83 protein-coding genes, 2 other RNA genes and 1 pseudogene (2 of these 86 running past the window's edge) are annotated in these 115,343 nt (G+C 50.9%); 57 read left to right on the forward strand and 29 right to left on the reverse strand.

What is annotated here, in order from left to right; all coding sequences use genetic code 11:
* The 12 genes from HJG54_RS20765 to HJG54_RS20820 all read left to right on the forward strand — a co-directional run.
* On the forward strand, nt 1–511 hold the end of the coding sequence (locus tag HJG54_RS20765; RefSeq protein WP_316431129.1) for a 16S rRNA (cytosine(967)-C(5))-methyltransferase. The gene continues 863 nt to the left of window position 1, outside the view; the window shows 511 of its 1,374 coding nt (coding positions 864–1,374); its start codon lies off the left edge, out of view; it ends in the stop codon at nt 509–511.
* Nucleotides 512–674: 163 nt separating this feature from the next.
* Nucleotides 675–953 (forward strand): hypothetical protein, encoded by a 279-nt coding sequence (locus HJG54_RS20770; RefSeq protein WP_316431130.1) that lies wholly within the window; start codon nt 675–677, stop codon nt 951–953.
* A 45-nt stretch (nt 954–998) separates the two neighbouring features.
* Nucleotides 999–1,946, forward strand: coding sequence for an acetyl-CoA carboxylase, carboxyltransferase subunit beta (gene accD / locus HJG54_RS20775; protein WP_316431131.1), 948 nt, complete (start codon nt 999–1,001; stop codon nt 1,944–1,946).
* Between the two features lie 18 nt (nt 1,947–1,964).
* A complete protein-coding gene (locus tag HJG54_RS20780) occupies nt 1,965–2,417 on the forward strand; it encodes a nitrate reductase associated protein (RefSeq protein WP_316431132.1) in 453 nt (150 codons plus the stop codon).
* A gap of 134 nt (nt 2,418–2,551) precedes the next feature.
* Nucleotides 2,552–3,265, forward strand: coding sequence for a hypothetical protein (locus HJG54_RS20785; protein ID WP_316431133.1), 714 nt, complete (start codon nt 2,552–2,554; stop codon nt 3,263–3,265).
* A gap of 30 nt (nt 3,266–3,295) precedes the next feature.
* Nucleotides 3,296–3,774, forward strand: an RNA gene (rnpB, locus tag HJG54_RS20790) — RNase P RNA component class A.
* Nucleotides 3,775–4,018: 244 nt separating this feature from the next.
* Nucleotides 4,019–4,735, forward strand: coding sequence for a ribonuclease III (rnc, locus tag HJG54_RS20795; protein ID WP_316431134.1), 717 nt, complete (start codon nt 4,019–4,021; stop codon nt 4,733–4,735).
* 252 nt (nt 4,736–4,987) lie between these two features.
* Entirely contained in the window at nt 4,988–6,127 is a 1,140-nt protein-coding gene (locus HJG54_RS20800) for a Gfo/Idh/MocA family protein (protein ID WP_316431135.1), read from the forward strand.
* Between the two features lie 300 nt (nt 6,128–6,427).
* The gene (locus HJG54_RS20805) at nt 6,428–7,495 is read left to right on the forward strand and encodes a polysaccharide deacetylase family protein (protein WP_316431136.1); all 1,068 of its coding nucleotides are present in this window, start codon (nt 6,428–6,430) and stop codon (nt 7,493–7,495) included.
* A 190-nt stretch (nt 7,496–7,685) separates the two neighbouring features.
* Complete coding sequence (locus HJG54_RS20810) at nt 7,686–8,897, forward strand: 4-hydroxy-3-methylbut-2-enyl diphosphate reductase (protein WP_316431138.1); 1,212 nt, start codon at nt 7,686–7,688, stop codon at nt 8,895–8,897.
* 119 nt (nt 8,898–9,016) lie between these two features.
* The gene (gene pgm / locus HJG54_RS20815) at nt 9,017–10,678 is read left to right on the forward strand and encodes a phosphoglucomutase (alpha-D-glucose-1,6-bisphosphate-dependent) (protein ID WP_316431139.1); all 1,662 of its coding nucleotides are present in this window, start codon (nt 9,017–9,019) and stop codon (nt 10,676–10,678) included.
* Nucleotides 10,679–11,052: 374 nt separating this feature from the next.
* Nucleotides 11,053–11,499, forward strand: coding sequence for a hypothetical protein (locus HJG54_RS20820; protein WP_316431141.1), 447 nt, complete (start codon nt 11,053–11,055; stop codon nt 11,497–11,499).
* Nucleotides 11,500–11,610: 111 nt separating this feature from the next.
* Here HJG54_RS20820 and HJG54_RS20825 read toward each other — a convergent pair whose 3' ends face one another.
* Nucleotides 11,611–13,947 carry a S8 family serine peptidase gene (locus HJG54_RS20825; RefSeq protein ID WP_316431143.1) on the reverse strand — a complete coding sequence of 779 codons (2,337 nt, stop codon included), beginning with the start codon at nt 13,945–13,947 and terminating at the stop codon, nt 11,611–11,613.
* A 392-nt stretch (nt 13,948–14,339) separates the two neighbouring features.
* On the opposite strand from HJG54_RS20825, the gene HJG54_RS20830 reads away from it, so the two are divergent.
* Nucleotides 14,340–14,858 (forward strand): hypothetical protein, encoded by a 519-nt coding sequence (locus tag HJG54_RS20830; RefSeq protein WP_316431144.1) that lies wholly within the window; start codon nt 14,340–14,342, stop codon nt 14,856–14,858.
* Nucleotides 14,858–18,679 (forward strand): eIF2A-related protein, encoded by a 3,822-nt coding sequence (locus HJG54_RS20835; RefSeq protein ID WP_316431145.1) that lies wholly within the window; start codon nt 14,858–14,860, stop codon nt 18,677–18,679. The genes HJG54_RS20830 and HJG54_RS20835 overlap by 1 nt, the downstream gene beginning before the upstream one ends.
* Before the next feature lie 92 nt (nt 18,680–18,771).
* Here the strand turns inward: HJG54_RS20835 and HJG54_RS20840 are convergent, their stop codons facing one another.
* The 6 genes from HJG54_RS20840 to HJG54_RS20865 all read right to left on the reverse strand — a co-directional run bounded on the left by HJG54_RS20840 (nt 18,772) and on the right by HJG54_RS20865 (nt 25,515).
* A complete protein-coding gene (locus tag HJG54_RS20840; protein ID WP_316431147.1) occupies nt 18,772–19,854 on the reverse strand; it encodes a hypothetical protein in 1,083 nt (360 codons plus the stop codon).
* Between the two features lie 135 nt (nt 19,855–19,989).
* On the reverse strand, nt 19,990–20,667 hold the full coding sequence (locus HJG54_RS20845; protein ID WP_316431148.1) for a hypothetical protein: 678 nt from the start codon (nt 20,665–20,667) through the stop codon (nt 19,990–19,992).
* Between the two features lie 75 nt (nt 20,668–20,742).
* Entirely contained in the window at nt 20,743–21,819 is a 1,077-nt protein-coding gene (locus HJG54_RS20850; protein WP_316431150.1) for an SH3 domain-containing protein, read from the reverse strand.
* A gap of 203 nt (nt 21,820–22,022) precedes the next feature.
* Entirely contained in the window at nt 22,023–24,176 is a 2,154-nt protein-coding gene (locus HJG54_RS20855) for a hypothetical protein (protein WP_316431152.1), read from the reverse strand.
* A 211-nt stretch (nt 24,177–24,387) separates the two neighbouring features.
* On the reverse strand, nt 24,388–25,155 hold the full coding sequence (locus tag HJG54_RS20860) for a hypothetical protein (RefSeq protein WP_035997953.1): 768 nt from the start codon (nt 25,153–25,155) through the stop codon (nt 24,388–24,390).
* Between the two features lie 12 nt (nt 25,156–25,167).
* On the reverse strand, nt 25,168–25,515 hold the full coding sequence (locus HJG54_RS20865; RefSeq protein ID WP_316431153.1) for a carbon dioxide-concentrating mechanism protein CcmK: 348 nt from the start codon (nt 25,513–25,515) through the stop codon (nt 25,168–25,170).
* 380 nt (nt 25,516–25,895) lie between these two features.
* Here HJG54_RS20865 and HJG54_RS20870 point away from each other — a divergent pair, with 380 nt between their 5' ends.
* The 6 genes from HJG54_RS20870 to ssrA all read left to right on the forward strand — a co-directional run bounded on the left by HJG54_RS20870 (nt 25,896) and on the right by ssrA (nt 35,791).
* Entirely contained in the window at nt 25,896–26,930 is a 1,035-nt protein-coding gene (locus HJG54_RS20870) for a M28 family peptidase (protein ID WP_316431155.1), read from the forward strand.
* Nucleotides 26,931–27,166: 236 nt separating this feature from the next.
* Complete coding sequence (locus tag HJG54_RS20875) at nt 27,167–27,484, forward strand: hypothetical protein (RefSeq protein ID WP_316431156.1); 318 nt, start codon at nt 27,167–27,169, stop codon at nt 27,482–27,484.
* 151 nt (nt 27,485–27,635) lie between these two features.
* A complete protein-coding gene (locus tag HJG54_RS20880; protein ID WP_316431158.1) occupies nt 27,636–28,109 on the forward strand; it encodes a hypothetical protein in 474 nt (157 codons plus the stop codon).
* Nucleotides 28,110–28,854: 745 nt separating this feature from the next.
* Nucleotides 28,855–34,020 carry a PAS domain-containing protein gene (locus HJG54_RS20885; protein ID WP_316431159.1) on the forward strand — a complete coding sequence of 1,722 codons (5,166 nt, stop codon included), beginning with the start codon at nt 28,855–28,857 and terminating at the stop codon, nt 34,018–34,020.
* Complete coding sequence (locus HJG54_RS20890; protein WP_316431160.1) at nt 34,017–35,315, forward strand: hybrid sensor histidine kinase/response regulator; 1,299 nt, start codon at nt 34,017–34,019, stop codon at nt 35,313–35,315. Before HJG54_RS20885 ends, HJG54_RS20890 begins: the two co-directional genes overlap by 4 nt.
* Before the next feature lie 91 nt (nt 35,316–35,406).
* Nucleotides 35,407–35,791: a transfer-messenger RNA gene (ssrA, locus tag HJG54_RS20895) on the forward strand.
* A gap of 54 nt (nt 35,792–35,845) precedes the next feature.
* Here ssrA and HJG54_RS20900 read toward each other — a convergent pair.
* Nucleotides 35,846–36,463 carry a LysE family translocator gene (locus HJG54_RS20900; protein WP_316431162.1) on the reverse strand — a complete coding sequence of 206 codons (618 nt, stop codon included), beginning with the start codon at nt 36,461–36,463 and terminating at the stop codon, nt 35,846–35,848.
* A gap of 430 nt (nt 36,464–36,893) precedes the next feature.
* On the opposite strand from HJG54_RS20900, the gene HJG54_RS20905 reads away from it, so the two are divergent.
* From HJG54_RS20905 to HJG54_RS35510, 3 genes are all read left to right on the forward strand, one after another.
* Nucleotides 36,894–37,769, forward strand: a complete 876-nt coding sequence (locus tag HJG54_RS20905) for an AraC family transcriptional regulator (RefSeq protein WP_316431164.1) — start codon at nt 36,894–36,896, stop codon at nt 37,767–37,769.
* Between the two features lie 223 nt (nt 37,770–37,992).
* Complete coding sequence (locus tag HJG54_RS20910) at nt 37,993–38,892, forward strand: DMT family transporter (RefSeq protein ID WP_316431166.1); 900 nt, start codon at nt 37,993–37,995, stop codon at nt 38,890–38,892.
* 314 nt (nt 38,893–39,206) lie between these two features.
* Nucleotides 39,207–39,434 carry a transposase gene (locus tag HJG54_RS35510; RefSeq protein ID WP_420717397.1) on the forward strand — a complete coding sequence of 76 codons (228 nt, stop codon included), beginning with the start codon at nt 39,207–39,209 and terminating at the stop codon, nt 39,432–39,434.
* 65 nt (nt 39,435–39,499) lie between these two features.
* Here the strand turns inward: HJG54_RS35510 and HJG54_RS20915 are convergent, their stop codons facing one another.
* Complete coding sequence (locus HJG54_RS20915) at nt 39,500–40,138, reverse strand: hypothetical protein (RefSeq protein ID WP_316431168.1); 639 nt, start codon at nt 40,136–40,138, stop codon at nt 39,500–39,502.
* 442 nt (nt 40,139–40,580) lie between these two features.
* Nucleotides 40,581–41,828: a pentapeptide repeat-containing protein gene (locus tag HJG54_RS20920; RefSeq protein WP_316431170.1), complete on the reverse strand. Its 1,248-nt coding sequence runs from the start codon at nt 41,826–41,828 to the stop codon at nt 40,581–40,583.
* A gap of 1,278 nt (nt 41,829–43,106) precedes the next feature.
* Between HJG54_RS20920 and HJG54_RS20925 the strand changes: the two genes are divergently transcribed.
* On the forward strand, nt 43,107–43,307 hold the full coding sequence (locus HJG54_RS20925; RefSeq protein ID WP_316431171.1) for a hypothetical protein: 201 nt from the start codon (nt 43,107–43,109) through the stop codon (nt 43,305–43,307).
* 125 nt (nt 43,308–43,432) lie between these two features.
* On the opposite strand, the gene HJG54_RS20930 is transcribed toward HJG54_RS20925, so the two are convergent.
* The 3 genes from HJG54_RS20930 to HJG54_RS20940 all read right to left on the reverse strand — a co-directional run bounded on the left by HJG54_RS20930 (nt 43,433) and on the right by HJG54_RS20940 (nt 50,198).
* Complete coding sequence (locus HJG54_RS20930; protein ID WP_316431172.1) at nt 43,433–44,854, reverse strand: C45 family peptidase; 1,422 nt, start codon at nt 44,852–44,854, stop codon at nt 43,433–43,435.
* 107 nt (nt 44,855–44,961) lie between these two features.
* Entirely contained in the window at nt 44,962–48,912 is a 3,951-nt protein-coding gene (locus HJG54_RS20935) for a hypothetical protein (RefSeq protein WP_316431173.1), read from the reverse strand.
* A gap of 134 nt (nt 48,913–49,046) precedes the next feature.
* Entirely contained in the window at nt 49,047–50,198 is a 1,152-nt protein-coding gene (locus HJG54_RS20940; protein ID WP_316431174.1) for a sensor histidine kinase, read from the reverse strand.
* Nucleotides 50,199–50,494: 296 nt separating this feature from the next.
* On the opposite strand from HJG54_RS20940, the gene solA reads away from it, so the two are divergent.
* Nucleotides 50,495–51,643, forward strand: coding sequence for an N-methyl-L-tryptophan oxidase (gene solA / locus HJG54_RS20945; RefSeq protein ID WP_316431175.1), 1,149 nt, complete (start codon nt 50,495–50,497; stop codon nt 51,641–51,643).
* 4 nt (nt 51,644–51,647) lie between these two features.
* On the opposite strand, the gene HJG54_RS20950 is transcribed toward solA, so the two are convergent.
* Both HJG54_RS20950 and HJG54_RS20955 read right to left on the reverse strand, forming a co-directional pair.
* Nucleotides 51,648–51,905 carry a hypothetical protein gene (locus tag HJG54_RS20950; RefSeq protein WP_316431176.1) on the reverse strand — a complete coding sequence of 86 codons (258 nt, stop codon included), beginning with the start codon at nt 51,903–51,905 and terminating at the stop codon, nt 51,648–51,650.
* Nucleotides 51,902–52,285 carry a hypothetical protein gene (locus HJG54_RS20955; protein ID WP_316431177.1) on the reverse strand — a complete coding sequence of 128 codons (384 nt, stop codon included), beginning with the start codon at nt 52,283–52,285 and terminating at the stop codon, nt 51,902–51,904. Before HJG54_RS20955 ends, HJG54_RS20950 begins: the two co-directional genes overlap by 4 nt.
* Before the next feature lie 100 nt (nt 52,286–52,385).
* Between HJG54_RS20955 and HJG54_RS20960 the strand changes: the two genes are divergently transcribed.
* From HJG54_RS20960 to HJG54_RS21035, 16 genes are all read left to right on the forward strand, one after another.
* A complete protein-coding gene (locus HJG54_RS20960; RefSeq protein ID WP_316431178.1) occupies nt 52,386–52,733 on the forward strand; it encodes a PepSY domain-containing protein in 348 nt (115 codons plus the stop codon).
* 542 nt (nt 52,734–53,275) lie between these two features.
* On the forward strand, nt 53,276–53,773 hold the full coding sequence (locus HJG54_RS20965) for a DUF2231 domain-containing protein (RefSeq protein ID WP_211622225.1): 498 nt from the start codon (nt 53,276–53,278) through the stop codon (nt 53,771–53,773).
* Nucleotides 53,770–54,366 (forward strand): DUF2231 domain-containing protein, encoded by a 597-nt coding sequence (locus HJG54_RS20970; protein ID WP_316431180.1) that lies wholly within the window; start codon nt 53,770–53,772, stop codon nt 54,364–54,366. The genes HJG54_RS20965 and HJG54_RS20970 overlap by 4 nt, the downstream gene beginning before the upstream one ends.
* Nucleotides 54,367–54,427: 61 nt before the next feature.
* Complete coding sequence (locus HJG54_RS20975; RefSeq protein ID WP_316431182.1) at nt 54,428–55,417, forward strand: cytochrome c oxidase subunit II; 990 nt, start codon at nt 54,428–54,430, stop codon at nt 55,415–55,417.
* Between the two features lie 155 nt (nt 55,418–55,572).
* Complete coding sequence (ctaD, locus tag HJG54_RS20980) at nt 55,573–57,255, forward strand: cytochrome c oxidase subunit I (RefSeq protein WP_316431184.1); 1,683 nt, start codon at nt 55,573–55,575, stop codon at nt 57,253–57,255.
* Between the two features lie 29 nt (nt 57,256–57,284).
* Complete coding sequence (locus HJG54_RS20985; protein WP_316431186.1) at nt 57,285–57,893, forward strand: cytochrome c oxidase subunit 3; 609 nt, start codon at nt 57,285–57,287, stop codon at nt 57,891–57,893.
* Nucleotides 57,894–57,932: 39 nt separating this feature from the next.
* A complete protein-coding gene (locus tag HJG54_RS20990) occupies nt 57,933–59,441 on the forward strand; it encodes a GMC family oxidoreductase (protein WP_316431188.1) in 1,509 nt (502 codons plus the stop codon).
* 172 nt (nt 59,442–59,613) lie between these two features.
* Complete coding sequence (locus HJG54_RS20995) at nt 59,614–59,757, forward strand: hypothetical protein (RefSeq protein WP_316431190.1); 144 nt, start codon at nt 59,614–59,616, stop codon at nt 59,755–59,757.
* Between the two features lie 127 nt (nt 59,758–59,884).
* Nucleotides 59,885–60,157: a hypothetical protein gene (locus HJG54_RS21000; protein ID WP_316431191.1), complete on the forward strand. Its 273-nt coding sequence runs from the start codon at nt 59,885–59,887 to the stop codon at nt 60,155–60,157.
* A gap of 2 nt (nt 60,158–60,159) precedes the next feature.
* A complete protein-coding gene (locus HJG54_RS21005) occupies nt 60,160–60,918 on the forward strand; it encodes a MinD/ParA family ATP-binding protein (protein ID WP_316431193.1) in 759 nt (252 codons plus the stop codon).
* A 5-nt stretch (nt 60,919–60,923) separates the two neighbouring features.
* Complete coding sequence (gene glsA, locus HJG54_RS21010) at nt 60,924–61,955, forward strand: glutaminase A (protein ID WP_316431195.1); 1,032 nt, start codon at nt 60,924–60,926, stop codon at nt 61,953–61,955.
* Nucleotides 61,945–64,110, forward strand: coding sequence for a PAS domain S-box protein (locus tag HJG54_RS21015; RefSeq protein ID WP_316431197.1), 2,166 nt, complete (start codon nt 61,945–61,947; stop codon nt 64,108–64,110). The genes glsA and HJG54_RS21015 overlap by 11 nt, the downstream gene beginning before the upstream one ends.
* Nucleotides 64,111–64,361: 251 nt before the next feature.
* A complete protein-coding gene (locus tag HJG54_RS21020; RefSeq protein ID WP_316431198.1) occupies nt 64,362–65,054 on the forward strand; it encodes a MotA/TolQ/ExbB proton channel family protein in 693 nt (230 codons plus the stop codon).
* A 176-nt stretch (nt 65,055–65,230) separates the two neighbouring features.
* Nucleotides 65,231–67,129, forward strand: a complete 1,899-nt coding sequence (locus HJG54_RS21025; protein WP_316431200.1) for an ABC transporter ATP-binding protein — start codon at nt 65,231–65,233, stop codon at nt 67,127–67,129.
* Nucleotides 67,130–67,189: 60 nt separating this feature from the next.
* Complete coding sequence (locus HJG54_RS21030; protein ID WP_316431201.1) at nt 67,190–68,083, forward strand: phosphate/phosphite/phosphonate ABC transporter substrate-binding protein; 894 nt, start codon at nt 67,190–67,192, stop codon at nt 68,081–68,083.
* A 26-nt stretch (nt 68,084–68,109) separates the two neighbouring features.
* A complete protein-coding gene (locus HJG54_RS21035) occupies nt 68,110–69,564 on the forward strand; it encodes a serine/threonine protein kinase (RefSeq protein ID WP_316431203.1) in 1,455 nt (484 codons plus the stop codon).
* A 714-nt stretch (nt 69,565–70,278) separates the two neighbouring features.
* On the opposite strand, the pseudogene HJG54_RS21040 reads toward HJG54_RS21035, so the two are convergent.
* Together HJG54_RS21040 and HJG54_RS21045 are read right to left on the reverse strand one after the other, a co-directional pair.
* Nucleotides 70,279–70,394 (reverse strand): annotated as a pseudogene (locus HJG54_RS21040) (IS701 family transposase); the annotation flags it as partial.
* Nucleotides 70,390–71,058, reverse strand: coding sequence for a TetR/AcrR family transcriptional regulator (locus HJG54_RS21045; protein WP_316431204.1), 669 nt, complete (start codon nt 71,056–71,058; stop codon nt 70,390–70,392). The pseudogene HJG54_RS21040 and the gene HJG54_RS21045, both read right to left, overlap by 5 nt.
* Before the next feature lie 256 nt (nt 71,059–71,314).
* Between HJG54_RS21045 and HJG54_RS21050 the strand changes: the two genes are divergently transcribed.
* Together HJG54_RS21050 and HJG54_RS21055 are read left to right on the forward strand one after the other, a co-directional pair.
* Complete coding sequence (locus HJG54_RS21050; protein ID WP_316431206.1) at nt 71,315–72,298, forward strand: NAD(P)-dependent alcohol dehydrogenase; 984 nt, start codon at nt 71,315–71,317, stop codon at nt 72,296–72,298.
* 14 nt (nt 72,299–72,312) lie between these two features.
* Nucleotides 72,313–73,335 carry an AraC family transcriptional regulator gene (locus HJG54_RS21055; protein ID WP_316431208.1) on the forward strand — a complete coding sequence of 341 codons (1,023 nt, stop codon included), beginning with the start codon at nt 72,313–72,315 and terminating at the stop codon, nt 73,333–73,335.
* Between the two features lie 312 nt (nt 73,336–73,647).
* Here HJG54_RS21055 and HJG54_RS21060 read toward each other — a convergent pair whose 3' ends face one another.
* Nucleotides 73,648–74,595 carry an ROK family protein gene (locus HJG54_RS21060; RefSeq protein WP_316431209.1) on the reverse strand — a complete coding sequence of 316 codons (948 nt, stop codon included), beginning with the start codon at nt 74,593–74,595 and terminating at the stop codon, nt 73,648–73,650.
* A 146-nt stretch (nt 74,596–74,741) separates the two neighbouring features.
* Between HJG54_RS21060 and HJG54_RS21065 the strand changes: the two genes are divergently transcribed.
* From HJG54_RS21065 to HJG54_RS21075, 3 genes are all read left to right on the forward strand, one after another.
* Nucleotides 74,742–75,827: an acyl-CoA dehydrogenase family protein gene (locus tag HJG54_RS21065; RefSeq protein WP_316431210.1), complete on the forward strand. Its 1,086-nt coding sequence runs from the start codon at nt 74,742–74,744 to the stop codon at nt 75,825–75,827.
* A gap of 188 nt (nt 75,828–76,015) precedes the next feature.
* The gene (locus HJG54_RS21070) at nt 76,016–78,301 is read left to right on the forward strand and encodes an esterase-like activity of phytase family protein (RefSeq protein WP_316431211.1); all 2,286 of its coding nucleotides are present in this window, start codon (nt 76,016–76,018) and stop codon (nt 78,299–78,301) included.
* Between the two features lie 209 nt (nt 78,302–78,510).
* Entirely contained in the window at nt 78,511–79,527 is a 1,017-nt protein-coding gene (locus tag HJG54_RS21075; RefSeq protein WP_316431212.1) for an FHA domain-containing protein, read from the forward strand.
* A gap of 8 nt (nt 79,528–79,535) precedes the next feature.
* Here HJG54_RS21075 and HJG54_RS21080 read toward each other — a convergent pair whose 3' ends face one another.
* Nucleotides 79,536–79,793, reverse strand: coding sequence for a MoaD/ThiS family protein (locus tag HJG54_RS21080; RefSeq protein ID WP_316431213.1), 258 nt, complete (start codon nt 79,791–79,793; stop codon nt 79,536–79,538).
* Between the two features lie 232 nt (nt 79,794–80,025).
* Between HJG54_RS21080 and HJG54_RS21085 the strand changes: the two genes are divergently transcribed.
* A complete protein-coding gene (locus HJG54_RS21085; RefSeq protein ID WP_316431214.1) occupies nt 80,026–80,412 on the forward strand; it encodes a hypothetical protein in 387 nt (128 codons plus the stop codon).
* Nucleotides 80,413–80,549: 137 nt separating this feature from the next.
* Here the strand turns inward: HJG54_RS21085 and HJG54_RS21090 are convergent, their stop codons facing one another.
* From HJG54_RS21090 to hisD, 3 genes are read right to left on the reverse strand one after another with little or no spacing between them, the layout of a single operon-like run.
* On the reverse strand, nt 80,550–81,071 hold the full coding sequence (locus tag HJG54_RS21090; protein WP_316431215.1) for a GNAT family N-acetyltransferase: 522 nt from the start codon (nt 81,069–81,071) through the stop codon (nt 80,550–80,552).
* Between the two features lie 44 nt (nt 81,072–81,115).
* Nucleotides 81,116–81,538, reverse strand: a complete 423-nt coding sequence (locus HJG54_RS21095) for a universal stress protein (protein ID WP_035998031.1) — start codon at nt 81,536–81,538, stop codon at nt 81,116–81,118.
* Between the two features lie 50 nt (nt 81,539–81,588).
* Nucleotides 81,589–82,929 (reverse strand): histidinol dehydrogenase, encoded by a 1,341-nt coding sequence (gene hisD, locus HJG54_RS21100; RefSeq protein ID WP_316431216.1) that lies wholly within the window; start codon nt 82,927–82,929, stop codon nt 81,589–81,591.
* Nucleotides 82,930–83,161: 232 nt separating this feature from the next.
* Here hisD and rpsT point away from each other — a divergent pair, with 232 nt between their 5' ends.
* The 5 genes from rpsT to HJG54_RS21125 all read left to right on the forward strand — a co-directional run bounded on the left by rpsT (nt 83,162) and on the right by HJG54_RS21125 (nt 94,319).
* Nucleotides 83,162–83,458 (forward strand): 30S ribosomal protein S20, encoded by a 297-nt coding sequence (rpsT, locus tag HJG54_RS21105; protein ID WP_316431217.1) that lies wholly within the window; start codon nt 83,162–83,164, stop codon nt 83,456–83,458.
* 91 nt (nt 83,459–83,549) lie between these two features.
* On the forward strand, nt 83,550–84,377 hold the full coding sequence (locus tag HJG54_RS21110; protein WP_316431218.1) for a TatD family hydrolase: 828 nt from the start codon (nt 83,550–83,552) through the stop codon (nt 84,375–84,377).
* Nucleotides 84,378–84,903: 526 nt separating this feature from the next.
* A complete protein-coding gene (gene rpoB, locus HJG54_RS21115) occupies nt 84,904–88,203 on the forward strand; it encodes a DNA-directed RNA polymerase subunit beta (protein WP_316431219.1) in 3,300 nt (1,099 codons plus the stop codon).
* Between the two features lie 154 nt (nt 88,204–88,357).
* A complete protein-coding gene (locus HJG54_RS21120) occupies nt 88,358–90,232 on the forward strand; it encodes a DNA-directed RNA polymerase subunit gamma (RefSeq protein ID WP_316431220.1) in 1,875 nt (624 codons plus the stop codon).
* 61 nt (nt 90,233–90,293) lie between these two features.
* Nucleotides 90,294–94,319 carry a DNA-directed RNA polymerase subunit beta' gene (locus HJG54_RS21125; RefSeq protein ID WP_316431221.1) on the forward strand — a complete coding sequence of 1,342 codons (4,026 nt, stop codon included), beginning with the start codon at nt 90,294–90,296 and terminating at the stop codon, nt 94,317–94,319.
* 612 nt (nt 94,320–94,931) lie between these two features.
* Here HJG54_RS21125 and HJG54_RS21130 read toward each other — a convergent pair.
* Nucleotides 94,932–96,053: a hypothetical protein gene (locus HJG54_RS21130; RefSeq protein WP_316431222.1), complete on the reverse strand. Its 1,122-nt coding sequence runs from the start codon at nt 96,051–96,053 to the stop codon at nt 94,932–94,934.
* Between the two features lie 49 nt (nt 96,054–96,102).
* Nucleotides 96,103–96,891, reverse strand: a complete 789-nt coding sequence (locus HJG54_RS21135) for a class I SAM-dependent methyltransferase (RefSeq protein ID WP_316431223.1) — start codon at nt 96,889–96,891, stop codon at nt 96,103–96,105.
* Between the two features lie 1,087 nt (nt 96,892–97,978).
* On the opposite strand from HJG54_RS21135, the gene HJG54_RS21140 reads away from it, so the two are divergent.
* Nucleotides 97,979–103,552 (forward strand): trifunctional serine/threonine-protein kinase/ATP-binding protein/sensor histidine kinase, encoded by a 5,574-nt coding sequence (locus HJG54_RS21140; protein WP_316431224.1) that lies wholly within the window; start codon nt 97,979–97,981, stop codon nt 103,550–103,552.
* Nucleotides 103,553–103,841: 289 nt separating this feature from the next.
* Here the strand turns inward: HJG54_RS21140 and HJG54_RS21145 are convergent, their stop codons facing one another.
* Genes HJG54_RS21145 through fraC form a run of 3 tightly spaced genes read right to left on the reverse strand, consistent with a single transcriptional unit; the run spans nt 103,842 to nt 106,304 of the window.
* On the reverse strand, nt 103,842–104,621 hold the full coding sequence (locus tag HJG54_RS21145; protein WP_316431225.1) for an ABC transporter permease: 780 nt from the start codon (nt 104,619–104,621) through the stop codon (nt 103,842–103,844).
* 28 nt (nt 104,622–104,649) lie between these two features.
* Nucleotides 104,650–105,696: a DUF5357 family protein gene (locus HJG54_RS21150; protein WP_316431227.1), complete on the reverse strand. Its 1,047-nt coding sequence runs from the start codon at nt 105,694–105,696 to the stop codon at nt 104,650–104,652.
* 35 nt (nt 105,697–105,731) lie between these two features.
* Nucleotides 105,732–106,304 carry a filament integrity protein FraC gene (gene fraC / locus HJG54_RS21155; protein WP_316431228.1) on the reverse strand — a complete coding sequence of 191 codons (573 nt, stop codon included), beginning with the start codon at nt 106,302–106,304 and terminating at the stop codon, nt 105,732–105,734.
* 283 nt (nt 106,305–106,587) lie between these two features.
* On the opposite strand from fraC, the gene HJG54_RS21160 reads away from it, so the two are divergent.
* Both HJG54_RS21160 and HJG54_RS21165 read left to right on the forward strand, forming a co-directional pair.
* The gene (locus tag HJG54_RS21160; protein ID WP_316431230.1) at nt 106,588–107,721 is read left to right on the forward strand and encodes a cob(I)yrinic acid a,c-diamide adenosyltransferase; all 1,134 of its coding nucleotides are present in this window, start codon (nt 106,588–106,590) and stop codon (nt 107,719–107,721) included.
* A 91-nt stretch (nt 107,722–107,812) separates the two neighbouring features.
* Nucleotides 107,813–108,703 (forward strand): C39 family peptidase, encoded by an 891-nt coding sequence (locus tag HJG54_RS21165; protein WP_316431232.1) that lies wholly within the window; start codon nt 107,813–107,815, stop codon nt 108,701–108,703.
* Between the two features lie 45 nt (nt 108,704–108,748).
* On the opposite strand, the gene HJG54_RS21170 is transcribed toward HJG54_RS21165, so the two are convergent.
* Nucleotides 108,749–109,969, reverse strand: a complete 1,221-nt coding sequence (locus HJG54_RS21170; protein WP_316431235.1) for an RNA-guided endonuclease InsQ/TnpB family protein — start codon at nt 109,967–109,969, stop codon at nt 108,749–108,751.
* Between the two features lie 33 nt (nt 109,970–110,002).
* Between HJG54_RS21170 and tnpA the strand changes: the two genes are divergently transcribed.
* On the forward strand, nt 110,003–110,467 hold the full coding sequence (tnpA, locus tag HJG54_RS21175) for an IS200/IS605 family transposase (protein ID WP_316431237.1): 465 nt from the start codon (nt 110,003–110,005) through the stop codon (nt 110,465–110,467).
* A 105-nt stretch (nt 110,468–110,572) separates the two neighbouring features.
* On the opposite strand, the gene HJG54_RS21180 is transcribed toward tnpA, so the two are convergent.
* Nucleotides 110,573–113,950: a S8 family serine peptidase gene (locus HJG54_RS21180; protein WP_316431239.1), complete on the reverse strand. Its 3,378-nt coding sequence runs from the start codon at nt 113,948–113,950 to the stop codon at nt 110,573–110,575.
* A 621-nt stretch (nt 113,951–114,571) separates the two neighbouring features.
* On the opposite strand from HJG54_RS21180, the gene abc-f reads away from it, so the two are divergent.
* On the forward strand, nt 114,572–115,343 hold the beginning of the coding sequence (abc-f, locus tag HJG54_RS21185) for a ribosomal protection-like ABC-F family protein (protein ID WP_316431240.1). It continues 839 nt past the right edge of the window; the window shows 772 of its 1,611 coding nt (coding positions 1–772); the start codon lies at nt 114,572–114,574; the stop codon falls past the right edge of the window.

Consider the following 115,343-nt stretch of genomic DNA (forward strand, 5'->3'; position numbering starts at 1 on the left):
GGGTATAGTTTGGGCCTGCGATCGCCATGCTTCGCGGCTGAAAAAACTGAAGGAAACCATAGCACGGCTCCAGCTCGGCTCGATTCACCTCTGCGCTGAAGACAGTCGGCAAATTACCCAGTTCGCCGGACAAGCCGACCGGGTGCTGCTGGATGCTCCCTGCTCTGGCTTGGGCACATTGCACCGCCATGCCGATGCTCGCTGGCGACAAACTCCAGACACGGTTGCGGAACTGGCCCAACTGCAAACCGAATTGCTGAATCAGGCTGCCACCTGGGTGAAACCAGAGGGAATTCTGGTCTATGCCACCTGCACGCTCCACCCTGGCGAAAACGAGGCGATTGTTCAGCAATTTTTGCAGCAGCATCCCAATTGGAGGATTGAACCACCTGCTGCTGACAACCCGGCTGCCCGCTTCGCTCAATCCCAGGGCTGGGTGAAAGTGCTACCCCATCACTACGATATGGACGGCTTTTTTATGGCCCGCCTACGGCAAGTTGAACCTAAATAAGTTGAACCTGAATAAGTTGAACCTAGGCAAGCCAAACCTGGAGATACAGCAACCCTGTAAAACCAGTGATCAGGGGGTTCAGTTCATCGTCACTTCATCATCCTACTTTCCTAGAGGCGGTATGATCGCCTAGGATAGGGTCTGCCTCTGATAAGATCGACTTGTGACTTGGATCACTATCAGAACCACCGATACTCGCTGGGAAGCCGAATGGTTGCAGCAGATGCTAGCAGCCCACGACATTCCAGCCCGAGTAGTTAGCCGAGGCATTGCAGCCCACTTTGGTTGTGGCATCCCGGCTGCCCTGCAAGTTCGTCCTCAAGATCGGTGGACATCCTTGTTGCTGCTCAGCCCGATCGAAGAAAATTTAGAGGAACCCCTGGAGGAATCCTTAGAGGAACCCCTAGACAAACCCAGCGACTACCGTCGCGGCCCGGAGTGAGGCTGAACCCTCTATCCCAACTCTCGAACCCATCTTCCAAACGCTATGTCCCTATTTGACTGGTTTGCCAATCGGCGGAAATCGAGTTCCCTTGCTAAAGAACGGCAAGAGCGAGAAATTGCAGACGGACTGTGGACAAAATGCCCTGAATGCGGCGTCCTCACCTACACCAAGGACCTGCGCGCCAACCAAATGGTCTGTCTGGAGTGTGGGCACCACCTGCGAATTTTTGCCGATGAGCGAGTCGAGCAGTTGATTGATCCCGGTACCTGGAAACCGCTCGATCAGGAGATCTCCCCTACCGATCCGCTCGGATTCCGGGACCGGAAAGCCTACAGCGATCGGCTGCGGGAGACGCAAGACAAAACGGGTTTGATTGATGCGGTGCAGACTGGTCTCGGCCAGCTAGATGGCTTACCCCTTGGCTTGGGCGTGATGGATTTCCGCTTTATGGGCGGCAGTATGGGTTCGGTGGTTGGCGAAAAGCTGACCCGCATGATCGAGCGTTCGACTCGCGAACGGTTGCCGGTGGTTATCGTCTGCGCTTCGGGTGGAGCCAGAATGCAGGAGGGCATGCTGAGCTTGATGCAGATGGCAAAAATTTCGGCAGCCCTGGAGCGGCATCGAGAAGCGAGCCTGCTTTATATTCCCGTACTGACCCATCCCACTACCGGCGGCGTCACGGCCAGCTTTGCTATGCTAGGAGACATTATTTTGGCAGAACCAAAGGCCACAATAGGATTTGCCGGTCGGCGAGTGGTAGAACAAACCCTGCGAGAAAAGCTACCCGACGATTTCCAAACTTCAGAATATCTCCTAGCCCACGGTTTTGTAGACGCAATTGTGCCCCGGCCTCAATTGAAGAAAACCCTGGCTCAGCTGATTCGCATCCATCAGCCCTATGCCCTTACCCCGGCCCAAGCCAACGGCCATTTTGTGCATGTGCCCGATTCTCTAGATTCTATGTCCTTCAAAACGGTCAGCCCTGACTAGGCTTGCGCCATAAGCACCATGACCGACTTTTTTCAGTTCGAGGCAGACTTTGTCGATTCTCTCCGCTGCATTCCCATGCAGGTGCGCTTTAAGCTGGACACGTGCGGCGTGAAGCTGAAGCTACCCCACTGGCATCACCTGAGCCAGGATGAGCGGCAAGAACTCGTGGATATGCCCTGCGCTAGCGAAGCAGAAATTGCTGCTTACCGAATCCGGCTGCGCCAGTTGGTCCAGTCTCACCTGGGGGAACTGCCGGCAGATTTACCAGTCGAACCACACCCAGCCTGGATGGATCCCACCACCGTTCCAGACAGCGTGCAGACCCAGGCCGAATCAGTGGGGCAGACGCTCAGCCAACCGCAATGGGCCAACCTCACCCCGCTCCAGCGCTTTGCCCTGATTAAACTCAGCCGCTCTCAGCACGAAAACAAAAACTTCCTGCCCGCTCTGCAAGAGTTCCATCTGATTTGAACCCCTATCTGACCCCTACCTGAACCTACCTGAAGCAAATCACTGGAACAGATCACTGAACTAAATATTTCTGCTCCGCACCAAATTCCGGATCTAGAATCAAGCAGGACTGACTCGCTGGGTGGCTTCAGGCTATGAACCAGACCGACCTGATTATTTTGGCTGTCTACTTGGTTTTTATCGTGTACGTGCTGCGGCAGGCCTGGAACTCGATTGAGGAGCGGACGGTGATCAAGCATGTCGGTAATAGCTTTGATTACGAGGGACTGAAGGACTTTGTCGATGTCAACTTCAAGTTTGATGGATACTATTCCTTCGACAAGCAACCCAGCAAGCTAGCCACCACCATCGTCAACAAATCCCCAACCGCCACGATCATCGTTGATTGGGAAAAGGGTTCTTTGCGCACCTGGCAAGGTGGCGACCGTCGCTTGATTCGCCTGATTGACGGCATGCAGGAAGGAGACAAAGCCAAAGTACAAGCCTCCAGCACCATTTCTCCGAAACGCAGCTTGAGTGTAACGCTAACCTCCGAAGACCTGCTCACAGTCGATAAGGAAACCAGTGAGCTGAGACCCACTAAGCCCATGGTAGACATCAGAAAACTCCAGGCCGATAAAGATGCCAAACCCAAAGATAAAAAAGACGCCGAACGGATTCAGAAGCTCAGAGACATCTACGCCAACTTCACCTCTAGACGAGAACCCCTGAAATTTTCCATGCGCCTACCGCTGCAAATCACCAACATCATCGAGGGCACCAAAAAAGACATGTGGGGCTTTATAGACTGCAATTTCACCGTTTCCTATATTCCCCGGATTAGTCAAGTACCCTGGAATCCGAAGTGAGCGAAGTGAAAGTAAACTGGAAGCAAGGGAAGAGGAGGCGCAGGCAGTTGCAGACTCTTTGAGTCTGAGGAAAGTCCGGGCTCCCCAAAGACCAGACTTGCTGGGTAACGCCCAGTGCGGGCAACCGTGAGGATAGTGCCACAGAAACATACCGCCGCTTTCTAAAAGTGTTGAGTGTTGAGTTCTAAGGTTTGAATTAATACCTCAACACTCAAAATTCAAAACTCAACACTTGATCAAGCGGTAAGGGTGCAAAGGTGCGGTAAGAGCGCACCAGCAACGTCGAGAGGCGTTGGCTCGGTAAACCCCGGTCGGGAGCAAGGTGGCAGGAGCTAAGGTTGGTCTTTTCCCAGCTCCGGGTAGGGTGGAGGCAACTCCATACCTGCGAAATCCGCTAGAGGTGTCTGGTAACAGGCATCCCAGATAGATAACTGCCCTACTTGTGGCCTGTCGTTGTGAATGGCAGCGGCATGAGTAGAACAGAACCCGGCTTATGTCCGCCTCTTTCCTTTTTAAGCGCTTTGAACGGTGCCGAGCCACTAGTTGGCCCGATGGATTGGCCGATGGATTAGCCGATGGATTGGCCGAGCTTGGTCGAGTTTGGGTCAGTTTTGGCCTAGACCTCGGTTGGCGACATAACTTCCACTTCCGCCGCTGTCGATATATTCTCCTGGCTTTCAGTCTTAGTATGGCCTTAGTATAGGGTTTAGCATTAGCTTCAATATTTCCTGTTGATAGTTCACCTTCTTTCGCATGATTGCCGATCCTCGTCGCCACAAGCAGCTACAGCAATTAGTTCAAAAATTAGGTCTACCGAACCAACTCGCGCTGAAATGGCATCTCCTAGACCTAGCGCTGGTTCATCCAACCGCTTCGACTGAGGCTAACTACGAGCGGTTAGAATTTGTGGGCGACGCCGTGGTAAAGCTGGCCGCCGCAGAATTTTTATTTCAGACCTATCCCGACACTCCAGAAGGTGAACTTTCGGCAATTCGCGGCATTTTGGTGAGCGACCGAGTGCTTGCAGAAATTGCTGACAGCTATGGCATCGAGCGCTACCTGGTGGTCGCCAGCAGTATTACTCATGACAAGATCGGGCGGGAAAGTCGCTTAGCTGCTGCATTTGAAGCACTTTTGGCTGCCCTCTACCTCAGCAGTCACAATCTGAGCTTGATCCATCCCTGGTTGGATACTCACTGGCAGCACTATGCCACCCTGGTTCGCCAGGATCCGACTCTGCAAAACTATAAGGGCGCGCTGCAAGCCTTAACTCAAGCCGCATATCGCACCCTGCCCGAATATCGCGTCACCGAAGTCGGGCAAACCTACGGAGACAGCGAACGCTTTGTGGCAGAAGTTTGGGTGCAGGGCAAAGTGTGGGGCAAAGGCAAAGGCCAATCCAAAAAAGCTGCAGAGCAAGCCGCTGCCCAAGCCGCTTTCCTAACGCTACAAGCCCAGCAGGCAACTTGAATTTTGAACAAATCGAGCATCTGAGGCGAGGTCGGAACAAGGCCGACCCCCGCTAGTTGACCTCACGGATGCTTTCTCATTGTTTTCAAGCTTATTTCAGCATTCTTCCGGAAATATCATCACAAATTTCACGGGAACTCTCTATGGGATACCAATCCGCCAACTTGCTCGATTCGTGGTTCAGGGCTGCGCTGGGCAGTTGGTTAGGCATCGGGTATACCCCTCCTGCTCATCAGCCATTTCCGGGAACCTATGGAAAACACCACGCTCACGCTTCAGACCCAGCCCAGCCAGGCTCCAAAAGCTCCAACCAAAACTCCAACCAACGCTTCAACCAAACCCGCTAGTACCATTGCGCTGACGCTTCAATCGCCGTCTGCTGCTCCCGTCCGGGTTGCTTTGTTTGGGGTTGGACGTTGGGGCAGCCATTGGTTGCGCAAGTTTTTAGATCATCCGCAGGCAGAATTGGCGGCTGTGGTGGATCCCTGCGAGAGTCGGCTAATTACCCTGAATCGGCAATACGAATTAGAGCAGCAGTCGATTACCGTCACAACTGATTGGCAAACAGCTCTGCATCTGCCCAATCTAGACGCGGTTGCTATTGTCACTCCTGCCGCCACCCACTATCCTCTGATTCGGGCAGCCCTGGAACAAGGCCACCATGTGCTGGCTGAAAAACCCCTGACGCTCGATGTAGCCGAATCTCTGGCCCTCTGTCAGCTTGCAGCTCAGCAACAGCGGCAGTTAGTAATTGACCACACCTACTTATTTCACGCGGCAGTCCAGCGGGGTCGAACCGTAATTCAACAAGGAGCGCTGGGAGAATTACGGTATGGCTATGCGGCCCGTACCCACCTCGGCCCTGTCCGCCCAGATGTGGACGCCCTTTGGGATTTGGCCATTCACGATATTGCTATTTTTAATTCCTGGTTGAACGCCACGCCCATCGAGGTTCAAGCTCAAGCCTCTAGCTGGCTCCAGCCCGGTTTGGCCGATCTGGTTTGGGTAAAGTTAACCTATGCCAGCGGATTTCAAGCCTTTATTCATCTCTGCTGGTCCAATCCGGATAAGCAGCGTCGCCTGAGTGTGGTAGGCAGCCAGGGCACACTAGTATTCGACGAAATGGCAGCATCTCCCCTAATGCTGTTGCAAGGCTCGCTGGAGCAACAGGCTGATTGCTTCATTCCGACTGGGCACTATCATCAGGCAATCGAGATTGAGCCGATTGAACCTCTGCAGGCCGTTTGCACCCACTTTCTCACCTGTGTACAGGAAAATCGGGCTTCAGAAATTTCCTCGGGTTGGTTGGGGGCACAGCTAGTACAGATTCTGGCGGCTCTGACCCAATCCTTACAGCAGGGCGGAAAACCCATTGCCCTAAATCCAGTTTGAGAATGTCCATAGGATACAGCAGACCTAATATTTGGCTAGAAATGGCTAGAAATAGGGTAGGCAGGGCTAGAAGGAGCCAGGAATCAGGAGTCAGCGTATTTCGGGAGTCCTAACTGTTCAACCCGTTTCACAGCTCATTTGGGTCTGCTATGGCAGTTTGAAGAGGATTTGACGAATATCGACTGGTATTACGCTGTATGTAGAGAAAATCGTCAAGTTTTATCTACCAAGACGCTATCTCTGGAGGAAGCTGATCTAGAATTCCGCTACGTTAATCGTAAGTGGAGGAAAGCACAACCTGTGACACGCTCCTACCCCAGACCAAGACAAGCGCCGCCAAAACGCCCCTACCCTCTAAGAAAAGCTCTAAAACCGACCTCAGCCTTAAGACAGCAGTCTTCAGGCATCTCTTTGCTCCTCAGCCTTGCAGTACTGCTAGGCAGCGCTGGCATCAGCAGTATCATCACAGGTTTTTTTATCCGCAAAAGTATTTTAGCGAATCCGCCTTTCCCTGAATCAGTAGTTCTGCCTAGTCCCTCGGCTCAACCGCAACCAACGCCTATCGTCAGTCCCTCTGCGACGCCATCGGGGAATTCGCAGGTTGGATTATTGCCGCAACAGCCATATCAGCCGCCGTACCAACAGCCGTACCACCAACAGCCGCAACAGCCGCAACAGCTAGCCCAAGCAAATGCTGCTGCCGAGCAAAAACGCCTGACCTATTCGGTCCCCAAACAGCATCAGGGGACAATCGTGGAATCAGTTGAGCTAAAGATTGCCCGCGATGCAATTGCACTCACGTTTGATGACGGCCCCTGGGATGTCACGACCGATCAGATTTTAGACATCCTGGCGCAAGAAGGCGTCAAGGCTACTTTCTTCTGGGTTGGGCAAGCGGTACAGAACCGGCCTGAGATAGCGCGTCGCGTTGTTCATGCGGGTCATGCAATTGGCAATCACACCTGGCATCACCGCTATGAACCAATGAGTGAAGTTGAGGCTGCCAGCGAGATCGAAATTGCCGCCCAAATTTTTCGGGAAACCACCGGAATTCAGACCATGCTATTTCGGCCACCAGGCGGCTATCTCAACAACGGCTTGGCAGACTATGCTATCAGCCAGGGCCATACGGTAGTGATGTGGTCAGTATCTTCAGCCGATACGGATCCTGGTAACAGTGCCCAGGACTATATCGAAAATGTACTGGCAGATGTGCAGCCGGGAGGCATTGTCCTGCTCCATGACGGCGGCGGCGACCGTTCTAAAACCGTTGCAGCGCTACCCACAATTATTCGCAGCCTCAAAGCGCAGGGCTATCGCTTTGTTACAGTTCCAGAGTTGTTGCAGCTAGAATCGGACGGTTGGTAATCCCAATCAAAATTTACCCAGTGGGCAATCCGACTGCTATTGAGTTTCCTCTGGTGTAGGGATAGTAAAGCCGTGAGCTGCAAGGAGCAAGTTGCGTCAATCCCTTTCCCGTCTTCTGATACCCTGAAAACAGGTGAAACGCCAGATTACTCTCCCGATCAATTCCACGATCAATCTTCCGAGTCAACGCATGGATACTAAAGCTTTTAAGCGCTCGCTCAACAACTCGGACAACTATCATCGCAAAGGATTTGGCCATGAGGCCGAAGTGTCTGACCTGATGCAGTCCGAGTATCAAAGTTCTCTGATCCAGGAAATTCGCGACAATCAATACCGACTGCGGCGCGGCGATGTCACGATTCGGTTAGCGGAAGCCTTTGGATTTTGCTGGGGTGTGGAGCGAGCAGTGGCGATGGCCTACGAAACGCGGCAACATTTTCCCACCGAGCGGATCTGGATCACCAACGAAATTATTCACAATCCTTCGGTGAACCAGCGGCTGCGAGAAATGCAGGTGGAGTTTATTCCGGTGCAGGGCGACCAAAAGGATTTTTCTGGCGTAGAGCAGGGCGATGTCGTAATTTTGCCTGCCTTTGGAGCCAGCGTTCAGGAAATGCAGCTCCTGAATGACAAAAATTGCACAATTGTAGATACCACCTGCCCCTGGGTCTCGAAGGTGTGGAACACGGTGGAAAAGCACAAGAAAGTCAGCTTTACCTCCATCATCCACGGCAAATACAACCACGAGGAAACCATTGCCACTAGCTCGTTTGCCGGCACCTATCTGATTGTGCTGAATCTGGAGCAGGCCCAATATGTGTGCGACTACATTCTGAATGGCGGCGACCGCAACGAGTTTATGGCCAAGTTCAGCAACGCCTGCTCGGCTGGTTTCGACCCCGACCGCGACTTGGACCATATCGGCATCGCCAACCAAACCACGATGCTGAAGGGCGAAACCGAGCAGATCGGCAAGCTGTTCGAGCATACGCTGATGAAAAAATACGGCCCAGATAAGCTGAATCAGCATTTCCAGAGCTTCAACACCATCTGCGACGCTACCCAGGAGCGGCAAGATGCTATGTTCAAACTGGTAGAAGATCGGCTCGATCTGATGGTGGTGATCGGCGGCTACAACTCGTCTAACACCACCCATCTGCAGGAAATCGCCATTGAACGCGGCATTCCTTCGTACTACATCGACAGCGCCGACCGGATCGGTCCTGGGAATCGAGTCGAGCATAAGCCGCTGCATCGAGACTTAGAAGTGCAGGAAAACTGGCTGCCGCCCGGAGAAATTGTGGTGGGGATTACCTCAGGTGCCTCCACGCCCGACCGTGTAGTAGAAGCCGTGATCGAAAAGATTTTTCAGCTCAAGGCGACGGCGGTGGCGGTTAGTTAAGTTACTCCATCTACCCAACGCTAGATCTTCCTGCCGATGCGGGTTAGATTACACTGGCTGGCGCGGATTTCGAGTTATTCTATTTGAGGAGAACGCCCCAACCGAATAGGAGAGCACAGATGCAAACCGTGGACGAAAAGATTAGCCCCCTCGCCGGAAAGCTAGCTCCTGCCGACAGTTTGATTGATGTCTCCAAGCTGTTGGACCAGTATTACACGGTACAGCCCGATCCGGCCAATCCCACCCAGAAGGTCAGCTTTGGTACCTCTGGACATCGGGGATCTTCGGCTAACGGCACTTTTAACGAGGCGCATATTCTGGCTGTGTCGCAGGCGGTGGCTGAGTATCGCCGCAGTCAGGGCATCGATGGTCCACTCTACATGGGGATGGATTCACATGCGTTGTCGGCTCCGGCTCAAAAAACGGCGCTGGAAGTGTTGGCGGCGCATGGAGTCGAAGTGCATATTGCCGTCACTGAAGGCTATGCCCAGTACACGCCCACGCCGGTAGTCTCCCACGCCATTCTCACCTACAACCGGGGCCGCACCAGCAGCTTGGCAGACGGGATTATCATCACTCCCTCCCATAACCCACCCAGCGATGGTGGCTTCAAGTACAATCCACCCTCTGGCGGTCCGGCAGAACCGGAAACCACGAAATGGATCCAGGATCGGGCCAATGCGTTACTCGCCAACGGTAACCGCGAGGTGCAGCGGATCTCCTACGAAAGTGCACTGCGGGCTTCTACCACCCATATCCACGATTTCATTACGCCCTACGTCAACGATCTAGAGAGCATCATCGACATTGAGGCGATTCGTTCGGCAGGGCTGCGGATTGGGGCCGATCCGTTGGGTAGCTCCAACATTGCCTACTGGGAGCCGATCATCAACCGCTATGGCCTCAATATCACCATCGTCAACAACAAAGTTGATCCCACCTTTGGCTTCATGACCGTAGACTGGGATGGCAAAATCCGCATGGACTGTTCGTCGCAGTACGCGATGGCGAATTTGATCAAACTCAAAAACGATTACGACATCGCCTTTGGCAACGACACCGATTCCGACCGGCATGGCATTGTCACACCCAGCGTCGGCTTGATGAACCCAAACCATTTCCTCTCGGTAGCCATCTACTATCTGTTCAGCAACCGCAGCAACTGGCCCTCCAACAGCGCTATTGGCAAAACCTTAGTCAGCAGCAGCATGATCGACCGGGTCGGCAAACGGATCGGGCGGCAGGTGTGCGAAGTGCCGGTGGGCTTCAAGTGGTTTGTGGCGGGTCTGCTGGATGGTTCGCTGGGTTTCGGTGGCGAAGAGAGTGCCGGAGCCTCTTTCCTACGCAAGGATGGCACGGTTTGGACCACCGACAAAGACGGCATCATTATGGATCTGCTGGCGGCGGAGATCACGGCCTGCACGGGTAAGGATCCGGGTGTCCACTATCAGGAGCTGACAGCTCAACTGGGCACTGCCTACTACAGCCGCATCGACTCGCCCGCCACGCCGGAACAAAAAGCCCGCCTCGGCAAACTGGCCCCCGACGATGTCAAAGCCGCCTCCCTCGCCGGAGAACCGATCGTCGCCAAATTGACCAAAGCTCCAGGCAATGATGCCCCGATTGGCGGCCTCAAGGTTGTTACCGAAAACGGCTGGTTTGCTGCTCGCCCCTCTGGCACCGAGAATGTGTACAAGGTCTATGCCGAAAGCCTCAAGAGCGAAGCCCATCTGGAGCAGATTTTGACTGAAGCGAGTCAGATTGTGAACGAGGCGCTGTGAGGAGATGGGGGAGATGCGGCTCGTGAGCCTCGCCGAACGAGGAGAGGTGGGGAAGATGGGTTTAGAAGTGGAACATGGCACTCAGCTAGAGGCTGTGCTGACGCAGGTTGAATTTGGCTTGTGCTAATTCTGATCCATCTTCAAAGTCAAAGCTGTTAAAGTGATAGGCGAGTTGCAGAGACATCCCGGCTGAACTGCTGAGAATAGACACTGCCCACTAGCACTAACGCTGAACTGCTAGCGCTATCTGGCCCGCGCAATCTCTAAATATACACTATGTATACACTATGTCACTCAAACTTTCATTCGGTGAAAATAAATCCAGCACAGATTTATTCAGTTCAGCGGTTGCTTTGACAAAGCGCTCTAGTCTCATGCTTAAAGATGTTCCACGCTCGACTTCTTTTGGGCACAGCAGTAGTGTCGGCACGATGGAATTGATTCGTCCACGTGCCTCCAAAAGCAACGCGATCCGCATCCGCCGCTCAGGGTTCCAGGATTTCCGGCGAGTGGGCAGACGAGAAAATGATCCGCGCTATTATCGGTTTACTTTGAAGCGATCGGGGCGAATCGATATCTCGGTCCAAAATCGGGAATTTGGCGGATTCCTTGGCTTTCCTACTCCTACGTTGAAGGTGCGCTTAGAACGAAGCAATGGTAAAGTTCTGAATCGTCGAACGGTGAGAGGCGGAGAGTTTGGGTTTATCTCCCGCAGGCTTGACCGCAACACCACCTACTACATTCGAATCAGCAGTTCAGGTGAAAGTGTACCGTACCGATTGGGATTGAGAACCAGAGGCGGAGCTGAGTTGTTTCGTTAACCGCCGAGCGTTGTTTCGGTCAATGCGTATAATGTAGATTTCCCCATCTCCCCCACCTTCCCTCGTTCGGCGACGCTCACGAGCCGCATCTTCCCCACCTTCTCCACCTCCCTACACCTGCACCACAAAATCTGCCGCACTCAACCTTGGGCTATCGAGCAGAACCGCAAACTTAGCACCTGGACCTAATCCTTCAGCCTGACGATTGGCGTTATAGAATAGCGTGCTGGAACTGCGACTGTAGACGATTCGGGCTGTGCTGGTGGCAACGGCATTGTCGTTGGCAACGCTGCTAAACTCATTCGATTGACTAAATCCAATTCCGGCGCGACTGCTGAGGCCAAAGCTGGTTTTGTCGAGAACAATTTTGTCAGTACCGCGCAGAAAATCGGTCAGGGTATCTACACCAAGCTGCGGCGATTGGAAACTCTCAGTTGTACTGAACAGAAACCGATCGGCATCCTGTCCGCCGGTTAATCGATCATTGCCTGCACCTCCGCTTACCGTATCATTACCAGTTCCGCCGTTGAGCCAATCATTACCGCGACTGCCGTTGATTCGATCTGAATTGGCAGCGCCGTTCAGCGTATCATTTCCACGACCGCCATTTAAGTCATTCTTAAAATCATTACCTTGAATCACATCATTACCATCACCGGTAACGGCATTTTCGATGATGGTGCCATCTGCAATGGTCAGCAAGTTACCAAACAGCAAACTGCCCGTACCGGGAACTAGATTCAGGACAATATCGCTGCTGATAGCGGCTGCATTGAAGGTGTCGTTGCCAGCAGTGTCACTGAGAATGCGACGGACCGGATTGCCCAGCAGTTTGGCAAATTCGTTCGTGTAGATGTAGGTATCATCGTCGCTACTTTTGTCACCATAGAGGCGCAACGACCAATTTTTCAGCATACCACTGTTGCCTTTGCTGCGATCTCGCACTGTAAGTGTCCAAGGGCCAGCGCTGGTTTCGCCCCAAAATTGACTGCTGGAGAAGGTGAAGCGCGGCTTTAGTTCATACAGCGGTCCTAACAAGGGATGGAAGATGGAACCATCGGTGCTAGATTGACTGACCAGGACACTTTCTGTACCGTTGGGAGACTTGAGCCCAATTTCCAACTCACCGACGATCGGATGGCTCAGCTCCAGCTCCACTTCCACAAAATCGAGTTCTAGTGGATTATTGACCGTCACACTAGAGCGCAAGCTGCCGGTGCCGTCCGGAATCGGCTGGTTCAAACTGCGGCTGACGCTAATCCGCTCTTCGTTAGCAAAGCTGTGCTGAGTAGTCCAGGTTTCCGCCAAGCGCACGGCTGCGTGGGCATCGACTAGACCAAAGCCATAATCGGGACTTGTATGAAGGCCGCCACCGTTCCAGTTGCTGGCTTTGTTGATCGACCAACTTGCGTTTTTAACATCGGTGCGACGCGCCGAATAGGCGAGAATTTCCTGCACATCGCGGTAGCCTAAATTCGGATTGGCATTCAGAATCAACGCCGCCACGCCAGACACCATCGGAGCCGCTGCCGAGGTGCCGCCAAAATTATCGGTATAGTCTGACGGCGCATAGGGATCGGTTAACAGATTATAGCCCGGAGCACCCAATCGATCCGTGGTGACAATGCCATCCTCTAGATCACCACCCAAGGCAGATACCAGCAGGTTTGCACCTGGTGAGCTGTAGTAGGTATGTTTGCCCAGATGATTAAGCGCGGCAACGGCAATCACAAAGCGGGAGTTTTGGTGGTTATGGTAGTTGGCACTGTCCCCTTCAATGCGCTCATTGCCAGCCGAGAATACAACCACCGTACCCAAACTTGCCCGTCCGTTTTGCACTGCATTTTGCAGGGCAGTTTGATTACCCGCTAAGTCAGCTTCTAGAAAATTATCGGTAAATGAGCCGATATACCCCCAACTGTTATTGACGACATCAAACTTGACCATCTGCTGCAGCGCCACTGCATCCTGATCGAAACTACCTGTCGCACCGCTAAAGTCAATGCGTAGGCCAGCAATCGTGGCTCCGGGGGCAATCCCAACCCCACCAATCGAGTTGGCAGCGGCAGCAATAATTCCAGCTACAGCGGTACCATGATCGTCAAAGAGGCCAGGAGAAACATCATCGTCTAGTTGGGCAGCATCAAAGTCAATGCTGGTATTGAAGTTGGGCTGTAAGTCGGGGTGAGTATACTGAACACCATCATCGAGAATGCCAACTTTAATGCCTTTGCCAATATAGTCCTGCCACAAGTTGATTACATTGAGGTCAACACCGACCGTACCGCCCGTTTGACCAGTGTTTTGCAGATACCACTGTTGTCCAAACAGCGGATCGGTCCCGATCTGGGCTGTAGCAATGAGCGCCTTGAGTTTCTGAGTCGGGTGGTAAATTGGATGAGTAGGACGATTGCGGTCTGAAAAGGTAGGATGCACAGAAGTCAGCAAAAAATGGGAGACAAATCGCTTTAGCTTATTGTGCTTGATGGTACAACGCGGTGGCTATTCCCCACATGGGTACTTGACTGATTTTTAGACGAGCTGCTTGCAGAAGGTCTTGAAAGTATCAAATATACTGTTTTCTTAAGGCACTGGTTGCCACCTCCGCCAGACTAGAAAAACTCAGAGGTGCTTGCCTGACTGGAATGCTTGAATAGCAATCGAACTGGATACTAATGTATATTGTCAGTTCTGCGCTTTGGTCTTGCTGTCTCCACTTAATCTTTCTTTGAATTCAAGCTCTAAAACCACAAAGCTTGGCAAAATTGATCACATTAGGAAAATTCAGATTCATATGCTAGACAACTAAAGTAATCTAGGCAACTATATAGGTAACTAAAATGTTTAAGCTAACCATTGAACAAATCCTGGCCAGCATTGCGGCGTTGAGTCCTGAGGAGAAAAAAGAATTTGAACAACGCTTGCCAACTGTCTTAGAATCAACTGCTTCTCTCGCCAGCCCCCAATCTGGACAGGTCATGACAAATACCCTGGGTGATGTGCAGCTCAGTGGCAGCAATGCCGCCTTTAACTATCAGCCCAGTCAGGCGGGACGGGATGTCAATCTGTCTACCAACGTCACCCAGGGATCATCCGAGCAGCAAGAGCTTCTACAGGCATTATTGATTCTCAAAACAGCCATTCAAAGCGCTGAAGGTTTACCTGACCTATCAAAAATCGGTGCTGAAACCCAGGTTGACCAACTGGCAGCCGAAGCCGAAAAGGAAAACCCCGATAAAAATTTGATTGGTCGTACAGTCGCTGCCCTCAAGCAAGGTCTTCAAGGAGTACAGGAACTGGCTGGTCCCGTGATGACGGTTGCCTCGATTGTTGCTAAGGCGTGGGGCATTCCGGTGTAATGAACCCCCAAGAGCCTCAAAACCAAGCTGCTTTGCCGTCCCAGCGCATGGACAATACGTTGGGCAATGTCAGCATTCAAGGTGATAGTGCAACGTTTACGTTCGCACCGGTCCAAAACAATACGCAAATCCAAACCCAGATCATCCAAATCTCTGCTGAATGGATTACTCAGCGAGAACTCAACAAAACTTCTCCTTACAAAGGACTGAAGCAATATAACTTCTCAGATCGTGACTATTTCTTCGGCAGAGATGCGCTGATTGCCCGTTTATTTGAAGCAGTCAACCAAAATAAGTTTCTTTTAGTTGTCGGTGCGTCTGGCTGTGGTAAATCGTCTGCCGTTCGGGCAGGGCTAATTCCAGAATTAAAATCTAACCTGGGTGCAACTAAACTGCTAGATTTCGTGTTTACACCGGGCCGCAACCCCTTTGAGAGCTTCTATCGCTGTTTATTAGCCGATGGCAAAGACTATCGGTTTTCTGAGGATGAGGCCGAACCAGCGCGGGCGGCGAATGCGCAAACAATCGTCACTGTGATTCAGTCGCTGAAACAAGATCAGGACCGATGGTTAATTTTTATCGATCAATTTGAGGAAATTTTCACAAACTGTTCTGATGAACAAATTCGGCAAAGCTTTATAGATGCCTTAGTGCAGCTCAATCAAAATTCTGATGACTCAGTGCGTGCAGTTTTGGCCATGCGAGCAGACTTTCTGGAGTATTTCAGCTCCTATCCGCAGCTCGGCATGATTGCCAATAGCAACAATATTCATCTGGTCACGGATATGCATCGAGATGAGTTGCGGCAAGCGATTGAACAACCGGCAGCAAAGCATGGCGTTGTGTTCCAGGAAGGATTGGTGGAGCAAATCATTCAGGAAGTGCAAGGTCAAAGCGGCTATCTGCCGTTACTGCAATATACGTTGAATCTCTTGTGGGAAACAGAATGTATTGCTCTGGGCCAGGATGGTAAACCCCACATTGAAGACCGGACCCTCAACCGCTCAACTTATTCGGCCTTGGAAGGAGTGCGGGGAGCTTTGCAAGCGCGGATTAACAAGCTGTATCAGCAATTGAATCAGACAGAACAAGACGCAACCCGGCAAATTTTCCTCAGATTGGTTCAAATTGTAGACACCGATTCTGGCTCACGAGCGGTTAGTCGGAAAGCCTATCGCTCTGAGTTTCAAGGCGAGACGATCGAAACCACGCTACAGAAATTTGTGAATGAAAATATGGTTGTCAGCGGCTATGAGTATTCCAGCCAAGACAAAATTTTAGTGAGTAGTTTGTCGGATGTAAAGAAAAATGCCATCTTTGAAATTGCCCATGAAATCATTTTAAGCTCCTGGGATGAACTAAGAAAATGGTTAGAGGAAGCTAAGGATGCGATTATCTTTAAAAACCTACTGGCCGATGATGTGCACCGCTGGCAATCTGCCCTCGCTCAGGTAACATCTGAAGATTCCGAGAAATTAGATCGGGCAAAAGATGAACTGCTCAAAGGTTCTAGATTAGATCGAGCGATTGAACTGCGGCAAAACAATGCATTTGTGCTGTTAGGAGGATTGACCGATTTAGAAAATCAATTCATCGATGCCAGTGTTGAATGGCAAAGGTTTCAGCGTCGCCGCCAAGCTGAGCTAGAGACGGAAAAAGAGCGCAATCAACTCCTAACTGAAGCTAATCAAAAGGCCAACAAAATCATCCGGAGAGGCATGATTTCCCTGGCTGTGATTGTTCCGGTGGCAATTGGAGCGTCCTTACTCGCCTCCCATGCATTGAACAGGCTAGCCTTTGCCAGAACAGCCAGCGAATTAGAACAGAAGGGGGTGAGTTCGCTTGAGCAAATCGACTTTAGCGAGATTGATGCCTTACTGACAGCGATTCAAACTGGTCAGGCACTGCAAGATCTAGCTGGCGAAAATACCAGGATGGGAGCCTACCCCGCCTATAGTCCGATTGTGGCACTAGACATGATTCTAAACAGAATCCGCGAAAAGAATCGGTTTCCGGCAAATCAGGGGGAAATCAAAGCAACGGCCTTCAGCCGGGATGGCAAGCGCATCGCCACTGGGGGTAAAGATGGCACGATTCAGCTTTGGAGTTTGGCAGGGGAAAGACTGACGCAGTTTCAAGCCCACGAGGGTGGTCCGCTTGCCAGTATCAATTCGGTTAGCTTTAGCCCAGATGGCAAGTACATCGCCTCCGCGAGCGAAGATGGTACGGCCCGTCTATGGGCCGATTCTGGCGCTCCGGTTGTGACTCTGACTGGGCACCAGGGAGAAATTGAGAGCGTCAGCTTTGGCCCGGATAGCCAAACGATAGCCACCTCAGGCAGTTCGGGAGAAGTGTTCCTTTGGACTATTGCTGGGAACAAGCTGAGACAGTTGAAAGGACATCAGGGCACAGTTCTTAAAGTCACGTTTAGTCCGGATGGACAAAAACTAGCCACTGCCGCTACCGATGGCACAATCCGAGTCTGGAATGCGTCTGGAACGCAACTGGCTGAGTGGAAAGGACATGGGGGTGAACCAGTCTATTCCGTCAGTTTCAGCGCAGATGGGCAAAAATTGGTTTCGGCTGGAGGCGACAAAACGGCGAGAGTCTGGAATTTGTCGGGTCAACCGCAACTCGTATTGGAAGGCCATAAGCTGCTGGTGACTAGTGCTAGCTTTGGCTACAAGGATCAGCGATTGGCAACGGCATCAGATGACGGCACGGCACGACTATGGAATCTGGCTGGAGAAGAATTGGCTAGATTTCAAGGCCATCGCGGTGTGGTTTGGCATGCCAACTTCAGCCCTGATGGAAACTACCTGTTCACCACGGGTCGGGATGGGACGGCACGGCTATGGAATTTAACCAAATCAGCAGCACCCAGCTTCAAAGGGCTGCAAGCGGATGCGAATACGGTCAGCATCAGCCCAGATCAGCGTCTCATCGCCGCAGCCGGTAATGAAGGAATCCTCAGCCTTTGGGACGCATCGGGTAAGCTAGTCAAGGCATGGACTGCGAACCCCAGAGGGCATATTTTTAGCATCTCCTTTAGCGCGGACGGGCAACGGATTGCCACAGGTGGAGTAGACCCTAGTGTCAGCCTTTGGGACTTATCCGGGAATAGAGTTGCGCAGCTAAAGGGTCACGGAGGGTTTGTCAATAGTCTCAGCTTCAGCCCAGATGGACGGTTCTTAGCGACTGCAGGGCAGGATGGACAGGCGCGGCTGTGGACGACTAGCGGCGATGAAGTAGCTTTACTGCATGGGCATAAAGATGTAGTGAGTGCGGTCACGTTTAGCCCTGACTCATCGACTATCGCAACGGCGAGCTGGGACGGTTGGATTAAACTTTGGGATACATCCGGCAGCTTGCTACGAGAATGGCAAGGTCACTCGAATAAAATCAGCAGTTTGGACTTTAGTTCTGACGGCAAGCTGATGGCAACAGCTGATAAAGGCGGCATGGTGCGTCTTTGGACTAAAACAGGTCAGCAAAAGCTTGAGTTTTATAGCTATCAAAGCGGTGTCAATGCCCTCCGGTTCATTCCCAATTCTGCGCTGCTCAGTACCGGAGGAATGGACGGAACGGTGCGAGTGTGGGATTTTTCCGGACGACAATTCAACGAATTCACCCATGAAGGCGCGATTTGGGGCATCGCTCCAGCCGTAGATGGAAAGCAGATTTTGGTCGGGGGAGATGCGGGTGAAGTCCGCCTCTGGGCAATCAAATCGCTACCTGAAACAATTGAGCAAGGTTGCAGTTGGTTGCAAGATTTTCTAAAGAGTAATGATTTTGCAGGTAAAGGCATTTGTTCGTTTTAGAATGCTTGTCCTAGAAAATCCCAGAAAAGAACTTAACATCAGAACAAATCGATTTGGTCAAGCTGCGAGACTATATCTTTGCAATATAGAGGTTAATTCTTGGATGTACGATTCAATGGATGATTCAGATATTCCATCGACTCTACAACTTTGACCGCTTCCTTGAGAGAGAGCGTTCTTCTGCAATTACCATCCCATAACGAATAGAGTTGGCTTCCACCCCATTTGGTCGGGAGCTGAAAATTCTTAAAGCTAAGAAAGGATTTCTTAGTCTCCTGAACAAAGTCAATATACATCAGAGTCACACGACCCAAAATGGGTGAATCTGCTTCTGCATACTGCACATCTTCTGCTCCAGCACCTCCCCGACCTGTCGCCCCTGAAACCACAAAGCATGAGTCATCTGGAGACTGATAGGTAACTTGATATCTAGGTTCAAACATCAAGTTTCCACTCGATGGTCTAGCGGCTGCTTCAACTGATTTAAGGGTATAGTTCTCAGGAATGTAAGTTGGCACAATTACATCAAAGGTTAAGCCCATATCACTGTACCGATCCAAAGCCAGCAATGTTTGAGACTGCTCTGAACTGAGTTTGGCTTTTTGGGCCACAGATTCGGTAGATGCAGGTAAGTCTTCTAGGACGATAGGCGGCCCGATATCAGCAGTGGCAAGGCTGGCTATTTTTCGGCTAGAAAGTTGATCGTTTAATTTGTCTAGAGTTTGTTTCGCATTGGATTCACTCGTAAAATAGCCTAGAATTGCCGCAGATGTAGAATAGTTTCCAGAATCTTCTTCGCCAATTCGGATATAGCCCATGTGGGCATGTGGGCAAAATTTCGTTCGGACTTCTACCAGCGCTTGAACAGGCTCTCTCGACCACGACCATTCTTGGCTCTCAGACTCGATATACAGCGGATAGACCTTCAGGGGATAGTCACTGCGGTTAGTGGGTAATGCATCGCCACAGAAATTTGGAAATGATGCCTCTGAATTAAGTGAAGTCTCTTGAGCATCTGAGCTTGTTTCTTCGCCTCGTGCTGTGGGAGAGCTGATGCGAGGCTGATCCTGACCACAGCTAGCCAGCACAAATACAGTGCAAATAGACAGTACAGCCTTCAGCAGCCATCTGTCAGAACGATTTAGCTTGTGATCAAAAATATCTAGATGTTTCATGAAAAATAACCCTTTATGACATTACTGCTACTAAGAACAGTGCGTACAGAGATTCCAAGAAATGTTTTTAGAAGTTGCTCAATCAATGCGCTATTGAGTTTTTACTTCGAGTAAATCAGTCACATTCTGAAAGTATCAAGGATTCAGATAATCAAGCGACTCCACAATTTTGGCAGCTTCCTGAAATTCAATCGCATTACACTGACTGTTGACAATGCCAGGAGACCAAAAGGAGTATTGTTGCTCAGAAGGAATTACACCCTGTACGGTGAATTGATTAAATCCTATCCTTGGTTGATTTGTTACCTGATCAAACTGAGTATATCCTAGCTCCACATTGCCCAATGCTTTAGAATTCACCGTTATAATTTCAAAGTCCTCTGCGCCTGCTCCAAAGCCACCTGAAGCGCCTGAGATCTCAAAGCAGTTATTACTATCGTCAGAGTAGGTGATGCTATAGCCTGGTCCGAAGCGTTTGTCATCGCCAACCTCGACCTTTTCGACCTTAAAGCCATCGGGAATATAGGTCGGCAAAACGATTTTCACTGGAATATTTTTATAATTATTCTGATCAATTTCAAGTAACTTATTTTTATCTTGGGATGATAGCTTCGCCGCAGTGACCTTCTCGTCAGAAGTTGAATTTTGAGATAACTGGGATTCCTCTACTGGTTGAGTTCCTGGTGTGTTTTGAACTTCGCTGGTGCTAGCTATATTCGGATTGGTTGTTGTCTGATTCTTCGCTTCAAAAGTTTTTTCACTAGCGCACGCGGTCAGCAGACATAAAATAAACAGAAGTATTTTATTTTGCACTTCTTTCTCCTAAATTATGGGTTCACGAATTATTGAGATTTGACAATCTCAATAGTTTCTTATTCATTCCTTTCTTTAAAGAGGCTGCCACTGTTTAGTTGGCGGGTATCCTCCAGGTGCTGGATTTAGATAATCCAAAGACTCAACAATTTTGGCAGCTTCTCGAAGGCTTACACTATTACATTCCCTGTATTGACCTTGAGAAGGTGAGTCGAAAAGATAACTGACTTTGCCTACGCTAACCCAAAAATTGGTCAATGGTTTTTCGGAATACTGGCTGAACTCAGTTCTCCCTATCTTGATCTTTCCTAGAGCGAGGGATTCAACTTCAATAACTCGAACCTCCTCAGCTCCATCGCCAAGGCCACCAGTTGCAGTTGAAATACCGAAACAAGTTCCATCGTTGTTCTCGTAGGTAATGGAATACCCTCCAGGACCATCCCGACCATCAAACTTGGAGACACCGAATTTACTAATGTAAAACCCTTCTGGAACATAGGTTGGAACAATAATGCCGTAGGATTTTCCATTCCATCTCGGCTTGTCTTCTTTAAACTCATATTGACTGAAATGATCCAAATCCATCAACTGATTGACTTGCTCGGGTGTCAACTTTGCTACTTTTGCAACCTCAGCTCTAATTCCTTCTGAAGGCTTTTCCGAAACACCATTCGAGGTTTGAATGAAATCGCTCCGAATCCAGCCTTCGGCTCCAGACCCATCAAACTTCACATAGTACCAAGTCAAACCATCTGCACCCTCAGCTTTATCGAGTAATTTCACAGGATCACCTACTAAGCCATAACCCTTATCCGGCGAGGTCGATGACGGTTTTGATCTCAAATTAATTCTTGAATTTGATTGCTGAGCCGTTAGTCGAGCAGACTTTGGAAATTCTCGGATAGTGCTTTGGGTAGTACTTTGCGGAGATTTTGGCTGAATTAACGATGGGCTTGCTTCGCGGTCGTTCAACGTCCCTTTCACATCGTCGATTTGCTCTATCGGCTCGACTTCGGCCTTTGTGACATTTTTGGAGCTATAGGAGTTACTATCTGAACATGCAGCTAGTAGGCCCAGACCAATAAAAACCAGCAATAAATTGCTCTTCACAAGGTTGCTTTTCACATTGACCCCTCCGAACAATTGACTCATTCAGGACGGTTTTCAAACGTTCACTTCGCTTCAAAACTTGAACAGAAACTCCTACCATGCATTGTATTGTCCGATATTACCTATGCCTATAACCCGCAAGGGTACTTTATACATTAAGAATTACATAGAACAAAAGAACTGGTGGTTTTCAAGGTCGTAGACTATGTGCGGCTTGCTTAAGAACTTGCTTAAGAAGTGCATCTCTATACCTGAGAAACCAACTGTCCTTCGTGAGGAAAACCAGGGTTTAAGATTTTTATCTGTTTTGCATCACACAGATATTGCACCCGCTCATCGACAAACGCCTCATCCACCTGAGGAAACTGCCTCAGCGAATTTTGGACCAGCGTTTGCAGACCGATTACCGGATGGGTGCGCACGAGGCTGAGCAGATAATCTTCGACTTGGCGAGTCAGGCGATGACCGTTGCCCAAATCGGGGAGAGGAGGGAAGGGCGAATCCAGGCTGATGGCTGGTACAATCAACTCCTCAGACCAGTTTGGGTCAGGTTCCAATGCCGTGACTATGCCCAATGCCTGTAGGAGCGTACAGTCGTGCCAAATTTTGGCCTGTTGGGTCAAAGATTGCAATTGCTTCAGGCCAATCGTTTGACTGCCGACGACCAGATCGCCTTCACGGGCATCTTTCACCAGACTGTAGTAGGCAGCTAGGCATTGGACCGAAGCTATGTCGGGTTGAAGGTGGCGATGGGGGATGGCTGTGAAAATTTGCCGATAGAGTTGGTGCCCTTTGAGGCTGGGTTTGCCGATTCCTTCCGCCCGAATTAGATACAGAGCTTGGCAGAGATTTTGCTCTAACACCCGCTGACAGGCTTCCATGACGCGAAAGAAATTATCCATACCCTGATCTTCGGTCCAAACGATGCCAATTCGACCGGCAGGGTTGGGCGGCTGGGGCAGTTGGTAGCTAAAGGAATAGCCGGCGAATTTGGTGCGTTCCAGCAGCGGAGCCTGAATTTCGCTAGCCTCCAGAGTTGTCAGGGCTTCCTTTAGCATCTCGATCAGCTCTAGGGACGTAAAGTGGCGAATCCGGGTGACGCTGTCCTGCATTTTGGTCAGCTCATCGCGCCAGCGCAGTTTAAAGGCGGCTAGCAGTTCGGTTGCAGGAGGATGGAGCCGTTGAGCCGCAGGTTCTACCGATTGGAGCGCATGAGTTGCAGCAGCACCGTTGGTTCCAGCCGTTTGCATCAGCCATTCTTTGTAAGCTTGCAGCATATCGCGTCCGAGCCTGAGGGCATCGCGGGGGTTGGTTCTGCCGCCAGGAAAGTTTTCGGCCAACTGATGGAAATCGAGCGGGTAGATCAGGGACGTGGGCTGGGGTTGCGCCTGACGGTGCAGTCCATTCAACCGAGACGCCCAGAGGGATTCAGCTTGCTCCAGGTTGATCAAGCGGAGGGGAATCTCCCGATCGATGCGTGCTCGGTGGGATTGGTCGATGCGATTTTTATAGTGCTCCCAGGTATTGGTCAGAATGCTGATGACGATCAAGAAGTTTTTGTCTTCATCATGAATTTTCGTGTTGATATTGAAGAGGCTTTGCAGATCCAAAGCACCATCCGGCAGGCGGGCGATACTTTCGAGCTGATCAAAGCACAGCACAATCGGTTGGGTATTGATCGCCACGCGGCCAAAGTTGGCCAACACCTCACGGGCGGCCTGTTCAGTATCAATCGAGCTTTTTAGGCGCAGAGCTTCCAGCGACTCTTCGCTCAGATCGTCAGCACGCAGCCACTCACAGGCGAGGGGATAGAGTTTGGCATCGGTCAGATCATGCAAAATCCCAAAAAACTTATCGGCGTTATAGATACTATTTGTCCCAGCCTGCTTATAGATCTCCTTAAGCCGTTTGATAAATTGCTGTCGATCCGTCTGTAACAGATCGAGGATGTTTTCCTTGATGCGATCCTTCAAGCTGCGCTGTTTGAGAGCTAACAATACGCTTTTCAACCACAGCAAAAGCTGCGAATACTTCTGCCCAGATGGAACCTGCACCAAGCTATCGACTGTATAACGCAGGATGTGACGCCAGAGATAATCGCTTTGGGGAAAGGGTGGAATATAGACAAAAAAGGCTCGATGGTTGAGGGCACGCTTTAAGCGTCCTAACAAATAGGTTTTGCCAGAACCGCTGTCGCCATCTAGGATGATTGTGCGGGTGTAGTGATCGCGAGCCACCTGCTCTAGCGTTGCTTCAATGACTGACATAGCGTCCTGGTGGATGGATTCCACCATCGGCTCCGGATCTTTCTGACGATGCCAAAAGTTGACCGAGCGCAGATTATCAAACGGATTAGTGCCCCTCAAAATCAGGTCATCGATCGATGCCATGTCCGCCATATCTGTAACCCTTGTATCATTTCGTAGTTCGTAACACCCAATGCCTAATTATGAAGTTTGAAGTTGGGGAGCGTTTTGTAGATTTCATCTGCAAGATTTATCGGGTGAATTGGTATAAGTTGCCCTGAATTGCCCTAAACCCTAAGTTTAAGTTTAAGATTCAATTCAGGTTTTTGAACTTAAACCTCAAGTCTAAATCTGAAATCTATTGTTAGATCACTTTGATAAAAAATAGGGGACTATTTGAGCGGGTTTGAATGGCGGCACTGAGCTGTTCAGGCGTGTAGTCTTGAGTATGAACGATTGCCCGCAATTCAATCTGATCGTTTCGCTGCAATCGATACAAAATTTCATCCAGCTCGTCTCGCGATAGGGGAGGTTGAAATTTTTGTCGCAAGTAGAAAATTGGCAAATAGTTATTGCTTGCTAGTTCATGATCGAGATTTTGAATTGTGGCTAAAACTTCGGTGTCGGTAGGTTTTTGGTTCAGCGTAATTTCAGTTGCAGATTGGCGCAGCGTCTGAAATTGACGCAGCAGTTCAGCTAGGCAAGTTTGCCCTTGAGGCGTGAGCCAAACTTCAGCTTTTTGGCGTTTCAATCGGGTTTCAGCCAGAATTAAGCCGCGATTCAAAAAAGTTTGCAGAATCACGTCACGTTCGGTAGCAGTCAAGGCAGAGGTTCTGAGCTGGCTGGGAGCGATTTTTTTGGCGGTACCAATCTTTTGCAGGAGTTTTAACTCTACTGCTGAAATTGGCAATGCAGCGTCTGTGACTTTGAGTAGGGCTTGTCCGGCTGCTGAAAGCTTAACTACTACAATTTCTCGACTAAAATCGACCAACCCATCGCTAGCCAAATTTTGGCAAATTTTATCTTTAGCCCGAAATGACTTAAAGCAGGGATTCGTTAAATAAGCTCGGTAGTTGCGGCATTCCTGTAACTTCAGCAAAAATTTCAATTCATCTAGCTGGGATGGCTGCATACCCTGCCTCCTCTAAGCCGAAAGCGGTGGCGGAAACCGAATAATCGAGTCGATTCGCCCCAAAGATACGAGCGTTTGACTATCCCCAAGTGGCAGTACCGCCTCTAGATTGGCATGGGGCCGCGCAATGACATGAACCGAGAGTAGCTCACCGCCATTGACTCGTCGGATTGCCGCCAGTCCAGCCGCCACTGCCGTTTCCACCTCCGCCACCGGACCTCGAATCAAAACGGTAATCCGCCCCAGATCCGTGTTCTCAAAACCAACGCAGATCACTTGGGCAGCTTTACACATGGCATCAGCCACTTCCAGCGCTGTTGGAACTCCCAATACTTCGATCATGCCAATTGCGAATGTCACCGGTTTTGAGCTGTTCAGTAAAGGCGGGGTGATGAGAAATTTACAACTGAGTCATTATCCTTTCATATGATACTTTCATCTCAAACCCATTTTCTATCTACAGCCTTTTTCAGGCTAGTGAAGTACGAAAAACGCGGTGCAGGGGTCGTGCCTGCACCTGAAATGAGTGAAAAACGCTGTATCTATTGCAATTGCCGCAATTCAGGCAAGTCTTGGTTCTATGGACCTGCTGCATTCATCCGCTGAATGGCCAAACCCAGCGAAACTGGAGAAACGCTCTCCAGAAAACTCTCTAAAATAGGCGAAAGACAGACGCTTCAGCAAAAGGTTCAGCAAAAGGTTCAGCAACAAAGTTCAGCAAAAGGTTCAGCAACAAAGCAATGAAAAAACTGTGGCTTTGGGTAACAATTCTGGTGGCAACTGCAGGGTTGGTGATCTGGCAATGGCAGCCGTCCTTGCAGTTTCCCTTAGCGTTTTGGCAACCCGCTCCCTCCCTCAGTCAGAATCAACGCGCTCCAATGCTTGCTGCACCTGCCGTTGATCGCAAACGCCTCTTAGCTGACCTGCAAGCACTGACCTTTCGACGCTACGACGAATCCGCTCGTCAGCAAGCCCGCGACTACATTCTGCAAGAATTGCAAGCGGCTGGATGGACAGCTCAACTGCAGCCATTCACGGCCAAGGCCAATCGAACTAATCCGAGTGGTGCGAATGGTATTAATATCTACGCTGAACGAGCAGGAACCGATCCCACAGCGGCAGCGATTTTGTTGGGTGCCCACTACGATACGGTTGAGCTTTCTCCTGGAGCCGATGATAACGCGACGGCAGTTGCCACCTTACTGGAAGCAGCTCGACTCTTAGGAAAGCTCCCCACCGCTCGAACGCTACAACTTGTTTTTTTTGATCTAGAAGAACAAGGCTTATTTGGCAGCCAAGCATTTGTCAGCGCCATACAAGAGCAGGCTCTGCAAGGAGCAGTGATCTTGGATATGGTGGGTTATGCCTGTGAGGAAGCGGGTTGCCAAACCTATCCATCGATGTTACCAATTCGCCCCCCAACTGATCGCGGCAATTTTATCGCTGCTCTGGGCGATCAAGGACATCCTGAGTTATTACAGGCGTTCACTGACTTATCTGCTTCTGATGTATCTTCTAATCAATCGGTTAGTTTGCCGCTCGTTTTGACGCTCGCCATTCCTACCTTTGGCGGCCTAGCCCCCGATCTGGTTCGTAGTGATCATGCTCCGTTTTGGGATAAAGGAATTGGAGCTGTACTGATTACGGATACAGCTAACTTTCGTAACCCGCACTATCACCAGCCGACCGATACGATAGAAACCTTAAATCTACCTTTCTTCAATGGTTCTGTCCAATTGGTGATCAACGCAGTTGCCCGCCTGCTTCAGTCTTGATGAGGACCAGACTTGATGAGAACCAGATTTAATGAGAACCAAACAGACATGCCAAATCGTTGGATGCTGACGGCTGCAGTGGCTCAATTGTAGTCGATATTACAGTATCGATCCTGACAAGCGAATGACATCTGACTCATCTCTTTGGATAGAAACCAGCCTATTGAGCGGTTGTTAGCTTTAAGGGAACAGTTGAAGTTGAAATCAAAGACGCAGCAAAAGGTGAATCAAAAATCATGATTAACAAAGCAGAAAAGTATGATTCAGAGATGCCAGAAGAGATAGCTGAAAATCCTGGCATGAGGGCTGCTGCCATCAATTCCGACCCGACCATTTCGTTAGAAGAAGCTCGTAATGCTGCCGCTGGAGAAGCTCCCAATGCCTCTGGCAGTGTGGCCGACAGCACGGTTGAAGGTCATGTTCCAAGTACGTCCGATCCCTATCCGACCGATATTCCTTCTACCGATCATCCTCTGCCGGACGATGATGACGATGTTACAGCTGGAGCGTCTAACAGCTTTTCGGATGAGACGGATGACCGTTATGTTCATTAGTTTCACTTGTTAATTCCCAATTAATTCACTTAGCTCTCAATTAATCCAAATCAGCGCTAGTAGGACGTTTTCGCTGCTAGTCGATGCTGCGCGAAATGGTTCTTTTAACTAGTGGTTCAACTAGTCTTTTAAGCAAACGAGGTGACCGCACATGAATCTTGACAAACAATTAGCAACGCTAGTTGGCTTAACAGGAGTAACTAGCATCAGTATTTTATTGAGCCTACCGGCCCTAGCACTTCTGACGCAAACGGTTTCTGCAAGATTAGGACAAACAGCTCCAGACGCTTCAGAACAGCTTTTCGCTCAATCCGATAACGGCGATGGGGATGGCGGTGGTGACAATAGTAGCGCTTCAGACAATGGCTCAGACAATGGCTCGGATAATGACTCAGATAATGACTCAAGCTCCTCTGGCCGCGATAGCTCTGACGCAAGCTCCAATGACAGCGACAGTGGCACTAGTGCCAGCGATAACAGTGGGAGTGGCGATTCTGGAGAAGTATTTGGCACTCGTGGTCAGAACCGCAACGAAGGAGGCGCACCTTACATTGGAGTTGGAGCATCTCCCTTGGAAAGTGAGTCAGATGGCGAGCGAGCGAGCGAATTAGACGGCAACCGATAGCATCAACTGCCTTGTAAGATCAACTGCCTTCAAAGCACGGGCTAATCCAGCAAGTCCACTCATACGCTTGCGTTCCCGCAGGGTCATGGACTAAACCCCTTGTCGAGTCTGCTCACGCAGACCTCCTTGCCTAGCCCACCGTTGACACGCGGGTGGGCAGTGACGAAGCCGAGACAATCAGATTGACATAAACAGGACTTACGCGTTTGCCTCCTAAATCCCCCAATTCTGGGGGACTTTCAATCTAGTTCTCTCCAGATTTGGGGGGCTAGGGGGGCAGAAATTGCTGAGCTGTGTAAGTCCTGACAAAATTCTGTGCAGGCTCGGAAATGGAATGAGCGGGCAGTTGATTCAAGAGTTTGAGATTAGCTAGGACCCAGGAATTCGTTGCCTGGAAGCAAAGGAAACAAACTCGTTTGTATAATCTTCCGCTGCTATTACCAGTAAAATATAATTTTGTCATCCCCCTTTAGAAATAAATTAACAATACTAATAATAGTGATAAAAATGACAATTTAACAGCGAACGTAAATTGAATTTTGGCAGCCATCAACGACAACCAAAAATTCAGTTAAAGATATTAGGAGTGGATGTTTAAGTCCAAAAAGTAGGAATTCGAAAGTAGTAATGTAGGAAATTTGACAGGAAAGTATTTGCGAGCGAGAGAAGATAACTAGTACCCGAATATCCATTTTCTGTGGGGCCGCTGTATATTGTTCTAAAGCGAACCCTCAAGCTACAGGCTATGCAGTTTCTTGGTCCCCGACGGCTCCTTCTGCTTCCTCAGAAAATTCCGCTGCGTTTAGTAGTGGCAGTTCCCTTTGTCTTACAAACCCTGGGAACCGTGGCGCTCGTGGGCTACTTTGCCTACCAAAGTGGCCAAAAAGCGGTTGAAAATATGGCTTCGCAGTTGATGGGGGAAGTGGGTGCGCGTGTCAATCTTTACCTGACAGATTATGTTAAATCGGCTCATGTGGTGAATCAACTCAATGCCAACGCTATCCGTTTAGAGCAAGTGCGACTTACCGATCCCCTGAGTCTAGAGCGCCATTTTTTACAGCAAATCCAAATCTTTGACTCTCTCAATCGCATCCGTTTCAGTAACTCCCAGGGGGGCTTTGTTTCCGTCGGTAGAGACGAGCGAGGTATCACTGTTGCCCTAACTGAAGATTTTAGGCGAGGCATCCTGCGGGTTTATAGCATCAATGATCAGGGCCAGCGTCTCAAACAACTGGTTGAGCAGCCCAACTATGACCCAACCCAGCGCCCGTTTCATCAGCAGGCGGTGCAGGCTGGAAGACCTACTTGGACCCCAATTTATACCTATATGCCGGCCTCGTCTGGTTTGGGAGTTGCAGCCAGCTATCCGCTGTATGACCAAACTGGTAAGCTTCAGGCGGTGCTGTCAAGTGACCTAACGCTGGCCGGTATCCAGCAGTTTTTGCAGCAGGTTGAGGTTGGAAGTCATGGAGTGGTGTTTATCATCGATCGCTCAGGACGGTTGATTGCAGCCTCAACGACTAGGCCATTAAATAGGCCATCAAAGGAGTCAATCAAGTCAAGTGCTGCAATGTCTAGTAGCAGTGAGCCAGCAGACCTAAAAGCTGCGGATAGCCAAGAACCGCTAATTCGGCAAGCAGCCCAGTATCTATCCTCACAGATTGATTTAGCTTCGATTGATACAGCAACCCAACTGCAATTAAAACTAGCGGGCCAACGGCAATTTCTCAAGGTGATGCCCTTTCGGGATCCGTTTGGTCTGGACTGGCTGACGGTGACTGTTGTGCCCGAGTCCGATTTCATGGCAGAAATCTACCGCAATGCGGGAGTAACAACACTGCTGTGTGCCATTACCTTATTGCTCTCAATTGGAACCAGCATTTTGCTCTCGCGCTGGTTGACCAAACCCATCCTGCGGTTAAATGCGGCAGCCAAAACGATTGCGGCAGGAAATTTAGATACGGAAATTGCCATTGATCGCTCTGGGGAGTTGGGCGAACTAGCGCAATCGTTCAATCAAATGATTTTGCAGCTCAAAGCGGCCTTTGCCGGGATGCAGGCGCTGAATCAAACCGTGATTGAAAGCGAGACCCAGATGAAGCAAATTCTGGACAGTTTGCCGGTTGGAGTATCGATGAATCGGCTGGATGGCTCCATTCTCTATCTCAATCCCAGCGGTAAGCAGATGCTGGGGCTAGAGGATATTTCTGAAGCAACTACTGAAGTACTAGCGGCAACTCATCGCCTCTATCGCAGTAGCACTCACCTCCCCTACCCAGTTCACAAACTACCAATGGTGCGTTCCCTTCAGGGAGAAACGATCACGGTCGATGATATTGAGCTGCATCGGGACGGCCGTGTAATGGCGCTAGAAATGCATTCCATGCCAGTACGGGACCAGCAGGGCCAGATTGTTGCGTCGATCACGGTGTTTCAAGACATCACCCAGCGGCAGGCCGCTGCCAAAATTCTGGCCGACTACAACCAGCAGCTTGCTGTACAGGTGGCAGAACGAACCCAGGCGTTGCAGCAGAGTGAGGCCCTGAATCGCGCGATTCGAAATGCGCTGCCCGATTTGCTGATTCGCATGAAACGAGACGGGACCTATTTGGAGGTGAAATATCCCACCAACTTTTCTCTCCATAACGCTGGCGTAACCATACCCGGTAATACGGTGCAGGATGCCCTACCGCCCGAAGCTGCTGAACAACGCCTCGCCGCCGTGCAGCGCGCTCTGCAAACTGGGAAAGTGCAAATTTACGAATTTCCATTGCCATCTGAGCAGCAGCAACGCTGGTTTGAAGTCCGCGTGGTGCCACTCACTCACGATGAAGTGCTGGTTGTGATTCGCGACATTACAGAGCGTAAGCAAACTGAAGCAGCCCTGCGACAAAGTGAAGCCCGCAATCGTGCCATTCTTACCGCCATTCCCGACTTAATCAGTATCGTTAGCACAGAGGGCGTTTACTTGGATATCGTGCGCAGCCAAACCCTGATTGATCTGATTCCAAGCAAAGTCAATCCATTAGGACACCATATCAGCGAATTTTTGCCGCCAGCTGTAGCCGATAGAAAGTTAGAGGCTATTCAACAAGCCCTGACTTCCAAAGTTGTGCAGGTATACGAGCAGCAGTTAGAGTTCGATAACACGCTGCAATACGAAGAAGTCAGGGTTGTCCCCTACGATGAAAGCTCGGCTTTGCTAATCATGCGGGATATTACTGAACGCAAGCGCAATGAAATCAAACGGAAGCAGGCTGAGGAGGCATTACGACAAAGCGAAGCTGTACAGCGGCAGATTTTAAAGGCAATGCCAGACTTGCTGATCTGGATGGATGAACGCGGAACGCAACTACAAAAGATCTGCGGTAAACAAGCAAAAGATGTTGCCTCAGAGAGGGTAGAGGCTGGCCATAGTATTTACGAAATTCTGCCGTTTGATCTGGCCACAAAACGCACGGAGATGATTCAACAGGCTCTGCAAACCGGGGAGGTACAAATCTATGAACAGGAGCTGAGGATTGCAGGTAACCCCCATTACGAAGAGGTGCGAGTCGTTGCGGTTGAAGCCGATAGAGTGCTGGTCATTGTGAGGGATATTACCGATCGCAAGCAGGCAGAGCAGCAGCTAAAAGCTAGCCTCCAGCGCGAACAAGCGGTTGCGCGGGTGATCGACCGGCTGCATCGCAACTTGAATTTACCTGCGATTTTTGAAACTACCGTGCAAGAACTGCGTCAGGCCATGAATAGCGATCGGTTGGTGATTTACCGATTCAACCCCGACTGGAGCGGCAACGTTGTGGCAGAGTCAGTTGCTAGCGGTTGGGTTGCCGTTATGCATCCCCAAAATTCACGTCACCATTCCCAAAACCTGATCCAGCACGAACACTGCCTAGCCGAAACCTGGAGCGATGCCACAGAATTGACGCCAGCTCTTGAAAAAACAGATTCTCAAAAAATAGAGCTTGATATCCAGGATACTTACCTTCAACAAACTGCAGGCGGTGGCTATTGTCGCGGTCTTTCCTACAGCTGCGTTGAGGACGTCTACAAAGCTGATTTTTCGGTTTGCTATTTGCGGCTGTTAGAGCAATTTCAAGCTAGGGCCTATTTAATTGTTCCGATCCACCTTGGCAGCCAGCTTTGGGGACTGCTCGCAGCTTACCAAAACTCCGGTCCGCGTCAATGGCAGGAAAGCGAAATTCAAATCATGATCCAGGTCAGTCAGCAGCTTGGGGTCGCCGTACAACAAGCCGAACTGCTTGAACAAACCCAACGGCAAGCCGCCGAACTGTTGAGCGCTAAAGAAGCTGCTGAAAATGCTAACCGTGCCAAAAGCAGCTTCCTCGCCAACATGAGCCACGAGCTGCGCACACCCCTGAATGCTATTCTGGGCTTTACCCAACTGCTAGAACGCGATGCCGCTACCACACCCGCTCAGCAAGAGTATCTCAAAACCATCAACCGCAACGGTGAGCACCTGCTACAGCTGATCAACGATGTCCTCTCGATTTCCAAGATTGAAGCGGGTCGGGTCATGCTGCAAGAAACCAGCTTCGACCTCTATGCGCTGCTTGACACCCTGGAAGGCATGTTTCGCTTACGCGCAGAAACCAAAGGACTCCAGTTCACTTGCAATCGCAGTTCTGCCCTGCCCCACTACATTCAGGCCGACGAACGCAAACTGCGCCAAGTCATTACTAACCTGCTGGACAATGCCATCAAGTTTACCCCGGTTGGTCAGGTGAGTTTGCAGGCAGGAGTAGGGGAGGTGATGGGGGTGATGCGGCTCGTGAACCTCGCCGAACGAGGGGAGATGGGGGTGATGGGGGAGAATGGGACAAAGAATCTTTCTTCCTCACCTTCCCCACTTTCCCCACCACCTCCCTCTTGCCACCTGATCTTCGAGATCTGCGACACCGGAGTTGGGATTGCCGCGAAGGAGTTGGATCTAATTTTTGATGCCTTTGTGCAGTCTGAAGCCGGACAGCGATCGCAACAGGGAACTGGGTTGGGATTACCGATTAGTCGGCGATTCGCTCAGATGATGGGCGGAGATATTACTGTCCGTAGTCAACCGGGCAGCGGCTCAATCTTTTGCTTTAGCATGGTAGCAACGCCCGTGGATGCGGAGGCGGTTGGCATCGGTCATTCTTTTGGGCGGGTCATTGGTCTGGCTCCAGGTCAGCCAATCTACCGCATTCTAGTGGTAGACGACACGGATACCAATCGGCAGCTTATGGTCAAATGGCTGACAGCCACCGGGTTTGAGGTACGTCAGGCAAGCAACGGCCAAGAGGCGATTGAGCAGTGGCTGAGTTTTGCTCCCCATTTGATTTGGATGGATATGCGAATGCCAGTCATGGATGGGTTTGATGCAGTGCGGCAGATTCGGGCTAGGGAGCGGCAGCTCCAGCTTCAGGCCAATGGTAGTGCCGTTAGGCCAGCCGCAACCAAAATTATTGCGATTACGGCAGCGGTGTTTGACGAAGAACGACAGGCAATTCTGGCAGCAGGTTGCGATGATTTTGTGGGCAAACCCTGCCCAGAAGCCGTCTTTTTCGAGCGACTCGCTCAGCATTTGGGGGTCCAATATCTGCGGGAAACACCGCCAGTTGCTCAAGACTCCGGGCGGTCAATTCACCAGTTGGAAACTCCGGGAAATGGCAATAGCCCAGTGAATTCTAAAGTAGATTACAAAGCAGTGATCCAACAGGGCTTGAGTTCTATGCCTGTGGAGTGGATTGCCAGATTGAATCGAGCGGTGGTAATTGCCAACGATCAGGTGCTCTTCCAACTTCTAGAAGAGATTCCCCCATCCCAACTGGCCTTTAAGGAAGCCGTGATTCAGCTTGTCAATGACTTTCAGCTTGATCAGCTTATCCAACTTATCCAGCTTGCCAACGTATGAACTACCCTGACGTTGCCCCATCCGCCGGAACAATTCTGATCATCGATGATATTCCCAACAATTTGCGGCTGTTGTCAGACCTACTGACGAAAGCGGGTTACACGGTCCGCAAAGTCACGAATGGTGAAATTGGGATTGAATCAGCCCTGCTGGAACCGCCTGATCTGATTTTGCTCGACATCAAGATGCCTGGCATCGACGGCTATGAGGTCTGCGATCGCCTCAAGGACAGTGAGCGGACCCGTCAGATTCCAGTTATCTTCTTGAGTGCCTTAGACGATGAAGCCGAGAAGGTAATGGCCTTTCATGCCGGTGGCGTAGACTATATTCCCAAACCCTTTCAGGTGGTTGAAGTGCTAGCTCGGATTGAAACCCATCTGAAACTCAGCCGCCTGCAGCAGCAGCTGCAGCAACAAAACGCCCAGCTCCAGCTAGAAATCGAGCAGCGTAATTCTGCTGAAACCGCCTTGGCGATTCTGAATCAAGGGCTAGAAGCCCGCATCCAACAGCGGACGGCTGAACTGCAGGCAGAAAACAAACAACTTCTACGCTTGCAAACCGAACTCCAAACCGCTCTAGCCCAAGAGCAATTGCGCAGTGAGCTGAAATCACGCTGGATTACTGCCCTGACTGAAAAATTTCGCACGCCCCTGACGGTAATCCCGTCGGTGGTTGAACTGCTGAAGCAAGCACCAGACTGCTCCGACGATTGGAGTCGCCACCTCCACAGCTTGACCGACCACACTCAGGCCATGAAGCAGACACTGCAAGACATGCTGCTGCTGCTCGACGCCGACGCTGGGCAACTTGCGTTCACCCCCTTAGCTCTGGATCTAACCCAGTTTTGTCAGCAGTTAGCAGAACAGTGGCTGCTGCCCAGCCAGCCAGAATACAAACTTGTGTTTGTCCAGTTTGGCCAACCGCCAGAGACTATTCTGCTTGATCCGACACTGCTGCGACCGATGTGTAGCCATCTTTTGGCCAATGCGGTTCGCTATTCCCCAACCGGCGGCACGATTCTCTTCGAGCTGGTCTATGAAGCCAACCAAGTGCTGATTCGGATTCAGGATGAGGGGATTGGGATTCCGCCCGATGAGCAAGAGAAAGTTTTTCAGCGGTTCTATCGTGCCCGTAACAGCGGCATGGTTGCGGAAACTGCTGTAGGTCTAGGTTTGGCCGTGGTCAAACAGGCCGTGGAGCAGCACGGAGGTCGGATCAGCGTCCGGAGTGGGATAGACCGAGGCAGTACCTTTACCGTCGCGCTGCCGCTCTCCCCACCGACGCAGCCTGACTGAATCCAGAGCTTGAATCTGAACCAGAGCAATCATTGGCACGCTTTATGCCACTCCCCCATCGATTCGCTATAATGAATGAACGCGATAGCACGGGGCTGTAACGGTTTCGACGTTCTAGCGAACGCTATCTTGTGATACAGGTCGAGAGTGAGTCGCCTCTCGCAAATCAACGGCTCAAAATGAGTACATGCGAACAACATCGTACCTTTTGCTCGTAAGGCAGCTGCTGTTGCCTAACAACCTCTTATAGGTTCGAGCGTCTGTAGTTCGACTCCGTTAAGGGCTACGGACTTAACCCCAACGGATGCTCCAGTTGATTGCCTCTGGTCAATCACTGGCTAAGACTTTACCAGAGCATCCCACCGTTCGGGATAAGGAACGGTTCCCGCTTCGAGGATTAGAGAAGCTAAACCTGTGAACGAGCGAGATACTAATAACTAGGACGGACACGGGTTCGACTCCCGTCAGCTCCATTGATTTTTTAATTATTTCCCTAACTGAATTGATCAGCCCTCTGAAAAACTTTTGAATCAGGATAGAAACGCTTTGCTGATCAAAAATACACCAACCGCAATCATGATGCAGCCAGCAACGGTGTTCATTCGGTTTGTCATGTTGGAACTAATTAGCAATCTGGCTCGATCAGCCAGAAAGGCATAGACTAGCTTCACACCACCTACAGCCACAATCGTGATTGCCACAATTATGCCAGTGTCCCAGTAGGATATGTTAGAAATATCCAGAAACGCTGGGAAAAAGCCGAGATAGAACAAGGTGGCTTTTTGATCGCCTAAGGTAATCAGCAACCCGGTCAGAAAGCTAGACAGCAACGAAGTGGTTTTCACTTCTGTCTGCATCGGTTTTGAGGTTGACCGCCATAGCCGGACTCCTAGCCAGATCAAATAAGCTCCGCCTAAGTACTGGATCAGCACAAACAGGCCGCCCATCGTTTCAGCCAAAAACGTCAATCCCCAAATTGTAATCAGGATGAAAATAATGTCGCCCACGACGATGCCGAGCGTGGTAAACACACCATGAATCAAGCCAGCGGTTGCCGACCGAGTAGAGACCGCCAACACACTCACACTGGGAACGGCAGCCAGCACGATCATGGCACCGAAGAGGGCAACAATACTGTTTGTGGTCATAGCCCTTGCATAGCGGATTAGATGATTAGATGTTTGTACTAGATGCTTGCCACGGTTCTTTCAGAATTAAGCTAGACCAAAGCGTGAATCCTAGAATTGCTGCTCCGGTTATACCATCCATCCCAATCAAAAAATGCATTTTGGGCGAAAATTCGGACATTGCACCATACAGGTAATGACCTAAACTATCTAGTCCACAGAATGAGTAGACTACCAAACAAGTACTTACATACTTACCACGGCTGCAGGAGGATGTATAGCTGGCAGTTGAAATTAGCTGCTTGAAATTAGCTGCTTGAAATTAGCTGCTGCAGGCAAATTTTGTATATTCAAGATACTCTCTGGGATTGCCGCCAGTGGTAGGTTGAAGTTGAACGGTTTTCTCTAAACGTTTTCTCTGTCAGGCTCTCTTAGCGATTCAGGTGCTGTAATGACTGTCAATCCCCTGGACCTGTTTTCGGGTAAACCTGTAATCACTAATCGTTCCATCCATATCGACCGGGGATTAACGGTTCACTATCGCCATGACCTGCCTGGAGCACTAGATGCACCACAAGGACTGAGCCACCACATGCTGACGTTTTTTCTCTCTGTCAATCAGCGCCAGATAACGCATCTGGATGAGTGGGGCGAATATGACGGCAAGATGGAGCCTGGAGATTTTTATCTCTGTCCGGCAGGTCGCTATGGGTTTACTCGCTGGCAGTCGGTAGACAAAACGCTACATATTGTGATTGAGCCGAACTTCCTGGACAAGATTGCCGTTGATACCGAGTGCATTAGTCCCGGCAAGATCGAGCTTTTACCGGTTTTGAAAGCCTCTGATCACAAGCTTGAGAGCCTGGTTCAGTTATTTCTGGCCGAGCTAGATCAGAGCGACCTCGGAGAGAGACTGTATCTGGAATCCCTCAGCTCTATGTTAGGGGTGCATCTATTACGGCAATACTGCAACATCACACCCGACTTTCGTCAGTACTGCGATGGACTGGCCCCTCATAGGCTCAATGCAGTACTTGAGTACATCCAGGCCCAGCTCCACCAAGAGTTGAGCTTAGACGAGATTGCCACCCAAATTGGCATGAGTCGGTGTTACTTTGCCACCCAGTTTAAACAGGCGATGGGAATTACGCCTCACCAGTACGTGAGCCAGCAGCGGATAGAGAGGGCAAAGCAGTACTTGCGCTTGCATAAGCTATCGATTACGGACGTTGCTCTGGAGTGTGGCTTTGCTAACCAGAGTCATTTGACTAAGGTTTTCAAAAAACAAACGGGAACCACGCCCAAAGCCTATCGTGAGCAACTGTAGAGGGCTGTATATCGTTACTGGATCCAGCGGTAAACACTGGTAAATCACTGACTCAATCATTCAACTTGAGGCTTGAAGACAATTTCAAGACAATTTTGTCAAAAGAATCGACAAAAATTCGAACATTTGTGAAAGATTAAACCAATCTAAAGCCGGTAGCGTAGCTCTGTAAGCTGCACTGAAGCGAGGACGCTATGACGGTTTTGCATCTTGAGGTGTGCCTATGAAAGCACCTGCGACGCGGTTGTCTGATGTTCTACTAACGGCGCTGGCTCCAATTTCTTGGGGCACAACCTATGCCGTAACCACCGAATTTTTGCCGCCGAATCATCCCCTGCTAGTGGCCGCCCTCCGCTCGTTACCCATTGGCTTGTTGTTAATTGCAGGCTTGAGAAAATTGCCCCAAGGCATCTGGTGGTGGCGCATTTTACTGCTGGGTAGCCTCAATATCGGAATTTTTCAGGCGCTGTTGTTTGTCGCGGCCTATCGTCTGCCGGGGGGTGTGGCAGCCACGGCAGGAGCGATTCAGCCGCTGTTAGTAGTGGTGTTCTCCTGGCTGATATTGAGCGAAAGACCTGCCAGAATCGCTATCATCGCCGCCATGATGGGCTTTGTTGGCGTTGGTCTGCTGGTTTTAGGTCCCGGTGCTCGCCTGGATACGATTGGGCTGATGGCGGCTCTGGCTGGAGCAGTCACAATGGGCCTTGGCACCGTGCTGGCGAAACGCTGGAGGCCTCCCGTGCCGCTAATTGTATTTACAGCGTGGCAGCTCACGGTGGGTGGCCTTCTGTTGCTACCCATTGCCCTGATCGTCGAAGGGCCAATTACTGAACTTTCCCGAACGAATCTGTGGGGCTTTATCTATTTGGGCCTCATCGGTACTGGGCTAGCCTATGCCCTTTGGTTTCGAGGAATTTGTCGGCTCAGCCCCAGCGCTGTTTCGGCATTAGGGCTAATGAGTCCGGTGGTTGCCACCCTGATCGGGTATGTCTTCCTGCAACAAACGCTGACTCCTATACAGCTTCTGGGTGCGGTGATCGTGTTAGGTAGCGTTTTGCTAGGACAACAACCCCGCTTACCTGAACCACACCTACCGCTTCTCAACTCGCAATCCAAAGGCTGATGAACAATTCGCGAATTTTTAAACCTGTCTAACGAAAGATTTCCCAATGAACAAACAAACAGCTGCTTTGGTTCCACAGTTTCAGTAGATCGCAAATCCTGTTGAGATCCCCCCTACCCCCCTTACAAAAGGGGGGAACCAAGCCAACAATGGTTTGAAGTCCCCCTTAGTAAGGGGGATTTAGGGGGATCAAACCCAAACCTAGAGAGCTAAACAAATTCATTTTCGATCTACTGAGTTTGCTTGGCAACGAACGGCTAGTCAACCGTCGGTGGAGTTGGGCAATTATGCTCCTGTGTACGCTGGGGTAGCAAATTCTTGATGGCATCCTCTATCAACTCAAGAATGGGTGTAACTGGGAAGACTTGCCCAAAGACTTGCCTCCCTACTCGACCGTCTATTGGCACTATAAGCAGTGGCGAACCTCAGGCGCTACCGAAACCCTGATGCAGACGCTCCATGAGCAAGGTTTCCCTTCTTCACCCATTGCACCAAAGCGAGTGTTTCAGACGATGGTGAGCTGCTTGAAATGCTGGCTTTGAACATTGGCTATTTCAAGTCAAAGCCTGTGAACATCCCGAAGATCATAATCTTGACTAAATACTACTTAGCTATCACCCTTTTGAGAGTTTTTTGTTTCCAAGATATTACTAATTCTTTTTAGTTGGTCATATTCCCATTTAGTTAAATCTCTCCAAGTATAAAAAGCAAAAATTGCACCGAGTCCACAAAAAAATACGCTAAAAGTTGAGATTGCCACTTTTGTACTAACAGCTACCTGCGGCAGCCTAGTCCAAGCAAAAATAGAAGTACTGATAGCTAAAAACACAAAGTTTATTCCCCATGCACGGGCAATCCGCAATCTACTTCTGTCATATTCAAATCGTTTCATCGTATTTTCTGCTGCATGGGTATACACGTAAACTTTCACAGCTTCAACATACTCATTGTTGCTTTTGATGTTTTCGTAGCTTTTGTATTGATCAAAGTCTTGCTCACGAAATTTTTTATTTAAGTTACAGAAGAACTTATGGAAGATTCTTTTGTAAAGATGATGAGCTAGATGGTCTGTGATTATTCCTAATACATAGACCAAGGATAAAAAAGGTATAAGCGTGAGTAGGCCGGTAAGCTTTTGCCTAGGAATCCAGGTGTAGTCGAAAATGCTAAAGAATAGAAGGATCAACCAGGCTACTGTTCCAATCCCGCTGACAATTAGTTCAACGAACAAAGACGTTGTACTCATCTCAATATCATGCCACACCTGCGACAAACAATACCTGCGTCGCCTAATTGCTCGTAGAGTTTTATCTAGTCAAGACGTTGCTTACTTCGTGGTTCATCCCGCTATTAAAGCATGAAACCATCTCTATAGATCACGTACAGGACTGGAGGACAGAACTGACCATGGGACGGCAAGGAATAATAATCATTCCCAATTTAGCAGGACGGGTGGAAAGATTCACCTCGTATTGGGTAAACCCTCAATCTAGCCTGAAGAGGCGGAAATAAATAGCATCCATAAATTCGCCTCACGGAGGGAGAATATCAATTACTCTCTCTTGCTCTATGGTGTTTGCCAGAAGAGATATTGTTATGGGCACTTTGCACCCACAACAATATCTCTGTCCTAACTATCTCTGTCCTAACTGTCGTGGCGACGGCTATCGAACGTTTGAAACATCCTTCTAGAAGATGGTGTCTACAGTGATTGCACCTGTCAGATCAGCACCCGTCAGGTTGGCTCCTGTAAAGTTGGCTTTGCTCAAGTCAGCATTGACCAGCAGTGCATTGCTAAAGTTGGCGTTATTGGCAATGCCATCCACAAAGTTGATACCCGTCAAATTGGCACCGATCGTATCTGCATCAGCTCCATCTGCCAGGAGTGCGCCCGTGAGGTTCGCCTTGCTCAAGTTTGCCCCGTTGAGTAACGCATCATCCAGTTGTGCTCCGGTCAGGATCGCTTCCGTTAGATCGGCTCCGGTCAGATCGACTCCTGTGAGGTCAGCATTGGTGAGATTGGCACCCTTGAGGTTTGCACCGCTCAGGACAGCTCCGGTAAAGTTTGCACCAGTGAGATCGGCTCCTTCAAAGCTGACATTTGCAGCGGAGACGCCTCTGAAATCTGAGCCAGTCAGATCAGAGCCAACGAAACTAGCACCATCCAACTCAGTCACGTCATTGGTCAAGGACCGGAAATCGGCTCCTGCGAAGTTGACATCATCGGCAATCAAATTACTCAAATCTGCACCCCGAAAAGTGAGATTAAAATCAGTGGGCAGTGTCGTCAGAGGAACGCCCTCTGGAATAGAATTATTAACATCGCTGAGGGAGAGTCCTTCGAAGTTGGCATTATTGAAATTGACATTAAACAGGAAGATATCCGTGAAGTTGGTATTCCTGAAATCAGCCCCGACGGCAGTCACATTCTGAAGAATGACAGCTTCAAGGGTAGCACCTTGTAAATTGGCATTGGTTAGCGTTGCGCCTGTCAGATCAGCGGCTTTCAGATTCGCCAGAGACAGATTAGCCCTGGTCAAGTTAGCGCCTGTTAAGTTGGGGCGCTCAGACTGTTCGCCACTAAGATTGGCTTCCACCAGAATGGCATCGATGAGGATTGCATTGGAAAGGTTGATATCAGAAGTGTTGATTTTGGTGAGATTCGCCCGTCTTAGGTTTGCTCCACTCAGGTTGACATTGGTTAAGGTTGCCAGAGACAAATTGGCTACCGCAGGAAAGGTGGCATTCGGTGCAAAAATCGCACCCGAGGCATTGACATTTAGCCAAACCGATTCTCTGAAATCCGTGCCCCTCAGTTGGGTATTGACAAATTGCACATTGGTAAGACTGGTTTTGAAGAATGTGGAACCACTCCAGTTTTGACCAGAAAAGTTATTCCCAACCAGAGCTAGTTCATTAAAATTTTGTACTGGCATATTGGTAGATCCCCTAAATTGCTTAACATCATTACTGTTTCGTGACCTAAAACGATCGTTTTGAGTAACCCAAATAATTCATTGATGATCACCATTAATGATCATCAATGAATTTATGCAAATTACATTAATTCAATTCATAAACCAATTTACGAATCGAATCGAATCCGATCGCAATGACAAATCATTCCGTTCAAAAATTGAGTTGCAACTAGTGCGCAATCAACTGTCAAGCAGTCAATTGCACAGCCAAACTAGGCGTGAGAAATTCTCAAACCTATCGACCCTGCACTTGCAGTCCGCAATAGCTAAAAAACTTTTGCCAATTCGAGCTTACGAATAGCAAGCCCAAATGGATGCCTTAGTTGAACGTTCTTGGTCTCGACTCGATTACGTACACATAAACATTGTAGTGATCGAAGTCACAGTATTTTTTCTTACGTAGTTAACGCTACCACTGACAGATTACATCTGTCAAACCTTATAGGGGAAACTTAGATGAGAATTTTCTCATAAATGGCAAATCCCTTGCTGCACAATGGTTCTAATACCAATTAAATAGTAAGCGTGCATAAGATCAGGCTGCGAGGGGTGTTGGTGCATACTGACCGCGCCAGGCACTTTCAAGGTGCTTTCAATTCCTCGCGCATAAAGCGATGAACCGTTTCGGTTGGATCCCTAGCCTTGGGTTTGTTCGCGCAGCGTGTGCATAGCATAATCCCCCTTTTCTGAGATGCCCACAGGGCCATAATCCTCCTAAACCCCAGCGGGGATGCGCCTTCGGCGTAGAATAAGGGGGACTTCAAATCATTGTTGGTATGTGCTAGCCCCAGGCTTCGCCTATGGTTCCCCCCTTACAAAAGGGGGGCTAGGGGGGATCTCAACAGGATTTGCGATCTACTGAGGCTACATCTGTAAAGCGGTGGTTTGGGGTGAGCGAGTAGTTTCGCTACAAGCAACGTTCACCCACTGTTAACAATTACAATCCCACGCTTGTGTTTCTCAACGCTTTGGTTTATGCTTTGCCATACTAGTGCTTCTCGGACCCGAAGAGGGCTAGTGGGCCGCTCAAGGCAGATTATTCGGGCGCTGATCCAAGGTGTTACCAGCACGCAAGGATCAGCTCACCTGACTCTCTGGCGTCAGCAGAGAGCAAGGCTGTGTTGATTGTACTGTAGAAGTGCAACCTGCATGGCCTCGTTTGATGCGTCCTGTAGTCAGGCATTGGGCCTTGAGCGATTTCTTGACCGAAATCTAATCAAGCGAGGCTACATTACTATGACCACTGAATTTAACGAACTGCTAGACGCAGGCGACCATGCCGGCGTGCAAATCTGGATTATCGGCACCAGAGACCAGCTGATTCACCAGATCAACGAGTTCTACGTCAGGCGGATTGCCACCGACCGCAGCCGCTTCACGCCCCTGATTCCTGCTCCCTTTGGGCGAGACAAGTACATGACGATGCTGATTCGCTAAAGCAGTAGGAGTCAGAATACAGGAGTCAGGAGTCAGGAGTCAGGGGCCAGGAGGAAAAACGAGACCTGACTCTTGACTTCTGATCTCTGATTTTCCCATCTCTCTCATCTCTCCTGTCCTGTCTTCTAATCAATCACCGCAGATGGACATCGAACCGGATTCGAGCGGTTCAGCAGTTCGTCTAGCGAGAAACAAACGAAAGGATTTTCTGGCACAGGTGGTTCACCAGCAGCGATCCAAAATAGCCTGCGTTCTGGGTCGAAAGTAACCTGGCGTAGAGAGCCGTTGCCGCCTGGACTAGCATCGTCATCGTAGACCGATAATGGACTCTCCTCAAACGTGTCAGGATTAGTACGGTCACGCATGATCTCTATCATTACCTCTGGATCGATTTCACCATAGCGAGAACTAGCACCATCAGGTTCTAGAAGCTGCGCGAATCGCTTGTAGCGGATTAGACTGGATGGTTCCTGTGGTTGTCGATCGCGTCCTTGCAGCTCTGGTGAAACAAAATGGTTAGTCATATAGACAATGCCATTCTGATCGAGTTCTCGCAGGGCAAAGGTATTGCCTAACAGTTCAAATACACCGGCCCGTTTCGCGTTGCCGTCTGTCACCATAATCAAATTGGCTCTCATTCGGGGGTGGCTGGCAAAAATTTTGACTGCATCCTCAAACGAGTGGGCACTGCGGAGAATTTCTGCCATCAGCTGCACATTGCTGCCGCCCTGATCTAGGTTCAAATCGCGGACGTTCTCGGGATGAGCCGTATCAAGGGCGATGGAAATTCCTGCATCGTTCAGCCCCGAGTTGGGCCACAGCATTCCCGGTACACCAATAAACACATGGGGAATGCCGTCGTTGGGTTGCCGCACGAATACGGTCGAGTTTTTGATCCAGTAGTCAATCGGGCGTTGATCATTGTCGAGCGTGCCGCCGTGGTAGAGTCGTCCATCTGCTGTAGCTGTTCCTGCCGCCGCAAATTGGGCACAGCCGTCGTTAAACAGCAAACCGGGCAATGTGGTGGTAAAAAACTCCTGAAACACATCGCCAAAGGCCAAGGCCATACAACTATCTGCCGTCATGCCCAAATCTGCCGTTGCTGCTGCTAACCCCTGACATTCTTCGGCTACTGTGGGAGACGTGCGGCGTCGAGCTAATCGTGCTAATCCCAGCCCCCGACTGGCAATATCAAGGCCGTTGATAATTTCTCGCCCCATTGAGGCAATTTCGTCGTGGAGTAAACGGCCATGCTGATAGCCCATTTCATAGGGCGTACCCTGGAGCCAAACAACTTTGATGTTGCCTCGATCAGCGCGCTGCGAGGGAACCGGCTGCCAATTTGGATCTGATTCAGTAGATACCTGAGGCGATGCGTCTGATAATACAGCAGGTGATACGACAGGAGATGAAGCTGCTTGCAGTAAAGCCCCGCGCCATTGTACGGTAATCGTCCCGGCTGTAATTGCACCAGCAATGACGCTCACCAGGCCTGCACAGAGAAACAGGCGAATTAGCTTCGGTAGTTTTTCCAGCAGTCGCAGCATAGCCAGATCTCACAGGTTGTATGCAATTGAGCCATTCCAGGGAATGGTGCTCAAATGGAAACCGAACAGTTGTTCAATTTATCACAAAAGCTATACTAGCTTGCGGTCTATTCCCATTGGGAAAATTCGGTTAACCAGTACTGCATCAATGCATTCATCTGACTGCGTCGCGCCTCAAAAGTGGCTGCGATCCAAATAAACAGTAATCCCATCACAATCCCAATCGCCCAGAGCAGCAGCGAATAGGTATTGATAAACAGCCACAATAGCCGCAGCACTTGTAGGATAAACGTGGCTGTTCCCACATAGAGAAACGCCCGCACCCGCAGCACCAATCCCAGAAAAATCAGAGCCAAGGCTAAGCCAAGCGTCAATAGCCGAATCAGTAGGGCTGTGGGGTCGGGTTCCACTTCTGCCTGGTAAAACATCGTTATGCTCAACAGGCCCACTGCCAGAGACCGTAACCAATGGCGCTGGTCTCTGGCGGTAGCGTTGCGTAGAGCCGGATCAATTTGAGCAATGTAGAGCAGAGAAGCAGCTACCAAACTGCTGATCCAGGTAAGGTTGAGCCAACCTGAGGTGGCTAGGAAGCGCAACCCGGCCCAGTCCACCAAAACTAGACTCAGGTAGCTGAGGCGCGGACGCCGTTCGGTTTTGGCAATCCAGGCATAAAAGGCTGCCACAATCAGCAGGCTTTGTAGCGTCGTTTCTCCTGCCGTTAATAGAACGATGAGGCCAGGTAACAGCAGTGCCCAATTACACCAAGGACGCTGAGGCCATCCCCAGGAGTGCCAGGGCAGAAAATACAAACCCAGGGCCAAGATCGCCGCTAGCGTGCCCGCCCAAGCCAGCAGGACATCCGTGGCCGGAATCAGCCGATAGAGAGCATAGGCGATCACGGTCAATGCTTCCAGAATGCCCAAATAGGTCCACAGGTCGGGGGCAGCAGCGGACTGGGTCTGAAGAGAGCGCCTGCCGTGGGCCAGAGCATAGCCAGTGAGCAGCGTAGCCACGAGCAACCACAGCAGCAATCCTCGGTCGCCTAGTCCTAACCGCAAAGCCACCAGCGCCAATCCACTGCCCAACCCCCAGTGCAAATGGGCAATCCAGCTCAACTCGCCAGACTCTAACCGCAGGTAGGGCAGCAGCCAACGTTGACCAAGCTGCTCCATCAGAGCAACAAGTGCAGCTAATCCTGCCAGGAGGGTAACGCCATCGCCGACATACCCGCCTGTAGCCTGCATCAGTTGGTAGATCAGCAGCTCATAGAAAGCAACCGAAGCCAGCAGCAGCGACCAGAGGGTGAGGAACTTAAACGTGCGGCTCCGACGGCCCACCCCAATCCCGATCAGGGCAGCAGCTAAGGTATAGAGTCCGGTGGTAGCTGTAAAGCGGTGGTGGCCGATCAGCATTGCCAAACCGGCATAAAGTAAGGGAATCCAATGCCAGCTTGGGCGGTAGGTCTGTCTGGAGCGGCTGACCCAAAAATCCCCTGCCAGCTGGCTGACAAATCCCAGCGCCAGCGTGGCTACCGTGAGGGCATCAAACGAGCCACCTTGCCAACCAATCAGGATGATGACAAAGAGTTCTACAGCCCAAGCCAATCCTAGAAAGCCAAACTCGCTGCTGCCCTGCCAGCGGAGCTGATTAGCAATGGCTGCGGCAATCAAGCCACTGGCGATCACTAACTCTGGTGCAAATTCCCAGCTCTCGATCAGCAAGTAGGCCACCAAACTGTGCAAACTGAGGCTGATTAAACTAAACAAGGCCACGCCAACCGCCCAGAAGTTGACCGCCGTCCCATAGAGCAGCCCGATCTGGCCCCAGCGTTGCAGCCCCCGCTGCCCGATCCAGAGCAACCAGAGGTTGGCCGCCAGCAGCAGTAGCACCGTTTCAAACCGCAGCCAGTCTGGGACGAATCGGTAGAGAGCAACTGCCTCCCAGCCCAGGCCAAACCCGATGGTCAACAGAGCTGCCGCGAACTGGTTTAACGTCAGTGTGTTGACCAGCATCAGAGCAGTCGCTGCCCCCAAAGCTAGCAACCAGCTATCGACAGAATTGAGCAAAAACAGCTGTGCCACTAGCGCCCCCGAACTGAGCCAAGCCGCCAAGACAGAGCGCTGGGGTTGCAGACGAGCTAGCCCTGCCAAAAGCGCAGGCGTCACCAGCCAGATCAGATTGGTCAGATTTGGATAATCATCCCCAGCCGGATTGACCGGGTTCAACAACAGGGCATAGCTGAGACCGGCCAGCCCCAAACCGAAATGCCAGCAGCTTTGCTTCCAGTGGGTTTCGGTGCCCAGACTCAATCCCCATTCGATTGCCACCGCTAGCAGCACAATTTTGGCCCAAGCCAGCCCACCCAACCCTGGAATCACCACATCAATCCAGGCTGCCAGCATCGCCAGAATCAGTAAATGGTTGAAGTAGAACCAACCGAGGGCTAGCGGGCGTCGATGCAGCGTGAGGAGCAGCGTGAGCGTCGCCAGCGTCAGAGTCAGCGATCGCACTAGAGGATTGGCCAAGCTACACAGAACCAGAATTCCGCCCAGCCCTAGCGCCATTCCTTCAGTCGCGCGAACCAGCCTAGGCTGTTGCCGTCGCCAGCGTTTGGCCAGACCCAGCAGCAGCCAGAGGTAGGGAAATCCAGCCAAGCCCAACAGCACCCAGGGCATGCCCTCGACTCCGCACACCTGAGTTGCGGTTGTGATGATTTTGGCCCGTGCTTCGGTAGGCAGCAGTCGCCATAGCAAGGCATAGGTTTGTAGCCCCAGCAGCACCAGCGCCAGCAGCGAACGGAATCCGCCCCGTCGTTCCAGTTGGTCGCCCAATAGCCACAGTCCTAAACCGCTGACGGCAAACGCCTGCCAGGGTGGATCGGTGGTCACGGTCACGGCCCAGCCCAGCCCTAGCAGCGCGATGCCAGCATTGCTCCAGAGGTTGGTGAGTGGACTAGGAGCCGCACCCGGATCCGGCACAGTCATTCCCCGCTGACGGCGAGCCAACCAGCAAAACAGCCAGCCACAGATACCAAATGCTAATCCCAACTGATGCAGTGGCACCTGTGCCGCCCAAATTGCTCGTCCCAACAGCAGCAGGACCGGTAAGGCAATGATCAGGGAAGTGAGCAGATTGGGTGAACCCACTTGAGGTCTCCCGACCTCTTGATCTAGGCCACCATCCGGTTCGGTGTGCAATTGCTGCTCGGCTTGCTGCTCGGCTTGTCGATAGGTCAACAACGCTGTGCCAATCGTGCCGGCATAGGTGGCGATCAGCGGTAGTCCAGCTAGGATCCAGCCCCAGTGCAGCCAACTCAGTCCCAGGCTATTCATCACCATCAGACGCCGCTGCATCGGATTAGCCGCCAGTTGGGGCACAAGCGTGATTACAATCCCGGTCAGCACCAGGGCCGCCAGCAGGTTTAGCCCTACTCCCAGGCCAGTCTGCCACAGCCCCAAGCCGTCCATCATCCAGAAGTTGACCGGAATAATCAGCAGCGTGGCAATTTGCAGCATCTGGGTGGTTAGACGCAACGCTACTCTGCCGCCAGTCCACCGGCTCACGCCCCAAAAGGCCAGCGTGTAGGTCAGCAGAATCCCATACTGCCCAATTGGTGCCACATTGCGCCATTGGCTAGCGGCCAGCACTCCCGATGAAACCACCACCATGAACACACCCAGGCACAGCAGCCAAATTACGCCAATTTCGGCCATCAGGGCTTGCAGCGTCCGCCCCACCCAACCGACAGAGCGGTTCCTGTCTGGGGTCCCGGCATCGGTGTGTCTATTGGCAGCAGGCAGGGGAACAAAATCGTTGGCTGTGTCAGGGTTGGAGCGGCTGGCTACAGGCGGTGGCTCTTCAACTGTGGGTGGTGCAACCGTGCGTGGTGCAACAGCAGGCAGAGGGCAAGTTAAATGCAGCCGACAAAATTGCCGCACCTGGCTTTCAGATAGCAATCCGAGCTGAAGCCACACCTCCAAACCAGTGAGCAAATCTGGGTGCTGTAACTGGGCAGCGGACAGCCGGATTAAACCGAATTGGTCGGCCTGTGGAGTCATAGCGACGATCAACGGAGGTCAAACGGAAGTTCTCCTGTTGACGGGATAGTAGCAATAATGGCTTTTAGCGCGACGGGAGGGTAGACAGTTTTGGGAGTGGGGAGATGGGAGGTGGGAGGTGGGAGAAATGGTGATTAAAAGCGGGATTTGTAGTTGAGTTCAGAGAATTCAAGCTGGACGGTGGTGCCGCCGTTGCTGGTGAAGTTGACTTCTGCGTTGAGCTGTTTGGCCAGGATGCGCACGAGTTTGAGTCCTAGGGAGCTAGTTTGCTGCCAGTCAAGGTGGGGAGGTAGGCCAATGCCGTTATCTTGAATGATGATGTGAATTCGGGAGTGAATTTGCTGGAGTTGGACTTGTATTTCTCCCAACCGCTGATCGGGAAAGGCGTGCTGGAGGCTGTTGACCAACAGTTCATTGATCAGAAGGCCACAGGGAATTGCGGTTTCTAAATTTAACCAGACGGGTTCAACCTGAATCACAGGTTTAATCGAGCCGAAATAGCTGCTGTTGGCTAGAAATACATTTAAGGTCAAGCGTTTGAGGTACTCCCCAAACTCAACTCGGCTCAAATTGTCAGATTGGTAAAGTTGCTCGTAAATTAGCGTCATGACCTGGATCCGGTTTTGAGTGGGGGCAAACAGTTGTGAAAGGCGTTCGTCGTTGAGGGTGCCAGCTTGCAGATCGAGCAGATTGGAAATCAGATGCAAATTGTTGCGGACGCGATGGTGGATTTCTTTCAGTAAGACCTCTTTTTCTGCTTGAGCATCTTGAGCATCTTGAGCATCTTGAGTGTCTTGAGTATCCTGGCCATCTTGAGTATTCTGAGCATCCTGGACAGCAGCGTGCAGGCTAGCGACCATCCTGCGGTTAGAACAATGGGCTAACTGGCTAACATCGCTGACGATCACCATGAGATGAGGCTGACGGTCCATCTGAAGCGCTTCAATTGTCAATTCGGCATCCATCATCTGGCCGGATTGGTGGCGCAACTGCCATTTATAGGCTGTCAGAAGCGGTTGTCGATCCAGTTCTGGCAGCAGGCTATACCAATCCAAATTAGCCCATAGGTTCTGCTCAACTACGGTTTGGTTCACCAAGTCAGCAGCTTGGTAGCCCAGCAGAGTACAAAAGCGGGGACTTACTGCAACCAGACGCAGACCTGTCTCGCGGCCAGAGAGATTGGTTAGCCGAATCAAGGCAATGGCCAAGGCAGCAGACTGAATCAGCAAATGGGGCTGCTGTTGCCCATACCAGTGAGATTGGGAAAAGCAACGAAACCGTTTCATCGACCGTTAAAAACCGTTGAGGCACCATCAAATCAGTGGATCTGAGCCTAGCCTGCCCAGCGGTTGTGGCTCGGATAAATGGCCCAGCCCAGCTTCGAGGAAACTTATTGCAGTAATAAAGTTTTTATCAAAGCAAATTTCTTGAGGCGAGATGTAGCAGTCTCCTAGCAGTTCCATAATAGTTTTTAGAAATGGTTGGAAATGATTTTCAGGCTCAAAGACTGAACGGTCAACTGACTCCTGACTCTGACTCCTAGGATTATGATTCAGCCATCAGCACAGGGAGAGTAACCGCAATGGCGACCGGCTTCGATGTGATTGTGATTGGTTTGGGTGGTATGGGCAGTGCCACGGTTTACCAACTGGCTCAGCGGGGGCAGCGGGTGTTGGGATTAGAGCAATTTACACCGCCCCACAATCGCGGCTCCAGCCACGGTAAATCCCGGATAATCCGACAGGCCTATTTTGAGCATCCGTCCTATGTGCCGCTATTACTGAGGGCCTACCAGCTCTGGCAGCAGATCGAGCAAGAAACCAATCAGAAGCTTCTCTTTCTCACCGGCGGACTGATGATCGGCCCACCGAAAAGCACTACCGTCAGCGGCAGTCGGCGCAGCGCTCAAGAACATGGATTGGCCTACGAAATTCTGGACGCCCAGCAAATTCACGCCCGGTTTCCCCTGTTGCATCCCGACCCCAGTGCCATGGCTCTATTCGAAGCCAAAGCGGGCTTTGTGCGTCCAGAAGCAGCAATTCGCGCCCATTTGCAACGTGCAGCCCAGCTTGGAGCAGCTCTACATTTTGAAGAACCCGTACTCGATTGGCATACCACTGAACAAGGGGTGCAGGTGATCACTACAAAAACCACCTACGAGGCTGATCGACTCGTGATTGCACCAGGAGCTTGGGCTGCCCAACTGCTAAAACTAGAGATTCCGTTTGTGGTAGAACGGCAGGTGCTCTACTGGTTTGAACCCCTGCGCCACAGAGACCTATTTGACTACGCCCATCTACCCATTTACATTTGGGAAACCGAGGACAGCGTTCAGTTTTATGGCTTCCCAGCCTATGCCGACTCCACAGAAGGCGTGAAAATTGCCTTTTTCCGCGCTGGTAAAGTTTGTACTCCAGACACAATTGATCGTACGGTTTATCCCCACGAAGTAGAAATGATGCGGAAATATTTGAATCAGTATATTCCGGACTTGAATGGAAAACTTCTAGATACAGTCACCTGTATGTATACAAATGTGCCAGATGAACATTTCGTGATTGGTTTACATCCAGCCTATGCGAATGTTGTGGTTGCGTCTCCTTGTTCTGGGCATGGCTTTAAGTTTGCTAGCGTTGTAGGAGAGATTTTAGCCGACCTAGCAATCAACGGCCACACCCCCCACCCGCTGGAACTGTTTAGCCCTGATCGGTTCAATCCGAGTTTTCAATAAGAGTTTACAAATTGGTTGATTGGCTTCTGATCCACTGGCGAAACTGCTTGATTAAGCCATTCTCACCAATCGTCGAGCACAGTTCCAAAAAACTAACCAGATCCTTCGCTTGGATCAATGGCAATGCAATGCTGCGTTCATGCACTTCGTACTGTCCCTCCCGCAACGAATAGATAAACAGTGCTCGGCCATCATAACGCCATATCTCCGGCACTCCCAAATCGGCATAGATCGACAACCGATCCAGCGAACTCCGAGTCATGTCAATCTCAATTGCCAGATCTGGAGGAGAAATCGGGACAAATCAATTTGCTCTACTCCGCGAACTAAGGCTTCGTTCTGAATGTAGTAACACTGATCTGGCTCCAATCCTCTGGCAAGGTCTTCCCGGGCACAGGTGCGCGAGCCTAAGCTGCGGATTTCTAAATTCAGTTCCTCTGTTGCTGCCTCGACTAAGCGCCCTAGCAGCTTTTTGTAAGTTTCATAGGGGTCAAGAGGCATCCGAATTTCTAAGGTACTGCGGTCGTAGGTGAGGCGAATGGCGGGTTCCTGCTCGAAGTCTCGAATCAGGGACTGATAGGTTTGCCAGCTAATATGGCGCAAAATGACGCGATCTGGACTTTGGATTAGGGCAGCAGTCATCACAGTTTTTCCCAAACGGGTTCCCCCAGCTCATGGTAATACAAGCTTTGATAGATGTGTTATAGGTTGGTGATAGTCCCCTAGCAATGATTCTGAGCATATGAATATCCGGCTATTCCGCAAGCTGCATCAAACGGTGGCTCCCTTCGTTCTGCTGCCGCTTCTGATCACGGTGCTTACAGGCGTTTCCTATCGCTTGGGTAGAAGCTGGTTTGGCTTAACCAGAGACCAAGCCCACTGGTTAATGACGCTCCACGAAGGGGAATATCTAGGAGAAACGCTGGAACCCGTCTATGTGTTGCTGAACGGTCTTGGTGCTCTGTGGATGTTGATTACGGGCGCAACTATGGTTTGGCAAAATATCAGCAAATCGAAATGGATGCGTCGATTAAGCAAGAGTACAGTCAGCGAATCGGTAGCTGGCGGTTCTGAAGGAACGTCAGAGTGAATTAAGTTGTTCAACTAAAAATTCAAAATAGGAACGATTGATTAATACAAGTTGGTAATGCTAACGTATAAATATTGAGTGAGAAAACAGGTGATGTTATCAAATTAACATCCATCTCGTTCAGGCTAAATTCGGTTAAGATTACAGGCTCTATTCTATTTGAAAGCTAGTTTATTGAAGGCCAGTTTATTGAAGGCCAGTTTGAAAGCCAGAATTTTTGTACTTTGCTTAGCGGGTGCAATTTTTTCTATTGCTTTCTCTCTATAGCCTTCCTGTAGATAGATGACAAATATCAATCATCTAAGACACAACAAAGGCAAAACTAGACGCGATACAATCACCTAAGCGCTTGCTTAAAAATCTAAATTAATCTTAAAAATTTCCGAAAGATTTTGTCATTGAGTTCAATAATACATACCGTGAAATAGGAGCTTGCTAGGGTTATTTAAGCTGAGTTCTGCTACAACAGAGTTTGACAGAGACTGCACCTGACACCGTGCCTAGACACTGCACTATCGAAACTATGTGCCCTGGAGAACACCGTGCTTGAGTATCTTCCCCCCCTGAACGAACACAATCTCCCTTACCCCGACACAATTCACCCAATTGTCGTCCACTTTGTGATTGCGATGGTGCTGTTTGCCTTTTTGTGCGACATTATTGGCTTCTTCACCAAAAATTCTCGCCTTTACGAAGTGAGCTGGTGGAATCTCGCCTTTGCGACAGTTTCCATTTTTATCGCGGTTATTTTTGGGCAAATTGAAGCCGGACTGGCCGAACCTTACAGTGCTGCGGTTTCCACGCTCAACCTCCATACCTTGCTGGGCTGGTCACTATCGGGAATTTTGGCAGCTGTAACTGGATGGCGTTACGTGATTCGAGTCCAGAATAAGTCGGAGTTATCTATTCCCTATCTCATCACCAGTGTGGTCCTGGTTGCTCTAGTGACGGCCCAGTCCTATCTAGGAACGTTATTAGTCTGGGTCTATGGTTTACACACGGCACCCGTTGTAGAGGCCATCCGAGGAGGGCTGTCATGAATCCAGAACTGCTGAAACATTGGGGTGATTTTCTTGGCCTCAATGGTTTGCCCTACCCCGTTCCAATTCATCCGGCCCTTGTTCACCTTACGTTGGGGCTGTTTATCGCGGCCATCAGCTTTGATATTGTTGCCGCCCTGTTTCCGGTCGAGAAGCGAGTGTTCAAATGGCTGGCGATTCCGGTGACTCGCTCTGGATTGTTTGATGTGGGCTGGTATAACCTGCTGGCTGCCGCGGTGGTGACGTTCTTTACGGTAGCTGCCGGATTTTTTGAGATTTCCCTAGCCCTGCCGCTGGATGTAGAGAGCGCTTGGGGACTGCGAGCGCTGGAAACGATGATTCTGCACGGGATGGGCGGCGTTGCCCTCCTGACGCTGATCGTCGCTATGACAGTTTGGCGCGGCTTTCAACGGTTTCGCTGGCGCAAAGATATGGCTAGGCAGGTGCAGTGGAGCTATTTGGCCACGGGTCTGATTATTTTTGTGCTGATGTTTTTGCAAGGCACCCTCGGTGCCCACCTCGGCGGTGAATTTGGGATTCATGTTACCGCTGTACAACTGTTGCGTCTAGGCGGCAATCCCAATCAGCTCTAGTTAAACTGCGACTGTGCGATAGTTCGCCTGGTTTTTACTCCCCCCTCTCGCGATCGTCCCTATGAAACTCCGCGCAATTTTGACGCTCACCGTTTATGCTATCCTCGCAACATTTGCCAGTTTGTGGATGGCGAAGCAAGCCTATGCCTGGTTTCCCCCCGAAGCCTCGGCTGAGTCAAAGCTAATCGACGATTTGTTTAGCCTGTTTACCGGCCTAGGGACCTTCATCTACCTGGGTGTAATCGGCCCCTTCCTCTATTCGCTGGTGTTTCACCGCGCCGCCAAGTACGACGATAGTGATGGTCCGCATATTGAAGGCAACACCTGGCTGGAGGTGATCTGGACGGCAGTGCCCTTGGCTCTCGTGTTGGGGCTTTCGTTTGCCAGCTACCGCACCTACGATAAAATGGCTGTGCGTGGCCCGATGGAACTGGTGCATCTCCACATGCCGCAGATGATGCAATCTGCCTATGCTGAGCCGTTTGACAGCACACCGCAACAGGAGATTCAAAACGCCCTAGAGAGCGCCCCGCTTGAGCAAATTGACGTGATCGCCAAACAGTGGGCCTGGGTGTTTCACTATCCGCAGCAGGATGTTAGCAGTACTGAGCTGCATTTACCGGTGGATCGGCGGGTGCACTTCACGCTGAAATCAGAAGATGTGCTGCATGGCTTCTACATTCCGGCCTTTCGGCTCAAGCAAGACGTCGTCCCCAATCATGAGATCGATTTTGAACTCACGCCCACCCGGGTTGGCACCTACCGCCTGCGCGACTCGATGTATAGCGGCACCTACTTCGCCGCCAACCAGGCCGATGTGGTGGTGCAGTCGGTCAACGACTATCAGCAGTGGTTAGCCGATGCGGCGGCCCAAACTCCCTCTGCGGCCTTCAATCGGGCTGCCTATGAATACAGCCGCGCCAATAGCAATAGCGACAATGGCTCGACAAAAGACAAGGTCGCCGTTCGCGGTTGGGAAACGATTCCGCCAGCCCCGCCGCCGGTTGTGAACTATGCCCCTAAGCAGGAACCTCAGAGTCCACCGGCCTAACTTCCAGCCATTAATTTACCGTCTGATTTACGTTTCAAGCTTTTACGCTCTTCTCTCTAACCCTGTCTTAAAGACAGTTTGTAATCACCTATACTCTTCTATCCCTCTCTCTGCTCCGCTTCCATCCATTAGGTTCCATTGCAGCAAAGACACGCATGACCAATATCTCTCTTGAGCCAATCAACGTCACCCGGGGTCAACCCTATCCCGGTGCGCCAGACAACTGGAGGCGGTTTTTCACCTTCAGCACCGATCACAAAGTCATCGGCATTCAATACATCGTCACCTCCTTCTTTTTCTTCTTAGTCGGCGGCACCTTCTCCATGATTATGCGAGGAGAGCTGATTACGCCCGATGCCGATCTGGTAGACCGCACGGTCTACAATGCCCTTTTCACCATGCACGGCTCGGTGATGCTGTTTCTCTGGACCTTTCCGGTGCTGGTCGGTCTGGGTAACTATCTGGTGCCGCTGATGATTGGGGCACGCGACATGGCCTTTCCGCGCCTGAATGCGATTTCCTTCTGGATGATTCCGGTTGTGGGCGTGCTGATGCTAGCTAGCTTCCTGGTACCGGGAGGACCGTCGCAGTCAGGCTGGTGGGCCTATCCGCCCGTGAGTCTGCAAAACCCGACCGGAAATATTATTAACGGTCAGTTTCTCTGGATTTTGGCGGTGGCGATTTCGGGTGTTTCCTCGATCATGGGTGGCGTGAATTTCGTCACCACGATTGTGAAAATGCGGGCACCGGGTATGACCTGGTTCAGAACGCCAGCGTTTGTCTGGGCTGTACTGGCAGCTCAGTTAATTCAGCTCTATGGCCTGCCAGCCCTAACCGGAGGAGCGGTGATGCTGCTGCTGGATCTAACGCTTGGCACCAGTTTCTTTGCACCGGAGCGGGGAGGAAACCCAATCCTGTATCAGCACTTCTTCTGGTTCTATTCCCATCCGGCGGTGTATGTCATGGTACTGCCTGCGTTTGGGATTTTCTCAGAGGTGTTGCCAGTCCATGCACGCAAACCGCTGTTTGGCTATCGAGTCATTGCGGCCTCGTCGCTGTTGATCACGGTGATTAGCGGTGCGGTCTGGGTACATCACATGTTTGCCAGCGCCACACCAGGCTGGATGCGGATGTTCTTCATGGTAACGACGATGCTGGTAGCTGTCCCCAGCGGTATCAAAGTCTTCGGCTGGGTAGCTACCATCTGGGGCGGCAAAATCCGCCTGACCACTCCGATGCTGTTTGCTTTGGGCGGTATTAGTAATTGGCTGTTTGCAGGTATTACCGGTATCTTTCTTGGGTCAGTACCGATTGACATTCATGTCAATAACACCTATTTTGTTGTCGGCCATTTCCATTACGTCCTCTATGGGGCGATTGTGATGGCTATCTATGCCGCCATCTACCACTGGTTCCCCAAGATGACTGGACGCATGTACTACGAAGGTTTGGGCAAGCTGCATTTTGCCTTGACCTATCTAGGTACAGCCCTGACGTTTCTACCGATGCACCCAGCGGGACTGATGGGCATGCCGCGCCGCGTTGCCTCCTATGACCCGGAGTTTGCCTACTGGAACGTGCTGGCGAGCTTGGGCGGCTTTTTGCTGGGCATGTCCACTCTGCCGTTTATTCTCAACATGGTCAGCTCCTGGATTCGGGGCGCAAAGGCGGGAGACAATCCTTGGCGGGCCATCGGCTTGGAATGGCTGACCAGCTCACCGCCGCCCGTGGAAAACTTTGAGGAAATTCCCACCGTGATTTCGCCGCCCTACCGCTACGGCACCGATGAACCGTTGGTGGCAACCAATCCCCAACAGGAACTAACTCAAACGCCTTAACTAGCGGCTAACCGCACAGGAGCAAATCCATGACCACAGAAAGAGCCATCGCCCAACAGGTCGAAGCCGGGGTTCGCCAAGAGCAGGAGCACGACGAAGCGGGAAACAGTAAATTCGGCTTTATTGTGTTCTTGCTCTCAGAGAGCGTTATCTTTCTCAGTTTCTTTGCCGGATACATTATCTATAAAACCACCGTACCCGACTGGTATCCACCGGGAGTAACGGGACTAGAAACCCGCGATCCGACAATCAATACCATCGTGCTGGTGTCCAGTAGCTTTGTGATCTACGTAGCCGAGCGGTTTCTGCACGACAAAAAGCTGTGGGGATTTCGCTTGTTTCTGCTAGCCACCATGGCCATGGGCAGCTACTTCCTCTATGGTCAAGCCGTGGAATGGAGCAGTTTACCGTTTAGCGTCACTTCGGGTGTGTTTGGTGGTACGTTCTATCTGTTGACTGGCTTTCATGGTCTGCATGTTCTGACTGGGATTCTGCTGCAAGTCTTGATGCTGATTCGTTCGTTTGTTCCCGGTAATTACGAGCGAGGATACTTTGGTGTCGAAGCAACATCCCTATTCTGGCATTTTGTAGATGTGATCTGGATTATTCTATTTATTCTGATTTACGTCTGGCAGTAATTCCCCTATTATCTCCCTACTCTCCTTAGGAGAATTCCTATGATTATCGACGATCAATACTATGATGTAATTATTGTTGGTACGGGTGCTGGCGGCGGCACCTTGGCCCGCAAATTGGCCCCAACCGGCAAAAAGATCTTAGTGTTGGAGCGGGGAGAGTTTTTAGCCAAAGAAAGCTCTGAGTTGGTTGATTTAGAAGTATTTCGCAAAGAGCAGTACCACGCGCCAGAACAATGGCATGACAGCAGCGGCGAACCCTTCTATCCCCAAACCAGCTACTCGGTAGGTGGCAATACCAAAATCTACAGCGGTGCTTTGCTGCGATTCAGAGAGCGAGACTTTGAAGCTGTGCAGCATCAGGATGGCCTCTCACCCGAATGGCCGCTGAAGTATCAGGATTTTGAACCCTATTACACCGAAGCGGAGTCCCTCTATCAGGTCCACGGTAAGGCGGGCGATGATCCAACCGAGCCACCCCGCAGTGCCGACTATGCCTTTCCCCCAGTTGAGCACCAACCCCAGGTCGAGCAAGTTTGCCAGATCCTGAAGCAGCAGGGCATTCATCCGGCCTATTTACCAATTGGTCTCGGCGATCAGGGCCGCACCGATTCGGAGGATACTGGCATCTCGCCCGCCATGAAACACTCTAGCAACGTGACGCTGAAAACCGGAGCTAAGGTGGTTTGTCTGCATACCAACCCATCCGGTACAGAAGTGAAGGCCGTTGAGGCGACGATTGGCTCCGAGTCGTTTTTGTTTCTAGGGCACATGATTGTGCTGGCTTGCGGTGCGGTTAACTCCGCTGCGTTGTTGTTGCGCTCTGCCAACGAAAAGCACCCCAACGGCATCGCCAACAGCTCTGATCTCGTAGGACGCAATCTGATGAAGCAATTGCTGTCGGTGGTGGTGCAGGTCAGCGCTACTTCCAACTCTGGGTTGTTTCAACGGACCGTGTCAGTGAATGACTTTTACTGGGGCGACCAGAACTATGCCTATCCGATGGGCCACATCCAAAACTCAGGCGGTATCCTACAAGATGTAATTTTTTCAGAAGCACCGCCGGTATTGTCCCTCGTTACCAGAGTCCTGCCCGACTTTGGTCTGCGGCAGTTGGCAACTCGTTCAATCGGCTGGTGGTTACAAACAGAAGATTTACCCAACCCCAACAATCGCGTCCACTGGGTTGGCGAAAAGCTGCATCTCGATTACGAGCCAAACAATGTGGAAGCCCACGATCGGTTGGTTTATCGCTGGCTCGAAGTGTTGAGGGCCGTAGAAACGGCTGATAGTAGTTTATTTAGCCGCACTGGCATCCATCCCCGCAGCGATATGCCGATTCAGGTGGTCGCGCATCAATGTGGCACCTGCCGCTTTGGTGCCGATCCGTCTACGTCGGTGCTCGATCTCAACTGCCGCACCCATGAGGTAGATAATCTCTATGTCGTAGACAGCAGTTTCTTTCCGGCCAATGCCAGTGTGAGTCCGGCTCTGACGGTAATTGCCAATGCGTTGCGGGTCGGGGAGCATTTGGTTGAGCGGTTGGGATAGGAGTCAGGGGGGAAGTACCCTTCGGGAACGCTACGCAAACGTCGGTCACAGGTTTGCTGCTGGCTTCCCTTGCCTTAAGCTAAGAGTTGTCGTCACTCGGCTCCAGGAACTTTCGAGCATTTGGACGCTCCGAGGTCTGGTGCAGATTACAGATTTTTTGAATAGTGGAGACATGACTCCAGAGATGTATCCAGATATTGATTCACCTATTGGAGCTGTGATTGTTGGATATACCAAAGACAATCGCCATCAAATCTGGTTGAGTCACAAGCCAAGTGTGTTGCAGAAGGCATTGGTTCAAAAGTTCCAGCAATAAGCGAGCGATCATCGCCTGAGGTCGATGATCGAATCCTGATGTCTATTGTAAGTAATTCAACTTAATTAAAACCAAGATCAGGGTGTTGTCGCCGCCCTTCGGGCGGCCAACCCCCCCTTTGGGTTTCATGTTTAATTATGCTGTTCTACTTATCAAGTTTGGTGTATCAAGTTTGGCAGCTGTTCGAGCAGCCAGACTAGCTCCCTATCCTCATTTCTGGGACGCTCAAAGCGCTGTAGGCTGGAAAACTTTCACGGCAGAACCCTCATTAGGAAGCAAAGAGACTGCTGAAGCAGGTTTGCCCGATCATCCGTTGTGGATACTACACTTCCATTTAGATTTTCCCTTTAAAAAAAGAGATGCTAATCTTATGGAAGCCATTGACAGCCATTTTAAGTAAATATGCCTAGAGTTATTTCCGTTCACTCGTATCGAGGTGGTACGGGTAAGTCTAACTTTACTGCGAACCTGGCAACCACCGTGGCTGCCCTGGGGAACCGTGTAGGTGTTGTTGATACAGATGTTCCTTCTCCAGGAATCCATAACCTGTTTTGTCTGGAACCAGAGCAAATGGACAAAACCCTGAATAACTATTTGTGGGGTGAAAGCTCAATCGAAGATGCTGCCTATGATCTGAGTGCCAATGTGGGGATCGAGGGTGCAGGCAAGCTATTTCTGGTTCCGTCCAGTGTTAAGGCAGATGATATTGCCAGGATCCTGAAGGATGGCTATGATGTCAAACTGATGAATGATGGGTTTCGCAATCTGGTAAAAACACTTCAGCTGGATTATTTGTTTATTGATACCCATCCTGGCCTCTCGAAAGAAACGTTTTTATCAATTGCAATCTCTCATGTGCTAGTTTTGATTCTCCGCCCTGACAAGCAAGATTATCAGGGCACAGCGGTGACGATGGATGTGGCGCGGCAACTGAAAGTGCGGAAGATGCTATTGGCCATCAACAAAGCCCACAGCAAACTCAACCTGGAAGCCCTGAAGCAAAAAGTAGAGGAAACATACGGCGAAATGGTTGCCGGAATATTTCCATTGTCGGAAGATATCGTGCAGCTCGCCAGCGAAGGGGTGTTTTGCGTGAAATATCCGGAGCATCCGGTGAGTCAGGAATTTCGCAAAGTGGCACAGCAAATTATCGAGGGGTAAGTGGCATGTCGAATTTTGGAGAATTGCAATCTCTAGCCAGTTCTATTACTGCGGTTACGTCGCCCTTTCGCAATTATCTGAACGATTTATATGAGAAGTACCGATTGCTGAATGAAGGTGCCGTGGCCGATTACATTCCAGAACTGGCACTGGCAAAACCGGAGTGGTTTGGCGTTTGTGTAGTCACCACAGAGGGACAGGTATTTGAGGTTGGTGAGTGCGACCAGTTGTTCACGATTCAGTCCATTTCTAAAGCGTTTGTGTTTGGCTTAGCACTGGAAGACCACGGGCGCGACTATGTGAATAGCAAGGTCAGCGTAGAGCCAACGGGCGAAGCATTTAACTCGATTGTGCTAGATGAAGTGACTAACCGCCCCTATAATCCAATGGTGAATGCTGGGGCGATTGCCACGGCAGATTTAATTAAGGGCAAAAACGGTACGGAACGCTTGAAACGAATGCTGGAAATGTTCAAACGCTATACCGGACGGGACCATGATATCAATGTGCCGGTTTTTTTATCTGAGAAGGCAACCGGCTATCGCAACCGAGCCATGGCTTACCTGATGCTGAACTTTGGCATGGTTAGCGAGAAGATTGATGAAACGCTGGATCTCTACTTTCAGCAATGTTCAATTATGGTGAATGCTCGCGATCTGGCTATGCTTTCGGCAACGTTGGCAAACGGTGGCGTGAACCCAGTTACAAAACAACGAGCGATTGATGAACGCTATGTGCAAGATGTGATTAGCGTCATGCTGACCTGCGGCATGTATGATGCATCCGGCGAGTGGTGTTATCGTGTGGGATTGCCGGCTAAGAGTGGAGTCGGCGGCGGCATTACGGCAATCGCGCCCGGAAAATTAGGTATTGGTACTTTCTCACCCCCTCTAGATGTAAAAGGCAACAGTGTGCGGGGCATCAAGGTCTGTGAGGATCTCTCCCAGGATTTTGGTTTGCACTTGTTTAATGTGGCGAAGCCAGAGCGCAATTTACAGGAGTGGATCGCCGGAGGAGATGGTATCAATGACTGGTAAGGCCACTCCCCCCATTCCGGGTAAATTTCCCCTGCGCGTTACCCTAGTAGTACCCTTCGTTCTGCAAATTCTGGCAGCCGTCGGATTGGTGGGATACCTCTCGTTTCGCAATGGGCAACGGGCAGTTAATGACCTGGCAACGCAATTGCGGAGCGAAGTGACAGCTCGAATTGAAGCCGAACTGACAACCTATTTGGAAAGCCCTCATAATTTTAATCAGCTGAATGCCTCGGCCTTTACAGAAGGCAATTTTGATCTGGCAACGGCCAGCAATGCCAAACAGTTTCTCACCCAGATTCAGATTTCTCCCTTTGTCTATGCCTCCTATTGCGGCGATGCTCAAGGACAGGCTCTCGGCGTGATGCGTCGGCCTAGACAAGCCTCAGAGCCAATTGCTCTGTTCGCCAGTAATGCCCAAACCGATAATCGCTTTTACTTTTATGCGATGGATGACCGGGGCAATCGCCAGCGGATTTTAGAGAAGCTCAAAGCCTATGATCCTCGTCAACGGCCCTGGTATAAGGCGGCATTGCAGCAGGAGAAACCGATCTGGACTGAGGTTTATCTAGATTTTGCAATTGGATTGCCAACGATCACAGCCAGTATGCCCGTGTATGATGCATCGGGAAAGATCGCGGGAGTTTGTGCCACGGATGTTGTGCTGCTACAGGATTTGAGACGTTTTTTGGCCAGCTTGTCGATTGGCCGAACCGGCGAAGCCTTTGTGATCGATCGCGCGGGTTCCATGCTTTCTAGCTCTACGGATGAGCCTCTGACGGTCGGGCAAGGCGAGCAGGCAAAGCTGGTGACCGCCACAGCAAGCGAAAACCCACTAGTGCGGGAAACGGCTCGCTATTTGCAACAGCAATTTAATGGCTTTGAGCAGATTCAGCAATCGCAACAGCTCAACTATCAGATCAATGGCGAACGGCAGTTTGTGCACGTGTTGCCATTGAAAGATGGCCGCGGCATTGATTGGTTGATTGTGGTGGTGGTGCCAGAAGCCGATTTTATGCGCCAAATCTATGCCACTCTGCGTAATGCCATCGGGCTGACGCTACTTGCCTTGGCCACAGCGATCGCAGTGGGGATTTGGACCTCGCGGTGGGTGACAAAACCAATTCAGCGCGTATCCCAAGCCTCTGAAGAGATTGCCAAAGGTCACCTCGACCAACAAATTGCCCCCAGCCCCATTACCGAAATTGATGCGTTGGCAACGTCCTTCAACAGCATGGCAGGACAGATCCAGCAATCCTTTCAGGCGCTGCAACAAAGCGAGGCGACCAACCGTGCGATTGTCACCACCATTCCTGACTTGATGATTCGCGCTAAAGGCGATGGCACCTATTTAGAGATTGTGGGCAGCGATCGGCTGCGAGGGGTGCACGGCGTCAAACAATTTAGTCGGGGACGAACGGTTCGGGAATCGCTTCCGCCCGATTTGGCTGAACTGCGAATGCACCACGTTCGGCAAGCCCTAACCACAGGTGAACTGCAGGTCTACGAGCAACGCATCACCATTGATGCCCAACCCCAAGATGAAGAAGTCCGAATTTTGGTAATGGGAGACGATGAAGTATTGATCATGGTCCGCGATATCACCGATCGCAAACGGGCGGAAGAGGCACTGCGAATTGCCGAAGAAAACTACCGCAGCATCTTTGAAAACGCCTTAGAAGGAATTTTTCAATCCTCTCCAGGAGGACAGTTTATTAATGCTAATTCGGCCTTAGCAAAAATTTATGGCTATGACTCACCGGCTGAAATGATGGCAAGCATCACCAATATTGGCGAACAGCTTTATGTGGACCCGGAAAAACGAGCTGAATTTAGGAAGCTATTAGAACAACAGGATGCAGTCAAAGATTTTCAATACCGCTGCTACTGTAAAGATGGCAGTATCATTTGGATCCAAATCGATGCCCGCGCAGTGAAAGACAACGATGGCAGAGTTTTATATTACGAAGGTATTGTGCAGGATATTACAGAACGCAAACGCCGCGAAGATGAATTAAGACGCCAATTAGAAGAATTAAAAATTGAGATTGATCAGAAAAAACGCGAAAAAGAAGTGGCGACGCTGACAGAAAGTAGCTATTTTCAGGAGGTGCAACAAGAGATAGCAGAAGTTAATCTAGATGAATTTTGGAGCTGATTCTTAGATTAATCATCGATTTTGCCGCCATTCAATACTCCGATCACTCCTCCCCCAACTCTGTGGGCAAAAGATCCGTAGTGCCAGCGTCTGGCTGGCGTGGGCAGGCTGCCCGCACTGCATTTACTGTTTGATTTGGTTGACCTAACTTACATGACGCAAAAGTATTCTACACTGCTAGCCAAGCCAAGCATTCTGTAAGACACTGGTGATGGTGGCTACAGGACAGAGTAATTGGGTTCAGCGAGTTTATGTCGAATCTGTTTGAGTTAGTGAAAGCAGGTGGGCCGGTGATGATTCCGATCGTCGGCCTGTCGGTGGCAACGATTGCCTGCGCCTTGGAACGAGCTTGGTTTTGGTATCAGCTAGTCAGCCAGGAAGACCGAATTGTGCATGATGTCTTGGCCGCGGCTCGCTACAATCTAGAAGACGCCAGAGCAATTGCCGAGAGTGCCCAGCATTTGGCAATCGGGCGGTTTTTGCTCGCTCCTCTGAAACTGCGGCAGCCTTCTCCCGAAACCTTTCGCTTGGCAATGGAAGCCGCAGGCGACAAGGAATTTGTCCAGATGCGCCGGGGCGACAAGCTGCTGGAAACAGTGGTGGCCGTTTCTCCGCTGCTGGGTCTATTGGGAACGGTGACAGGTCTGATTGCCACCTTCAGCAGCCTCAACATTGGCGGTGGTGGCACCACTGAGCAGGCCACCAAAGCCGCAGGCGGGATTGGTGAGGCGCTGATCACAACAGCCGCAGGCATGATCGTGGCGATTTTGGCCCTATTGGTGTACCGGGTGATGGTGACGCTGCAAGCCCGTCAGATCGATTACTTCTCGGAAGTGGGAAGCGAACTAGAGCTGATTTACCGTCAAATCTGGTATGAACCCAATCTGGGCGACCATGCCCAGTATCTCAGTCCTGCGTCCTATTTGGCGGGTAAGGAGGAGTAGGGAGTGGGGAGTGGGGAGTGGGAGTGGGGAGTGGGGAGTGGGGAGTAGGGAGTGGGATTGAAACAGAGGATTATTCTGACTCCTGACTCCTGACTCCTGACTTCGCCTAGAGAGATGGGGGAGTGCGTTAGAGTGAGATAGACTCTGCCCATCTGCTCGTTTAGTTCTTCATCGGTATGACCAGTGTATCTCCGCCGCGTTCGGTATCTCAATCGTCTCGCTCAACCGATTTGCGGCTGTTCCGAATTCTTTTGCCCTATGCAAAACGCCATATTCGCTTGCTGTTGATAGCTCTGCTGCTGCTGATTCCGTTGGCGCTAGCCGGAGCAATGCAGCCGATTATTATTGGACAGGCGGTAGCGTTGGCGAAACAAGAGCCAGTAATGGGGTTCTTGCAGGGTCGCTCGCTGGTGGAGGGCGCACAGCTTTTAATTTGGTTACTGGTGTTAACGCTAGTAGTGCAGTTGGCGCTGAGTGGTGTTCAAGGTTATTTAATTCAGAAAGTAGGTCAGCGAATTACCGCCGATATTCGCAATGATTTGTTTTATCATGTCACATCTTTGGCAACGCGCTTCTTTGATCGCACACCAGTCGGTCGCTTGATCACTCGCCTGACCAGTGATGTTGATGCATTGGGCGATGTCTTTTCTACGGGCGCGATTGGGGTAATTGGCGATCTGCTGACGATGCTGGTGATTACTGTCGTGATGTTTAGCTTGCAATGGCAGTTGGCGCTATTGTTGCTGGTGCTGCTGCTGCCGGTGACGGGGTTGATCATCTATTTTCAGCAACAGTACCGAGCGGCTAACTATCGCTCGCGGGAAGAACTGTCTACGCTGAACTCGACCTTGCAAGAAAATATTGTCGGCATCAATGTGGTGCAGCTATTTCGGCGGGAGCGGTTCAACTCGGAACTGTTCCGGCAAATCAACTTGCGCTATATCAAAGAAGTCGATCGAACCATTTTCTTTGACTCGGCGGTTTCGGCCACACTGGAGTGGATCGCCTTGGCGGCGATTGCCGGAGTGCTGTGGCTCGGTAGCCTGCTAGTGCAGGGCGAAGCGCTGGAATTTGGTCTGCTGACTTCGTTTATTCTGTTTGCTCAGCGTTTGTTTGATCCACTGCGTCAGTTTGCCGAACGCTTTACGGCGATTCAGGCTGGATTAACGGCCCTAGAGCGGGTGAGTGATATTTTGAGTGAGCCGATTGAGATTCGCGATCCGGAGCGAGTGGGGGATGGGGAAGTTAGGGGAACCGGGGAAGTAGAGCGGCAGAATAGGCTGGCAGATGGATGGAAGGATGGCAAAGGCTATTCTCAAGCGGTGCCGCAGGCTTCTAGGACAACTCCGAGCGAGATTCAGTTTGAGCAGGTTTGGTTTGGCTATAAGCCGGATGAGTTTGTGCTGCGGGATTTGAATTTTACGATTCGTCCGGGGGAAAAGGTGGCGCTGGTGGGGCCAACCGGAGCGGGAAAAAGCTCGATTATTCGGTTGCTCTGTCGGCTGTATGAGGTGAGTCGGGGCCAGATTTTGCTGGATGGGCAGGATATTCGCGATATGCCTCAGGCGGAACTGCGGCGGCGGATGGCGGTAATTTTGCAGGATGGTTTTTTGTTCGCTGGGGATGTGAAAAGCAATATTACTCTGGGCGAACCCTATACCTTAGAACAGGTGCGCCAAGCCGCTGGACAAACGAACGTGGCCCAGTTCATTGAGCGCCTGCCACAGGGCTACGACACCGAACTGCGGCAGCGGGGCACCAACCTATCAGGTGGAGAAAAGCAGCTGCTGGCCTTTGCGCGAGCTGCAATTCGCAATCCCAACATTCTGGTGTTGGATGAGGCGACTGCTAATTTGGATGTGCGCACTGAGTCAGTGATTCAGGAGGCATTGGAAAAACTGCTGCAAGGCCGGACAGCCATCATCATCGCCCACCGGCTGTCAACCATTCGCAGTGTGGATCGAATTCTGGTGCTGAAGCAGGGGCAGCTGGTGGAATCGGGCAGACACGAAGAACTGCTGGAGCAAAATGGTCTTTATGCCAGCCTGTATCGCTTACAGATGTTGGAAAGTTAGCAAAATAATAAGATGCTGAATTAAGCCGGCGATTGACCAGGGTTGAGCTAGCATAGGTCTATGCTGTCTCGTCGTGATCTGTTTCTGACTGCGCTGCTGCTGCCCGTTCTGCTGAAAGGATGTACCGATCGGCAGCAAGAGCCGATTGGCAAACTGATTGTAGGAATCGTCAGCTACGATGCGCCAGCCAACTATTTAGAGAAGTTTGAGCGATTTCGAGACTATCTGGCAACGGCGCTGAAAACTCTGGTGGAGTTAGAGCCAGCCTATAACGAAATCAAAGCTGTCGAGCAGATTCAGCGGCGAGTATGGTCAATGGTGTTTGCACCACCGGGATTGGCAGCAATTGCCATCAGCTCCCAGCAGTATCTTCCGATTTTTGCGCTGCAGAGCAGCAACAACGAACGCTCGGTTTTGCTAGTGCGAGCCGATAGTCCGATTCAAACCCTGGGAGAGCTAGCGAATCAGGTGGTGGCATTGGGAGAGGCTGGATCGGCTACGGGATATTATTTGCCGTTGTATGACCTCTATGGCCTGACTCTGCAAGAAGTGCGGTTCGCTCCGACGCCACGGACTGTGTTGGACTGGTTGAGTCAAGGCGTGATTGTCGCAGGGGCAATGTCAGAACAGGAGTTTCAGCAATATCGCAATGAGTTTGGGGCATCCCAGTTTCGCGTTTTGCACACGAGTCGAGCCGTTCCGGCTAGCGCAGTTTTGCTAGCTCCTACCGTAGACCGCAACTTGCAATATCAGATTGAAACCGCCATGCGGAATGCCCCTTCTAGCATTATTGGCGATGCTGGTTACATCCCTGAAGCAGCTTTGCCCAATTACGAGCAGTTCATCAAACTGGTTGCCAAAGTGCGGCCTCTAGAAGCCAGGGTGCAGCAAAAACCTGCTGTTTTGACTATGGAGACGGTGCCAACAGTTGAATCTCCAATACCTCCACTTTGAGACTCTGGGATGCGGATGAAGCATGGATGCTAATTAACAATCGCTATCAAATTCAGAAACTTCTGGGTCGGGGCGGCTTTGGGCAGACCTATCTAGCCTACGATACGCACTGCTTCAACCATCCCTGTGTGCTCAAGGAATTTGCCCCAGCTAATCGCACCCAGTACGCCATGCAGAAAGCGCGGGAGTTGTTTGAACGCGAGGCGCGCGTCCTCTACGAAATCGACCATCCCCAAATTCCCAAGTTTCTAGCCTGGTTTGTCGCGCAAGAAAGGCTGTTTTTAGTTCAGGAGTATATTGCAGGTGAAACCTACGCTCAGCTTTTACGTGAGCGCCAGTCGCAGAGACAAGCCTTTTCCGAGGCAGAGGTGATTCAATGGTTTCAGGATTTGCTGCCTGTATTGGAGTATTTGCACCAGCGGCAAATTGTGCATCGCGACATTTCACCTGACAATGTCATGCGACCCAATGCTTCCAATAGTCGCCCGGTTTTGATCGATTTTGGCTTGGTTAAACAGACCATTAATCGAATCTATGCCTATGGCAAAGCATCAGATACAGCTTCGTTTGTCGGTAAGTTCGGCTATGCCCCCCCCGAACAACTGCGCATGGGCCAGTGTTTTCCATCCAGCGATCTGTATGCGCTGGGTGTAACGGCACTAGTATTGCTGACCGGCCAAGAACCGCAGCTTCTGATGGACCAGGAAACGTTAGAGTGGCGCTGGCAGGATTCTGTCAAGATCAGCACTACGCTAGCTAGAATTCTAGAGCGAATGCTGCATGACAAACCAAAAGCCCGCTACCAATCTGCTGCTGAAATCCTAGCCGATTTGCGTCCTGTCATCCCATCCGCCCAACTGCCCCGCAGCAGCCCGCTACCACCCAATAGCTCTGCAGCAGCCCGCTACTCCCCAACTGCTTCGCAGCAGCCCGTTACCACTCATCCAGCCAACTGCCCACCCACTCCCACCACGCTGACTTCAGCCTTCATTCACCATTGCCAACAGGAGTTATCGCGCCGGATTGGACCAATCGCCACCTTCGTGTTGGAGCAAGTATTGACTCAGTCTGCCAATCTCACTCCCGCTGAGCTGATTGAATCGCTAGCAACAGAAATTCCCGATCTAGCTCAGGCAGAAGAGTTTAGAGCTAGTTTGACCAGCGAGTTATGGTCTTCTCCACAGTTCTCACAGTCTTCTTCTAATGCTTCTACAAATTATTCTAAAAATTATTCTAAAAATTTCGCCTCTAGTGTATCTTTACCAGGCACAAAGCCACCTATTAACTTTAGTTCAGATTTTCTAGAACGCTGTCAGCAGGCTTTAGTCCAATGCATTGGTCCAGTCGGCACCCTGATTCTAGACGATCTACTGATGCAACAGACTCCAATTTCTCCCGAAGAATTAGTAGAAGCGATTGTGAATGAAATCACCGATCCGCAGCAAGCCCGGATGTTTTGGCAATTAATGCATCAACCATAATGCGTTAATCGTAGAAAAAGTTGATCAACCCTTCAGTTAAGTAGGTAGGCTAAATTAATCTTCGCTCCACAATGCCGGGTCTCGACTCCGCTCAACCCTCTGCTTCCCGAAACGTTGCGCATTGAGCGGAGTCGAAATGCGTCTTCTCAATCATTGCGCCCACCTACTTAGAGTCAAAGCAGCATCAAATAATAATCTCTAATAGAAGATCCAAGAAAATATGCAAAGACGTCGGGTAGCAGCATTCGATTGATTAGTGTTAGTAGAACCATGCAAATTCAACTGATTCGATCCATGATCAGCAAGGTGACGGCGGCTTTGAGTCATTGGAGCCAATCAATTCTCTCTTGGTTTGTCTCCCCTCAGTAATCCCTCTTTTGTTAATCTGGCAGTAGAAAAACCCTGTCTGAGTATCAAGCTGCAACAGTTTGAGAAAGTTTGGGAGAACCGCAAAAATAGTTCATGTGCATCATCAATCGGAAGAAACCACGCTTCAATCCTGGAATAGAAAACACCTCCAGCCAAGGGGCAAGCAAGCAGTAGAAGATATAAGGCTGAATGATTAGACGTAAGTTATTGAACGCACTCTTCCAGCTCACTCCTGCTTCCCACCAGGGGTGCTGCCCAAAACACTCTAAAATTACCCCAGATGCTCCCTGGCTTGAAGACTCTGGGGACTCCAAGCACGACTGGCAATAATCAGCTTGCAAAGTCACCATCAAATAGGCACTGAAGATAATTTCCCACCACCGTTCGATACTGCCATAATTGGTCAAGCGAAAGTCTGCCCAGCCCAACTCGTTTTTGACTTGCTTGAAGCCATACTCAGTTCCGATCGCGCAACCTGTCTAGCCCATCCAAAATAAAATCGAGACCAAGCTCAAAGTTGTGTAGACCGTCATAACTGCCATTAATGATGTGAAGCGACAGTTGGTGCATGTAGGGATATTGGTCTGGCGGGATATGCGAAATGAAGCGTTCGGCTGTCTCGGCATATTCTGAGGCTTCTACAGGGAAGTTTAATTCCTGGAGGGTGAAGCCGTAGATGTGGCTGTCGATCGCATTCCAGGCATGATCCGCCATCTCCCATGAAAATCCGGCTTCCCGCAGGCAGCCGATCGTTCTATCGACATAGCGCAGCATGGCTGGCCCTACGTTGATGCGGGACATGATCGCCATCGCTGCCCAGGGGTGTTTTAGCAACACATCGTGAGCCGAGATCGCCCGCCGCCGCATCGCAGTTTTCCAATCCAGATCAAAGCGAGGCAACTCAATGTCGCTGACCACCCCATCCACAATGCCATCGATTATGTCGTCTTTGTTGGCAACATGGTTGTAGAGTGACATCGCTTTCACGCCTAATGCTTGGGCAACCTTTCGCATCGAAAGCGCCTCAAGTCCTCCCTCGTCTGCCAGGTGGAGGGCTGTCTGCAAAATCCGCTCCCGGCTTAGCGGGGTTGGAGAGGGGGTGTTGGATGTCCCTGTCTTAGCCATCTATTTTATTGCGCATTTTTATTGCGCATTGCCCTGTAACCAATCGTTCTAGCCTCCGTCGATGGGAGTTGTCCCATGATTGAACTTGACAAACTTACAGCGTAAGTTAAACTAGCGTTATAAATAGACGTACACTGTAAGTCTAGCCCAGGAATGACAAGTTCGCTTCGCATCCATTCTCCTGAAGTCTTAAAAATCTATGGCAGCAATATCCTCGCGTATCCTCCTCCCAGGAACGAACCCAGGCAATGAAACGATGAATGAAAAAATGAAGGCGATCGCCCGTTCTCAATACGGTTCGGCAGAGGTGCTGAAACTGGAAGCGGTGGATAAGCCAGTCGTGTCAGATCAGGGCGTGTTGGTAAAGGTTCATGCTACGTCGGTAAATGCGGGAGACCGGCACCTGATGCGCGGCACTCCCTTTATCGTTCGCCTCATCTATGGCGGATTGCATCAGCCTAAGGTGAAAATTCTCGGCTTTGATGTTGCCGGACGAGTGGAAGCTGTGGGTCAAGCCATCACCCAGTTTAAGCCTGGGGATGAAGTCTTTGGCGATCTTTCTGAGTGTGGCTTCGGAGCATTTGCCGAGTATGTCTGCGCCCCAGAATCAGCGTTGGTTTTAAAGCCTGACACGATCTCGTTTGAGGAAGCCGCCGCCATTCCTGGGGCTGCACTGGCTGCCTTACAAGGTCTCCGAGACTGCGGACACCTTCAGCCTGGACAGAAAGTTCTCATTATTGGTGCATCCGGTGGCGTAGGATCGTTTGCGGTGCAGATTGCCAAAGCCTTTGGTGCAGAAGTCACAGCCCTGTGCAGTCCACAAAAAATAGATAAGGTGAAATTGCTTGGTGCCGATCAGGTGATTGATTACACGCAAGTTGACGTGACGCAAAGCGGTATTGATTACGACTTGATTCTGGATGCGGCTGCGTATCGTTCAGTGTTTGACTATTTCTCTATTTTGAAACCCGGCGGAACCTATGTTTTGGTGGGAGGTTCTATCGCGCGATTGTTTCAAATTTTGCTCTTCGGATCTTTGATTTCAAAATTCAGTCGCCGCAAAGTCACCGCATTAGCCTCTACCCCCAATCAAGCCGATCTTCTGACCTTAAAGAACTGGCTCACATCCGGTCAGATTGCACCTCTCATTGATCAAATTTATCCCTTGAGTGATCTTCCTGCTGCTATTTGCAAACTGGAGCAGAGACAGGTCGTGGGGAAAGTTGTCATTCGGGTTTGACAGGGGATGGATCAATGCAAGAAAAAACGGTATCCGGGTATCTAACCCGTAGTCTGATCCAGTTTGCAGCTGATCAGGGTATGGATATTGAGGAGCTTTGCTCTAAGGTTGGACTTGATCCGATCGTACTGACAACACCGGATCACCGAATCCCAGCCTCCGTCCATTATGCTGTCTGGCGCGAGGTCGTCAAACAAACGGGTGATGAGAATCTGGGACTGCATTTTGGGGAAGCCTTTAATGTAGGTAACTATGGAATCGTTGGGTACATTTTGCTCAATTGTCAAACCCTGGCTGATGTCCTTGAGAAATATTGTCGCTACACCTATCTCTTTTGTCAGGGGTTTCCCTGCCAACTTTCAATTTCAGACGGGATGGCTTTTTTTGAGTGCAGTTTTAGTTCTGGATTGATATTCAAAAATGACCAGTTAGAAGAATCGCGTTACGATGCCGAATGCACGTTTGCCTCTACCTTAGCCGCTGTCAAATCACTCACAGGCAAAGAGCTGCGTCCATCGATGGTTTCATTTCGCCATGCTTCCCCTGGGGATATCTCGGAGTATCAACGCATTTTTCAAACCGATCTAAAATTTGCAATGCCGTTTAATCGGTTAGCCTTTAATGCGGCATATCTGGATTGGCCTGTATTGTCTAGCAATGCGAATTTACTATCTTTTTTTGAGCAACAGGCAGACGCAATGTTAGGCACACTGAATGGGGGCGATCGCTACACCCAAAAAGTTGCCTATCTCATTGCAGAGCATCTTAAGGGAGAACTCCCCAAAATTGACGCGATTGCCTCTGAACTCTCGATTAGCATCCGCCATCTCCAGCGAGAACTACAAGCGGAAGGAACCTCGTTTCAGAAATTACTCGATCAAACTCGCCAAGAATTAGCGCTGCGGTATTTGAAAGACCCGACGTTCTCGATTCACGACATTGCGTTCTTGCTCGGTTTTTCAGAGCCGAGTGCGTTTAACCGCGCCTTCAAACGCTGGACGGGAAAAACTCCCCGATGCTATCGATTAACCCGGTAAATGAAATCATCTCCTCTGTCCGCAACGCTGATAACGCCTAAGATGCAGAGACCATCGACAATGTGTGCGGCGGTATTGTTTGAGGGAAAATGCCGTGGGAAAAGTGGATGAGTCTAGCGAGTGAGACACCAACATGGGAAGAAATAGAGCACAGGTATGACAGCTCAAAGAAAGGAATCAGGAAACAGAACTATTATGAGATATGAAACAAGGAAAGTTGCAACCATCTCTATAGATCACACAAGTAAACATCACCCATCCACCCTTCGGTTGAGCCGCTCACGGCAAAGCCCATCCACCCAAATCGTTCCCTCATTCCTCTTCCAGCAACGCCACTGCTCCCCACAAAGGCGCATCATCTCCCAGAGCAGCGGGCACAATTTCAAAATGAACTTCGGGTAGGGCTGTGGCACGTGCCGTTTCACGGACGGTCTGCCAATATAGTTCGCCCGATTTCGTCACACCGCCTCCCAGAATGAACCGCTGTGGGTTGATCAAATTCGCAACATTGCCGATACCCACTCCCAAGGCCCATCCCGCTTTTTGCAATCCGGCCTGTGCTACTTCATCCCCTTGAGCTGCCGCTTGGCTAATCTGCACAGCCGTCAAGTTGTCTAGCTCATGGTTGATTAGCGATCGCAGCCTTTGTCCTTGCTCAGGCTGTTGCAGCAGCACCTGACGCACCTGTTGCGCCATGTAGGGACCGGATGCCAACCGTTCGACACAGCCCCGCTTCCCACACAGACAAACTGGTCCCTGCGGATCCACCACCATATGACCAATCTCGCCCGCCATGCCCTCAGAGCCGCGCCACGGTTGCCCATGCAAAATCCAGCCGCCGCCCACACCCGTGCTCACCGTAATGTAAAGCAGATCCTGACTGCCCTGCCCTGCCCCAAACCGATGCTCGCCCAATGCCGCTACATTCGCATCATTATCAACCCGTACCGGTACGCCAAATTCTGCTTCGAGAAGCTGCTGAAGCGGAGTATTCTCCCAGCCCATCACATGGTGCGACAGCCGCACAGTTCCCGTACTGAAATCGACTGGCCCACCAAAGCTAACGCCAATAGCGGTGGGAGATGCACCATTCAAGACTTGTTTAATCAGCGATCGCATCACCTCGAGATCGGTTTGGGCATTGGAGTGAACTGGAGCCAAATGTCGTTGATACGCCCGCCACTGAGTTTCGCCCGCCCCAACAACTGCCGCGGCATGCTTCGTTCCACCAAAATCCAAAGCTAACAAAACTGAAGCCATCCTTAACCGTCCTTTTTGCCATATTCTTCAATTCAAAACTACGTGCTACGCATAGGCTCAGCACTAGAGCACTGCTCCGCAGCGGCCAAAACTTAATATCCCTAGGCTAACTTGCTACAGTTTTCTCAGTGATTTTAGAGAAGCCTATGTCGTCTTGTTTAAATCAACCCCTGCTGTTAGAGCAGTCTGTGCTGGACAGAGCCGCCGCTTTTTTGCAGACCGTCGTGGCTCCGAAAGCTGCTCGTTTGGACACTGACCCACAAGCATTACAGCAGGCATTCAGCGAACTGGGTGAGCAACAGCTTCTCGCCTTACGGGTTGCACCAGAGTGGCAGGGAACAGGAGTGAATGAACTCACCTTTCGTACATTTCAAGAATTGACAGCCCGATATTCGGGTGCTCTCGCCTTTCTGCAAACCCAGCATCAAAGCGCAGCAGCAAGGTTAGCCCAAAGCAACAATGAGTCGCTGAAGCAAAAGTATTTACCCTATATGGCAACGGGTCAAAAGCGGATTGGTTTGGGGTTTTCCCAACTGCGACGATCAGGTGAAGCGGCGGTTAAAGCCACGCCGAGCCGCGATGGATATTACGTGAGTGGGAATGTACCCTGGATCACTGGTTTTGGCTGTTTCGAGCAGTTTATTCTCGGTGCAGAGCTGCCTGATGGACGGGCGCTGTTTGGTCTGGTGCCCCTACGGGATGAAACAGTGAACGGTGGCTGGATCGCGCTGAGCCAACCCTTGCAGTTGGCAGCAATGGCATCCACGAATACGGTCACTGCCCAATTAGCAAACTGGTTTTTACCAGTTGATCAGGTACTTGATCTTAAGCCTGCCGATTGGATTCACCAGAGTGATCGCAGTAATGTATTACATCACGGCTTCTTTGCATTGGGATGCGCGCAAGCTGGGTTAGATATTCTGGCAGCCGCTCCAGCTCAGTCGGTTATTACTGAGACGCTGATCGCCCTGACACAAGAATTGGAAACCTGTCGGTCGGCCATGTATCAGGCGCAGGCAATCGGCGATACAGGCATGCATCAGCTCGATCTACGAGCTTGGTCTATTGATTTAGCAGTACGGTGCGCCCATGCGGCTGTAGCGGTATCACGTGGCTCTGCTAATTACGCCAACCATCCGGCTCAGCGAGTCTATCGAGAAGCGCTAGCATTTACGATTTTTGGTCAGACAACAGCGGTGATGGAAGCAACTTTAAAGCGCTTGACGCGCTGAATGGCTCATGTAAAAGTTTGAGGGTTCTGCTTAAACGCAATCTTAAACATAATCTCAGACAGACTAACAGCCTTCTCTTAACCCATCGTTTAACGGTTTCTAAACCAACCTGGGCTGTCCCTTAAAGCTGCTGTGGGATGCTGTGAGCGCAAACAAATTGTCATGTTGCAGCATTCTATACAGAAGTTATGACAGACACCACACTTAAAGGATTTGCGTCCCTACCCGCAGACACATTTGCAGCGGGTCCTGCAGCTGGTAAAGCTGTGTCTGCCAATGGTCGGACCGGTCCATTTACCCAAGGTCAGCCCGTTCAAGGATTTAGCGCCGTTCAGTTTGCCGATCAGAACACGTACTGGTTCATGGCTGACAATGGCTTTGGGTCCAAAACGAATAGTGCGGATTTTTTGCTGCGGATCTATCGCGTTGAGCCTAATTTTCGCGATACGGCCAAGGAGGATGGCAGCGTTAAGCTGGGCGACAGTTTTATTCAGCTTGCCGATCCAGACAAGAAGATACCGTTCCCGATTGTCAATGACAGCAGCAGCGAGCGATTGCTGACCGGAGCCGACTTTGACGTTGAATCCTTTACACTAGCCCCCGATGGCACGATCTGGGTTGGTGATGAGTTTGGTCCTTATCTGCTGCATTTTGATAGCTCAGGCAAACTGCTCGACGCGCCAATTGCAATTCCCAACATCCCCAATTTCCAGACGCTGGATGGCAAACCGCCGATCGTGATTGGGCATCGCGGCTCTAGCGGTCTACGTCCGGAACATACCCTAGCAGCCTATGAATTGGCTATCGAACAGGGAGCCGATTATATTGAGCCAGATCTGGTTTCAACCAAAGATGGAGTGCTGATTGCCCGTCACGAGAACGAGATTTCTGGGACTACCGATGTGGCGAGCCGCCCCGAATTTGCTGATCGCAAAACCACTAAAACCATTGATGGCATCGACTATACAGGTTGGTTTGCCGAAGATTTTACGCTAGCAGAGATCAAAACTCTGCGGGCGATTGAACGATTGCCGTTCCGCAGTCCTTTCTTCAACGGTCAATTTGAGGTTCCCACACTTCAGGAAGTGATCGATCTAGCCAAGCGCAAAAGTGCCGAAACAGGCCGCACGATTGGTATTTATCCTGAAACTAAACATCCCACCTATCACGACTCCATCGGCCTGTCGTTGGAAGAACCGCTGGTGGAAATTCTCAAGCAGAATGGGCTAGACAAAGCAGATTCTCCGGTTTTCATTCAGTCGTTTGAAGTCGCTAACCTCAAGGAACTGAACCAAAAAATAGATGTACCCCTGGTTCAGCTTTTTGATGCGGCTGACATTGCCCTCGACGGCACGTTGATTGAAAACCAGCCCTATGATTTTGTTGTCAGTGGCGACAAGCGCACCTATGGCGATCTACGCACGCCGGAAGGACTCAAGGAAGTTGCCACCTACGCCGACGGAATTGGCCCCTGGAAGCGGATGATTGTGTCCGTCAAAGGCACTGATGCTGATGGCGATGGTAAAGCCGATGATGTGAATGGGGATGGGGCAGTGAATGATGCTGACAAAACCACAACTGCACCTACCATGCTGGTTCAAGATGCCCACGATGCTGGGTTGCTGGTTCACCCCTACACGTTCCGCAACGAGGGCTTGTATTTGGCGAGGGACTACAATGGTGATCCAGAGCTGGAATATCGGCAGTTTATCCAGCTGGGTGTTGATGGCTACTTCACAGATTTTCCCGCCACAGGCGATAAGGTACGCGATCAGGCGGCGCAGGGCGAGGTAAAATCCCCGGATCATCCTGATGTTTTGGCAGGCACAGCCCTGGCTAATCTGGGACGCTCCAGAGGTTTGGAGGGAATGGCAATCAACCCAGACGGCACGAAGATCTATCCACTGTTAGAAGGAGCTGTAATTGGCGATCCCAGCAACGCACTGCGCATCTACGAGTATGATTTGCAAACGCAAACCTATGCTGATGAACTGATTGGCTACTATCGTCTAGAAAATCCCAGTCACGCGATTGGAGACTTTGCGGTTGTTAATGACAATCAGTACCTGGTAATTGAGCGGGATAACAACCAAGGCAGTGCCGCTAAATTCAAAAAGATCTACAAAGTAGATTTTTCTCAGAAAGACGATAGTGGATATGTTGCCAAACAGGAAGTGGCCGATCTGCTGAATATTCAAGACCCAGATGATCTCAACCAAGATGGCAGCACCACCTACACAATGCCGTTCCAAACCATCGAAGATGTCCTGGTCATCGACCAAAACACCATCTTGGTTGCCAACGACAACAACTATCCCTTTTCCGTTGGGCGTCCGCCTGCAATTGACAACAATGAAATCGTGGTGTTGCAGTTAAGCCAACCGCTCAACCTCGATCCAAAAGTCGGATTGGCAGGGCTGGGTGGTTCCATGGCTGGACTGTCAACCGACCTCGGAATGGGTTCTCTTGCCTAACTCTCTTAGCCATTGAGTTAACCCAGACTGGTTAACCTCACTAAGACTGGAGGATCACAGCATTCTCCAGTTTTTTATTGGTCAAGCTGAATTGGTTGGTCAAGCTGAATCAGATCTTGGCAGCAGCCGGTTGTAGAACTGAACAAATGTTTGCCCTCAGAAGCAGTTGCCAAAGCTAGGATTGTAACGAGGATATTCTTCAGGCTTGCATGACCACCGATTCTCTACCCTTGATCCAAACGATTACACCAGAGCGCTGGGCCGGATTCAGCATGAACTTTATCGGTGCAGGGTACGTGGGGCTATTGGTTAAAAACGGTCAGCTTGTGCGGAAACTGGAACCCGGTCGCCACGTCAGCTTTGCGCTGCCGCTCTTAGAGCAATGCGAAATTGTGTTAGTAGACAGCAAAATTCGCCATCTAGACGTGGTTTCTCAGGGAGATTTTGTCTCCCGCGATCAGTATTTGGTCAATATTTCGCTCAGCGTCATGTATCAGGTGGTGGACCCTAAACGAGTGGCGCTAGAGCTTTCGGACCCAATCGCTGCCCTGACCAGTGCAATCAAAGACAATTTGGGAGTAGTGGTCAATCAACTGCGGCTAGAAGAACTGAATCGAATCGGCAGAGTCCAGATTCGCGATTACCTGCTTGCCCAAATCGATAGCTTTTACACGCTGGGGTTCAATCTAGATGATGTCCGGGTCAGTGATATTAGCTTCCCGCAAAAGCGAGGTGTAATTCGCCAACTCGAGGGTTTGACTGCTCGGGCCGAGTTAGAGCATGAGGCAAACTTGCAGGCGCAAATTGCTGAAACCTTTGTGCTGAGACCCGGTGAACGGCCTCCTCAACCCATTGCTCCAGCCCGTTACAAAACGCCACTGCCGCCAACTACGCTTGCTATCGATTCAGCCACCACTACCGCTCGTCTAATCCACTGCCAATCTGGCGCTCCCATCGCGATTGCCGCCAATCCCTTCACCATTGGTAGAGAAGCCCATCATACGCTCGTTTCTAGCGATGAACTCTGCTCCCGTAACCATGCCTGCATCGAACAGGTAGAAAACACCAGCGGCACTCGACGCTATCGGTTGACCGATCTGGGTAGCTCTAACGGCACCTACCTAAATCAGCAGCGACTGACGCCGCATCAGGCCGTGTGGCTGTCAGCAGGCGATCGAATCAAGATCGGCACAGAAGAATGGATCTTTGAAGTGGGAGCCGTTTAAGCGGTGAGTCAGCCGCCGCTGACTGGCGGGATCAGCACGACTTCATCGTGATGCTGCACTGGGGTGTCTGCTGCAACAAACTGCAAATTGACGCCGAACCGAGTCACATCTCGCCATTGCTCTAGTTCTGGATGCTCTGCCAGGAGGCGATCCAGCACTTGGGCCACGGTGGTGCCAGTGGGCAACTCCAAAACCAGTTCGGGCAGCCCATAGGCTTCCTGGTAGGCCGCAAATAGCTTAACGGTAATCGTGACTGGCTCAGACATAAGCGAATTTAGTAATCGAGCAATGCGATAAAGCGATCGAAGTCCTGATAGTTTGGTAGAACATGTCTGGCTCCCTCTTCTAATAATGCGGCGGTTTTACCATCTGAAGCAATGCCAATGAACGCATAGCCAGAATTTCGAGCGGCGCGAATATCCCAAACCCCATCTCCAACCGAATTTGCCTACAGTACGTTAATCTGAATCTGGACCCTACCCATCAGCCCTATTCTCTATGTTTGGCACGTTTCAACAAAGCAACCTGCGGATTGAAGTCGATGCTTCTGAACAGCAGATTCGGGATAGCTTGCTTTGTCCGGATCAGTTTCGGCAATGGCTGGCTCCGCAAACCTTCTCTGCTGGATTGCCCGACCGTCTGCAAAAAGGCACGATATTTACCAGCTACATCGGACCGATTACGATTCGCCATGAAGTCGATTTAGTGGAGCCAAACGGGTTGCGGTTATTGATGAGTCAGGGCATCGATGGCTTCCATCAGTGGTATTGGGGTGACGGTTGGGTGCAGTCGAGCCTGGAAGGAATTTCGTTGCTGCCGCTGAATCTCGGCCAAACCTTCAGCCTATTGCGGCTGCGGCAATTTTTGGCTCAGCAGAAAGCTTGAGAGATGCCCCAAGTGAACCGTTTGTACTTCACCTATGCTACAGACCTGCTATGCACAGGCGATGCCACTAAAACTTAAAATTCAAAACTTAAAACTCAAAACTCAAAACTCAAAACTTAAAACTCAAAACTTGGTATTTAACGATGCTCCAGCCAGTCTTCTCGTTCTAGGCCGTAAATCAACACCTCGCGGCCAAAAATTTCTGTGCGTCCTTCCAGTTTTTCCCCCAACCGCTCTGCGACTCGAATCGAGCGCTGATTCTGCGGCACAATCAAACTGACAATATGGGTCCGTCCTAGGATTTGAAAGGCGTATTCGATGGAAGCTTTTGCCGCTTCGGTGGCCAAGCCTTTGCCCCAGAAAGGACGGCGCAGCATCCAGCCAATTTCAAACTCCGGCCAGCCTTCGGGATTCCAGCAGCCAATGCGGCCAATCATCTCGCGGCTCGCTTTTTCTTCCACCGCCCACAGGCCATAGCCCCGCAACTGCCAGTGTCCCAGCATTGTGGCCATACTGCGCCAAGACTCAGCTCGCGATAGGGGATGGCCGGGTCCAATGTACTGCATTGCCTCTGGATCGGCACACATCTCGGCGTAGGCATCTAGGTCGGCTTCGCGGAACAGGCGCAGGAGCAGGCGGTCGGTTTCCAGCGTGGTCATGAAGGGTGGGGAGTGGAGAGTGGGGGGATTATGCTTCCAACTTGTCACTTTAGCTTCACGACAAACACTGAGCAAGGAGCCTCTTCCACCACCTGACTGCTGACCGAACCTTGGAGGATGCGTTTGATTCCGGTTAGGCCGCGACTGCCCATCACGATCAGATCAACCTGGTGAATGTTGGCTAAACGGATAATTTCTTCGGCTGGCTCGCCCATGACGATTTCGATCTCGCTTTGGCAGGGTAAGAGAGATTGGTAGTATTGCAGCTTTTCTAGCTGTTGATGCGAGATCGTTTCGGTATCGGCTTGGGGGCGGTCAACGGCAATGTCTGGATCGGCACCGAGATTGACAATCACATGGGCCAGCACCACTGTTGTCTCTGCCTGGAGGTGAAATTGCTGCACCATCGCGATGATCTGTTCTGATAGATCTGAACCATCGAGAGCCACCAGAATTTTCTTAAACACGATTGACGCCCCCTCACCTTAAATTGATCCAATCCAATTGTCGCCGCATCCTACTCCGCTGTCGGTATCTCGGTATCGAGCCGTTCCAGTTCTGCCGGGTCTTGGACTCTCAGTCTGACCGAATCGGCATGGGAGGGTAGCCCCTCAGCCGTTGCCAGTACATCGATTGCCGAAGCCACCCGCTCTAGCGCCTTGGGCGAGTACTGAATCAAGCTAGAACTCTTGATAAAGGTTTCCACACTCAGGGCCGAGGCATAGCGAGCCGAACCCGACGTTGGCAGCGTGTGATTGGGACCAGCCAAATAGTCACCCACCGCTTCCGGGGTAGAGTTGCCCAGAAAGATCGCTCCGGCATGGCGGATTTTGTCTAACAGGCTCCAGGGATCCTCAATTTCCAGCTCCAAGTGCTCTGGAGCAAATTCGTTCGAGAGTTCTGCCGCAACCTCCAGCGATTCCACCACCACTACCAAACCGTAATGGGCAATCGCCTTTTCGGTCAGCATCCGGCGCGGGTGGTTGATCAACTGCTGCTTTACCTCGGCCACCACCTTGATCGCTAAATCAGCATCGGTGGTCAGCAATATAGCGGCAGCTAACGGGTCATGTTCGGCTTGGGCTAGCAGATCAGCCGCTATATGTACCGGATTGGCAGAACTATCGGCGATGATCAGCACCTCGGATGGTCCGGCCAGGGAGTCAATGCCGACAGTGCCGTAAACCAGCTTTTTCGCTAGGGTGACGTAAATATTACCGGGGCCGGTGATCACATCCACCTTGGGGAGCGTTTCCGTGCCGTAAGCTAAAGCTGCAATCGCCTGTGCTCCCCCGACGCGGTAAATTTCGTCTACGCCCGCTTCTTGAGCCGCGACCAAAACAGCAGGGTTGACAGCCTTATTGGGGCCGGGTGGAGTGGCAATTACAATTCGCGGCACCTGAGCTACCTTCGCCGGAATCGCGTTCATGATCACGGTGCTGGCATAGGCGGCGCGTCCACCTGGAACGTACAAGCCGGCCCGGTCAACTGGGGTATAGCGCTTACCCAGCACCACCTCATCTTTGCCAAACTGGACCCAGCTCTTGGGCACCCGCTGTCGGTGAAACGCCTCGACCTGACGGCAGGCAAGCTGAATCGCGTTGAGCAGCTCTTGGGAAACCTGCTGGTAAGCGGCGTCTAGTTCCGAGCCGGAGACGCGCAACTCTTCAGGTTTCAGGGATACTTGGTCGTATTCTTCGGTGTAGTGCAGTACCGCTCGGTCGCCCTGCCGCTTCACGGCTTGCAGCACTTCTCGAACCGTTGCCTCTTTATGCACAACTTGATCGTCATGGGTGCGATCGCAGATTCGTCGCAGTTCGGTGAGTGCCTCAGCCCGCTGAGTGATGATTCGCAGCATTGCCACAGTGACTTAAAAACGCAAGGTCGGGAAGTAACCCATCAGTACAGGTCTGTCTTACTTCAGCCATCTTAGCGGCTGGCGTCAAACCTGTGTCTCTTCTAGCTTAACCTGGATTTTCCAAGGATTTATGTAGAAACGATGGCAGATTGTCTGGCATTTTCGTCAAATCATTCGCTAGAATGGTGGATCGCTGAAAGAAACTCTTCTGACCTCTATCTAGATAGTTACCGTGGCAAATATTAAGTCGGCAATCAAGCGTATCCAGATCGCAGAGCGGAATCGCCTGCACAACAAATCCTACAAGTCCGCCGTGAGAACCCTGATGAAGCGTTACTTAACGGCGGTCGATGCCTATGCGGCAAATCCTACTGACGAAGCGATGGCAGAAGTGCAGCGCACCATGTCGGCGGCCTATAGCAAAATTGACAAAGCCGTGAAGCGCGGCGTGCTGCATCCCAACAATGGTGCCCGCAAAAAATCTCGCCTCGCTAAAGTATTGAAATCGAAGGAAGCGGCGGCTTCATAGCAGGCTTGAGGTGACAGAACAACTGGGCCAATCCCCTCAAGTTCTGAGTCTCAAGTTCTAGAATTGGGAAGAACAGCCTTCAAGGACCCCTATGCAGCCCGCGCCGCTGATTGATACCCATGTGCATCTCAATTTCGATAGCTTTGCAGCCGATCTGGATCAGGTTGCAGAGGACTGGCGTGCGGCTGGGGTTGTGCGTTTGGTGCATTCCTGCGTTGAGCCGTCTGAATTTCAGGACATTCGAAGCATTGCCGATCGGTTTCCTGAACTCTACTTTGCTGTCGGTCTGCATCCGTTAGACGCCGATAAATGGACGGCAGATTCAGCGGCGCAGATTCTCACCTTAGCCCAGTCCGATGCGCGGGTAGTGGCGATTGGTGAGATGGGGTTGGACTTCTACAAAGCCGATAACCAGGCTTTGCAGGAGGACGTTTTTCAGGCTCAGTTGCAGATTGCGCATCAGCTTGATCGGCCCGTGATCATTCACTGTCGAGATGCAGCGGCTCGCATGGCAGAATTACTGCGCTCGTTTTGGGCTGAGCAGGGAGCCGTTCGGGGCGTAATGCACTGCTGGAGCGGCACTCCAGAAGAAACTCACTGGTTTCTCGATCTGGGGTTTTACATTAGCTTTAGCGGCATTGTCACGTTCAAGAATGCGCGGCAAGTGCAGGAGTCGGCCAAGCTTGTACCTGCCGACCGAATTTTGATCGAAACCGACTGTCCGTTTCTATCGCCGGTACCGAAGCGGGGCGAACGACGCAACCAACCCGCCTATGTTCGCTATGTGGCTGAGCAAATGGCCCAACTGCGTCAGGTGCCCCTGGAAACCCTCGCCGTTCAAACCACGAGCAATGCCTGTCGCTTGTTTAAGCTGCCCTTACCGGAGTCCCTTCCGTCACTAGCCGCCAGCCACGCCTAAAAGGCAGTTTGAAAGAGCTGACTAAGCTGAACTGCTCCTAGCCCTGACTCGCAGGGAACAGCTTGGAAGTTCCCCAAGTTTGATCTAGATCTTGATCTAGAGGGTCACCAAAAGTTTGACCCACAAAATGACTAGTCTACGCCATAATGAAGGTTGGAGGATGTAAAAATTTTTGAGGTGAGTGATGCAGAGCAGTAGTTAAGATCTAACGGCTCTGACGTTTGGCGTGATCGCAATCTTTATATTTTTGTTTGTAACTTTGAAGCAGGTTGACGAAGTCCATTGTTTAAGCTATACTCTCCGTGCTCTGTCCGCCCGCACCCTGACTTTCACGATTGGAACTTCTTCTGGAATCCGATTCAATTCAATATCTTAAACGTCTTGCATTTCTAGACGGATAGGTTTCAGTCTTCCTTGGTTGAGGACTGGAATTTTTGCCGTCGTTGTAGCTTTTATTGCCCGACTACTTGCCCAACTACCGCAGCGTTAGGGGCATGCCCAAAGCAATACCCATACGAGGAGACGCATGAGTAACCTAACCAAATCGCCATCGATGTTTACCCTGCCTGATCTCGTAGAGATTCAGCGTGCTAGTTTCCGCTGGTTTTTAGAGGAAGGCTTGATTGAGGAGCTAGACAGTTTTTCGCCGATTACCGACTACACCGGAAAGCTAGAGCTGCATTTTCTCGGCAAAGACTATAAACTCAGGCGGCCCAAATATGACGTGGACGAGGCCAAGCGGCGGGACAGTACCTATGCGGTGCAGATGTATGTGCCGACCCGCTTAATTAACAAAGAAACCGGCGAAATTAAAGAGCAGGAAGTCTTTATCGGTGACCTACCGCTGATGACCGACCGTGGTACCTTCATTATCAACGGTGCGGAGCGGGTTATTGTCAACCAGATTGTCCGCAGCCCTGGCGTCTATTACAAAAAAGAAATCGACAAAAACGGTCGCAGCACCTTTAACGCTAGCCTGATTCCCAACCGAGGCGCTTGGCTGAAGTTTGAAACCGACAAAAACGACTTGGTTTGGGTGCGGATCGACAAAACTCGCAAGCTCTCGGCCCAGGTATTGCTGAAGGCACTAGGGTTAAGCGATGGCGAAATCTTCGATGCCCTGCGCCACCCTGAGTACTTCCAGAAAACGATCGAGAAAGAGGGGCAGTTCAGCGAAGAGGAAGCGCTGATGGAGCTGTACCGCAAGCTGCGTCCAGGTGAGCCGCCGACCGTATCGGGTGGTCAACAGTTGCTCGATTCCCGCTTCTTTGATCCCAAGCGTTACGATTTGGGCCGGGTGGGTCGCTACAAGCTGAACCGGAAGCTGCGGCTGAGCGTGCCGGAAACAACGCGGATTCTCACGCCTCAAGACATTTTGGCCGCAATCGACTATTTGATCAACCTGGAATTTGATATCGGTCAGATCGATGACATCGACCACTTGGGTAACCGGCGAGTGCGTTCGGTGGGTGAGCTGCTGCAAAACCAAGTGCGAGTTGGTCTCAACCGCTTGGAGCGGATCATCCGGGAGCGCATGACGGTATCGGATGCCGATTCATTGACACCTGCCTCCTTGGTCAACCCCAAACCACTGGTGGCTGCCATCAAGGAATTCTTTGGTTCCTCGCAATTGTCCCAGTTCATGGACCAAACCAATCCACTGGCTGAGCTAACCCACAAGCGCCGCCTTAGCGCCCTCGGACCCGGTGGTCTAACCCGGGAACGGGCTGGCTTTGCCGTGCGCGACATTCACCCCTCCCACTATGGTCGAATTTGCCCGATTGAAACGCCGGAAGGTCCGAATGCGGGGTTGATTGGCTCGCTCGCTACCCATGCCCGCGTCAATACCTATGGCTTCATCGAAACGCCCTTCTACCGAGTGGAAAATGCCCGCGTACTGAAGGACGAAGCGCCCGTCTACATGACTGCGGACGAAGAAGATGAGTTCCGAGTAGCGGCAGGCGATGTTTCTATGGACGAAGAGGGACGCATCCTGGGTGAACAGGTGCCAATCCGCTATCGGCAAGAATTCACCACTGCCACTGCAGATGAAATTGACTTTGTCGCCGTTTCGCCAGTGCAGATCATTTCGGTTGCCACTTCGCTGATTCCGTTCCTAGAGCACGATGACGCCAACCGTGCTCTGATGGGATCAAACATGCAGCGGCAGGCGGTGCCCTTGTTGCGTCCTGAGCGGCCTTTGGTTGGCACGGGACTGGAAGCACAGGCAGCGCGTGACTCCGGCATGGTGATCGTTAGCCGCACTGATGGCGAGGTGATCCATGTTGATGCCAATCAGATCAAAGTTCGTGATCTCGATGGCAAAGCGATCGAGTATCAACTGCAAAAATATCAGCGCTCTAACCAAGACACTTGCTTGAACCAACGTCCCATCGTCTTTGCTGGCGACCGAGTCAGAGCAGGCCAAATTCTGGCGGATGGATCGGCGACCGAGGGCGGCGAGTTGGCGCTGGGCCAAAACGTACTGGTGGCCTATATGCCCTGGGAGGGCTACAACTACGAAGACGCCATCCTGATCAGCGAGCGCTTAGTTTATGACGATGTCTACACCTCGATCCATATTGAGAAATACGAGATCGAAGCGCGCCAAACCAAGCTCGGCCCAGAGGAAATTACCCGTGAGATTCCCAACGTCGGTGAAGATGCGCTGCGGCAACTCGATGAGACTGGCATCATTCGGATTGGGGCTTGGGTAGAAGCCGGAGACATCCTGGTCGGTAAAGTCACACCCAAAGGGGAATCAGATCAGCCGCCGGAAGAAAAACTGCTGCGGGCCATCTTCGGTGAAAAGGCACGGGATGTGCGCGATAATTCGCTGCGGGTGCCCAACGGTGAAAAAGGCCGCGTCGTGGATGTGCGTGTTTTCACCCGTGAGCAAGGCGATGAACTGCCGCCCGGAGCCAACATGGTGGTGCGGGTCTATGTGGCGCAAAAGCGCAAGATCCAGGTGGGTGACAAGATGGCAGGCCGCCACGGTAACAAGGGAATTATTTCTCGGATTCTGCCGCAGGAAGACATGCCCTATATGCCCGACGGGACCCCGGTTGACATCGTGCTGAACCCGCTGGGTGTGCCGTCCCGGATGAACGTGGGTCAGGTATTCGAGTGTCTGCTAGGCTGGGCTGGTCATAACTTGGGCGTGCGGTTCAAGATGATTCCGTTCGATGAGATGTATGGAGCCGAGGCATCCCGTCTCACAACCCACTCCAAGATCAACGAAGCGCGGGAAAAAACCGGCCAAGATTGGGTCTTCAACCCCGATAACCCTGGCAAAATCCAGGTTTACGACGGACGCAGTGGCGAACCGTTTGACCGTCCGGTAACGGTCGGTACGGCCTATATGCTGAAGCTGGTGCACCTAGTAGACGACAAGATTCACGCTCGTTCGACTGGCCCCTACTCGCTGGTTACCCAGCAGCCCCTGGGCGGTAAGGCGCAACAAGGTGGACAGCGGTTTGGCGAAATGGAAGTTTGGGCACTGGAGGCATTTGGAGCTGCCTATATCCTGCAAGAACTGCTGACCGTGAAGTCAGATGATATGCAGGGACGCAACGAAGCCCTGAACGCCATCGTCAAAGGCAAGGCAATTCCTCGCCCTGGCACCCCCGAATCCTTCAAGGTGTTGATGCGAGAGCTGCAATCCCTCTGTCTCGATATTGCAGCCCACAAACTGCAAACCCAAGATGACGGCACCAGTCGCGACAGTGAGGTAGACCTGATGGCCGATGTTGGCAACCGTCGTGCTCCGTCGCGCCCAACCTACGAATCCATTTCCCGCGACGAGATGGAAGAAGTCGAAGACTGACCAATCAAAAAGTTTTGAGTTTTAAGTGCTAAGTTTTGAGTTCTTGATGAACAAACGCTTCTAGAACTTGAAACTCCAGTGCTACGCCAAGACTGCACCTCAACTCAAAACTCAAAACTCAAAACTCAAAACTCTTATTTAGTGGGGATTAGTGATGCCAAAGCTAGAACAGCGGTTTGACTACGTCAAAATTGGTCTGGCATCTCCAGAACGAATTCGCCAATGGGGAGAGCGGACGCTGCCAAACGGCATGGTTGTGGGCGAAGTGACCAAGCCGGAAACGATCAACTACCGGACGCTAAAGCCAGAAATGGATGGCTTATTCTGCGAGCGGATTTTTGGTCCGGCCAAGGACTGGGAGTGCCATTGCGGTAAATACAAACGAGTCCGGCACCGGGGGATCGTCTGCGAACGCTGTGGAGTAGAAGTCACCGAGTCGCGCGTGCGGCGTCATCGCATGGGCTACATTAAGCTGGCGGCACCCGTGGCTCACGTTTGGTACTTGAAGGGCATTCCTAGCTACATGTCGATTTTGCTGGATATGCCGCTGCGGGATGTAGAGCAGATTGTGTACTTCAACTCCTACGTGGTGCTGGATCCTGGCAATGCGGAGAACCTCAGCTACAAGCAACTCCTAACCGAAGACCAGTGGATCGAGATCGAAGACCAGCTCTACAGCGAAGATTCCCAGCTTCAAGGAATCGAGGTCGGGATTGGGGCAGAAGCCTTACAGCGGCTGTTACAAGACCTAGATCTGGAAAAAGAAGCGGAAACTTTGCGGGAAGAGATCGCGGTAGCCAAAGGTCAAAAACGCGCCAAGCTGATCAAGCGCCTGCGGGTGATCGACAACTTTATTGCCACCCGCTCCCAGCCCGACTGGATGATCCTGAGCGTGATTCCGGTGATTCCGCCCGACTTGCGCCCAATGGTGCAGTTGGATGGAGGCCGGTTTGCCACCTCGGACTTGAACGACCTGTACCGCCGCGTGATTAACCGCAACAACCGACTGGCGCGATTACAGGAAATCCTGGCTCCAGAAATCATTGTCCGCAACGAAAAGCGGATGCTGCAAGAAGCGGTCGATGCTCTGATCGATAACGGTCGGCGGGGTCGGACGGTGGTGGGAGCCAACAACCGCCCGCTCAAGTCGCTGTCGGACATTATCGAAGGTAAGCAGGGCCGCTTCCGGCAAAATCTGCTGGGTAAGCGGGTAGACTACTCGGGCCGTTCTGTGATCGTGGTTGGTCCCAAGCTGAAGATCCACCAGTGCGGCTTGCCTAGAGAAATGGCGATTGAATTGTTCCAGCCCTTTGTGATCCACCGCTTGATTCGTCAGGGCTTGGTCAACAATATCAAGGCCGCTAAAAAGCTGATCCAGCGCAACGATCCTCAAATCTGGGATGTGCTGGAAGAAGTGATCGACGGCCACCCCGTGCTGCTGAACCGGGCACCAACGCTGCACCGTTTAGGGATTCAAGCCTTCGAGCCGATTCTGGTGGAAGGACGCGCCATCCAAATTCACCCGCTGGTATGTCCGGCCTTTAACGCCGACTTTGACGGCGACCAGATGGCGGTGCATGTGCCGTTGTCGCTAGAAGCACAGGCTGAAGCACGGTTGCTGATGTTGGCGTCGAACAATATTCTGTCTCCGGCCACCGGACGACCGATTGTCACGCCGAGCCAGGACATGGTCTTGGGCTGTTATTACCTGACCGCAGAAAACCCCGCCGCGACTAAAGGAGCCGGACGCTACTTCTCTAGCCTGGAGGATGTGATTGTGGCCTATGAGCAGGGGCTAGTTGACATTCACGCCTATGTCTGGGTGCGCTTCGATGGCGCTGTGGAAAGCGAAGATGGGGAAGTTGAGCCGCTAGAAGCGCAAACCGCCGACGATGGCAGTACTACGAGAACCTACAAATTCCGTCGGGTGCGTCAAGATGCGGACGGCAATTTGATTTCCCAATACATCAAGACCACGCCAGGACGAATCATCTATAACAAGACGGTTCAAGATGCCCTGGTGAGCTGAAGGCCATACAAAGCCAGCGTAAAAGTCAGCGCGAACAAATACTGAAATTGAGAGGCTGAGAATGACGGCAGAGGACAAAGCAACACGAAAGCCAACCCCGGCAATGATCTTCCGCAACCGAGTTGTTAACAAAGGCCAACTGCGGCGGCTGATTGCTTGGGCGTTTACAAATTATGGTACGGCCAGAACCGCCCACATGGCCGACGAACTCAAGGATCTGGGCTTCAAGTTTGCCACACGGGCCGGGGTCTCGATTAGCGTCGATGACCTGCAGGTGCCCCCCAGTAAGCGTAAGCTGTTGGAAGCGGCAGAAGACGAAATCCGCGAGACCGAAAGCCGCTATACGCGGGGCGAAATCACGGAAGTGGAGCGTTTCCAAAAGGTAATCGACACCTGGAACGGCACCAGCGAAGAGCTAAAAGACGAAGTGGTGCGCCACTTTGAAGCCAGCGACCCGCTCAACTCGGTTTACATGATGGCCTTTTCGGGGGCGCGAGGCAACATCTCCCAGGTACGGCAGCTCGTGGGCATGCGCGGTCTGATGGCGAATCCGCAAGGGGAAATCATCGACCTGCCAATTAAAACCAACTTCCGCGAAGGTCTGACAGTTACGGAATACATCATCTCTTCCTACGGTGCCCGCAAAGGCTTGGTAGACACCGCATTGCGTACCGCTGACTCCGGATACCTCACCCGCCGATTGGTGGACGTGGCTCAGGATGTGATCATCCGGGAAATTGACTGCGGCACCGAGCGCGGTATTTCCGTCAAGAGCATGACCGACGGGGAGCGGGTACTGATTCCACTTCAGGATCGGCTGCTGGGTCGGGTGGCAGCGCGTGACATCGTGCATCCCCAGACCGGCGAAGTGCTTGTGGCTCGCAACGAAGCAATTTCCGACGAGCTAGCCAAGCAGATTGGCAAAGCCAAGATTGAAGAAGTGTTTGTGCGGTCGCCGCTCACCTGTGAAGCATCGCGTTCGGTTTGCCAGCTCTGCTATGGCTGGAGTCTGGCCCATGCCTCGATGGTGGATTTGGGCGAAGCCGTGGGCATCATTGCGGCCCAGTCGATTGGTGAACCGGGTACCCAGCTGACGATGCGGACATTCCACACCGGCGGTACCTTCACCGGCGAACTGGCCCCGCAGGTCCGGGCTGGCTTTGATGGTACAGTCCACACCAAGCCGAAGCAGTTTCGCTCCCGCGCCTTCCGTACCCGTCATGGTGAAGATGCACTGATCAGCGAGGTCAGCGTCGATGTCATGGTGGAGTCGGGCAGCCAGAAAGAATCGTCCACGGTTCCGCCCGGATCGATCATCTTCGTGCGCGATGGGGATGCGGTCAAAGCCGGACAGATGCTGGTGGAGATGCCCTCGACAGGCCGTGTCCGCAAGGTAACGGAGAAAGCGACCAAGGATGTGGCCTCGGACCTGGCGGGTGAAGTCAAATTTGCCGACCTGATTCCAGAAGAGAAGAAAGACCGGCAGGGCAACACCACCCGCATTGCCCAAAACGGAGGTCTGATCTGGATCCTTTCTGGTGAGGTGTATAACCTACCCCCCGGAGCCGAACCAGTCGTTAAAAATGGCGATCATATTGACTCCAACGGCATCCTGGCCGAAACCAAACTGATCACCGAAAACGGTGGCGTGGTACGGATTCCTCAGGAAAACGAAGGCAAGGGCGGACGGGAGATCGAAATTATCACCGCTTCAGTCTTGCTGGATCAGGCTCAGGTGGTAGTCGAAAGCCATCAGGGCCGGGAGCAATACCTGATCGAAACCCAAACTGGACAGCGCTTCTCCTTAATTGCGACTCCCGGAGCGAAGGTGAGCAACGGTCAGGTCGTAGCCGAGCTAATCGACGACCGCTACCACACTCAGACTGGCGGTATCATTCGCTATTCCGGCGTTGAAGTCGCGAAGAAGGGCAAAGCCAAATTGGGCTACGAGGTGGTGCAGGGCGGCACTTTGCTGTGGATTCCCGAAGAAGCCCACGAGATCAACAAAGACATCTCGCTGCTGCTGGTAGAAGACGGCCAATATGTGGAAGCCGGCACCGAAGTGGTGAAGGACATTTTCTGTCAGAGTAGCGGCGTGGTCGAAGTTACCCAGAAGAACGACATTCTGCGCGAGATCGTGATCAAGCCCGGTGAACTGCATTTGGCTGACAATCCAGAAGCGGTGATGTCGAAGGACGGCACGATCGTCAATCCAGGGCAGGAAGTCATGCCCGGTTTAACCGTGGATGAGCTGCGCTACATCGAATATGTCGAGTCGCCCGAAGGCCCAGCCCTGCTGCTGCGGCCGGTGACCGAATTCACGGTGCCCGATGAACCCTCGGTGCCGAGCCAAGCCTCCACGCGGGAAGAGTCCAGCAATTCGATCCAACTGCGGGCCGTGCAGCGGATTCCTTACAAGGATGGCGAGCGGGTCAAGTCAGTAGAAGGATTGGAACTGTTGCGGACGCAGCTCGTGCTGGAGATCGAGCAAGATGCACCCCAACTAGCAGCTGACATCGAGCTAATTCCCGACGAAACCAATCCAGAGGTGATGCGCCTCCAGCTCGTGATTCTGGAATCGCTGGTGATTCGGCGAGATGTGGCGGCGGACCAAACCCAGGGCAGTACCCACACGCGCCTGCTGGTGCAAGATGGCGATCAGATTGTACCGGGAGCGGTCGTGGCCCGCACCGAAATTCTGGCCAAAGAAGCCGGAGAAGTCCGCGGGATTCGCGAAGACGGTGAGGCGATTCGACGGGTTCTGGTCATGCGTCCGGCGGACCAAGTTGTGGTTGAAACCCAGGGCAAAACGCCTACTGTTAAACCAGGCAGTCTGCTCGTAGCAGGTTCCAAGCTGGCGGATGGCCTCAAGGCTCCGGATTCGGGTCAGGTTGTCAAGGTGGAAAGCGACCGGGTGGTGATGCGGATTGCCCGCCCCTATCGGGTATCAGCCGGTGCGGTGCTGCACATCAACGACGGCGACTTGGTCCAGCGGGGTGACAACCTGGTACTGCTGGTGTTTGAACGTGCCAAGACCGGAGACATCATTCAGGGTTTACCCAGAATCGAGGAACTACTGGAAGCTCGTAAGCCGAAGGAAGCCTGCATCTTGGCGAAACGTCCGGGTACGGCTCAAGTCGTCTACAGCGACGATGAATCGGTGGAAATTAAGGTGGTTGAGCCAGATGGAGTGATCACCGAATACCAACTCACTCCAGGTCAGAACCTGATGGTAATCGACGGACAGGATGTCAACGCTGGAGAAGCGCTCACCGATGGTCCCGCTAATCCACACGAAATTCTGGAGGTCTTCTTTGACTATCACCGGGGTGAAGGCATGCCAGATGCTGAGTCGGCTCTGCGCAGCTTGCAGGCGGTCCAGACCTTCCTGGTGAACGAAGTCCAGTCGGTGTACCAATCCCAGGGCATCGAGATCTCCGACAAACATATCGAAGTGATTGTACGGCAGATGACCTCGAAGGGCCGGATTGATGATGGCGGTGATACCACAATGCTGCCGGGTGAATTAGTCGAGTTACGCCAGATCGAACAGGTGAACGAAGCCATGTCGATTACCGGCGGTGCTCCGGCTCAATACACTCCGGTGCTGCTGGGGATCACCAAAGCCTCGCTCAACACCGACAGCTTCATCTCGGCAGCCAGCTTCCAGGAGACGACTCGTGTCCTTACCGAAGCAGCAATCGAAGGCAAGTCCGACTGGTTGCGCGGCCTGAAGGAAAACGTGATCATCGGACGCTTGATTCCTGCCGGTACTGGCTTCAACACCTACGAAGACACAGCTGCCGTGGAACCTGACGCGAGCGACTATCAGGGCTTTGAAGAGGAGATGGGCGGCTTAGATGACATCGTGGTGGATGACCGCACGGCCCGCACCTATGAGCGCGAAGCTGGCTTTGACGTGTTCCCGCCGATCGGTGGCCGCAACAATGGTGGATTCGGTGATTTTGGGGCCAGCTACGGCATGCGCTCCAACGATGAGGACGATCCCTTCTCGCCGATTCTCGATGATGGCGACGACTACGAAGCCGATGATGTGGATGACGATGAAGAAGACGATGAAGAGTAAGCGACTCGTCAGTTCACACGTTATCTAACTCATCTAATCACCATTCCTCCTCTGCTAAGGTAGAACCGCCAGGGGAGGAATTTTTTGTATTGGCGTTGCTGAATGGGCGGATGATTCACCCCGTTCGGCTGAGCGTTCGACTGATTTTTCTAGCCCCATAGGGGCAGTGCTCACGCCGAAGTCTCACGTCGCTCGCGGAGCGCGTTCCACGAACGAAGCCCTAGCCCCCCAATTCTGGGCTACGGTGCACACCGATCTCGATCGCGAATCAATACAAGGGTTTGATCCCCCTCCATCTCCCTAAACCCCTACGGGGATGCGCCTTCGGCGTAGATCAAGAGGGACTTCAAGCCCGGTTTGGTATGGGCTTCGCCCAGACTTCGCCTCCGGTTCCCTCCGTTGGGAAAGGGGGGAGGGGGGATCTTCAACTGGTGTATACACCGTAGCCAATTCTGAGGGAAACTGAGCAAAAATGGGGATCGGAAGGCCCCCAGTATATAGCTCCTTTGGTTCCACTGCCGCAGTTTTCCTCTGCCTAATGTGACGAATGAGGGATAACCTTTGATGCCGTAAGGCGTTGAGCATGCCTTATCTTGGCACCAAGTTCTTCAACTATCGTAAATCCAACCAAACCTGCGCTGGAATCTCTTCTAACTCTGGAGCCAACGGAAACGTTCCCGGTGAAAAATCATGGGAGACTAGTTGCTCCAGCAAAATCAGCGCTTCTGCAAATAAAAATTCTACAATTTCATCAGGGACACTACTGCCTACAAAATTAACAGGATAGCCCTGATTTACCAGATATAGAACGCGATCTGGAAGGTGATAAGCCTGTACATGAGGATGGACAAATTCGGTCCACTGGGCCTGAGTATGTAAATAATCCAAATCAATCTCAATCTTTTTGGAGCTGGCACTCACCAAAATGGTACGATGGCCCAATTGGTCAATCAGTTCTGGCGTAATCGAACAGGCACCCGATGCACCGATTACCAGCGAAACTTGGTTCAGGCTATCTAATTCACTTCGCAGTAGAAAGCCATCTAGCTTCAGGGCAACCTGTTTGATCACATCGATATCATACGCAGCTACTACTACATTTTTGGCGCGCAGACTGCGGCAGACGCCACGCCCAACCCAGCCATAGCCATTCACCAACGCTAAACGCCCTGCTATTGAATAACCAATCTCTCGCAGAATCGTATCCAGCGACAGCACGACGGCATCCCCCACATAATCTCCCTCAATTTCCTTTAGCCTGGTTTCAGCACAGTTCAACTGAGGAATCAACAGGTTATCAATCCTGCGTGCAGCCCATACCCCTTGTTTTGTAATCTCAACACTGCCGCGAACAACATTGCAGTATTCTCGATAATGTTTGTGTAGGATCGTAATTGCATAGCCACCGACCTCATGAAGGATGAGTTGATTTCCGGCTAAGCGACACCGCTCCAGGCTTTGTTTTAGCTCGGTTTGGATGGTCGCCTCAAGTTCGTGAAATCCCGGTGTCAACACGCGAATGCCCTGTTGCTGCAAGGCTTCTACAACCTGTTTTTTGCCAGAGTAGCTAACACCAATCACTACATCGATGGGAAAGAATTGATGGGAAATCAGCAATAGCCGCAGCGTATCCTCATAAAGATGCTGCACGACAAATTGCCGACAGTTAGGATGAGGTTGAATCCCGACCCGACGGGCAACTTCACCAAGAAAGTCTGGATGAAATGTGTTCATTAAGCATTCCTGCAAGCTGTTTCAAGGTCGATTTTTTCTGCAAAGTCGTTTAAGGCTTGGACTTTGAGGAAGGCACCTGGCAGACAAACAAAACATCGTTTGTCCACTGGCGGAAAAATGGCAGCCCACCCAATAACCGACTGAGATGCCAATCTAGAACCCGCAGAAATGGCTTCTCCAGAGTCTTCTCGCGCAGTTGCTTAAACAGACGCATCAGGGAAGGAGACTTTTCGTAGCGAGGATGGAACATCACCAGATAGGGAATCACCGAAATGAACCCAACCCCCCGACTTTTGCACACCTTGAGTTCACAGTTCAGGAGATTATACCATTCCGTTTGCCGTAAGCGAATCTTGTGTTCTTTATAGTGCAGATGCTTGAACTTGAATCGATCCAGTCGATACATCTGCGGAATGGTGACTATAACCAGTCCATCGGGTGGCAGAATTGAACAACAAGCCTCAAGTACTTGAAGAATGTCAGTTTCGAGTCCATCGAGGTGTTCCAAAACATCCAGCAGAAAAATGACATTGGGTTGCCAGGGAAGCTTGGGAACAATCTGTTCAGCTTTGCGAAGGTCTGCCAAAATATCGGGAGCGAATGGAGATTCATAGTCTACTCCACAGTAATCAAACTCAACTCCCAGTTTAGACAGGTAGCGCAACGCAATTTTGTCAGCACAGCCCAAATCCAGAATCCGAGGCTGGACAATACCGGATTCACGCAAGGCTTGCTTAATTAGGCGAAACTTCACATAGTTGAACAGGTTCTCATCTTTGCCTGTTAGCAGACGATCAACCAGATACGGCGAATGAACTGTTTTAGTAGACAGCGTCATACGTTTTGAACTGTAGGTTTTGCTTGACTAGGAAATTTCTAAGAGATTTGAGGATGAAACGGATAGGACACTTAGGATAGCTATCCGCCCGAACGGATCAGCTTAGCAAGCTAGGCTTTCCTGATCCGTTTGTGTACTGCTATATTCGTGTCGGTCAACCGGACCTAGGGCGAAACCTTTGCTATGAGAAGCAGTGCCCCCATTCCGGTTGCCGAACCGGTTGAAAATAGCTGTAAGGGCAAACGATTCGGCTTGAGCTAATTGCAATCTAGAACAGGATTGCAGACGAACAAGCACTAACTGTGCCAACACTTCGCCCTAATCCAGGTTACGGATTGTACTTAGAAGCAAATCGTGCATCTAAAAGAAGACAACCGAGAACACCGAAGCTGTTGGTGAAGATAGCGTAATTTTCTCGATCGGCTCTAGCGAAAATTCTCTGAGAACGCTATTTAAGTATATTCACTGTAAACTTTTGCAAAATTGATTGTTTCCTTATTCATGTTTAGGTGAACTTTCGTAATTTCTAGTCAAAATAAAATACTTTCTTAAGTCAAAATGTATTCTATTATACGATTTTACAATCTGATAAATTGAGCGATTGAAGCCCTGCTTCTGCTCCTCAAGAGGTCCGAGTATTTTTTCTAACCGTGAAATTGCTGAGAGGATCTTAGTTTGTCTATTCAGTTACACCATAGGGTGATGGAATTGCACTTACCAATTGATCCGTCAGCGTTCGCATACATACAGACGTTTCGCCGAAACGTCTGTACAATCCAATGGTTTTTGCGTAGAGGCGTGCGTAGCCTTTCCGCAGGAAATGCCGCCTGCAATATCGCGTTTAAATTAGGGCATTCAGTCGGATTTGATATTAGGTCAAACGCTTGGGGTTGTATCTTCCTCAATCAAGCGTTATGGACCTTGGGCAGCTCATAGACAGGTTGACAGCAGCACGAATGTTGATTAGGACAGTTCCAACCTTTCAAGCTGTCCATTCAGGAGTTCAGCTTCCTGAAATTCTTCTATTACTGCATCAAAGTTGGGAAAACTAGCCTGGGCTTAGTTTGTCGCTAATCATTGGGAAACAATGGCAAAGCAGATTCAGATCCAGGGATATCAGATTCTAGAAACGATCTACGACGGTGCCAGAACGCTTGTTTGTCGCGGTTATCAGGAATCGAACCAACGGCCTGTTATCATCAAGCTGTTGAAAAGCTTCTATCCTAGCTTTGCAGAGCTGGTGCAATTCAAGCATCAATATACGTTGATGCAACAGCTTTCCCTGCCTGGAGTCATTCGTTTCTACAGCTTGGAGCCTTACCAAAATGGGTTTGCCCTGGTGATGGAAGATTGTGGCGGCATATCTTTGCGGGACTATTGGGCGAGCAAGCAGGTAGATCAAGACTACCTGACAGAGTTTCTGCAAATTGCGATCGCGCTAGTCGAAATTCTGGATCAACTGCATCGCCATCGCATCATTCACAAAGACATCAAACCTGCCAATATCCTGATCAACCCGGTTACGAAACAGGTTAAGCTGATTGACTTTAGTCTGGCATCCCAGTTACCGCGTGAAACGCAATCGCTGGTTAGTCCAAATGTGTTGGAAGGAACTCTAGCGTATCTCTCACCGGAACAAACCGGACGCATGAATCGGGGGATTGATTACCGCACCGATTTCTACTCTCTCGGCGTCACCTGCTTTGAATTGTTGACGGGCCAATTGCCCTTTGACTCCAACGATCCAATGGAGTTAGTGCATTGCCATATTGCCAAACAACCGCCTACGGTTGAGCAGCTCAATCCAACGATTCCGCAGATGATTTCCAAAATTGTGGGGAAACTGATGGCAAAGAACGCCGAAGACCGCTATCAAAGTGGCCTCGGCCTAAAGCATGACCTAGAGATTTGCCTGCACCGATGGCAAGAACAGGGCACAATTGCGACCTTTCCATTAGGACAACGAGACATTGCAAGTCGCTTCAGCATTCCTGAGAAGCTCTACGGTCGAGAACGGGAAGTGGCCAAGTTACTCGCTGCATTTGAGCGTATAGCGCGTTTATCGTCTATGCAAGCGTCAGAACGCTCAACATTATCAGGATTCGATTTCGAGTGCATTCAACTATCTACGGCACAATCAGCATTCAATCCCCAGTGCTCTCATAGTGAATTGATGCTTGTGGCTGGATTCTCTGGAATCGGCAAAACTGCTGTGATCCATGAAATTCACAAGCCTATTCTGCAACAGCGCGGCTACTTCATTAAAGGTAAGTTTGATCAGTTTCAGCGCAATATTCCCCTTTCCGGTTTTGTACAAGCGTTTCGTGATTTAACCGAACAATTACTCACCGAAAGTGATGCTCAGGTGGAACGGTGGAAACTGAAAATCTTGAAAGCATTGGGCGAGAATGCCCAGGTGATAGTTGAGGTGATTCCAGAATTAGAAAAAATTCTTGGTCCGCAGCCTCCTGCTCTGGAGTTGCCGAGTAGTGCGGCCCAGAATCGCTTTAACCTGCTGTTTCAAAAGTTTATCCAGGTTTTTACCACACCCGATCATCCGCTGGTGATTTTTCTGGATGATTTGCAGTGGGCCGATGCTGCATCGCTTAAACTAATGCAGTTGTTGATGAGTGATGCCGAAAGCCACCATCTGCTCTTGATTGGAGCCTATCGCAATAACGAAGTTTCGGCCAGCCATCCGCTGATGCTGACGGTGAGTGAGATTCAAAAAGCTGGCATGAGGGTGAATACGATTACCCTCATGCCTTTGACCCAGGGTGATGTCAATCATCTGATTGCTGATACGCTTAATTACACGTTTTCAGAAGCACGACCCTTGAGTGAGCTGGTGCATCGCAAAACCAAGGGCAACCCCTTTTTCATCACCCAGTTCCTCAAAGCACTGCACGAAGACGAGCTGATTGTCTTTGACTTTAAAACTGGAAAATGGCAAGCTGACTTGGCTCAAGTCAAGCTTCTGGCAATGGGCGATGACATCATCGAGTTTATGCGGCTTCAGCTTCAGAAATTACCCGCTGCCACTCAGCATGTCCTCAAGCTCGCTGCTTGTATTGGTAATCAGTTTGATTTAGCCACCCTATCGATTGTGTGTGAGCGATCGCTTCATCAAACCGCAGCAGACCTGTGGGCTGCTTTGCAAGAAGGATTTCTGTTGCCAACTGGAGATGAGTACAAACTGTTTCACGCAGACGGTCATGGAGCCTTGCTAGGCGATCAGGCATTGAACTCATTAACCGTTGCTGATGATTCATCTCCCCATTACAAATTTCTTCACGACCGCGTTCAACAAGCTGCCTATTTGCTAACTCCCGACGAGCAGAAACCAGCGACTCATTTACGCATTGGTCAACGGCTGCTGCATCAGATCGCGAAGGAGAAACAAGATGAGAAACGGTTTGAAATTGTCAATCAACTCAACTTGGGCGCTGCGCTGATTCATAATCCAATCGAGCGACAACAGTTAGCGCAACTCAATTTACAGGCAGGACGTAAAGCGGTTGCTGCTGCTGCCTATAGTGCCGCCTTTGGTTATTTCAATCATGGGCGCAGCTTGTTATCAGCCGATGCCTGGAGCCAAGATTATCAGCTAACCCTAGCGCTGTATTCGGAAGCGATCGAGGCGGCTTACCTCAGTGGTGAACTGAATCAAATCGATTCCCTGGCAGAACCGGTGTTGCAACACGCGAAGACATTGCTGGATCAAATTCAGGTCTATGAGGTCAAGATTCAGGCGCACGTTGCTCAGAATCAGTTAGCAGATGCGCTGGCACTTGCGTTATCGGTACTGCGTCTGCTGGGGATTGACTTACCAACCGCACCCACACCATCAGCAGTTGATCCGATTCTAGAGCGTCTTCAGACTACGTTAGCTGCGCGAGGGGTGGAAGCGCTGCTTCTCCTCCCTCCCATGCAGCAACCCGAAATCCTCGCCGCGATGCGTATCCTTGCCACGCTAATCTCGATTACGTTTGTGAGCTGTCCATCCTTGCTGCCGTTGGTAATCGCTGAGCAGGTGAATCTATCCCTCAACTATGGCAATTCAGCTTGGTCTGCCTTTGCCTATGCTAACTATGGGCTTTTACTCGCTACTCAAGGCGATACTCAAACCGCCTATCGCTTTGGACAGTTAGCAATTGAGCTATTAGAGCACCTAGATGCCAGAACCTTGAAGCCGAAAACCTTCACGATTGTCTACGGAATGACCACTCACTGGCAGCAACCCCTCTCCGATTCGCTTGAGCCGCTTTTAGAGGCATATCACAATGGTCTAGAAGTTGGAGATATTGAATATGCCGCCTATTGTATTCTGCATCACAACGAATATGCCTACTTTTGCGGGCGAGAACTGAATCAGCTCGCAGGGCAACTCGCTACCTATAGTGCGGCGTTGACTCAAATCAAGCAACTTAACACACTGAACTATCACGAGATTTATCGACAGACTGTATTAAACTTGCTGAAATCGCCAGAGAATCCCACCGATCTAGTCGGAGAAGCGTATGATGAAACCTACTCACTGCCGTTGCACCGGCAAGCAGACGATCGCTATGGAATTTATCAGGTTTATTTTAACAAACTAATTCTCGGCTACTTGTTTGGCGAGATTCAGCAAGCCGTTCACTGGGCAACGATGGCCGAGCAATATATCGACGGTGTGACAGGCTTGTACTTCATTCCAGCGTTTTACTTCTACGATTCACTGGCAAGATTGGCAAGTTATCCCAATGCAACCGCGCTAGAGCAATCTGTTATTTTAGAAAAAGTGCAGAGGAATCAGGCAAAGATGCAGCAATGGGCAACGGCTGCCCCGATGAATTTTCTGCACAAATTCCATTTGGTTGCCGCAGAACGATATCGCGTTTTAGGGCAACCAACGCTGGCAATTGAGCACTATGATCAAGCGATTGCGAATGCAGCCGCTCATACCTATTACCAAGAAGAAGCGCTGGCGCATGAACTCGCTGGTAAATTCTACCTGGAATGGGGCAAAGCCAAGATTGCTCAGGTCTATTTGACCGATGCTTACTACGCCTATGTTCGCTGGGGTGCAAAGACAAAGGTCGCTCGTCTGGAGCAAGACTATCCGACCCTGCTGATCACGGCGTCGCAGCCCGAAAGAATGCCACTCAGACGAGTCACCCTCAGCTCTACAGGCTCTAGTAACTACAGCAGCCTGGATGGGCCCAAACCATTAGATTGGACCACTGTGATGAAGGCGTCTCAAGCCCTTTCCAGTGAAATTCAACTCGATCAACTGTTGTCTAAGTTGATGGGAGTGGTGATTGAAAATGCAGGAGCACAAAAGAGCGTGTTGATGTTGCGCCGGGACGAGCAGTGGGTGGTTGCTGCCCAGTCGGGGGAGCAGGCTGCACTCCCGTTACAACCGCCCGTTGCAGTGGAGTCTAGTCCAATAGTGCCCCAATCAATTGTGAATTATGTAGCTCGCACCGCCGAAACGCTAATCATCGATGATGTTCGCCTCGAAGCGCCCTTCTCAGCCGATCCCTACGTGCTGGCGCACCAACCCAAGAGTGCTTTGTGTACACCGATTCACAATCAGGGCAGATTGATTGGGATTCTGTATCTGGAAAATCATTTGACTCCGGCAGCCTTTACGCGTGATCGGGTAGAGGTGTTGCAACTCCTGATGGCACAGGCAGCAATCTCGTTGCAAAACGCTTTACTCTACAACACGCTGGAACAAAAAGTTGAACAGCGGACCCAAGAGTTACACAAAAAGAACCAACATCTCACGGAAACGCTAGAGAAATTGCAATCTACCCAGATTCAGTTAATTCAGGCTGAAAAAATGTCATCGCTGGGCAAGATGGTGGCGGGTATTGCACACGAAATCAATAATCCCGTCAACTTTATTCACGGTAATGTTATCCATGCCGAGACCTATTTTCAGGAACTCTTTGAGCTGATTGCTCTCTACCAAACGCACTATCCCCAGCCTGCCTCTGCGATTCAAGCCAAATTTGAAACAATGGGGCTGGACTTCTTACGAGAGGATGTCCAGAAGTTGATCCACTCGATGAAGGTAGGGTCTGACCGGATTAGAAAAATTATTCTCTCGTTGCGGAACTTCTCGCGCTTGGATGAAGCCGAGATGAAGCCTGTGAATATTCATGAGGGAATTGAAAGCACGCTGCTGATTTTACAGCATCATCTGAAAGCCAAAACAGACCGCCCGGAGATCGTTCTTGTCAAAGAATATGGAGAATTGCCCGAAATCACCTGCTATGCTAGTCAGCTCAATCAAGTGTTCATGAACATCCTGAGCAACGCGATTGATGCCTTGGAGGAATCTTTAACTCCAACCATTCGGATTCAGACCAAACTGGTCAATCACAATGAAGTCGCGGTTTGCATTGCTGACAACGGGATGGGAATGTCAGCAGAGGTGCAGCAACGGTTGTATGATCCCTTTTTCACAACAAAGCCGGTCGGTAAAGGAACGGGACTAGGGATGTCTATCTGCTATGCAATTGTGGAAAAGCACAACGGACGCATCGAGGTCAACTCTGAACTTGGGAAGGGAACGGAGTTCGTAATTGTGATTCCATTGCTCGCAACATCGTCTCGCTGTAAAGATAGTCCAGGTAAAGATAGTCCAGTGTTGCAACTATCGTCTTAGAGGGTGTTTTAAGAGTCGACGCTGCAACCCGCACCGCCCCCTCCATCCCCCCTTCTGTTCGTGGCTACGCTCAAAGCGCGAGGGGGGACTTTGAACCAGCCCCCTATATCCCCCATCAATGGGGGACTGTGAACCAGACATACGGGATCGGAAGTCCCCCACGGGTGGGGGATTTAGGGGGCGATGCAAGACGTTTTCAAACATTCTCTTAAATTGCTCAAGTATATTCTCATCACCTTTGCATAAATTTAGGGTGTTTAGTTGGAATATTGTACTGACTCAACCTACCTTAAAACTGCCGCCGCGAGAATATAAACGTCGCAATTGCTAGCAACAGTGCAGTGTAAATTAACCCATATGCCGCATGGCTGACTAGCTCTAGCAGCGAAGGCATCAGCTCCATGCCATAGACGGCTTGATTTTTCCAGTCGAGCCGCGCTAGATCGGGCAGAATCAGGTAGAGCGCTTGCGTTACCTGAGACAGTGCCGTATCTTTGGCCAAATTGCCCAACGTCAGCAGATCGCGGCTCAGGTGTCCCATCAGATAGATTGCAAGGGTCAGTAGCATCGCCAGCACCGGGCTGGTGAGAACGCCAAACAAAATGGCAACGGCGCTGATCAGCGATAACTCCAGGATTTGAAACAGGGCCGCCAAGCTAAGGCTAAGAACCGGAAAGGGAATCTGCTGAACACTAAGCACGGCAAAGAAAATTCCAGTCATGGCTGCAACCAGCACCGCCAGTACAGCAGTCAATCCCCAGTGTTTGCCGACAATAAACTCGGCAGTGCTGATCGGCTTGGCAATCATGACGAAAACTGTGCGTTTCTCGATTTCCTTGTTCACCAACCCAGTACCAACAAAGACGGCAACCAGCAATCCCAGGAGGCTAATGGCGGCAATCCCTAAATCCAGCAGGATTTTATCTTGAGTATTGGCGGCCACCCAGGGAAGTAGCTGCGTCGCTGCGGCTAAAACTAGCCCATAGAAGGCAATTAAATACAGAATCCGGTCGCGAATCACCTCACGGAATACATTGGCCGCAATCACAAATGTCCGACCTAGATGCACGGTATCCTCCTTGTTTGGATCTAATATATTATGCCTGCTCCTCCTGCGCTGGCTGACAGGTGAGTTGAGCACCAAATTGGGTTTGGGCCTGTAAATCGGCAAAGGTTTGGGGAGTGGATAGGGCGCTTCTTTGCACTGTGCAGGATCGCTTGACGGCATAGCCATCGGGACGGGAACTGGCTCCTTGCCATAGCGCGCGCAAGGTCAGATCGATGCTGGACGAATTAGTTGCGGCCTGGCTTGTCTCTGTTGTAATTTGCCAAAGCTGTTGCTCGCGAGGTAAGCGGTCGCCATAGAGCTGAGTCACAATTTGACGGCTCAGTTCGGCCTGCGTGTCCGACTCGTTCAGGCTATTTAGCCAAGTGCTAGCTTCTTCCCAGGTTTTGCCTGTCAGTTCCTCGCGGACTACCTGCTCGGCCACTTCTAGTAACGGATAGGCCGGTGAGGTGGGTTTCCGGTCTGGGTTAAGCCGCACTACAAACAGACTGCGATCAAAGTCGTTGGTAAGTAGGTAGGGATACAATCGCAGAATATCCTGAATCATGAAGTGAAACTGAAACCAGCAAGAAAGCAGCCCAGCGAATAAAAACAATAACACCAGATCCTGCCGTCCAGTGGAATCGGGCAAGCGCCATTTGAACCCAGAGGCAATGAAACGAGAATAGCCGGCAAACGCGGCTGAAACGATCGGCCAGCTCACTAAGGCACCCCGCCAATCGGTGATGATGAAGTCGTTGGTGAGCAAGGCGATACAGGCAATGGCACCGGCAATCCAGGGGGCATAGCGCAGCCTAAACCCAACTAGCGGAATCGTAATAGTTCTACCAAACAGCGCCCAATCCACGCCAATAATTAAAAACCCCCAAGCAAAAATGGAAACGAATTTCTTGAGATAGATTTCCTGCAAGATCAGCACCACAAACCAGGAAAGCAAGCTCAGCATCAGGCTGACTTCCCAGGAAAACGGTTTCAGATTGCTCAGCCAGGTTTGGAGTTGCTGTGCCCGATTGCGAACAAATTTGGAAAAATTTCTGACTAGGAAAAAGTCAAGCAGAAAACGAGTAATGGTATCCACAGCAGTTTTCCCTGGGACTTAAAGGGCAACGTAACTTAAAAGGCAAAAATCAACAGAATGATCAGAATGGCGCTGTAGCTCCAGGCATTGGCAAACAAAACCGCGTTGATGTTGAGCTGATCTTCTCGCGGCTCTTTTCTTAGCTCGCGAATACCATCCTTAGAAAATTTGTCTTTTTCTGTATCGCTTTCCCGACTGATCTGAGGCAACTCGGATTGCAGCAGCCAGCGAAATCCCCACAGCCCTACCTGCTTGACGATAAAACTGGCAAAAAACGTGACGAAGCCAGCTATCACCAAAAAACCGCGTGATGGGCCAGCCAGTGGCTCAAAGAAAATCAGGTTGAGCAAGGCTGTTTCCAGATCACGGGACCAGTCGGAGGGTAAACTGGTCGCCAAACTAAAAAAGCTAAAAATTGTGAACCAGCCCAAAACCGTAGACAGCAAATTCATCACCATCGCATACTGAATGCACTGCCGAGGAGCGTAGGGCTGATCATCAGCGGTGCGCAACATTTGCAACAGCACGGTGGATTCGACCGCGATTGCCACCGTCAGCAGTAAGCACTGCATTACAATTGCCCGAAACGGGAAGACATCAGTTACCATGAAACCGGCTTGGCACTCAATTGAACGTAAAGTTTGGTTCGCCGCCTCTATCTATAGCAATCCTATATCAGGAGGAGTCAGGAGCCAGTATGTTTCTTGTTTGCTGTATGGGCAGGTTTGCCCGTTGATGATCCACGCACTGTCCCCTTTCTGCAATACCTGTCCTGCCTCTGGTTTGGGCTGCTGTCCCTCAACTTTTGCCTCCTCTCATCAAACCTTTGCTACAATCAACTCCTTAATCGATGGCACTCCCAATTGGCGATTTCTGAAGCTATCCAAATCTATGAGTAGAACAGGTATTGGCATTCGTACAGCGCAAACCCGCTCCGAGCGGCTGGTGGGTCAAATTCACGTCTATGATGGGGCTGGAAAAGGCAAATCGCAGGCGGCTCTGGGAGTGGTGCTGCGGTCGATTGGATTGGGCATCAATACGGGCAATCAAACGCGGGTGCTGCTGTTGCGTTTTCTCAAGGGTCCCGGACGTACCTACGATGAAGATGCCGCCATCGAAGCACTGCGACGCGGCTTTCCCCATTTAATTGATCAGGTGCGCACTGGACGAGCCGAGTTTTTTGGTCCCGATGAAATTACCCGGTTTGATCGGCTAGAGGCCCAGCGGGGATGGGATGTGGCAAAGGGAGCAATTGCTTCGGGACTCTATTCCGTGGTGGTGCTGGATGAACTCAATCCGGTGCTGGATCTGGGTCTGCTGCCGGCAGACGAAGTGGTGAAAACGCTGACCAATAAACCGGAGGATTTGGAGATTATTGCTACCGGTCGAGGCGCGCCCCAACCCTTGCTGGATATTGCCGATCTGCACTCAGAGATGAAGGCGTATCACCATCCCAACGCCGTCGCTCATGGCATCGAAGGCATCGAAATCTATACGGGTGAAGGCAAAGGCAAATCCACCAGTGCGTTGGGCAAAGCTCTACAAGCCATTGGCAAAGGCATCAGCCAAGATAAATCCCATCGGGTGCTGATCATGCAGTGGCTCAAGGGTGGATCGGGCTACACCGAAGATAATGCAATTGCGGCATTGCGGCAGAGCTATCCCAATCTGGTCGATCATCAGCGCTGCGGACGGGACGCCATTGTCTGGCGGGGGCAACAGCAGGAAATCGACTATGTGGAAGCAGAGCGGGGTTGGGAAATTGCGCGAGCGGCGATTGCCTCTGGCCTGTACAAAACGATTATTTTGGATGAACTGAATCCAACGGTAGATTTGGAACTGCTGCCCCAGACAGCGATTGTGCATGCTCTGCTGCGCAAACCCCGCGATACCGAAGTGATTATCACCGGGCGCTGCAAAAACCCACCCGCCTATTTTGATCTGGCCAGTGTCCACTCTGAGGTTTACTGCCACAAACACTACGCCGAAAAAGGCGTGAATCTAAAACGCGGTGTCGATTTCTAAGCTTGTACTTCCTCCGGGTCTATCTCTGCTCTCGTTATCGGCTTCTAGGTGACGGGAATGTTAGAAAAAAGACAATTCGGGGGGAGAATCTATGGTTGCGACAACGAATCAGCAGACTGTTCAAGCCAGATCAGCTCACGCTGCAGCTGGGCAAACCGCAGCAAATCTGAGTTTGTTGATGGCCGCAGATGAGTTTCACAACGATCCGCAGCAAATCAAGCTGGTGCAGTGGCTGCAAGCTTCAACTGGAGCAGAGAAACAGGCGGAATTTGCCTTGATGTGGCGAGATGGCGAAGAGCGAGGCCCGATCGATTTTGTGCAGGTGTTTCAATCCTATAAGGCACTGCCTCACCAAAATGCTGCACTGAACTGGTTGGAACAGGCAACTCAGCCCAAAACCCTGGAAGGTTTTTTTCGCATGTGGCGCGATTGGCAGGCCGTTCCCAAAAGCAACATCATTCGCCTGAAGGTGCCCTACTATCAGCAGGTTGATAACCGCTATGAGCCGATGCGCACCTGCAACACCTCTAGCTGTGCCATGGTAGCGCGCTTCTTGGGGGCAAAAATTTCCGGCGATGATGAATACTACAAAATCGTACGCAAATACGGCGATACAACGGATCATACCGCCCAAACCAAAGCTTTAGCTCAAATTGGCATCAAATCCACTTGGCACACAAATCTGGGCTTTGCCGATCTGGACAAATCTTTGGAAGCAGGCTTGCCAATTGTGCTCGGAATCCTGCATCGCGGCACGTTGGCGTCTCCTACCGGCGGTCATATGATTGTGGTGATTGGCAGAACCGGACGCAGAGATTATATTTGCCACGATCCGTTTGGTAGTCTGCTGGATGCGGGAGGCGGCTACACGGGTCCAGTCAACAATGGCAATGGCGTGGTTTATCCCCGCTCTGTACTGAACCACCGCTGGTTGCCCGAAGGCAAAAATTCCGGCTGGGGCCGGTTATTTTACAAACGCTAATGATATTGAATTAATCAAAATGTGACATACTCCCGACGCTGACAGCTACGCTGTACAGCGCGGGCTTCTACGGTGACTCTCGACTACCGCCAAGACATTTCCCGTAAGTTGACGCGCCTGATGACCCACGGCACGTTTTTTGATATTAATCGCAGCGTTCAAATCCCGACAGAGGAAAAGCCCACAATTGGGGCAACAATGCACCCTATCAGCAAGCGGTTTCGGAACTCTCTCACCACAACCAGAACAGTCAATACTTGTACCGTTTGGGTTCTCAGGTAAGGTTAGCTTCCCGGCTCTCTCAGCCTTGTTAGCCCCAATCGCCAAGAATTGACCCCATCCAGCATCTAGCACTGATTTGGCTAGTCTTGTCTTTGCCAGCCCTTTAATATTCAGTTTTTCGTGAATGATGACGTCATACTTTTCAAGCAACCAACTCCACACTTTGAAATGGAAATCTTTCCGTTGCCGTGCAATCTTTAGATGCAGTTTTGCTACCCGATTGACAGCCTTTTTGCGACGGTTTGAACCCTTCTGTTTGCAGGATACAAAGCGCTGCAACTTGGCTAGTTTCTTCTGCGCTTTGCGGAAGTATTGAGGGACTTCCACCCGCTCATTGTTGGATGTAACCAAAAACTCTTTTAGCCCCAAGTCAATGCCAACCGAATTATCCCAATCTACATCAGGACTAGACTCAGGAACAGAATCATCTTGCAGGCTGAGGGTGACATACCATCCGTCCGCTTTGTGAGTGATGATGGCTGACTTAACCTCAAACCCTGTGGGTAGTGGACGATGCCAAATCACCTGGACTCTACCAATCTTAGGTAGTTCAATTTTGTTGCCGTCAATCCAATCAATCAAAGCTTGAGGATAGGTAAAACTGCGGTATCTACCAGCACCCTTAAATCTTGGCCTCCCTGACTTCTTTCCGTTGCAGTCCCCTTTGATGTAGCGATCAAAAGCGAGTTTTACCCGCTTCACCATGTCTTGCAGCATTTGAGAATGAATCTCTTTGTACCAGGGTCTATCTTGCTTCAAACCGACTAGAGCGCGTTTCTGCCCGTAGTATTCAGGTTGCTCTCTCGGTTCAGCAATACTGCAAACCAGAGGGCATGAGTTGATTGCACAGCGATTCATTTCCCACCAATCAAACCGATCTGCCAGCATCCAGTTGTATTGATGCCGCAGCCTATCAAGCCACCTGTTGAGCGTGGTTTGTTGTTCGGTCGTTGGAAGTAGTTTGTATTGGTATGCAAGTCTCATGCTACGATTATAACACGCTCATTAGAAATGACAATGCCAAAAGACAGTTATATTGCAAGGTCTAGAGGTGTTAGCCGTTTGTACGCTCACCTAGTATTAACTCCAAAGTACAGAAAAAGCGTAATTAGCCTCGAAATGCTTGAAAGGTTGATAGAAATTGTCAAAGATCTCTGCGAGAAATGGCAGTGTGATTTGATTGAATGCAACGGTGAGCCGGATCATTTGCACGTTTTGTTCAGATACGCTCCACAAATGCAACTCAGCAAGTTCATCGACAACCTGAAAAGTGTATCCAGTAGACGAATTAGATCAGAGTTTGAATCTGAACTGAGAAAAGTTTACTGGAACTGGGATAAAGGTTTCTGGAATGAATCCTACTCGATTGACTCGTGTGGGCATGCACCTCTCCCTGTGCTGATTCGGTATGTTGAGAATCAAAGCAAATTGCTCCTTCGCTCCGCTCAGTCACGCGACTCTCCCACGCGACGTTCACCCTAACGGGTAGAACGCGGGGCTTCCCGTCTAGGAGCTAAATTAAAAAGGACGACCGGCTAAAAGTGGCAACGATCGTCCTTTTATATTTACTGAGGTATTCAATTCTTGTTATCCAACCACAATATTGCTGTGATTGAGCGCTAATCCCGGCGAGAGTTGGGCGAACTGAACCTGCGCCGCAGAACCGGTACCGTCAGAGTCGTAGAATAGTGCCCCAGTTCCAGCATCATAGATAAAGCGTTGGTCGCTGCTGCTGGCAGTTGAGCCAATCTGAAATTGATTCGCTGCAATCACACCCGGCGTTAAGTTGCTGTCGAACCCTGGGGAGATTCGGATGACATCGTCCGCGACCGAAAAGTCTTGGATGCTATCGATACCTTCGCCTGAGGTCAGAAAACCAAATTGATCCTTGCCGGTTCCGCCAGTCAGAGTATCATTGCCAGCGCCACCAACTAAAAGGTCATCTCCAGCTCCGCCGAGCAGAATGTCATCCTCACTGCCGCCAAACAAACGATCCTCGCCCTCGCCGCCGTTGAGTTCATCGGTTCCGGCTCGGCCCAAGAGGCGATCATTACCGGCCAGTCCTGCTAGATGGTTGCTGGCATCATTGCCGGTAATTTCGTTACCGCGATCGTTTCCGGTGCCATCAATCGCTGCATTTCCCAGCAGTACCAAATGAGTATCTCCAGACTCTAGCACTCGACTTTCAGAAGCAGACTGGTACAGGCTCGACACCTCTCGAACAAAAAAGGTGTAGGAGGCCAGTTCGGATTCTTGCTGAAGGTTGCCGCTTTCGCGTTTGGCATAATAGTCTTCGATGATCTGGGCCTGCTGTTCGCGGTTAAAGTCAACCGTCAGTCCCTGATTAGCAGCTCGATGGTTTTCTAAGGCTTGAATCGTATAGCTGTAGCCTGTATCAGAATGTTGCCCTTGTAGCGCTTGGGGAATGTAAATGGCGCCATCTTGCTCGTACTGCCAGACATGGGTGAGTTCATGGATCAGGGTTGATTTGTCGATTGGTCCCCAGGTGTTGATAGTGTGGAAGGTGGTGAACGGTCGATTGGTTTCGCCATTATCCACTTCTTTAGCGGCATGCACCGAGCGGGCTTGCTCATCAATTCGCACCAAATCTAGATTGATCGAATCTCCGAATACGCTTTTAGCAATTGCCTTTTCTTCGCTGGTGAGGGAGCGAGTATTGAGTTTGAGTAAATCTGCGGCAGTTTCGGCCAGTTCGGGAATGCCAGCAATTTCAACCCAGTCTAACTGTGTTCGCGCCCAAGCTTTTGCCGCATCGCCTAAACGCCCTTGTCCAATCGACTGCACCATATCCCAATAATCTTGTCCCAGCCGCTTAAACCGATCTGGTAGATCGGTCAGCCAAGATTCACCACGCTGTAGCGCTCCCAATAATTTATCTCCAACTTTCGCGATTACTGCATCTGGCCCATTTCCAATTGTGTCAATTACTGTGTTGGAAATGATTCCAGCCTCATCGATTGCAGCATCTGCAATATGTCCTGCTTTGTCAAAGACGGTATTGCCAACAGCACCAGCCTTATCAAAGGCATCATCTACAAACTTACCGGCTGCATCAAGACCAACTTGCTCCAGCACCCACTTCGCTCCATCGCCAATTTTGTCAAACCCCCAGTTGACGACATTCCCGGCTTGATCAAACACCCAATCGGTGGCATCACCGAGTTGATCAGCCGTCCAGTTGGCAGCATCCCCAATCTGATCCGATGTCCAACTTGCGGCATCTTGCGTCTTGTCGCTGACCCAACCAACAGCGGCATCAATCGCATTACCAACCGTCTGCGCGGCATCAACAGCAGCATTTCCGGCTGCCTGAACAGCATCCACAATCGTATTATCAACGGCTTGTACCGTATCAACCACGGCATTCCCCGCCACCTGAGCCGTATCAACCACCGTATTACCAGCTTGCTGCACCCCATTAACTGCTGTATTTCCTACGGTTTGTGCGGCATCAATCACTGTATTACCAACCTGTTGCGCCGTATCCACGACGGTATTCCCGGCTGCTTGCACGCCATCAACGGCTCCGTTTACTGCCCCTTGGACGCTATCAATCGCTTGGTTGATTACATCGCCACCAACTGCACCAATTACAGTTTGAGTACCATCAATAGCCGTATTGACTGCGGTTTGAGTTACGTCAACTACAGTATTACCGACAGCCTGGGCTGCATCAACAACGGCACCCCCCGTTGCTTGCACCGTATCCACCACTGTATTACCGACAGATTGCGCCGTATCCACCACTGTATTCCCTGCCGTTTGCACGGTATCCACAACGGCACCCCCCACCGCTTGCGCTCCATCGACTACCGTGTTCCCGACGGTTTGTGCCCCATCCACCACTGCACTACCGACCGCCTGCGCTCCGTTCACTACTGTATTACCCACTGACTTTGCCGTATCAACAGCCTTACTGCCCACATCCTTGATCACCTTGATCGGATTAGGAATCTTAATTCCCCATGCCGGACGTTCGAGGGTTGACTCCAGCATCGGAGCGAAGCTCGGTGGTGCGAATCTTTCTGGCGGCTGGTAAGGTTCTGCCTGAGTGACCCTAGCCCGGTTTACCGCCTCCACCTGATTCAGTAAGCCAGCTCCCACGTCTGTGACAGATGCCTCTAACCGAGTGGCGGTGGCTTTAAGGATTTCCCCGACCTGACGATAGCTCAACCCAGGATTCGCAGCCCAGATTTGCTGAACCACCTGCGTTACATGGGCCGCGGCGATTGAAGTGCCGGTGCGAGTGGTACCAGTGGAATCGGCTAGACGACCGGGGGCTATTAGAGCTAGACCTGGACCATAGCTAGAGTAGACGGCCCGCTGCTGTTGCTCGGCAGCCCCTACGGTAATGATGTTGTCGAACATCCTGGCGGCCTGACCCAGAGCTGACATAGCTCCACCGGTATTGCCTGCGGCGGCTACAATCAGAACGCCCTGCTGATGGGCATACTGGAGAGCAGCCTGTTCCTGCGGTGCTAATTTAAACCGAGTTGTGAGTTGACCGTCTGGATTGACCTGAACCAGATCAAAGCTGAGGTTGATGACGGCATTTTCGGTCCCCAGTGCTCTTACTGTTGTGACAAACTCCACCAACGATGCCGCCCATTGGCCAGTTCCCACCGCCCGACCAAGCCACAGCAGAGGTTGCCGATCCCTACCATTTGCACACCCCGATCCAGAAGCTGTCACCACCTTCAGGACTGCACTGCCGTGCTGATAATTGGTTGGCTGAGCAGATGATGCGCCGTTGCCGGAGTAGTGATTCCAGCCCCAAAGAATTTGTGTCGGAGCAATGGTAGCCTTATCAGGCTTGAAGTCTGTGTCAATCAAGCCAACCAGCAGCTTAGATCTGATTGTTGGAGAAGCGATCGTTGGTTGATGAGAATTCGATCCGTTAAAGTTCGATGCATTAAACCCAGTTGAAGTGGAGGCTGCTAACATCGCTGTTTACCCCATTGAAGTAGATGATTTGTGTCGTTCAGAATCCAAAAGCGGTCTAGAGGAAAACCAGAGAAAAGAGGATTACCGACCGAGTTCAGGTATCCATTTACCCTGTGAGTGATTTATTGGTGGGATGCTTCTGGTTTATTCACGCTGGCAGCCGCTCGATTTAAGTTTTTGAAAATTACTGAAAATTTCTGCCGATCCGGAATGTGAATCTCGGTGTTGTAGTATAGTAAGAACTACACCTTTCAGGATTCTTCTAACAATGAAGTAGGGAAGCAAGGCGCTAAACGCCGTCTAGTCAGAAAAATCTAGTCAGAAAAATGCGAACTGCGGTTTCAGCTTTGCTGTGTATCACGAAGATAGCTGCCGCAGCGGTATGTGAAAGGTAACTTAAAGATTTTTTTGAATTTGAGAGCTTGAATTTGAAAACCATTCTGTGATTTTTGGTTGCAATTACGTTGGATTGCAAAACTCAACTTCTTGCACAGACAAGCTATTGTGCATTGTCAAAACCCAAGCTTGTTGATGCTCGAATCTGAGAAATCGCGAGTTATCTGAGCCATTACTCTCTATCCCCAGTGAATTAAACCCAGCGCCACATGAGGAGGTGTTTATATGGGATATCCAAATGTCTATTTAGTAGCACAGGAGATTGATTATGCCGTTTCAGCTACTGAAACATTATTTAATCACGTGCAAGTCAGCATTACCGCCACAGATCGAATTGCTTTAGTAGGTTGCAATGGAATCGGGAAGTCTACATTTTTGCAAATCTTAGCAGGATTAAAAGAACCAAGCCAGGGAGCAGTCAATCGAAACAGTAGCGTTTATTATTTACCACAAATTAGCACACTACAGTATCAAAATCCTGTGAGCGTGCTGGATGTAATGAGTTCAGCCTATGAGGAATGGTGGCAGGTTGAAGAAATTCTAGACAGCCAATTTGGTACGAAACTCGATCTATCTCTACCGATTAACTCGCTTAGCGGCGGCGAATTGACCAAGCTATTTTTGGCAGTCGGGCTAGCTCAGAAGCCGCAGTTATTGCTGCTAGATGAGCCGACAAATCACATGGATTATTTAGCGCTAGAACAGTTGCGGCAATGTCTCACCCACCTTGAGGGAGCGTTTGTGATCGTGTCCCACAAGCCGTTCTTTCTTGATCAGGTGGTGCAGACGACTTGGGAACTGACGCCTACCGGAGTGAATATCTACGGCGGCAACTTCTCTGACTACCGCGCCCAGAAGCAGATCGAACGGCAGGCGGCTTTGCGTACTCATGAAGTGGCCCGCAAGGCACTCAAACGCGCCAAAGCATCGGCCTTACAAGAACAAAAACGGGCTGCCCAATCTCGGCAACAAGGCCAACGGCTGGCAGGCAGTATGC

The sequence above is a fragment of the Leptolyngbya sp. NK1-12 genome (assembly GCF_032598965.1).
Classification (GTDB): Bacteria; Cyanobacteriota; Cyanobacteriia; order Elainellales; family Elainellaceae; genus Elainella.

What these genes read in the sequence shown, in the direction of transcription:
- accD (WP_316431131.1), top strand. Translation starts at nt 999, where the DNA reads ATGTCCCTATTTGACTGGTTTGCCAATCGGCGGAAATCGAGTTCCCTT.
- HJG54_RS20780 (WP_316431132.1), top strand. Translation starts at nt 1,965, where the DNA reads ATGACCGACTTTTTTCAGTTCGAGGCAGACTTTGTCGATTCTCTCCGC.
- HJG54_RS20785 (WP_316431133.1), top strand. Translation starts at nt 2,552, where the DNA reads ATGAACCAGACCGACCTGATTATTTTGGCTGTCTACTTGGTTTTTATC.
- rnc (WP_316431134.1), top strand. Translation starts at nt 4,019, where the DNA reads ATGATTGCCGATCCTCGTCGCCACAAGCAGCTACAGCAATTAGTTCAA.
- HJG54_RS20800 (WP_316431135.1), top strand. Translation starts at nt 4,988, where the DNA reads ATGGAAAACACCACGCTCACGCTTCAGACCCAGCCCAGCCAGGCTCCA.
- HJG54_RS20810 (WP_316431138.1), top strand. Translation starts at nt 7,686, where the DNA reads ATGGATACTAAAGCTTTTAAGCGCTCGCTCAACAACTCGGACAACTAT.
- pgm (WP_316431139.1), top strand. Translation starts at nt 9,017, where the DNA reads ATGCAAACCGTGGACGAAAAGATTAGCCCCCTCGCCGGAAAGCTAGCT.
- HJG54_RS20820 (WP_316431141.1), top strand. Translation starts at nt 11,053, where the DNA reads ATGCTTAAAGATGTTCCACGCTCGACTTCTTTTGGGCACAGCAGTAGT.
- HJG54_RS20830 (WP_316431144.1), top strand. Translation starts at nt 14,340, where the DNA reads ATGTTTAAGCTAACCATTGAACAAATCCTGGCCAGCATTGCGGCGTTG.
- HJG54_RS20835 (WP_316431145.1), top strand. Translation starts at nt 14,858, where the DNA reads ATGAACCCCCAAGAGCCTCAAAACCAAGCTGCTTTGCCGTCCCAGCGC.
- HJG54_RS20840 (WP_316431147.1), bottom strand. Translation starts at nt 19,854, where the DNA reads ATGAAACATCTAGATATTTTTGATCACAAGCTAAATCGTTCTGACAGA.
- HJG54_RS20850 (WP_316431150.1), bottom strand. Translation starts at nt 21,819, where the DNA reads ATGAGTCAATTGTTCGGAGGGGTCAATGTGAAAAGCAACCTTGTGAAG.
- HJG54_RS20855 (WP_316431152.1), bottom strand. Translation starts at nt 24,176, where the DNA reads ATGGCGGACATGGCATCGATCGATGACCTGATTTTGAGGGGCACTAAT.
- HJG54_RS20860 (WP_035997953.1), bottom strand. Translation starts at nt 25,155, where the DNA reads ATGCAGCCATCCCAGCTAGATGAATTGAAATTTTTGCTGAAGTTACAG.
- HJG54_RS20870 (WP_316431155.1), top strand. Translation starts at nt 25,896, where the DNA reads ATGAAAAAACTGTGGCTTTGGGTAACAATTCTGGTGGCAACTGCAGGG.
- HJG54_RS20875 (WP_316431156.1), top strand. Translation starts at nt 27,167, where the DNA reads ATGATTAACAAAGCAGAAAAGTATGATTCAGAGATGCCAGAAGAGATA.
- HJG54_RS20880 (WP_316431158.1), top strand. Translation starts at nt 27,636, where the DNA reads ATGAATCTTGACAAACAATTAGCAACGCTAGTTGGCTTAACAGGAGTA.
- HJG54_RS20885 (WP_316431159.1), top strand. Translation starts at nt 28,855, where the DNA reads ATGCAGTTTCTTGGTCCCCGACGGCTCCTTCTGCTTCCTCAGAAAATT.
- HJG54_RS20890 (WP_316431160.1), top strand. Translation starts at nt 34,017, where the DNA reads ATGAACTACCCTGACGTTGCCCCATCCGCCGGAACAATTCTGATCATC.
- HJG54_RS20900 (WP_316431162.1), bottom strand. Translation starts at nt 36,463, where the DNA reads ATGACCACAAACAGTATTGTTGCCCTCTTCGGTGCCATGATCGTGCTG.
- HJG54_RS20905 (WP_316431164.1), top strand. Translation starts at nt 36,894, where the DNA reads ATGACTGTCAATCCCCTGGACCTGTTTTCGGGTAAACCTGTAATCACT.
- HJG54_RS20910 (WP_316431166.1), top strand. Translation starts at nt 37,993, where the DNA reads ATGAAAGCACCTGCGACGCGGTTGTCTGATGTTCTACTAACGGCGCTG.
- HJG54_RS20915 (WP_316431168.1), bottom strand. Translation starts at nt 40,138, where the DNA reads ATGAGTACAACGTCTTTGTTCGTTGAACTAATTGTCAGCGGGATTGGA.
- HJG54_RS20920 (WP_316431170.1), bottom strand. Translation starts at nt 41,828, where the DNA reads ATGCCAGTACAAAATTTTAATGAACTAGCTCTGGTTGGGAATAACTTT.
- HJG54_RS20925 (WP_316431171.1), top strand. Translation starts at nt 43,107, where the DNA reads ATGACCACTGAATTTAACGAACTGCTAGACGCAGGCGACCATGCCGGC.
- HJG54_RS20930 (WP_316431172.1), bottom strand. Translation starts at nt 44,854, where the DNA reads ATGCTGCGACTGCTGGAAAAACTACCGAAGCTAATTCGCCTGTTTCTC.
- HJG54_RS20935 (WP_316431173.1), bottom strand. Translation starts at nt 48,912, where the DNA reads ATGACTCCACAGGCCGACCAATTCGGTTTAATCCGGCTGTCCGCTGCC.
- HJG54_RS20940 (WP_316431174.1), bottom strand. Translation starts at nt 50,198, where the DNA reads ATGAAACGGTTTCGTTGCTTTTCCCAATCTCACTGGTATGGGCAACAG.
- solA (WP_316431175.1), top strand. Translation starts at nt 50,495, where the DNA reads ATGGCGACCGGCTTCGATGTGATTGTGATTGGTTTGGGTGGTATGGGC.
- HJG54_RS20950 (WP_316431176.1), bottom strand. Translation starts at nt 51,905, where the DNA reads ATGACTCGGAGTTCGCTGGATCGGTTGTCGATCTATGCCGATTTGGGA.
- HJG54_RS20955 (WP_316431177.1), bottom strand. Translation starts at nt 52,285, where the DNA reads ATGACTGCTGCCCTAATCCAAAGTCCAGATCGCGTCATTTTGCGCCAT.
- HJG54_RS20960 (WP_316431178.1), top strand. Translation starts at nt 52,386, where the DNA reads ATGAATATCCGGCTATTCCGCAAGCTGCATCAAACGGTGGCTCCCTTC.
- HJG54_RS20970 (WP_316431180.1), top strand. Translation starts at nt 53,770, where the DNA reads ATGAATCCAGAACTGCTGAAACATTGGGGTGATTTTCTTGGCCTCAAT.
- HJG54_RS20975 (WP_316431182.1), top strand. Translation starts at nt 54,428, where the DNA reads ATGAAACTCCGCGCAATTTTGACGCTCACCGTTTATGCTATCCTCGCA.
- ctaD (WP_316431184.1), top strand. Translation starts at nt 55,573, where the DNA reads ATGACCAATATCTCTCTTGAGCCAATCAACGTCACCCGGGGTCAACCC.
- HJG54_RS20985 (WP_316431186.1), top strand. Translation starts at nt 57,285, where the DNA reads ATGACCACAGAAAGAGCCATCGCCCAACAGGTCGAAGCCGGGGTTCGC.
- HJG54_RS20990 (WP_316431188.1), top strand. Translation starts at nt 57,933, where the DNA reads ATGATTATCGACGATCAATACTATGATGTAATTATTGTTGGTACGGGT.
- HJG54_RS20995 (WP_316431190.1), top strand. Translation starts at nt 59,614, where the DNA reads ATGACTCCAGAGATGTATCCAGATATTGATTCACCTATTGGAGCTGTG.
- HJG54_RS21000 (WP_316431191.1), top strand. Translation starts at nt 59,885, where the DNA reads ATGTTTAATTATGCTGTTCTACTTATCAAGTTTGGTGTATCAAGTTTG.
- HJG54_RS21005 (WP_316431193.1), top strand. Translation starts at nt 60,160, where the DNA reads ATGCCTAGAGTTATTTCCGTTCACTCGTATCGAGGTGGTACGGGTAAG.
- glsA (WP_316431195.1), top strand. Translation starts at nt 60,924, where the DNA reads ATGTCGAATTTTGGAGAATTGCAATCTCTAGCCAGTTCTATTACTGCG.
- HJG54_RS21015 (WP_316431197.1), top strand. Translation starts at nt 61,945, where the DNA reads ATGACTGGTAAGGCCACTCCCCCCATTCCGGGTAAATTTCCCCTGCGC.
- HJG54_RS21020 (WP_316431198.1), top strand. Translation starts at nt 64,362, where the DNA reads ATGTCGAATCTGTTTGAGTTAGTGAAAGCAGGTGGGCCGGTGATGATT.
- HJG54_RS21025 (WP_316431200.1), top strand. Translation starts at nt 65,231, where the DNA reads ATGACCAGTGTATCTCCGCCGCGTTCGGTATCTCAATCGTCTCGCTCA.
- HJG54_RS21030 (WP_316431201.1), top strand. Translation starts at nt 67,190, where the DNA reads ATGCTGTCTCGTCGTGATCTGTTTCTGACTGCGCTGCTGCTGCCCGTT.
- HJG54_RS21035 (WP_316431203.1), top strand. Translation starts at nt 68,110, where the DNA reads ATGCTAATTAACAATCGCTATCAAATTCAGAAACTTCTGGGTCGGGGC.
- HJG54_RS21045 (WP_316431204.1), bottom strand. Translation starts at nt 71,058, where the DNA reads ATGGCTAAGACAGGGACATCCAACACCCCCTCTCCAACCCCGCTAAGC.
- HJG54_RS21050 (WP_316431206.1), top strand. Translation starts at nt 71,315, where the DNA reads ATGAATGAAAAAATGAAGGCGATCGCCCGTTCTCAATACGGTTCGGCA.
- HJG54_RS21055 (WP_316431208.1), top strand. Translation starts at nt 72,313, where the DNA reads ATGCAAGAAAAAACGGTATCCGGGTATCTAACCCGTAGTCTGATCCAG.
- HJG54_RS21060 (WP_316431209.1), bottom strand. Translation starts at nt 74,595, where the DNA reads ATGGCTTCAGTTTTGTTAGCTTTGGATTTTGGTGGAACGAAGCATGCC.
- HJG54_RS21065 (WP_316431210.1), top strand. Translation starts at nt 74,742, where the DNA reads ATGTCGTCTTGTTTAAATCAACCCCTGCTGTTAGAGCAGTCTGTGCTG.
- HJG54_RS21070 (WP_316431211.1), top strand. Translation starts at nt 76,016, where the DNA reads ATGACAGACACCACACTTAAAGGATTTGCGTCCCTACCCGCAGACACA.
- HJG54_RS21075 (WP_316431212.1), top strand. Translation starts at nt 78,511, where the DNA reads ATGACCACCGATTCTCTACCCTTGATCCAAACGATTACACCAGAGCGC.
- HJG54_RS21080 (WP_316431213.1), bottom strand. Translation starts at nt 79,793, where the DNA reads ATGTCTGAGCCAGTCACGATTACCGTTAAGCTATTTGCGGCCTACCAG.
- HJG54_RS21085 (WP_316431214.1), top strand. Translation starts at nt 80,026, where the DNA reads ATGTTTGGCACGTTTCAACAAAGCAACCTGCGGATTGAAGTCGATGCT.
- HJG54_RS21090 (WP_316431215.1), bottom strand. Translation starts at nt 81,071, where the DNA reads ATGACCACGCTGGAAACCGACCGCCTGCTCCTGCGCCTGTTCCGCGAA.
- hisD (WP_316431216.1), bottom strand. Translation starts at nt 82,929, where the DNA reads ATGCTGCGAATCATCACTCAGCGGGCTGAGGCACTCACCGAACTGCGA.
- HJG54_RS21110 (WP_316431218.1), top strand. Translation starts at nt 83,550, where the DNA reads ATGCAGCCCGCGCCGCTGATTGATACCCATGTGCATCTCAATTTCGAT.
- rpoB (WP_316431219.1), top strand. Translation starts at nt 84,904, where the DNA reads ATGAGTAACCTAACCAAATCGCCATCGATGTTTACCCTGCCTGATCTC.
- HJG54_RS21120 (WP_316431220.1), top strand. Translation starts at nt 88,358, where the DNA reads ATGCCAAAGCTAGAACAGCGGTTTGACTACGTCAAAATTGGTCTGGCA.
- HJG54_RS21125 (WP_316431221.1), top strand. Translation starts at nt 90,294, where the DNA reads ATGACGGCAGAGGACAAAGCAACACGAAAGCCAACCCCGGCAATGATC.
- HJG54_RS21130 (WP_316431222.1), bottom strand. Translation starts at nt 96,053, where the DNA reads ATGAACACATTTCATCCAGACTTTCTTGGTGAAGTTGCCCGTCGGGTC.
- HJG54_RS21135 (WP_316431223.1), bottom strand. Translation starts at nt 96,891, where the DNA reads ATGACGCTGTCTACTAAAACAGTTCATTCGCCGTATCTGGTTGATCGT.
- HJG54_RS21140 (WP_316431224.1), top strand. Translation starts at nt 97,979, where the DNA reads ATGGCAAAGCAGATTCAGATCCAGGGATATCAGATTCTAGAAACGATC.
- fraC (WP_316431228.1), bottom strand. Translation starts at nt 106,304, where the DNA reads ATGGTAACTGATGTCTTCCCGTTTCGGGCAATTGTAATGCAGTGCTTA.
- HJG54_RS21160 (WP_316431230.1), top strand. Translation starts at nt 106,588, where the DNA reads ATGAGTAGAACAGGTATTGGCATTCGTACAGCGCAAACCCGCTCCGAG.
- HJG54_RS21165 (WP_316431232.1), top strand. Translation starts at nt 107,813, where the DNA reads ATGGTTGCGACAACGAATCAGCAGACTGTTCAAGCCAGATCAGCTCAC.
- HJG54_RS21170 (WP_316431235.1), bottom strand. Translation starts at nt 109,969, where the DNA reads ATGAGACTTGCATACCAATACAAACTACTTCCAACGACCGAACAACAA.
- tnpA (WP_316431237.1), top strand. Translation starts at nt 110,003, where the DNA reads ATGCCAAAAGACAGTTATATTGCAAGGTCTAGAGGTGTTAGCCGTTTG.
- HJG54_RS21180 (WP_316431239.1), bottom strand. Translation starts at nt 113,950, where the DNA reads ATGTTAGCAGCCTCCACTTCAACTGGGTTTAATGCATCGAACTTTAAC.